Source organism: Methylobacterium sp. AC832 (assembly GCF_979256025.1).
Map to the genome: position 1 here is coordinate 285,285 of NZ_CEEDMV010000004.1, position 110,760 is coordinate 396,044.

The following is a 110,760-nucleotide window of genomic DNA, read 5'->3' on the forward strand; positions in this document are numbered from 1 at the left end:
TCCTCGCTGCATCGACGAGAAGAAGGCCTGCCCCGGTGCCGGGGCAGGCCTTCTTCGTTTTCGCAGACCGTCCGGATTCGGGAAGCCGAACTTCAGGGAGCCGAACTTCAGGGGGCCTTGGGCGCCGCGGCGGGCGTGGCCGCATCGGTGCGCTCGATCTTGGCGCTCTCGCGCAGCTTCAGGATGAGGTCCTGCTGCGACTTGCGGGTCAGGTACTGGTCCACCTGTTCCTTCATCTCGGCGAAGGTCGGCACCGGCTTGGTGCGCCGCTCCTCGACCTTGATCACGTGCCAGCCGAACTGCGTCTTGATCGGGTCGGAGACCTGACCGACCGGGAGCTTGAAGGCGGCCTCCGCGAAGGGGGCGACCATGCGCTCCTTGGTGAACCAGCCGAGATCGCCGCCCTCGGTCTTCGAGCCTGGATCCTTCGAGACTTCCGCTGCGATCTTGGAGAAGTCCTCGCCACCCTTGATCCGGGCCGAGATCTTCTTCGCCTCTTCTTCATTGTCGACGAGGATGTGACGGGCATGCGCCTCTTCCTCGGGCTTCATCGTGGTGAGGGTCTGGTCGTAGAGCGCCTTGGCGGCCTCCGGCGTCACCGCCTTCTTGGCCTCACGCTCCAGATATTCGTCGAGGAGGAGCTTGCTCTTGAAGTAGGCAAGCTTGCGCTGGAACTCCGGCGAGTCGCCGACCTTGGCCGCCTCGGCGGCCTGCGCGCCGACCTTGAGGTCGACCATGTAATCGATGAGCAGGTTCTTCTTCTGGGCCTCGTCGACGCCGGGCAGCGACAGCGCCGGGTCTTCGGCCGCGATGGCGAGATCGCCTGCGGTGACCGGCGAGCCGTTCACCTTGGCCACAACCGTCTCGGGCGGCAGCGCCGGCGCGGCCGGGGCGGAAGCAGCAGCCGGGGCAGGCGGCGTCTGCGCCAGGGCCTGCAGCGGCAGGGCCACGGAGGCGAAGGGCAGCGCAACGGCCAGCGCCAGGGCGCCCGAGCGCCGGAGAAGGAGAGGCGTCGTCATCAATGGGGATTCCTCGAACAGGTGGATGCCACGTCCATGAGGCTCTGTCCGGCCAGGTTGGAGACGTGGCAACAGCGAGCGGCAGGACGCCGCGGGCATCTGTGGGCGAGAGGTGGCGCGGGCAAGGGCGGAAGACAAGCGCATGTGGGGTTTCGGGCGAATCCGTCCGATCACGATAAAGCGGTCTTAAGCCCGCATGCGCCATCCTTTCCGGGCTTCCTGGGAGAGCGGCATGCGGACCAGCGTCATCATCACCACCGCTTGTCTCATCCTGTCCGCCCCGATCACGACGGCGCAGGCCCGCTTCAAGGGCGGACGCTCCGTTTCGGTCTCCCGTCCGGCTCCCTCCGTCACTCCCGCCCGATCGGCTGCCCTGGGTGCTGGAATCGGCGCGTCGCGGCCCGTCCGCTCCAGTGCACATGCGCCAGAGAACGATACCGTAGCGGGACGAGCCGTGACCTTGCGCCCCGTCCTCCCGGTCCCCGCGCCGGCGGCGAGGGAGATCCGCACGGCCGCGACATGGTGCGCCGACAAGCGCGTCGTCGGCACGGGCATGGGTTTCTGTGAGATCAACTGACGCCTGTATGTCCAGCGGCCGGCAGGAAGCTTGACAGGCCCGCGGCCGAAGATTTCTTGAGATCGCGCAGCGGGGCGTTGAGCCGCGTCAGCCTTCGCCAGTCGTGGGGATACCGGCCCTTGTCTCTACTCTCCAATCTTTCGGCGGCGCGGCCGGATCGCCGTCGGCCGCTTCGTATCGCCCTGGTGGGCTGGGGAGCCATCGCGCGTCGGGTGACGCACCTTCTCGACGCTCGGGGCAGCGACGTCGTCCTGGCCGGCGTCGGGACGCGAGTGAGGCCCGATGAGGCCGACCTTCCCGCCTGGATCCGCTGGCTACCCGAACCGGCTGCCCTGGCCGGGGTCGAGCCCGACATGGTGATCGAAGCGGCCGGACGGGCGGCGGTGGAACCCTGGGGCCTCGTGGCGCTCCGTCACGCCGAGAGCTTCGCCGTCTCGTCGACCAGCGCCTTCTGCGAGGCCGGTCTTCTCGACAGGCTCGTCGCCGCCGCGGAGGCGCATGGAAGCCAGATCCTCGTACCCACCGGCGCACTCGCCGCCGTCGACGCCCTCGCTGCGGCCTCGATCCTGCCGTTGGACTCGGTGACGCATCGCATCGTCAAGCCGCCCGTGGCCTGGATTGGCACCCCGGCGGAAGAGTGGATCGATCTCGATGGCCTGACGGAGGCCACGACCTTCTTCGAAGGGACGGCGCGGGAGGCAGCCCGGCTGTTCCCGGCCAACGCTAATGTTGCGGTCATCACGGCGCTCGCCGGCATCGGCCTCGACAGGACGCGGATCGCCCTGGTGGCGGATCCCCGCGCCACCGGCAATGGACACCGCCTCCAGGCGACGGGCGCTTTCGGGACCCTCGACATGAGCATCGAGAATCAGGCCCTGCCGGCCAATCCGAAATCCTCGGAGCTCACGGCCCTGGCTCTGGTCCGCATCATCGAGAACCAAAGAGCCGCTTTGGCGCTTTAGCAGATCGACTGCCGTCCGGTGACGAGCATGTCGGCCGCGCGCTCACCGGCTTTCGGAGTTGAAGGCAGTCCGCCCTTTCGGATGCGCCGTACAATATTTACCTCTATAAGCCCGGCCAACTCACGCCTTCTGATATTTCGATCGACCGCAGGTTCACGATGCTCGGCGCCCTCGCTAAGAAGATATTCGGCTCGTCCAACGATCGCCGCGTCAAGGGCTATCGCCCCCGCGTCGCCGAGATCAATGCCCTGGAGCCGGAGATCTCCGCCCTGTCGGACGAGGCCCTGCGTGCCCGGACGGACATGCTGAAGGCCGAGCTCGCGGCCGGGAAGACCCTCGACGATATCCTCGTTCCCGCCTTCGCCACCGTGCGCGAAGGGGCCAAGCGCGCCCTCGGCCAGCGCCATTTCGACGTGCAGCTCATCGGCGGCATGGTCCTTCACGAGAGCGGCATCGCCGAGATGCGCACCGGTGAAGGCAAGACCCTGGTGGCGACGCTGCCGGTCTACCTGAACGCCCTGTCGGGCCTCGGCGTGCACGTGGTCACGGTGAACGACTACCTCGCTTCTCGCGATGCGGAGTGGATGGGCCGGGTCTATCGCTTCCTCGGCCTCACCGTCGGCACCATCGTCCACGGGCTCGATGACGAGCAGCGCCGGGACGCCTATGCCTGCGACATCACCTACGGCACCAACAACGAGTTCGGCTTCGACTACCTGCGCGACAACATGAAGTACGAGCTTTCGCAGCTGTCGCAGCGCGGGCACAATTTCGCGATCGTCGACGAGGTCGATTCGATCCTGATCGACGAGGCACGCACGCCGCTCATCATCTCCGGCCCCGTGGACGACCGCTCGGAGCTCTACGTCTCCGTCGACGCGCTGATGCCCCATCTCGAGAAGGAGCATTACGACCTCGACGAGAAGCAGCGCTCGGTCTCGCTCACCGAGAGCGGCAACGAGTTCATCGAGGATCTGCTTCGCGGCGCCGACCTGCTGAAGGAGGGTGACCTCTACGACGCCCACAATGTCAGCCTCGTCCACCACGTGAACCAGGCGCTTCGCGCCCACACCCTGTTCACCCTGGACAAGGACTACATCGTCAAGAACGACGAAGTGGTGATCATCGACGAGTTCACCGGCCGCATGATGCAGGGCCGACGCTACTCGGAAGGCCTGCATCAGGCGCTCGAAGCCAAGGAGCGGGTGACGATCCAGCCCGAGAACCAAACGCTCGCCTCGATCACCTTCCAGAACTACTTCCGGCTCTATTCCAAGCTCGCCGGCATGACCGGCACCGCCTCCACCGAGGCCGATGAATTCGCCGAGATCTACAAGCTCGAAGTCGTCGACATCCCGACCAACAAGGAGGTCGAGCGCGTCGACGAGGACGACGAGGTCTACCGGACGGTGGGCGAGAAGTACGACGGCATCATCGCCGAGATCGAGAAGGCGCATGCGCGCCATCAGCCGATCCTGGTCGGCACCGGCTCCATCGAGAAATCGCAGCACCTCGCCGAGATGCTGACCAAGGCCGGCTTCCGCCAGCTCGACTATTCCGACCTGAACGCGCTCACCGACGTCTACGCCGCCGCCCGCGAAGGCCGCGTGACCAAGACCTTCGCCGTGCTGAACGCCCGCTTCCACGAGCAGGAGGCGTATATCGTGGCCGAGGCCGGCGTGCCGGGCGCCATTACCATCGCCACCAACATGGCCGGGCGCGGCACCGACATCAAACTCGGCGGCAACTTGGAGATGCGTCTCGAGAAGGAACTCGCGGGCGTGCCCGAAGGCGCCGAGCGCGACGCGAAAGCCGCGGCGATCAAGGCCGAGATCGAGGAGAACCGCGCCAAGGTTCTGGCCTCGGGCGAGCCCGCCGACCTCGCGGCCGGCCGCAAGAAGGCCCTTCCCGGCGGCCTCTACATCATCGGCACCGAGCGCCACGAATCGCGCCGCATCGACAACCAGCTGCGCGGCCGCTCCGGCCGCCAGGGCGATCCCGGCCGCTCGAAATTCTACCTGTCCCTTCAGGACGACCTGATGCGGATCTTCGGCTCCGACCGCATGGACGGGATGCTCACCCGCCTCGGCCTTGAGAAGGGGGAGGCGATCATCCATCCCTGGATCAACAAGGCGATCGAGAAGGCGCAGCAGAAGGTCGAGGCGCGCAACTTCGACATGCGCAAGAACGTGCTGAAGTACGACAACGTCATGAACGACCAGCGCAAGGTCGTGTTCGAGCAGCGCCGCGACTTCATGGGCCAGGACAGCGTGCGCGACACCGTGGACGAGATGCGCCACGGCGTCGTCGACGATCTCGTCGCCATCCACGTGCCCGAGAATGCCTATGCCGAGCAGTGGGACATCGAAGGCCTGCGCCTGCGCGTCGCCGAGGTGCTGAACCTCGACGTGCCGGTTGAGGATTGGGCCAAGGAAGAGGGCATCGCCGACGAGGAGATGCGCGACCGCCTGCGCACCGCCTCCGACGAGGCCTATGCCGCCCGCACCGAGAAGAACACGCCCGAGGTCATGACCTATGTCGAGAAGCAGGTTCTGCTTCAGACCCTCGACCATCTCTGGCGCGAGCATCTCGTGACCCTCGACCACCTGCGTCAGGTGATCGGCTGGCGCGGCTTCGCCCAGCGCGACCCGCTCAACGAGTACAAGTCCGAGGCGTTCGAGCTCTTCAACGGTCTCGTCGGCAGCCTGCGCGAGCAGGTGACCCAGCAGCTCGCCCGCATAGAGATCACCTATCAGGAGCAGGAGCCGCAGGGGGCGAACCCCTTCGCCAGCCCGGAACTGCCCTCCATGTTCGCCCAGCATCTCGATCCCGTCACCGGCGAGAACGAGATGGATTATGCCGGGCGCGGCACGGGCAGCGATGGCGGCGGCGGCCCGGCCTACGGCTATGCCGCGCAGGCGCTCTCCCCGGACACGGCGGTCATCGAGCGTGACCCGAACGACGCCACGACCTGGGGCCGCGTCGGGCGCAACGAGCCCTGCCCCTGCGGCTCGGGCAAAAAGTACAAGCACTGCCACGGCACTCTGACGGCCTGAGGCGGGCCCGCACGGCCGGACCTGCATCCGGCCGTGGGCTATTCGGAGGGGAGATCCGCATGCGGCAGACAACCTTCGGGCAGACCGGACGCCCCGTCTCCGTCGTCGGACAGGGCACGTGGTACCTCGACGAGGCACACCGGCCCGACGCCGTCGCCGCCCTGCGGCGGGGCCTCGATCTCGGAATGAGCCATATCGACACCGCCGAGATGTATGGCGAGGCCGAACTCGTCGTGGCCGAGGCGATCGAGGGGCGGCGCGACGAGGTGTTCCTCGTCTCGAAGGTGTTGCCGAACCATGCCTCGGCCCGATCCGTCGTCACCGCCTGCGAACGCTCGTTGGCTCGCCTGAAGACGGACCGGCTCGACAGCTACCTCCTGCACTGGCGGGGTGGGACCCCGCTGGAAGAGACCATCGGTGCCTTCGAGGGTCTGGTCCGGCAGGGCAAGCTCCTCTCCTGGGGCGTCAGCAACTTCGACGTCTCCGACCTCGATGACGCGCTCGCCGTGGCCGGCGAGGGCCGCATCGCCTGCAACCAGGTTCTCTACCATCTCGGAGAACGGGCGATCGAACATGCCGTCCTGCCCTGGTGCGAGGCGCATGGCGTCGCATTGGTCGCCTACAGCCCCTTCGGCCATGACGATTTTCCGGGTCCGGACTCGGCCGGCGGGCGCGTCCTCGGAGAGATTGCCGCCGAAACGGGGGCGACGCAGCGGCAGGTCGCGCTCGCGGCGCTGACGCAGTCGCCCTCCCTCCTGGCGATCCCGAAAGCTTCGCGAATCGCCCATGTGGAGGAGAATGCCGCGGCCGGCGACCTGATCCTGACGGAGAACCACCGGCAGCGTCTCGACGCCGCCTTTCCCCGTGGGCGCAAGCCCAAGCACCTGCCGATGCTCTGACGCAGGCATCCGTTCCGCATCGGCGACGAAGGCCGGGCGTGACCTCAGGACCACAGCGGCGGGAAGAAGCCCCGGTCATTCGAACCGTGTCCGAAAAGAAACCACATTTGCCGTCGAGCTAGACCGTTCGAGAAACGGACGGGAGCGAGACGGCATGGGGTATCCCCGATCGGCGACGACGGGACTTTACGGAGTCCTGCTGATGACGACGATGGGCCTCGGTGCCTGCAATTCCCCCACCACGACCGGCTCCCTCGGCGGCCCGGGCCTCGCGGCCAAACCCATGGCGGTGAGCGACCAAGAGCGCGACTGCCTCGGCCGCGCCATGTATTTCGAATCGAACCGCAGCGATTCCGAGGGCCTGCTCGCCGTCGGCACGGTGGTGATGAACCGCCTCGAAGCCGCCGCCTTCCCGAATGGCGGCATCTGCGCCGTCGTCGGCCAGCCCCGCCAGTTCGCCACCGGCGTGCTCACCAAGCCCATGGCGGAGAAGGACCTGACCAAGGTCGCAGACGCGGCCGACGCGGTCCTGGCCGGCCAGCGCCATCCCAAGGTCGGCCGCGCCATGTACTTCCACACGGCGGGCCGCACGTTCCACTACAACAACATGCATTACGTCGCGGTGGCCGGCGGCAACGCCTTCTACGAGAAGCGCAAGCCCGGCGCCGTAGAGCAGGCCCGCCCGCCGGCCGCCCTGGCCTATGCGGCCGCACCGACGCTCGCCGCCCCCGAGGCGGCCCCGTCCGCATCGGTCCAGGCCGTCGCGAATTCGGCTCCCACCGGCGTTCCGGTGGTAACGGTGGCCGCCGCCGTACCGGAGGTGACGGGCACCCAGCCCGCTCCAGCGGTCCTGGCAGTCCAGGCTGAACCGGGTCGCGCCGTCGCCACCTCCCATGCCGCCGTGAGCCAGGGAGCGCATTCCAAAACCTCACCGAAGCCGGCGACGACAACGCGGGTTGCTCATGCCCAGGGTCCGGCTGCCAGAGGCTCGGCCGGCAAAAGCCCGGCGACGCTGGCAGCCCTCGCCCCCGAGGCGCCTCCGCCGCCGCCCATCATCAACCTGCCGAGGCCGTGACCCGGCCGGTTCAGACGGTGACCTGAGTCCCCACTTCCACGACACGGCCGGTGGGGATCTGGAAGAAGTCGGTGGCGTCGTTGGCGTTCTTGGCCAGCGTGATGAAGATCCGGTCCTGCCAGAGCGGCATGCCGGAATGTGCCGCCGGGCGGATCGAGCGGCGCGACAGGAAGAACGACGTCGCCATGATGTCGAACTTGAAGCCTTGCTTCTTCAGGAGCGTCAGCGTCCGCGGGATGTTCGGCGTTTCCATGTAGCCGAACTTCATCACGATCTTCGAGAAGTGCGGGCCGATCGGTTCCATGCGGATGCGATCCGCATCGCTGGAGCGCGGCGTGTCCACGGTCTCCACCGTCAGGATGACGTTCTTCTCGTGCAGCACCTTGTTGTGCTTGAGGTTGTGCAGCAGGGCCGCCGGAGCGATCGACGGGTCGCTGGTGAGGAACACCGCCGTCCCGCGCACATGGTGGGGCGGGCTCTTCTCCAGCATGCCGACGAGTTCGAGCAGCGGCACGTCGGTCTTGCGGGTCTTGTTGAACAGGATGTTCACACCCCGCACCCAGGTCCACATCACGATGATGAGCATCCCCGCGAGCACGAGGGGCACGTAGCCGCCCTCGAACACCTTGAGCATGTTCGAGAGCAGGAACAGGAACTCGATGACGATGAACGGCATGATCGCGGCGGCGGCGGCGATCGGCGACCATTTCCACGACTTCCAGAGCACGATGAAGCCCATGCTCGCGGTGAGCAGCATCGTCCCCGTCACGGCAATGCCGTAGGCGGAGGCCAGCGCCGAGGAGGAGCGGAACAGCACGGCCAGCACCACCACGCCGATCAGCAGCAGAATGTTCACCTGCGGCAGGAAGATCTGGCCCGAATGCGATTCCGACGTGTGGCGGATTTCGAGGCGCGGCAGCAGCCCGAGCTGGATCGCCTGGCGCGACAGCGAGAACGCACCGGTGATGACGGCCTGGCTCGCGGTGACGGTGGCGATGGTCGCCAGGATCACCATGGGCAGAAGACCCCATTCGGGGACGAGCTGGTAGAACGGGTCGGTCGTGTCCGGCGCGTTGAGGACCAGCGCCGTCTGGCCGAGATAGTTCAGGGTCAGGCACGGGGCCACGAGGCCGAGCCAGGCCACCTGGATCGGCCGGCGTCCGAAATGCCCGAGATCGGCGAACAGCGCCTCGGCGCCGGTCACCGCGAGGAAGACCGCGCCCAGCGCCACCAGCGCGCCGGTGCCGTGGCCGAGGAGGTAGTGCACCGCGTACCAGGGATTGAACGCCTGGAAGACCTCCGGCCGCGAGACGATGTGCGGCAGGGCCGCGAGCCCCAGCGCCAGGAACCAGACCACCATGATCGGGCCGAAGAAGGCCGCCACCTTGCTGGTGCCCCGGCTCTGGACCATGAACAGGGCGAAGATGATCGCCACCGTGATCGGCAGGACGTAATGCTCGAAGGCTGGGGTGACGAGCTTCAGCCCCTCCACGGCCGAGAGCACGGAGATGGCCGGCGTGATGACGGCGTCGCCGTAGAACAGGGATGCGCCGAGCAGCCCGAGCATGAACACGATGCGCGACCCGCCCAGCGCCTTGCGGGCCAATGCCATCAGCGAGAGGATGCCGCCCTCGCCGTTATTGTCCATGCGCAGCAGGATGACGACGTACTTGATCGTGACGATGAGCAGCAGCGCCCAGAGGATCAGCGACGTCGTGCCCAGAACTTCCTCGGTCAGCAAGATGCCGTCGGCCCTCGCCGGGCCGAGCGCCTCGCGGAACGCGTAGAGCGGGCTGGTGCCGATATCGCCGTAGACGACGCCGACCGAGCCAACGACCAGCGTCCAGAAGCTCGTCTTCCCATGCCCATGCTCGCTTGGCCCTGTCTCGGGACGAGCCGCGGGGTCGGGCTGAGCGCCGGGTACGCTCGGGGTGGCGGTTTGCGTCATGCGCTGTGATCAGGCTTCTGCGACGGGAAAGGGAATCGAACGAGGAGGCTTGGCTTTACGCTGGACTTCGACCGAGGGACCTTGGCGACCGACCTAGCGACGATCCGGATCGTGGAGGCCCTGTCTCCCGCCTCGCCCCGGCAACTCGCTGCCAGCTTGGCGACCCAAATCAGTGAGCGCGCATCTCCGCAGGACACCTCTGGGGAGGAGACCTGCGCGAAGCATGCCAGATCCGTATCACGCGGGCCGGGGGTCGAGAACGACGAACCCGTGACGAAGAAACCCTCTCCCGCGGTAGGTCGAGCGAATGCGTCCCGCGGCTGCACGACGCGGGACGCTAATCCTCACGACGGAGGATCTCACTCGGCGGCGGTGCGGGCACCCTGGCCGAAACGGCGCTCGATGTAATCGATCACCACCGTCTCGAAATCCTTGGCGAGCGTGGCACCGCGCAGGGTCATCGCCTTCTTGCCGTCGATGAAGACCGGAGCGGTGGGGGTCTCTCCGGTGCCGGGAAGCGAGATGCCGATATCGGCATGCTTCGATTCGCCGGGGCCGTTGACGATGCAGCCCATCACCGCGACGTTCAGACCTTCGACGCCCGGATAGGTCTTCTTCCATTCCGGCATCGAGGTGACGATCCAGTTCTGGATGTCGCGGGCGAGTTCCTGGAACGTCGTCGAGGTGGTGCGGCCGCAACCGGGGCAGGCAGCGACCATCGGCACGAAGGTGCGGAAGCCCATGGTCTGCAGGAGTTCCTGAGATGCCTTGACCTCGACGGTCCGGTCGCCGCCGGGCTCGGGCGTCAGCGAATAACGGATCGTGTCGCCGATGCCTTCCTGCAGAAGCACGCCGATGGCCGCCGAGGCCGCCACCAGCCCCTTCGAGCCCATGCCGGCTTCGGTGAGGCCGAGATGGATCGCGTAATCCGAGCGCCGGGCGACTTCGCGGTAGACCGCGATCAGATCCTGCACCGCCGAGACCTTGGCCGAGAGGATGATCCGGTTCTTGGGGAGACCGAGCTCTTCGGCCCGCTGGGCCGAGGACAATGCCGAGCGCACCATGGCCTCGCGCATCACGGCGCGGGCATCGATGGGGCGCGCGGACCTGGCGTTCTCGTCCATCAGATGGGTGAGCAGCGCCTCGTCGAGGGAACCCCAATTGGCGCCGATGCGAATGGTCTTGCCGTAGCGGACCGCCTGCTCGACGATGGTCGAGAACTGCGTGTCCTTCTTCTCCTTGAAGCCGACATTGCCCGGATTGATCCGGTACTTGGCCAGTGCCTCGGCACAAGCCGGATGATCGGAGAGGAGCTTGTGGCCGATATAGTGGAAGTCGCCCACCAGCGGCACGTGAACGCCGATGCGGGCGAGCCGGTCACGGATCTTCGGGACGGCGGCGGCAGCCTCGTCGCGGTCGACGGTGATGCGCACGAGTTCGGAGCCCGCCCGCGACAGGGCGGCGACCTGCGCCACGGTGGCGTCGATATCCGCCGTGTCGGTATTGGTCATCGACTGGACGACGACCGGAGCGCCACCGCCGACGGTGACCGCTCCCTCGCCCTCGCCGACAGTCACGCCCACCGTGCGGTGGCGCGGCGCGGGACCGGCGATCTCCGGGCCGGTAATCGAGATGCCGGGGCCGAACGAATCGGCTGGGGTGGCTTCCATCATGGCGTCCATCGCTGACCTTACCTATGGCCTGGCCTGCCCTGGAGCGAGCGCCCGGCCATGGTCGTCTGGTATCGAATTCTACCGATCCTTTGCGAAGATCGGGTGAAGAGCCCGGTGACCGAGGGCTCTGCCGCTTAGCTGAGATGGGGCGTCGCGTGCGTCAAGCCCGCTGACCGCATGGGAGAACCACGGGGCAGGACGGACCGCGCACGACACTTTGGCCCAGCGTCGGGTGACATGTCTTATCCCATGGGCGATGTCGAGGGAATTGGCGCAGTGCGACATGTGAGTCACAGGGGCGTCCCAAGCGGAACCGATCCATGCAGCCACCGGTTTGCTGCCCTGCGACCTTTGATGCTGCATTGCAGCATGCCCATGTGCACCCTCTCGATGCGCCTGTGCAAACCCGCCACGTGGAGCTGACGATGCTCGAATCCGAACCTTCCTCCCCGGTCGATTCGCCCTCTACCGATAGGGAAGTGGCCCCGTCGCGGCCCGCCTCGCGTCCAGCCGTCAGCCTCGCCGGTCCGAAAGCCGAGAAGACCGTGGCCCTGGCCCTGCAGGGCGGCGGCGCCCATGGCGCCTTCACCTGGGGCGTGCTGGATGCCCTGATCGAGGATGGCCGTCTCGCCTTCGAGGCCGTCACGGGTGCCAGCGCCGGCGCGATGAACGCGGTCGTAATGGTCGACGGATGGATCACCGGAGGGCCGGAGGGCGCCCGCGCCGCTCTCGACCGGTTCTGGCGTGAGGCGAGCCTCGACGGCGATTTGTGGCCGGCCCAGCGCGGGCTCTTCGACCAGCTGTTCGACCTCTGGAGCCAGAACCCGATCCTGGACTTCTGGACCCGGGCGCTCAAGACCAGCCCGTACGTCTCCAACCCGCTCAACGTGAACCCGCTGCGCAAGGCCCTGGCCAAGCATGTGGATTTCGAACGCCTCCGGGCGGCGGAGACCGCCGGGATCTATGTCTCGGCCACCAATGTCTGGACGGGCAAGCTGGCCGTCTTCGAGCGGGATACCTTGAGCATCGATCACCTGATGGCCTCGGCCTGCCTGCCCACGGTGTTCCAGGCGGTGGAGATCGATGGCGTGCCCTATTGGGATGGCGGCTATCTCGGCAATCCGCCGATCTACCCACTCTTCCACGGTGCCCAGACGCGCGACGTGGTGCTGGTCCAGATCAACCCGGTAGAGCGCCGTGAGACCCCGCGTTCGCGCGAAGAGATCCAGGACCGGCTCAACGAGATCACCTTCAACGCCAACCTGATGCGTGAATTGCGCGCCATCGATTTCGTCGACGGACTGATCGAGGACGGGGTGCTCGGCCGCAACGACTACCACCGCATGCTGGTCCACCGCATCGACGGGACCGGCGCCCTCGACGATTACAAGGCGTCCTCCCGGATGGATGCGCGGCTCGGCGTGTTCGAAGGCCTCCGCGACAAGGGCCGCGCGGCGGCGCAAGCCTGGCTCGCCGAGCATTACGAGGGGATCGGACGGACCTGCACGCTGAATCTCAAGGCGACCTATCAATAGGGTGCCGCCCGGTCGGATTAGCCGGCCGGGCTCGCGCGTTAACTGATTCATGACGGCCGAACCGAATCAGACCGCCTCCTCCATCGTCGACCTTCTGGTCCCCTTGCGACGCTATGCGCGCTCGTTGACGCGCGACACGCTGAAAGCCGACGATCTCGTCCACGACACCCTCGTCCGCGCGCTGGAATCCGGCCTCTCCGTGAGGCCGAACACCAACCTGCGGACCTGGATGATGACGGTCCTGCACAACGTCTTCATCGACGACCAGCGCCGCAAGCGGGTGGAAGCCCGCCACGCCGAATCCCTCGTCCAGATGAGCGACGAGAGCGTACCGCCGTCCCAGGAAGGGCAGGTGCGCCTCGCCCAGATCCGCCAAGCCTTCCTCACCTTGCCCGAAGAGCAGCGCGCCGCGCTCCATCTCGTGACCCTTGAGGGCATGGCTTATGCCGACGCGGCGGCGGTACTCGGTATTCCCATCGGCACTCTGATGTCGCGACTCGGGCGTGGCCGCGCGGCCCTGCGCGCTTTTGAGGAAGGCGAGGCCGGCAGCGGCCGGAGCCGTTCCGGCTCCTTACCCGGATCGGGTTCGGGCAAGCCCGAGCGGCCGCATCTGCGCCTCGTCAGCGACTGGAACGGCCAGGATACGAGGCAGGACATCCGCCTCGCATCCAAGGCCATGGGCGGTTCGTAACCGCACCGAATTCGAGGGCACTCGGTGACGAGTGTCAGGACTGCATGAAAGCGTCACCGCTTTCGATCGTTGAACTGGATACCGACCGTCATGATCGACCCGATCACCGACAGTGACCTCGCCGCCTTCGTCGACGGACAGCTCGACGTCATGCGCCGGCTCGAGGTGGAATCCTATCTCGCCCAAACGCCGGCGGCTGCCGCGCGGGTGATGGCCGAGATGCATGACAGGGACGCCCTGCGTCAGGCTTTCGCGCAGCTGCCCGGGCCGGGCCCGGAGCGCAACCGCGCGGCGGCCCGCCGCCTCGACCGATCCATGGCATGGCGGCGCGCCGGTGAGCGGCTGAAGCGTGCGGCGGTGATCGTGCTCCTCGTGGGCGCCGGCTGGATCGCGCATTCGGATACGGGCGTGTTCGGCGTGCCCGACACCTTCGCCGCACCGGTCGACCCTGCCCTGGTCGCCGATGCGCGCCAAGCCAGGGAAGTGGCCCATATCCGCGCCCGCCTCGGCTCGCCCGCCTCGCCGAGCTACGACAAGGCTGGCATCTCGAGTGCCACCGGCATCGTCCTGCCGGACCTGCCGGGGGATTGGTCGGTGCGCGATGTCCAGATCGTGCCCGCCCGTCACGGGGCCGGGGTGGAGGTCATGATCGACGCCCCCGATCTCGGTGAAGTCTCGCTGTTCGCAGCGCGGGGCACCAGCGAGGCGGCCTTCACCGGCGAGGTGGCGAGCCCGGGCGACGGGGAGACCGTCTACTGGACGGCGGGCCGCTCGGTCTATGCGCTCAGCGGCAACGGCCACCAGAGCGCGCTGCAAGAGGCGGCGCGTCGCCTCGCCTCGATCGATCCCGCCAAGCGCTGAGCCGGCGGATATCGCGACCCGGTGGCCGCGACTGAATTCAGCCGATCATCGACGGAACCCGGTCGTTTGCGATGAGCACGCGCGCCTCGGCCGCGTCCACATCCATCCGGGCAATCAGGGCCTCGGCGCCGGAGAAGCGTTCCTCGCCGCGGATGTAGCCCAGGAACTCCACCGCGATGGTCTGTCCGTAGAGATCGCCCGAGAAGCCGAATAGGTTGACTTCGAGCAGGGGAGCGCCGTCGTCGAAGGTCGGGCGCCGCCCGTAGCTCGCGACGCCGTCCCGGACCGATCCATCGGGTAACCCGATTCGGACGGCGTAGATGCCGTGGGCGAGGCCACAATCGGGCAGCGCCACGTTCGCCGTGGGATATCCCAACGTACGGCCGCGCTTGTCTCCGTGCCGGACCTCCCCGCAGACGAACCAGCGGTAGCCGAGCAGCCGGTTCGCCAGGACGATGTCGCCCTGCCGCAGGGCTTCTCGGATCGCGCTCGACGAGACGGGGGCCTCCCCCTCCCCGATGGAGACGGCGGGAATGATCCGGCATGCGAGGGAGGCCTCCGCGCAGAGCCGAGCCAGCACCTCCGGCGTTCCCTCCCGCCCGCGCCCGAAATGGAAGTCGTGGCCGATCACGACGCCGGACACGCCAAGATCGCGCTTGAGCAGTTCGTGGACGAAACCGGCGGCGGTCGTCCCCGCCATGAGCGCGTCGAAACGGCGCACGATCAGGCCGTCGAGGCCGAGACGGGCGAAGACGATCTCCTTGGCGGCCGGGCCCGTCAGCCGGAACATCGGCAGGTCGGGAGCGAAATAGGCGCGTGGATGCGGCTCGAAAGTCAGCATCACCGCCGGGAGGCCGCGCTTGTCCGCCTCCTCGCGGACGGCCTCGACCAGGGCGCCATGGCCCCGGTGCACGCCGTCGAAATTCCCGATCGCCGCGATGGCCCCCGCTAGGGATGCCGGCACCGCCTCGTCCTCGCGGCAGATGATGAAAGGCCGCCCCGACGGGGAGCGGGCTGCGGGACGCGCGGAAAGGTCGTCGGCAGGCGCCATCAGGTTCAAGCGGTCTCGAAAATGCAGCGGCCGAAGGAGCGACCGAAGGAGGAATTCGCGCCGGAACCTGTCGAAAAGCCGGGGGAGGGTCAAGGGAAGTGACGGTCGATCAGTGCGGGATGCAAGATCCCCTGTCCAATTAACCGCTTCGCAATGCGGGGTGCGGTACTTTCACGAACGAGAGGCGGCGCGTGGCGGCGCTTCCCCAAGAAATATTGCCACTGATCCGGTCCGCGGCGCGCCGCACCGGCCCTGCACCGACGGAGCACCCCGACCCATGGCCCTCGATCTCGGCATGCCGATCCTCGTCGTGGACGATTATCAGACGATGGTCCGCATCATCCGCAACCTGCTCAAGCAGCTCGGCTTCGAAGAAGTCGACGATGCCTCTGACGGAACAGCGGCCCTGGCTCGGCTGAAGAACCGCAAATATGGCCTCGTGATTTCCGATTGGAACATGGAGCCGATGACGGGCTACGAGCTGCTGCGCCATGTCCGTGCCGACGAGGCCCTGCGCACCACGCCGTTCATCATGGTCACCGCCGAATCGAAGACCGAGAACGTGATCGCGGCCAAGAAGGCCGGCGTGAACAACTACATCGTCAAGCCCTTCAATGCGGCAACCCTGAAGAGCAAGATCGAGGCTGTCTGCGGCGCTTGAGCCGCAGACCCGCTTTCCCTTCTTCGACGAAGCAGAGTGTCGTGGAGCGATAGGCATGGGCGAGAAAGCACGGACGAACGGCCCTACGCTGGCATCGACACGCCCATCGCTGATCCGCGAGCTGGTCGAGATCGCCGACTACATCGCGCATGTCCGCAAGGAGATCGCGGCCCTGCGGGCGAACGAGCTCACCCGCGACCGGCTGCCGATGGCCCATGTGGAACTCGGCAGCGTCGTCGAGGCGACGGCCGGCGCGACGAACTCGATCATGACGGCAGCCGAGGAAATCCTCAGCCTGCCCAACGACAAGAACTACCGTGCCTCGGTCGAGTCACGGATGAACGACATCTTCGAGGCCTGCACTTTCCAGGACATTACTGGGCAGCGGATCGCGAAGGTCAGCGAATCCCTGCGGCAGCTCGAAAATCGGCTGTCGCGCTTCGCCACCGCAGTGAAGGCGAAGGACGAAAGCGGCACAGATCCGGCGGAGGTGGAGCGCCGGGTTCGGGCCGAGCTCCTCCTCCTCAACGGACCGCAGATCAAGGGCCCCGCCACGGCCCAGGACGAGATCGACGCTCTGTTCGCGTGATCAGTCGGGCCTCGCGGCTTTGGAACGATCAAGCCGCGAGAGCCTACCAGACCAATCGTTCGATGACGGCATCCGGGTGGACCTCCTGGCGGGCCAGCCATTCGGCCACCTCGCCGAGCGTGTCGTGTTCGGCCAGGACGCCGAGCTCCTCCGCGTGGATGCCGCGCGCCACCAGCAGGTTCGGGATTCCGTAGGCCGCCGCCCCCGCGATATCGGTACGCAGGGCATCGCCGACGGCGAGGACGCGGGCGACGTCCGGCGCGGTGCCGCCATCGAGGTCCGCCGCCATGGCGAGCGCCGCCTCGTAGACCGGGCGGTACGGCTTGCCGGCATAGGTCACTGAACCGCCGATCTCCTCATAGGCCTGCGCGATCAGGCCGGCGCAGGGAATCAACTTCTTCTTGCGCTCGACCACGAGGTCGGGATTAGCACAGATCATCGGCACGTCCCGCGCCCGGAAGCCGGCCAGCGTATCCCGGTAATCCTCCGCCGTCTCGACCGTGTCATCGAACAGGCCGGTGCAGACCACACGCTCCGCCTCACCGGCCGCCACGAGGCGAATATCGAGGCCATCGAAGATCGTCGCGTCGCGTTCCGGCCCGAGATGGTGGATGCGCTCGCCCGGATGCTCCGCGATCAGGCGCCGGGTCAGGTCGCCGGAGGTAAGGATGGCGTCATAGGCCTCGCGCGGCACGCCGTAGCCGTCGAGGATGGTCTGGACGCCGGCCCAGGGGCGTGGGGCATTCGAGACGAGGATGACGCGCCGTCGGCGACCGGCTTCGGGCAGGGTGCGGAATCGGATCAGCGCCTCGCCCGCCCCCCGATGAGCCCGCGTCCCGTCATGGAGCACACCCCAGACGTCGCACAGAATGAGGTCGTACTGCCCGGCGACGGCTGAAAGACCGCCCAGGGTCGGGATCTGCGCCGGCGTTGTGGCGCGCGCAAACGGTTCGCTCATGGGGTAGGCCTGACTGGCAAGGACGAGGGGCATGACGGGATGGCCGACTGGTTAGGCCCGCCGGACACCGAAATCAACGCATCGGAGCGATGCGGGCGGGCTTCAGCCGGCCCGGCGCAGGAAGTCGCGGAACGGCCGGCGCTGCGGCGGTGGTTCGGGATCGTCGCCGGGCTCCTGCGGCGGCGTCGGCGTCTCTGGCGGCGCGGCTTGAGCCTGAGCTGCGGCCAGGACCTCGGCCCGCACGGCCCGCGCCGGAGCAAAGACGGTGCCTTGCGCCAGCGGCACGTCGAGGTCGATGAGATCGGGAACGTCGCTCTCGCGCTCGACGGCGTCGGCGACGAGCCGGATGCCGGCCCGGGACAAGGAGGCGACGAGATCGTCCAGGGCGATATCGGGCATGGCCTGGCGGGAATCGGGTCGCAGGAGAAGATCGGCGGGCACCTTGACCTGACTGACGCCCCGATCGGCCAGGGCCAGGGGGTCGAGGCGCAGGTCGACGGGACGGTCCAGGGCGAAGCCCACGCGACCGCGCAGTTCTGCCAGGGCGCCGGCTTGCTCCGCGTCCAGGCTGCGCCAGCTCGACTGGGGCAGTGCGATCACGAGGCGTCCCGACTGCGCGGATTCACCGGCGAGCAGCCGCGGCAGCGTGCGCAGGAAGCCGGGCTCGAACAGGGAATGCGGCGACAGGCCGTACGTCACAGCCGCCTGACTGCCGCGTCCGCTGAGGTGGCGGGCCACCGTGGCGACGAGGGGAAGCATGCGGCGATCGAGTTCGGTGGTTCGCCCATGGCGTTCGAGGGCCGGCAGGAACAGTTCCGGCTTGAGAATGTCGGCGCCGAGTCGCAGGCGCGCCAGCGCCTCGTAGGACACGACCTTGCGTTGCGGCAGAGAGACGATGGGTTGGAGATGGACTTCGAGCCCGCCGCCATCGAAGGCTGCGACCATGACAGCATCCCGGCTCCGGTCCGGCCGAACCCGGTCCGCGACCGTCTCGGACCGCTCCTGCGGTGGCCAGGCGCGCGGCACCCAGGGCGCCGCAGCGGTCTCGGTTCTTGGCGGCGGGGAAGGCGGCGGGACGATGAAGGCATCTGCGGCGTCACGACGGGCGATCGGGGTCGGAGCGGGAGCGGCCGGTGGCGTTGCCTTCAGGCGGGCGATCTCTCCGTCCTGCGCGGCGACCACGGCGGCGAGTTCGCGGACGATGCCGCTGAGCAGGCCGATTTCTGCAGTGACCTCCTCCACGGCGGCATCCACCGAGGATTCCTTGGGGGCCTTGGCCTCCGCCGGGCCGTCCTCCTCGGCACGGGCGCGCTCGATCCGCATCTGCTGGTCGGCGATGAGCCGGGCCACCGTCTCCAGGCGCACGAGGCGTTGGGACAGGATATCCAGCTCTCCCGAAAGCTTCTCGCACCGCAGGTCGAGCGTGCGCGCCCGGCGCGCAGCCAGGATGGCGACGAGACCACTCATGGCCGCCAGTCCGAAGGCGCCGCCGAGGGGGGAGATCACTGCGAGCGGCGCCAGGACCACGAACCCGATGAGACTCAGGAGCCACGGGCCCGTGCGTCGGCCGACGATCCGGGCCATCGGAATACTCTTATCCTCACGACGATCGAGCGGAGATCACGGGGCCTCGCTCACGGTTTACGCAAATCGAGACAGGCTCCGTTTGTCGCCGAGGCGACGAGGTCCCACAAGATGGGCGCGGGCTGCGTGAACCGGTTTTTTGCCATGTGTTGCATGAGCTTCGAAGCTTGGCTTCAGCCAGCCTGGCAGCGCCCCCGAGGCCTCCCGGACCATCCCCCCTCGCGGCGGGAGGGGATTTGGCTCTACATGAGGTGCGAGACGTGACCCAGCGACGGGAGCGGTTGGATGGATACGAGACGGGTAGACCTGCTGATGCAGGTGGACGGCATGACCTGCGACGGCTGCGCTGAGGCGGTGCGCAAGGCCATTCTGCGGATCGATCCGGAGGCGCATGTCGCCGTCGACCGCGATCATGGCCGCGTGGCGATCACCACCGACGCCCAGAGCCTGACGATCGCCGAGGCGCTGAACCAGGCCGGCTACACGGCGACGGCGATGTCGGGCTGACTCCGCCCCGCACACCGCCTAGGCGGGCGACCCGCCCGAGCCTCGGCGCACTCAAATGAAATTTTGCAGACGGGTTGAAAAATTCCGACGCGCTTTTGCTTGCTCCATCGCTCACAGTGATGGCAACGGTGAAGCATGGATTGTTCGCGGGTCGCCGCCGGACGCCGCGAACCCACGATCGTCCACAAGAAGCGTTAAGCGCGACACGCCATCGCGACGACAGACCGGGAGAGACCAATGCCCTCAGACATCGAGATCGCCCGCGCGGCTACCCTGCAGCCGATCACGCAGGTGGCCGAGAAGATCGGCGTGCCGGAAGATGCCCTGCACCATTACGGCCGGCATATCGCCAAGATCGACCACGCCTTCATCAAGTCGCTGGAATCGAAGCCCGAGGGCAAGCTCGTCCTCGTGACCGCGATCAGCCCGACCCCGGCGGGCGAAGGCAAGACCACGACCACGGTCGGCCTCGGCGATGCGCTGAACCGCATCGGCAAGAAGACGGTGATGTGTCTGCGCGAGCCTTCGCTCGGCCCGTGTTTCGGCATGAAGGGGGGTGCCGCCGGCGGCGGCAAGGCCCAGGTCGTGCCGATGGAGCAGATCAACCTGCACTTCACCGGCGATTTCCACGCCATCACTTCGGCGCACAGCCTCGCCGCCGCGCTCATCGACAACCACGTCTACTGGGCCAATGAGCTCAATATCGACGTCCGCCGCATCCATTGGCGCCGGGTCGTCGACATGAACGACCGCGCCCTGCGGTCGATCACCCAGTCGCTGGGCGGTGTCGCCAACGGCTTCCCGCGCGAGGACGGGTTCGACATCACCGTGGCCTCGGAAGTCATGGCGGTGTTCTGCCTCGCCCGTGATCTCGACGACCTCGAGGCGCGCCTCGGCCGCATTGTCATCGCCGAGACCCGCGACCGCAAGCCGGTGACGCTGGCCGACGTCAAGGCTACCGGCGCGATGACCGTGCTCCTCAAGGACGCGCTGCAGCCGAACCTGGTCCAGACCCTGGAGGGCAACCCCGCCCTGATCCATGGTGGTCCCTTCGCCAACATCGCGCATGGCTGCAACTCGGTGATCGCCACCCGCGCCGGCCTCAAGCTCGGCGATTACGTGGTCACCGAAGCCGGCTTCGGCGCGGATCTCGGTGCCGAGAAGTTCATCGACATCAAGTGCCGGCAGGCGGGGCTGAAACCCTCGGCGGTGGTCATCGTCGCCACGGTGCGCGCCCTCAAGATGCATGGCGGCGTGTCGAAGAAGGAGCTCGGCTCCGAGAACCTCGACGCCCTGGAGAAGGGCTTCGCCAACCTCGCCCGGCATGTCGCCAATGTGCGCGGCTTCGGCCTGCCCGTGGTCATCGGTGTGAACCACTTCTACGCCGATACCGACGCGGAACATGCCAAGCTCAAGGAGCTGTGCCGCGAGAAGCTCGATGTCGAGGCGATCACCTGCAAGCATTGGGCGGAAGGCGGAGCCGGCGCCGAGGAGCTGGCGCAGGCCGTGGTCAAGCTGGCCGAAGGCGAGCAGAAGCCGCTGACCTTCGCCTACGAGACCGACACCAAGCTCACCGACAAGGTCAAGACCATCGCCACCAAGCTCTACGGCGCGGGCGACATCCAGGTGGAATCGAAGGCCGCCACCAAGCTCGCCCAGTTCGAGAAGGACGGCTACGGCAACCTGCCGGTCTGCATGGCCAAGACGCAGTACTCGTTCTCCACCGACCCGAACCTGATGGGCGCTCCCTCGGGCCACCTCATCTCGGTGCGCGACGTGCGGCTCTCGGCCGGCGCCGGCTTCGTCGTGGTGATCTGCGGTGAGATCATGACCATGCCCGGCCTGCCCAAGGTCCCCGCCTCGGAGGGCATCCATCTCGATGCCGACGGGCAGATCGAAGGCCTGTTCTAGCCGGATGCCAATGGCCCCTCCCCTGTCGGGGGAGGGGCGCCTGCCCGGCATCGCGTGATCCCCCGCCCCAGCTGTGATAGCCGGGTCGGCATGCAGTCCCGCCGGCCCCGCTCATGATTCCCTGGCTCGTCCTCGACACCGCACCGATCCCCGGGGACGAGGGCCAGTTGCGGCTGCTTCAGCGCGGCAGCGAATTCTCGATCCAGCTCGGACATAACGAGCTGATGAACAGCCGCCTCAGCGGCTCGGAGAAGGCGCTCGCGACACTCGCGGCGGAGCGGGTCGGAGGCCGCGCGGGCGCGCGTTTCCTGATCGGTGGTCTCGGCATGGGTTTCACCCTGCGCGCGGCCCTCGATGCGTTGCGCCCCGATGCCGCGATCGTCGTCGCCGAACTCGTGCCGAACGTGGCGGAATGGGTGCGCGGGCCGTTGAGCGCCCTGTCGGCGAATGCCCTCGACGATACGCGGGTGGACCTGCGGATCGGTGATGTCGTCGGCGCGATCCGCTCGGCGACCGCCGCCTACGACGCGATTCTCCTCGACGTCGATAACGGCCCCGACGGGCTCACCCGGGCGGCCAATGACAGGCTCTATGACGGGGCGGGATTGGGCGCGGCCATGACGGCCCTGCGGCCCGGCGGCGTGCTCGCCGTATGGTCCGCGCATCCGGACCGGACCTTTACTCAGCGCCTTCGCCGGGGCGGGTTCGCCGTGGAGGAGGTTCCTGTCAGGGCCAATGTCACCAGCGGCGCCCGCCATACGATCTGGCTGGCGATGAAACCGGGGCGTGCGCCGCGCTGAACGCCGCCGGATTCACGCCGAATGTCGATTGCGCTCCAGGCGTCGGTTGAGCCGCGTGACGCCGTAGATTTCCGCCAGATGGCGACGGGCCGCCTTCACCGGCGCATCCTCCCGCTCGATGCGGGCCGCCTCGATCACCCGCAGCGTATGGGCGACGCAATGCTCCAGGCGCGTCGTGGCATGTCCCTCCCGGGAACGCCGATCCTGTGCCGAATTCTCGCCGATGGTCATGAGAAGCCCCCTCCCCGATCGTGATCGAAGGAGCTTCGTTAGCGCCGCGGTGCGGCGGCCATCGGGTGGAGACTTGGCTTCAACATGGCAGCTTGGCCGTGGCCCTGAACCGCGACCGGACTCAGTCGCGCGTGCTGCCCTCGTTGAACTTGTCGCGGCAGACATAGCCGACGAAGCATTTCGCCACGTCCTGGGTGAGTTCGTAGGCGGGTTTGGGCGCTTCCGGCAGGGGACAGAACCCACCGTCGCGGACGATCCTGTCGTAGGTGATCGGCCCCGTCGTCATCACGATGGCCCCGACGCGGTTCACCAGGGCTGCGGCGTCGGCGCAGAGCATGGCGGGGGTCGCTGGCCGCTCCTGCGCCGAAACGGCGAGAGGAGCCAGGACGATGCAGGCAGCAAGCACGGATCTCATGGCGGAGTGATCTTTTCGAACAGGGAGCCGGGCGAATGCGAAGCCGACGGCGACGCCCGAGAGTAACCCAGGATAGCGTCCGGCGACCTCGCCGCCAATCCGCTTGATCTCTCACGCCGCTCGTTTCAGCGGCTCGGCGGCGGCGGCCACCGCGAGGGTGAAATCCAGCGCCTCGTCGATCCCCTCGCGCCAGAGGGAGGCGGGCGTCGGACGGGCGAGGACGAGCGCCCCCTCCGCTTCGCCATCGGCCAGGGTCACTTCGGCGCCGAGCTTGGTGGCGAGCCCGCGCATCGGGCCGTTCCAGCTGAGACAGCGGACATGAAGATCGCGGACGCCGCGGTTGCGCGCCGCCGAGACGATCCGCCGAAAGAGGGCATGGCCGAGGCCGTTGCGGCGGAACCCGCGCTCCACGGCGAAGGCCGCCTCCGCATCGCGGCCGAGGCTCAGCCCCGGCACGGGGCCGGTGAGCGGGCGCAATTCGCCGAGCGCGCACAAGGTCCCCTCGACGAAACCGCCGAAGACCAGCCCTTCGACCTTGAGGGCGCGGGCCGCGTAGGCAACGGCCGCGGCATCGCTCACGGCGGCCATGAACCGGTTGGCTCTGGTATCGGGGTCGAGCCGCAGGAAATAGGCCTCGACCATGGCTCGGTCGCTGAGCCAGAGGCGCCGGACATTCGGTCCGGTCGAAATGGTGTCGGGCATTGTGCCGTCGTACTCCGGATGACATTGCGCTGATGTGCGCTGGCTCCGGGCGTGACCTCCCTCGAGGAGGCCACGAGATGGCATCGCCGCCGGTTTTGTGCAATGCAACAAAACGTCATCCGGCCGGCATGCCGTACTTGATCCCTCCGGCGACGCGCGGCAGACCGGTCTTCGGGCCTGTCGCCGGACCGGTTCCATCGACGCGCACGCGGCCCTTGCGCCGTCCCGTATCCAAGGTCGCCATCGCCGTGAGTCCCCCCTCAGGTTCCGCATCCTCCGCCGGTTCGCAGGGCGGTGATTCTCCTGCCGGTCCGGTTTCGGCGCGCTACGACATGCTGGTCTCGTCGGGCGCCATCGAGCGCGACCCGGCTCAGACCCATCTGGTCCAGGCCCTCGACAGGCTGGTCCGGGATCTCGACCGGCGGCGTCGGGCGAAGAAGGGCAGCGCGCTCGGCTGGCTGTTCGGCCGCAGCGGCGACAGCGAAGGTCCGCCCAAGGGCCTGTACATCTGGGGCTCCGTTGGCCGCGGCAAGACCATGCTGATGGACCTGTTCCACGAGGCGGCGCCGGGCAAGAAACGCCGCGTTCATTTCCACGGCTTCCTGTCGGATGCGCATGAGCGCATCCATGCCCACCGGCAGGCCCTCAAGGCGGGCACGGCCAAGGGTGACGACCCGATCCCGGTGGTGGCCGACGCCCTGGCGGACGAGGCGACGCTGCTGTGTTTCGATGAGTTCACCGTGACCGACATCGCCGACGCGATGATCCTCGGCCGGCTGTTCGGGGCGTTGTTCAAGCGCGGCGTCACCGTCGTCGCGACGTCCAACGTCGAGCCCGACCGGCTCTATGAAGGCGGGCTCAACCGCGCGCTGTTCCTGCCCTTCGTCGCGGAGTTGAAGAGCCGGGTCGAAATCCTGAAGCTCGATTCCCGGACGGATTTCCGCCTGGAGAAGCTCGGTGGCGCTTCTGTCTATCATGTGCCTGCCGACGAGACGGCCGCCGCCGCCCTCGATCAGGCCTTCAAGGGGCTCACCGGCAAAGCCAGGGGCAAGCCTGCCACGATCCGCGTGAAAGGCCGCGAGGTGGCCGTGCCGGAGGAGGCCGCCGGCGTCGCCCGGTTCGGCTTCGCCGACCTTTGCGCCCAGCCGCTGGGCGCCGCCGACTACATGGCCATCGCCCATTCCTTCAAGACGGTGATCCTCTCGGACATCCCGGTGATGGGCGAGGCGAACCGCAACGAGGCCAAGCGCTTCATCACCCTCGTCGACACGTTCTACGATGCCCACATGAAACTGATCGCCTCGGCCGCTGCCGAGCCGCACGGCCTCTACACGGCGACCGAGGGCCGAGAGGCGTTCGAGTTCGACCGCACGGTCTCGCGCCTCATCGAGATGCGCTCATCGGAATACCTCGCTCTGCCCCATGGGCGCGGTGATTCCGAGGCGAGCGGGTCCAGCTTCGGCCTCGTGGAGACCTGATCGAGGCGAAGTGCCGGACGGTTCGAGCACCGTTATGTCGAAGCGATTCGAAAGGTTTGGCGCTTCACCGAGGCCCGCTGGAGCGATGTCTGCAGAGCCGGCATAAACAACGAGCGACATTCGAAAGCGTCCCAGACGCCCGATACGTACTGTGCGCAACAGCACATCGAATCCTCGGCCGAGCTTCACGAAAGTGACGCCCGTGGCTGCCGGCCGTTGCACCGCAGCACCCCTACCGTTTAATTGGATTCATTATGAGGTACGGGGCGTGGGGGCTTCGTGCACTGCGACGGTTCCCTGTCGAGGGGTGCCGGATCCGCTGCCGCACCTCAGGGACGTTTCGATGCGGGACGGCGACGATGTCGCGCGCGCCCCGCGCCTGAGTGACGACCTCCAAGGTATTCGCGAGCCCAACGGATCGGTAGCCCGCCGATCTCGACCGGTCCGTGGCCTGATCGATGACAGGATAGACCGATGATCAAACTCACCGTGAACGGGGCTGAACGCAGCTTCGACGGCGATCCCGACATGCCGCTGCTGTGGTTCCTGCGTGACGAAGTCGGCCTCACCGGCACTAAGTTCGGTTGCGGCCAGGCCCTATGCGGCGCCTGCACGATCCATCTCGGCGGCACTGCCGTGCGCGGCTGCGTCACCCCCATCTCCGCAGCCGAAGGCCAGGAGGTGGTGACCATCGAGGGGCTTTCGCCCGATGGCAACCATCCGGTCCAGGTGGCTTGGCGCGACCTGAACGTCTCGCAATGCGGCTATTGCCAGTGCGGGCAGATGATGCAGGCGGCCTCCTTCCTGAAGGAGACGCCGAAGCCCAACGACGCCCAGATCGACGAGGCCATGAGCGGCAACCTCTGCCGCTGTGGCACCTATCCGCGCATCCGCGCCGCGATCCATCAGGCCGCCGGAAACGCGCCGGCCGCCAACAAGGGAGAGCGCCTGTGATTCACGACGCACAGATCATGGCCGACCTCGCCACCGAGACGACCGCCGCCCCCGAAGCGCCCAGCGCTCTCGCCAATGTCAGCCGCCGCGCCATGCTCGGCGGCATGGGTGCCCTGGTGCTCGCCCTGTCCTGGCGTGATTCCGCGCGTGCCGAGGACAAGAAGGACGAGCCGAAGAAATTCGGCGCCGATGCCATGCCGCATGGCTGGCAGGACGACCCGAAGGTGTTCGTGGCCATCGCGCCGGACGGCACCGTCACCATCACCTGCCATCGCTCGGAGATGGGCCAGGGCGTGCGCACCTCCGTCGCCCTCGTCGTCGCCGACGAGCTCGAGGCGGATTGGGCCAAGGTCAAGGTCGCCCAGGCTTGGGGCGACGAAGCCCGGTTCGGCAACCAGGACACCGACGGCTCGCGGAGCTTGCGCCACTTCTTCCCGCACCTGCGCCATGCGGGTGCGGCGGCGAAGGCCATGCTGGTCCAGGCCGCCGCCAAGCAATGGGGCGTGCCTGCAGCGGAAGTGAAGGCCGAGAACTCGGTCCTCACCCATGCCAAGTCGAAGCGCACGCTCGGTTATGGCGACGTGGCGGCGGCAGCCTCCGAACTCGCCGTGCCCGCTCGCGAGAGCGTGACCCTGAAGGATCCGAAAGCCTTCAAGTTCATCGGCAAGGGCAAGATCGGCCTCATCGACAACCAAGACTTCACCACCGGCAAGGCCATGTACGGCCTCGATACCCGTCTCGACGGGATGCTCTACGCCCTCGTTGCCCGCCCGCCGGTCTTCGGCGGCAAGGTGGCGAGCTACGACGATGCCGAGACCATGAAGGTCCCCGGCGTAGTCAAGGTGTTCAAGATCGACACGCCCGAGATCCCGTCCGAATTCCAGCCGATCGGCGGCGTCGCCGTCATCGCCAAGAACACCTGGGCGGCAATGAAGGGCCGCGACGCCCTGAAGATCACCTGGGACGACGGCCCGAACGCCCATTACGATTCGGTCGCCTTCCGCGGCGAGTTGGAGAAGGCGGCACGCGCGCCCGGCAAGGTCGTTCGCAACCAGGGTGACGTCGACGGCGCCATGGCGAAGGCCAAGCAGCGGATCGAGGCCGAGTATTTCGTGCCCCATCTCGTCCAGGCTCCGATGGAGCCGCCGGCCGCCACCGTGCGGATCAAGGACGGGTTCTGCGAAGCCTGGGCCTGCACGCAGGCTCCCCAGGCGACCCATGACCGCCTGGCCAAGAAGCTCAACCTGCCTGCCGACAAGGTGCGGGTGAACGTGACGCTGCTCGGCGGCGGCTTCGGCCGCAAGTCGAAGCCCGATTACGTGCTCGAGGCGGCCCTGTGCTCGCAGGCCGTGGACGGTGCGCCGGTCAAGCTCACCTGGACCCGCGAGGACGACCTCCATCACGGCTACTACCACACGATCTCGGTGGAGCGCCTGGAGGCCGGCCTCGACGACAAGGGCATGCCGGTGGCCTGGCTCCACCGTTCGGCGGCGCCCACGATCGGCTCGATCTTCGCCGCCGGCGCCAAGAACGAGCTGCCCTTCGAGCTCGGGATGGGACTGACCAACACGCCGTTCGCCGTGCCGAATATCCGGCTCGAGAACCCGGCGGCCGACGCGCATGTGCGCATCGGCTGGTTCCGCTCGGTGTCGAACATCCCGCACGCCTTCGCGATCCAGTCGTTTGTCGCCGAGTTGGCGCATGCGGCGGGCAAGGATCCGAAGGAGTACCTGCTGGCCCTGATCGGCCCCGACCGGGTGATCGACCCGACCACCATCGGCGATGTGTGGAATTACGGCGAGGACCCGGCCCGCTACCCGATCGAGACCGCGCGCCTGCGTGGGGTCATCGAGGCGGCGGCCAAGGGGATCGGCTGGGGCCGCAAGCTGCCGAAGGGACGGGGCCTCGGCATTGCCGGGCATTACAGCTTCGTCACCCACACGGCGGTCGCCGCCGAGGTCGAAGTGGGCGCCAAGGGCGAAGTCTCGGTCAAGCGCATCGACATCGCCGTCGATTGCGGGCCGCAGGTCAACCCGGAGCGTATCCGCTCGCAGATGGAGGGTGCCGTCGTCATGGGGATGGGCTTGGCCTTGTCGGCCGAAATCACCTTCAAGGACGGGCGCGCGCAGCAGAACAACTTCGACGGTTACGAGATCACCCGTCTCGACGCCGCCCCGAAGGAGCTGCACGTCCACCTGATCCAGAACAACGACTACAGCCGTCCGCTCGGCGGCGTCGGTGAACCGGGCGTCCCCCCCGTGGCGCCGGCCATCGCCAACGCGGTCTTCGCCGCCACCGGCCGCCGCATCCGGCAGCTGCCGATCCGCGACCAGCTGAGCTCGTAAGACCGCAACACTCTTCGGCCCCTTTCTTGTAAGGGGCCGAAGATTTTCCGGATCAGCGACGTCATCCCGGGGCTGCGCAGCAGAGCCCGGGATCTAGAAACGCCGACAGCGCAAGGTCCTGTACCTTTGGTGGCTCTGGATTCCGGGCTCGCCTTCGGCGCCCCGGAATGACCACGTCATATTAAGGTGGTCCGAACCCTCACTCGGCCGCCAAGACCCGCGCCTCCCGGCCCCCCTCGCGATACTCGCCCCAGGCCTGTTTCAGGATCTGGACCGAAGAGGTGAGGAAGATGCCGGCCATGAGGGCGGCGACCGCGAGGTCAGGCCAGGCCGACGTGGTGCCCCAGACGGCGAGCGCCGCGCCCATCACCACGATGTTGCCGATGGCATCGTTGCGCGAGCACAGCCAGACGGAGCGGACATTGGCGTCGCCGTCCTTGTAGCGCATCAGCAGCAGCACCGAGGCGACGTTGGCGGCCAGTGCCAGCAAGCCGATCCCGCCCATCCATTCCGCGCTCGGCACGCCGAGAACGAGCGTCTGGTAGAGCGTGGAGCCGAAGACCCAGACCGCCATCAGGCTGAGGCTCACCCCCTTGGCCAGAGCCGCCAACGAGCGGGTGCGAAGGCTCGCACCGATGACCGCGAGGCTGAGGCCGTAGGTGACGGTATCGGCCAGGAAGTCGAGGGCGTCGGCCTTCAGCGCCTGCGAACCAGCCGCCTGGCCAGCCGCCATCTCGGTGACGAACATCGCGCCGTTGAGGGCGATGACGAACCACAGCACCCGTTTGTAGCGCGGATCCACGCCGTCGAAGACCGGAACGCCCCCGCCGCAACCGCAGGATTCCTCGTGCGGCGAGGCCTTCGGAGCCTGCGTCGCCACGGCGTGGTCGTGCGCGCCCGCCGTGTCATGGGCATGATCGTGGGAATGCACGTGCGTGTGGGCTTCAGTCTGGTTCAGGCTCGTGCCGCAGCAGGATTCGGCCATGGCTCTCTCCTCGTTTCGTCGTTAAACAGAAGCCTACAAGCTCTAGCGACTAGAGGATCAAGCGGAAAATGACGTTCTCGATCGGAATCCTGTCGCGCCGCGCCGGAGTGAAGGTGCCGACGATCCGCTATTACGAGCAGGTCGGGCTGATGCCGTCGCCGCCGCGCACCGATGGGCAGCAGCGCCGTTATGGCGACGCCGAGGTGGCACGGCTCAACTTCATCCGTCACGCGCGCGAACTCGGCTTCGAGGTCGATGCGATTCGCGAACTTCTCGCCATGAGCGCGCAACCGGAGGAATCCTGCGCCGAGGTGGACCGTCTGGCGAGACGTCACCTCGCGGAGGTGGAGCAGCGCATCACCCGGCTGATCGCCCTGCGTACGGAGTTGCAGCGCATGGTGACGGAATGCGGCCACGGGCGGGTGGGTGGGTGCCGGGTCATCCAGGTGCTGGCCGACCACGGTGAATGCGACCACGACCATGGCGGTGCGCGGCCGGGATCGACAGGGTTCGCCGAGGCGTAAACTTCGCCGCGTCAGGGGAGCCGAAGGGGCCGGACACGGGTTGTCCCGTCACAGCCCCCCTTGAGGATACCCCATGATTCAGAAATCCCGTCCCCTCGCAGTGTTGCTGGCTGCCGGCTTCACCATCGGCCTCGCGGCGGACCCGGCCCTCGCCTCACCTTGTTCGGAAGAGATCGCGCGCCTTGAGACGCGGGTGAAGGACGAGGCGACGGGCGCCATCTCCGCCTCGACCTCGGGTAAGGCGGCCGCCGGCGCGCGCGAAGGCCAGGGGGAAACCGCGCAGGGAGGCAATGCCTCCACCCCGGCCGCTCCGCCGGAGAAATCCGCTGAGGCGGGAAAAGGCGCCGATGCCGCGATGCAGGCCAAGGTCGCCCTGGACGAGGCGCGCACCGCCGACGGCAAGGGCGACGCCCAGGCCTGCAACGCGGCGGTCGAGCGGGCCAAGAATCAGCTCGCCAAGGCTCCGTGAAGCGAAGGGCCGATGGGTCCGGTCGAGCTTTCGGGCATCGTCGCGGCGCACCGGCCGGGGGAGCCCGGCACGGTGCCTGCGGCCTGCACGTGGGCCGGATGGGCGATGGCCCAGCGGGTCGTGAAGGATGTCCTGGCAAATCGTGAAAAGAGAAGGTTTTTCTTTTTGAGGCCGTTTCGGACATCCGCCCCGACCAGCATCGTCTTGGCGAAGACGTGGAGTGTGCGGCGCTCGGCCCATCCCCGTCTTTAGGCGGCGCAGGAGGGCCGCCGCCGACGTATCGAGGACCCCTGTGGGGGTGTTACGCAGCCGCGCTCAAGGCGTGTTTGTTGCCCTGAATGCCGGCACAAAGATCGTCGATCTCCGCAAGATCTAGACTTTCACCTGAGTGACTTGCAATTGCATCGATCAGGTGATCTTGCCGAGGATCGAAAGGATGGCCCTGAAGGCGATAGAATTGATAGTAACGCAGCGCCGCTAATACGGTGTCACGTTCTCGCACTGTGATGGTGATGGTCTGCATTCTTTGAAGATCTCCCCTTCATGCGATTTTTGCTCTCCGAACACTTGAATCCGACTCAGTGAGCGAGAGCGTTGTAACCCCGCTTCGGCGCAGCCGTCCACAGCCGGAAACCATTCGGTAACCCTGTTTGCGGATCGCCAGGGGGCTTGGCCGGACGCAACCCTTTGCACCCGCGCCGTTTCCTCCCGGTGGTATGGCTGACGGATTTATTTCGCTTCAAAAAATGTAAAATGTCATTGACAGATAAGGGAAAACGGGGCGCTCGCCCTAGAAGCTTGGCCTTACAGACTTTTTACGGAAATGGATAAAATTGTTCTTAACCATTCCCTGGCAGCCTTCCGGTCAGGGCCGACCCAGTCCCTCCTTGGGAAGTCGGCATGAGCGGAGCTCCCCTCATGACCAAAATGCAGCCGGATGACGGGCAGGACGGTCGGACGCCGCGGGGCAGGCCGGTATCGCTCACGGCAAGCGTGCGACGCCATCTCGGTTTGAACCTGCGGGCCCATTATGCCGATTCGCTGATCGAACCGGTTGGCGAACGCATCGAATCCCTGCTGTCGAAGCTCAGTCGGCGGAAGGGGTGACCCGTTACAGGCGCGATCCTTCAGAGGGATGAGCGAGACGACACACAGCGTTCAGAATTGCGGTGCTATCGGTCGCGCCTACGTGCTGGACCTGCCCGGCCCGTCTTCCGCCAACCCGCGAAATCCCATCCCATGACCGTCCTCGTTCTCGTCGTCGCCGGAAACATCCTGCTCGCGACCCTGTTCTCCCTGGTCGCCCTCGCCTCCGACTGAGCCGTTCCTCGAAGGGACGCCTGCGCAGGCACTGCTCCTTCCAGACCAAGCCTGTCCCGATCTCCTGATTCTCAGGCGTTCGGGAAGCCCTTCTGCCAGCATAACCGGTTGCGGATTCCCGCATCCGGTTTTCCGTCGTGTCTGGCCGGAATGGAGCGCTATCGCTGCTCCATGACCGACCCCACCTATGAGACACTCCGCGCGTACGGACCCGGGAAACCGGGCCTGATGCTGCAATGCACATTGGCGCCGGAAATGTTACGGAACGTTCGTTCTATAGAACTAGCCGACCGAGGCTTTATATTCTCCCTTCGCGGATACAGATAGAACATACTTCTATAGCAAATGTTTTCCTCCTCACGCCTTCGCTTTCGTAAGGAGAATTGCCTATCTAGAACGAAAGAGGCACCCCTCGGTCAAGCTTGACATTGTTCTTTAAAACGAACGAAACCTAGCGCCACCGGGGCGTCGGGACGGCTTTGTCCCGCAGCCGCGATGTAGCCGGAGACGAACCTGTGAGCTCGAACCTATCCTCCCCGCCGAATGCCCGCCGTCTGTCCAACCGCAGACGTGTCATTGCCCTGTGCGCCGGTTCGCTCGGCCTGGTCTCGGCAGGGTTCGGGTCCGCGCTGTTCGCCACCGGCAGCGCCCAGGCGCAGACCGAACTCCTCAACGTCTCCTACGACCCGACGCGGGAACTCTATAAGGAGATCAACGCGGCCTTCATCGAGGAGTGGAAGGCGAAGACCGGCGAGACGGTCACCATCCGCGCGGCCCATGGCGGCTCCGGCTCGCAGGCCCGCACCGTCATCGACGGCATCCCGGCCGATGTGGTGACCCTGGGCATCCCCTCCGACATCGACGCGATCAGCCGCATCTCGAAGAAGATCCCCGCCGATTGGCGCACCAAGCTGCCCAATGAAGGTCTGCCCTACACCTCGACCGTGGTGTTCCTCGTGCGCAAGGGCAACCCGAAGAGCGTGAAGGATTGGGGCGATCTCGTGAAGCCCGACGTGAAGGTGATCACCCCGAACCCGAAAACCTCGGCTGGCGGCCGCTGGAACTTCCTCGCGGCCTGGGGCTACGCCTACGAGAAGGAAGGCAAGAACGCGGACAAAGCCAACGCCTTCGTCGGCCAGCTCTACAAGCAAGTGCCGGTGCTCGATACCGGCGCGCGCGGCTCCACCGTGACCTTCGCCCAGCGCGGTCTCGGCGACGTGCTGCCGACCTGGGAGAACGAAGCCTATCTGGTGTTCGAAGAGTTCGGCCGCGACAAGTTCGACGTGATCGTTCCGCCGACCTCGATCTACGCCGAGCCGCCGGTCGCCCTCGTGGATGCCAATGTCGACAAGAAGGGCACCCGCAAGCAGGCCGAGGCCTATCTCCAGTTCCTCTATTCGGACGCGGCGCAGGCGATCTTCGCCAAGCATCATTACCGCCCGATCAAGCGTGAGGCCGCCAAGCCCGAGCATCTGGCGCAGCTGCCCGAACTGAAACTTTTCAAGATCGAGGATCTTCAGGGCAACTGGGACGATATCCAGAAGAAGAACTTCGACAATGGTGGGCTGTTCGACCAGCTGAGCAAGCCGGCGCCGTAGCGCGCCCCCCCGGCCGACGATAGGCACACATGTCGCGGTATGCACGCTACCCTGCCCTCCTCCCCCTTGCGGGGAGGAGTAGGAGGTGGGGGTGGTTGTGCGACCCTGATGCTGCGGAGGCTGGCGGAGCCACCCCCACTCCTAGCCTCTCCCCACAAGGGGGAGAGGGACGCGCTCTGCCTTGAAGAGCAGGTGTGTAAATCTAGCAGCCGTCACGGGGAGGGTGCCCAGGGAGCAGGGGGCGACCTCAGCCGGACACCGTGCCCGCTTCCCGACCCGCCGATGCGTGAGCGAGGCGATCCATTATCAGGACCACCCCATGGCAGAGCCCCCTCTGCGTCCGAGACGACGCTTCCGTCAGCCCAGTGTGATTCCCGGCTTCGGGATCACCTTCGGTTATACCCTGACCTGCCTCGGCATCATCGTGCTGCTGCCCCTGGCCGCTCTCGTCGCCCGCGCCTCCGGCCTCGGCCTGTCGGGAATTTGGGCGGTCGCCACCGATCCGCGCGTCGCCAGCGCCCTGCGCGTAAGCTTCGGGGTTTCGCTCCTCGCGGCGCTGACCGCCTCGGTCTTCGGCTTCCTCATCGCCTGGGTTCTCACCCGCTACCGGTTTCCCGGCCGCAAGATCGTGGACGCGGTGGTGGATCTTCCCTTCGCCCTGCCGACCGCCGTCGCCGGCATCGCCCTGGCCTCCCTGTATGCCCCCAACGGTCTCGTGGGCGAACAGCTCGCCAAGCTCGGGATCGAGGCCGCCTATACGCCGGTGGGCATCTACATCGCCATGGTCTTCATCGGCCTGCCCTTCGCCGTACGGACGGTGCAGCCCCTGATCGTCGAGATCGACAAGGAGATCGAGGAGGCATCGGCCACCCTCGGCGCCGGCCGCTGGCACACGCTGGTGAAGGTGGTGCTACCGCCCCTGATCCCGGCCGTGCTCACGGGCTTCGCCCTCGCCTTCGCCCGCGGCGTCGGTGAATACGGCTCGATCATCTTCATCGCCGGCAACCTTCCCTACGTCTCCGAGATCGCCCCGCTCCTTATCGTCATCAAGCTCTCGGAATTCGATTATGGGGGCGCCTGCGCCATCGCGACGATCATGCTCGGGATCTCGTTCCTGACCCTGCTCGCCATCAACCTGATCCAGGCCTGGAGCCGCAGGAGGTTCGGTTATGTCTAGCGCCGTTGTCGGAAACCCGGATGTCCGGCACCCCAATCTCCAGGCCGGAGGTCCGCCCGCCCGCGCACGGAGCGTGGTCACGGAAGGCCGTGTCGTCCGGGTGGTGTTGATCGGGGTCGCGGTGGTCTTTCTCGCCCTGTTCCTGGTGCTGCCGTTGGTGACGGTGTTCATCCAGGCCTTCGCGAAAGGCTGGTCAGCCTATCTCGCCGCATTCACGGAGGCGGATGCGCGCTCTGCGATCCGCCTGACCCTGCTGACGGCGGCCATCGCCGTGCCGTTCAACCTCGTCTTCGGCATCATGGCCTCCTGGGCCATCGCCAAGTTCGAGTTCCGCGGCAAGAACCTGCTCGTGACCCTCATCGACCTGCCGTTCTCGGTCTCGCCGGTGGTCTCGGGGCTGATCTACGTACTCGTCTTCGGGGCCCAGGGCCTCCTCGGCCCGTGGCTGATCGCGCACGACATCCAGGTGATCTTCGCCGTTCCCGGCATCGTGCTCGCCACGATCTTCGTCACCTTCCCCTTCGTCGCCCGCCAGCTGATCCCGTTGATGCAGGAACAGGGAACTGCCGAAGAAGAAGCGGCGCTGACCCTCGGCGCCTCCGGCTGGCACGCGTTCTGGACCGTGACGCTGCCCAACATCCGCTGGGGCCTGCTCTACAGCGTGCTCCTCTGCAACGCCCGGGCGATGGGCGAATTCGGCGCGGTGTCGGTGGTCTCAGGCCATATCCGCGGATTGACAAATACGCTGCCGCTCCACGTGGAGATCCTCTACAATGAGTACAACTTCGTTGCCTCTTTCGCCGTCGCTTCCCTCCTTGCCGGCCTCGCTCTTGTCACCCTCCTCGTCAAATCACTCCTCGAATGGCGCTTCAGTGCCGAGATCGCAGCGGGCGCACGGGGTCACTGACCCGGTGGGTTCGTCCACGGCGATCCGGGTCGAGAACCTGTCGAAGACCTTCGACACGGCGGCGGTGCTGCACGACCTCTCCCTCGACGTGCAGGCGGGCGAATTGCTGGCGCTGCTCGGCCCCTCGGGCTCGGGCAAGACCACGCTGCTACGCATCATCGCCGGGCTCGATTTTCCCGATCGCGGCCGCATCATCTTCGGCGGCGACGATGCCACGCGGGTTCCGGTGCAGGAGCGGGCCGTCGGCTTCGTGTTCCAGCATTACGCCCTGTTCAAGCATATGAGCGTGGCCGAGAACATCGCCTATGGCCTCAACGCCCGGAAGCGTGCGGACAGGCCGGCCAAGGCCGAGATCAAGCGCCGGGTCGGCGATCTCCTCGATCTCATCAAGCTCTCGGGCTTCGCCGACCGCTACCCGTCGCAACTCTCCGGCGGCCAGCGCCAGCGCATCGCGCTCGCGCGCGCCCTGGCCGTGGAGCCCCGCGTGCTGCTGCTGGACGAGCCCTTCGGCGCCCTCGACGCCCAGGTGAGGAAGGACCTGCGCCGCTGGCTTCGCGAGATCCACGACCGCACCGGCCAGACCACGATCTTCGTGACCCATGACCAGGACGAGGCGCTGGAGCTCTCCGACCGCGTCGCCGTCCTGTCCAAGGGCCGACTCGAACAGATCGGCACCCCGGACGAGGTCCAGGAAAACCCGGTCTCCTCGACCGTGCTCAAGTTCCTCGGCGACACGATCGAAGTCGAGGCGATCGTTCAGGGGGGCGAGGTGCGGGTCAACGGCCGGCTGACCCCGGTCAAGGCACCGGCCGGCCTCGTCGGCCCGGTCAAGCTCTATGCGCGACCGTGGCAGCTGCAATTCGCCGAGCCCGACCAGGCCCATCTCGAAGGCCATGTGCGTTCGTCATACCGCAGCCAGGGCCGCCAGCGGATCGAGGTGGACCGCCCCGAAGGCAAAACCGTCGTGGTGGAGGCCTCCGATACCCACCGCCTCGCCGCCGGCCGCCCGGTCGGGCTCAAGATCATCGCCGGCTACGTCTTCAAGGATTGAGGAGCCGGACGATGCGGCCCCGAAACCGCCGAGGAAACGGTTGCGCTTCCTCGGCGGATCGGCTGTGACTCCCGCCGTCGAACACGAGAGGGAGCATCCGGCATGTCGGGTCACGGAGCCATCGAGGGCTCGAACAAGAAGGTCGCGCTGCTGATTTCGGTGCTGGCGCTGTTCCTGGCGCTGGCCGAGACCCTGGCCAAGGGGGCGCAGACCGAGGCGCTCAGCGCCAACGTCGAATCCTCCAACCAATGGGCCTATTACCAGGCCCGCACCATCCGCGGCACCATCCTCAAGACTGCCGACGAAACCCTCGCCCTGATCCCGCCGGAGACGGCCAACGCACCGGCCATCGCCGCCAAACGGGCCGAATGGGCCAAGACCATGGCGCGCTGGGAATCGGACCCCTCCACCGGCGACGGGCGCAAGGAACTGCAGGAGAAGGCGCGGGCCTCGCAGGAGCATCGCGACCTCGCGCTCCACCGCTACCATCATTACGAATTCGGCTCGGCCGCCTTCCAGATCGGCATCGTGCTCGCCTCGGCCCAGGTCATCACCGGCATCGCCGCACTGACGCTGGCGGGCGGGTTCCTGGGCGTCGCCGGCCTCGTGATGCTGGGCTTCGGCCTCTACGCTCCGCATTTCCTGCCGTTCTTCCACTGATACCAGACCTCGATGAGCCGGACTCATCGAGCTCTGCCCACGCGACGGCGCGGCGGCGGTCGTCCGCAAGACCTCACCGGCCCTGGTCTTTGGGTCAGGTTCAGTGAGGCCTGATATGAGCCGGAGCATCGCCCCGCCACGCGGCCCGTCGGGGCGGACCGTGTCCGGCCCGGATTTCGCAGGTCGGACGGCGCACTTGCGAAGACGGGGCGCGATCTTCAGATCACGGTCTGTCTGATGAGCGATCGCACTGCCGCATGGTGGCGCGACGCTGCGGATGAGGCGGACCGGGACCGATGATCAGCGCTTTCGACCTGTTCAAGATCGGGATCGGCCCGTCGAGCTCGCATACGGTGGGGCCGATGGTGGCGGCCCTCGATTTCCGCGAGCGGACGCGGCGGCGTACCGGCCTCGCGCGCATCCGCGCCGAGATCTTCGGCTCCCTCGCCTGGACCGGGCGTGGGCACGGGACCGATGTCGCCATTCTTCTCGGCCTGCTCGGCCATAGCCCCGCCGGGATCGACCCCGACCGGGTCGACGAATACGTGGCCGAAGCGAAGCGGACGGGCAGGCTCGGCCTCGGTGGACCGGCTTTCGCCCTCGAGACCGATCTCGTCTTCAACTTCACCGAGGTGCTACCGGTCCATACCAACGGCATGCGGTTCCGCGCCCTCGACGAGCATGGCGGCGTGCTCGACACGGTCACCTGCTATTCCATCGGCGGCGGCTTCGTGGTCGGCGAGGAAGCGGCGGCGGTGGGCGAGGCAATGACGTTTCCGCTGCCCTATGCCAGCGCCGCCGATCTGCTGGCGACATGCCTGCGCACCGGCTTTTCCATCGCCCAGGTCCAGCGCGCCAACGAGGGCGCGAGCCGCAGCCGCGAGGTCATCGACGAGGGGCTGGACGCGATTCGCGACGCGATGTTCGCCTGTATCGACCGGGGGCTTCGCCAGACCGGCGAATTGCCCGGCGGCCTCAAGGTGCGGCGGCGGGCCAAGAAGCTGTTCGAGGATCTGGAGGCCAACCGCCACCTCAACGCCCGGCCGGCCCACGAGATCATGGACTGGATCAGCCTGTTCGCCCTCGCGGTGAACGAAGAGAACGCCGCCGGCGGGCGGGTGGTGACCGCCCCCACCAACGGCGCGGCCGGGATCGTCCCAGCCGTGTTGCGCTACGCCCGCGACTTCTGCCCCGGCTGGTCGGACGAGCGCGGCCGCGAATTCCTGCTGGTGGCGGCAGCCATTGGCGGTCTCATCAAGAGCCGCGCCTCGATTTCCGGCGCCGAGGTCGGCTGCCAGGGGGAAGTCGGCTCGGCGGCGGCCATGGCGGCGGCGGGCCTCGCCGCGCTGCTCGGCGGCTCGACCCTGCAGATCGAGAACGCCGCCGAGATCGCGATGGAGCACCATCTCGGTATGACCTGCGACCCGATCGGCGGCCTCGTCCAGATCCCCTGCATCGAGCGCAACGCCTTCGGGGCCAACAAGGCGGTGGTGGCTGCCTCCCTGGCACTACGCGGTGACGGCATCCATCGGGTCAGCCTGGACGAGGTCATCGAGACCATGCGCCAGACCGGCAACGACATGCAGGCGAAGTACAAGGAGACCTCGCTCGGCGGCCTGGCGGTGAACGTGGCGGCGTGCTGAGGGAGGGCGCATCCCCTCGCCCCGCTTGCGGGGAGAGGGCCGCGACGACCTCGTCGTCGGCGCGGCGAGGCGGCAGCCGAGGGTGAGGGGGCGCGTCCGAAGGAGCCTCATCCGAAGAGTCCCCCTTACCCTCGCTTCGGCTTTGCCTCCGCTCATCGCGAACACGGCAAGGTGTCCGCGATCCTCTCCCCGCGCACGGGGAGAGGGGGAATGCGCGCGACCGTCAGCGGCGTCCCCGGTCCTTGCCCTCAGCCGCCCGGCGCAGGGCCTCGGCGAACGCGCCGTCCGGGGCCGGGCCGCGTGGCGCCGGATTTGGCGCAGGTCTCTGCGGGGGACGTGAGGAGCGTTCCTCCGGCCGCCCGCCGCGCGGCGCACCCGCTTCCTCCGAGCGCATGCTGAGCGCGATGCGCTTGCGGTTGGCATCCACCTCGACGACGCGCACCTGCACCACGTCGCCGGGCTTCACCACCTCGCGCGGATCCTTCACGAACCGGTCGGCCAGGACCGAGATGTGGACGAGACCGTCCTGGTGGACCCCGATATCCACGAAGGCGCCGAAGGCGGCGACATTGGTGACGACGCCTTCGAGGCGCATGCCGGGCCGGAGGTCCGAAATCTTCTCGACGCCCTCCTGGAAGGTCGCGGTCTTGAAGGCCGGTCGCGGATCGCGGCCGGGCTTTTCCAATTCCGACAGAATGTCGGTGACCGTGGGCAGGCCAAAGGTCTCGTCGGTGAAGCGCTTCGGGTCGAGGCTCTTCAGGATGGGGCCGTTGCCGATGACGGCCTGGATGGGCTGTCCGGCGGCGGCGAGGATGCGGCGCACCACCGGATAGGCTTCCGGATGCACGCCCGACGCATCGAGGGGATCGTCGCCATCGCGGATGCGCAGGAAGCCGGCGGCGAGCTCATAGGCCTTGGGCCCGAGGCCCGCGACCTTCTTGAGGCTTGCGCGCGTGCGGAACGGGCCCTTCTCGTCCCGCGTCGTCACGATGTTGGCCGCCACCCGCTCGGAGAGGCCGGAGACGCGGGCGAGCAGGGGCGCGGAGGCGATGTTCACGTCGACGCCGACGCCGTTCACGCAATCCTCCACCACCGCATCGAGGGCCTTGGAAAGCTGACCCTCGCCGAGATCGTGCTGATACTGACCGACGCCGATGGCCTTCGGCTCGATCTTCACCAGTTCGGCGAGCGGGTCCTGCAAGCGCCGGGCGATGGAGACAGCCCCGCGCAGGGTCACGTCGAGGCCCGGCAATTCGGCGCTGGCATAGGCGGAGGCCGAATAGACCGAGGCGCCGGCCTCCGACACCATCACCTTGGTGAGCTTCAACTCCGGCTGTTTGGCGATGAGTTCGGCGGCGAGCTTGTCGGTCTCGCGCGAGGCGGTGCCGTTGCCGATGGCGATGAGTTCGACCTTATGGGCGCGGCAGAGCTTGGCCAGCGCGACGAGCGCGCCGTTCCAGTCGCGGCGGGGCTCGTGCGGGTAGATCACGTCGGTGGCCGCGACCTTGCCGGTGGCATCCACCACCGCGACCTTCACCCCGGTCCGGAACCCCGGATCGAGGCCGAGAGTCGGCCGGGCACCGGCGGGGGCGGCAAGCAGCAGGTCGCGAAGGTTTCCGGCAAAGACGCCCACGGCCCCGGTCTCGGCCACCTGTTTCAGGCGTCCGCGCAGATCGGTGTCGAGGGCGGGTTTCAGCTTGGTGCGCCAGGTCCGGCGCACGGTCTCCATCAGGAAACGGTCCCCCGGCCGGCCGTGATCGCCGATGCGGAAGGCGCGGGCGATGCGCAGTTCCTGCCAGGAGGGCACGCCTTTCTCGGCCACGTCGCCGGGGGCGTCGGTGATGTCGAGGTCGAGGATGTCCTCTTTCTCGCCCCGGTACAGGGCCAGGATGCGGTGCGAGGGCAGGCGCGTGAGCGGTTCGGAGAAGTCGAAATAGTCGGCGAACTTCTCGCCGGCCGCTTCCTTGCCCTTCTTGACGCTGGAGGTCATCCGGCCGCGCTGCCAGACCGTGTCGCGCAAGGCGCCCACCAGTTCCGGGTCTTCGCCGAACCGCTCGATCAGGATGGTGCGCGCGCCCTCCAGCGCGGCCTCGACATCGGCGATGCCCTTGCCCGCATCGACGAAGCCGGTGGCAGCCTGTTCCGGCGCGCGTTCGGGATGGGCGAGCAAGGCCTCCGCCAGGGGGCCGAGCCCGGCCTCGCGGGCGGCTTGCGCCTTGGTGCGGCGCTTCACCTTGAACGGCAGGTAGAGGTCTTCGAGCCGTGCCTTTGTGTCGGCGGCGAGGATGCGCGCCTTCAAGGCCGGGTCGAGCTTCCCCTGGCCGTCGATGCTCTCGAGGATGGCGGCGCGGCGCGCCTCCAGGTCGCGCAGATAGGCGAGGCGCTCCTCCAGATCGCGGAGCTGGGAATCGTCGAGGCCGCCGGTGACCTCCTTGCGGTAGCGCGCGATGAACGGCACCGTCGACCCGCCATCAAGGAGTTCGACGGCGGCAGCGACCTGCCGCTCGGCGACCTTGAGCTCCGCCGCGATGGTTGCAGTGATGGCGGCCATGGAATCCTCGCGCGCGTGAAGGGGCCGCGGTGTCTACAGGCCGGGCCGGAGAGCGGTCAAACCGGAGGGGTGATCCGGTGGATTCTCGAAGGCCGATCCTGGTGACAAATGCCGCGTGTCGATACCGATCGGTCAGGTGCGGTCGATGGACAAAGGCCCCGGCCCGGCGGAGACTTACTTCAACAAAAAACGGGTTTGGGAGAGAAATGCCATGAGGCTCAGGCTTGGTCTGGCCGTGCTCGCCGTCGCCTTCGCAGGCGTGGCCGCAGCAGAGCCCCCGACCTTCCAGGTCGATCCGACTTGGCCTAAACCCTTGCCGAACAAATGGATCATGGGTCAGGCGTCCGGCGTCGCGGTGGATGCCGAGGACCGGATCTGGGTGGTGCAGCGCCCGCGCTCCCTCACCGATGACGAGAAGGCCGCCAGCCTCACGCCGCCGCGTACCAGATGCTGCCACCCCGCTCCGCCCGTGCTCGTCTTCGACCAAGCGGGCACCCTCGTCCGGTCATGGGGCGGGCCGGGCGAAGGCTATGATTGGCCGCAGAACGAGCACGGCATCCATATCGACCACAAAGGCTTCGTCTGGCTCGCCGGCAACGGCGAGCAGGACGGGCTGATCCTGAAATTCACGCCGGAGGGCAAGTTCGTCCTGCAGATCGGCAAGCAGGGTCCCCAGACCAACAGCCTCGACACGACCCGCCTCGGACGGCCCGCCGCCATGCAGGTGGACCCCGAGACCAACGAGCTCTTCGTCGCCGACGGTTACTTCAACCACCGGGTCATCGTGTTCGATGCCGAGACCGGAGCGTTCAAGCGGATGTGGGGCGCCTACGGCAAGCCGCCCACCGACGAGACCCTGCCCGCCTACGACCCGGCCGCCGCGCCGGCCCAGCAATTCCGCAACCCGGTCCATTGCGTCCAGATTGCCCGCGACGGGCTGGTCTATGTCTGCGACCGGGCCAACGACCGGGTCCAGGTGTTCCGCCGCGACGGCAGCTTCGTGAAGGAGTTCTTCGTGGAAAAGAACACCCGCGCCAACGGCTCGGTCTGGGAACTGGCGCTCTGGCCCGACCCCGACCAGACCTACCTCCTCAACGCGGACGGCGCCAACAACGAGGTCCGCACCCTCAAGCGCGACACCGGCGAAGTGCTCGGCGCCTTCGGCCGCAACGGCCGCATGGCCGGCGACTTCCACTGGGTCCACAACCTCGCCGTCGACAGCAAGGGCAACGTGTTCACCACGGAGGTGGACACGGGCAAGCGCGCGCAGAAGTTCTTGTTTCGAGGGGAGATGGTGGTGCGGAAGCGGGTGGGGCCGTAGGGGTCGGAATGGGAAAAAGTGGGCCTCGACTTATGGTGTTCGCTCTCGCGGAAATAGGGTAGGCGTTGAAGTAGCCGTCGCCGCGAGACTGATTATGTCACTGACTAACCTTCTGGTACCGACCTACAGGAACATGTTGCGGACGCTGGCCGGGCTGCTGGACAAGGCAGAGCATCAGATGGTGGATCCCGCCAATGGTCTGCTTTCGGCGCGTCTGGCACCAGACATGTATCCGTTGGCGTCACAAGTGTGCTTTGCCGCCTACCAAGCTCAGGAGGCGACGTTCCGCCTTCGCGGTGAGGACATTCCCCTATCGCTCGCCGCCTTGGCGGCCGAAGGGCGTAATGCCGGCGAGGTGCCCGGATCAATGGCGGATGCACGGGCTCGTATCACCGAGGCATTGGCGCTTCTGGACGGCCTCCCGAACGATGCCCTCGATGCCGGCGCGACTCTGCCAATCGTGATCGAGCTTCCGGGCAATATCACGTTCGATATGAGCGGCGAACAATACGCTCGGGATTGGGCTCTGCCTCAGTTCTACTTCCACGTCATCACCGCCTACGCCATCTTGCGGCATTACGGCATCACACTCGGCAAAGCCGATTATGTGCCTCACATGTTCGCATATCTCCGGCCCGGATCACTGCCATCAGCATGACCGGAGAGCGGCTTCGCTGCCTGCAACCCGCTCCCATTCTTCAAAATCGCCCTGCCACCGTCAACCGCACCGCCATCGGCTCCACCGGATGCAGATGCGTGTCGGCCACGCCGCCGGCCGGTTCCCCCCGCAGCCGCGACTCGTAGAAGTAGTCGATCTGGCTCGCCTTGACGTTGAGCAGGTTGAGGATGTCGAGCTGCACCGTGACACCGTTGTCGAAATTGTAGCCGATGCGGCCATTCACCAGCGTGGTCGGCTTCGAGCGGACGGAATTGTCCTCAATGAGCGGGCGCGGCCCGAAATAGCGAAGCCGCATCGTGCCGAACCAGCCGAGCGCCTCACCGAGGGTAAAGCCGGCCGCCGCGATGGCGGTGGGGGCGGCGGGAATGCGGCTCCCCGCTGGGTCGCGATCGGCGAAGCGGGCATGGGTGACGGTGAGGTCGGCATCGACGGCGAGCCAGGGCGTGACCGCGTAGTGGTTGGTCCACTCGATGCCGGTGCGCCGGCTCGGGCGGCTTGGCTCGGTGGTGCCCGCATCACCCACGAACAGGTTCTCGGAATCGAAATCGAGCTGGAACAGGGTCACGGTCGATTCGAGGCCGGCGATGGAGCGGTTGCGCAAGCCCACCTCCGAGCCCACCGAGCGCACCAGCAGCGGCACCCGGTCGAGGGGGAACAGAGGGTTGCCCGGATCGACCGTGATGGTCGCGCCCCGCGCGTCGTTGGAATGGAAGCCCTCGCCGTAATTCACGAACAGTTCGGTCTCGGCCCAGGGGCCGAACACGACGCCGAGCTTGGGGCTGACGATGCCGTCCTGCGCATGGCCTGAGTTCAGCGAATTGTTCGATCTCACGCTCGCGTCGTAGGCGTCGGCGCGGAGGCCGACGCTGGTGCGCAGCCACTCGGTCCAGCGCAGGCGATTCTCGAAGTAGAGCGCGGCGCTGCCTTCCTGCACGCGGTCGTCGCGCACGGTGGAGAGGGAGGTGCGCGCCCGCGTGTTGAACAGTCCCACATGGATGTCGTCGAACCGCGCCTGCACGCCGATTTCGTTCTCCATGGGCAGGCCGAACAGCTCACCCTTGAACACCCTGGCGATCTCGCCGCCGGCGACGGTGCGGCTGTCGAGCTGGCGGAACTGGTCGCCGTTGACCGGATCGTTGAGGAAATAGGTGAAGTTGTTGAACAGGTTGAGGTTCGAGCGGATGACGTAGGCGCTGGCGCGGGTGACCCCGCCATCATCCGACCGGCTCCAGCGGCCCGACAGGGAGAAGCGGCTCGCATCGCCGCCATCGCTCGGATCGAGGGTGCCGAAGCGGCCGATCAGGCCCTCGGAGATGGCCCGCTGCGGAACCTGGTTCGTCGCCGTCCAGCGGTTGGAATAGGCCATGCCGGTGAGGGAGAACCCGTCGAGGGCAGTGCCCTGGCTGTAGCGCAGCACGCCGTTGAGCTTGCGGATGGCGTCCGGCACCACCCAGGGGCCGTCATAGACCTGGGCCTCGCCAGCGGCGAGGAGCGTCCCCTCCCCGAGGGGTGCGGAGGCGATGGTGAGCGCCCGCTTGTAGCCGAAGCTCCCGAGGGAGGTGAGCGCGAGAGGGCGGGGTACCGCGTCGATCGTGTCGATCCGCACCGATCCGGCGGAGGCGAAATCCCCGTCACGGGCGAAATACGGGCCCTTGTGGAACTCCACCGCGCCGACGAGTTCGGGAATGAGGAAGTTGATGTCGGCATAGCCCTGGCCGTGGCCATGGGTGCGCATATTGGCCGGCATGCCGTCGATGGTGATGGCGATGTCCGTGCCGTGGTCGAGGTTGAAGCCGCGCAGGAAGTACTGGTTGGCTTTTCCCTCGCCGGAATGCTGCGTGACGATGAGGCCGGGCACGGCCTCCAGCACCTCGCCGGGGCGGGTCACCGGGCGATCGTTGAGGGCCCTGCCGGTGATGACGCCCGAACTCGACGTCAGCGCGGGAGCGGACAGGGCGCCGAACGCCTCGGCCCCGCCGGTCCCACCAGTGGCCCCGCCGAGACCGGGACCGGCCGCTGCAGGGGGCGGGCGTATGTCGGCCGCCACGGAGAGTTCGTTGAGGGTCGCCTCGGCGGTGGTTGCCGTCTCGGACTGAGCAAGAACCGGCGAGGCGGATGCCAGGAATCCGAGGGCGAGGAGTGGGGGAACGAGACGGGCGGACACAGGCGGAGACCTCGGGCAACGGCAGTGGCACGTCACCGCGAACGAAGCCGATCCCCACGCGAGCGCGGGCCCCGACACCCCACCAGGACACCCCGCCCGATGCGTTTCGCGTGTGACCACGACTGACGGCAGGTCTCCTGGCTCGCGGGTCGACGCCCTCTCATCGTCTTCCCAGGCCCGAAGACCCAGTGACGTGTTGATGATGGGCTCGCCGCTTACAGTTGCGGGGGCAGCCGCGGCATCGGACAAAACGTCCTCACCGCGTTCCCTTTTGATCCCCCGAAGGGGAACCGTCATCGTCAGGCTAGGTCGGCTGCGACGAGAGGGTCAATTGCGAGATGATCCCGCGCCGATCATCGCCGCTGCCCTGTCGCATTGCAGCAACGTCCGGCGTCAATCCGGTAGAGCGTCGAGGTTCTTCGGCTCCTCGATGCGGCGGCCGTTCTTCTCGGCCCGGAAGCGCTTGCCCATCTCGTAGGCCGATTTGCGCATGCGCATGATCCCGCCGAGCGGCCGGTGCGCGGCCATCCCGTGCCAGGGGCTGAACGACAGGCCGTCATCGACGTAAGCCGCGCGGGCCTCGCTCCAGCTCGCCTGAGGCGCGGCGGTGAGGGTGGCGATGGTGCGGTAGGGGCTCGCGGTCTCAGGCCAGATTACGGAGGCGTCCTCCACCGGCATGTCGTCGAGGTTCAGGCACAGCTGCGCCCGCAATTCCCAGGTGCCGCCGTGGATGATGAAATGCTCCATCACCGCCTCGCGGATTGCGTTGGCGGCACTCGTGTCATCGAGCGGTTTGTTCGCCAGCGCCCTCATTTCGGGAGAGACCGGGACGAGCGAGATCTTGGCGATGTGATCGCCGAAGCGCAGCGGGACCTGACTGTAGAAACTGTCGCCCAGGAGATGCGTCTCGGGCTGCCCACCGAGGGTCGCCAGGGTCGGGCTCGGCGAACCGGTTGTCGCGACGACTGCGCTCTGCACGCCCCGAAGCGCCGCCGATGCGGCCTTCTTCAGTCCCTCCGCCCGATCGGTGGTCTTGGCGAGGAGCTTCAGCGTCGCGAGGAACGGCTTCGGTCCCGGCGCTGAGAAGGTCGGGCCGTTGACGAGCACAAAATCCTGCGTGGCATCCCCTTCCGATCCTTCGAGACGCTCTCCCTCGACACCGAGGACCTTGATCGCCACGCCGCGCGGGGTGGAGACGCTGTCGTCCAGGATATCACCGGGGATGGTCGAGAAGCGCATCACCACGGGGTAGCGCCCCGGCTTCGCGAACAGGCCCTGCGCCAATTCGGGGGGCAGGTCGGCCGCAATCTCCAACTCGGCTCTCAGCGCGCCATGCGCCTTGGCATGGACGCTGCGGATGGCATGGCCGCCATCGGCGAGCGTCTTCTCGCTGATGGAGCGCATGGTCTCGTTCAGGGCCCGGCTGGTCTCGGCCTCGTCGGGTTCAAGGGTCTCGACGGAGGGCGTGTAGCGCAGGTAGTCGGTCTCGATGGCCAAGGGTGCTGCTCCGGGGGAAGGCGGATTCCGCGCCCCGAGGCGTTTCGACGGCCTCCGGGGAACCGGGCGGCTCCGCAACCTGATGGTGTTCCAGCTTAGGAAGCCCTGGCCTCTCCTCCCGTTCCGATCTCTGTCGCACCTCGCCAAGTCGTGAGGTTGCCCGGCGATCAGGCGGCGTTGTCCCAGGTCTCGCTGATCGGGCGACCGGCGCGCATGAGGCGCGCGCGCAGGACGACGTCACCGGCTGGCAACGGCGTCGGCGGGCGCCATTCTACGTAGAGACGCCAGCCACCCGTCTGGGGCACCCGTTCCACCACCGGATCGACCATGGTGCCGGCGCTGGCCGAGACCTCGGCCGCGATGTCACCGTCAGGGCCGGTGGGCAGGCCCGGCCCTTCGAAATCGATGACGTAGAGCCGCCGCTCCGGGCTCGGCGGCGTGGTCGGGCGTAGGCGCTCGGCCGAACCGACGCGGGTGGAGACCACCCGGGCGAGCGCGCTCAGCACCGCGGTATCCGGTTCGGCCCCCACGGTGGCGAGGGTGTAGGCGAGGTCGAGGGCACTCCCCGCCGCGACGGGCGCATCCGGCACGAAGGCAGCGACGATGTTGTCCATGTACTCCTCGCGGGACGGGATTTCGAAGAGTTGCACCGCTCCTGCGCCGAACCCGGCCTGAGGTGTGACCCAGAGGCCGGGCCGCGCCTCGTGACGGGCCTGGACATCAAGATAGGCGGCAAAGCTTCGCTCGCGCTGGAACAGTCCGAACCCGTCGAGGGGATCGGTGCGGAAAGCCGAGATCTGCGGCTCTCGCCGTCCGTTGCTCAAGGGACGCCACAGGCGATCGTCCTTGGTCGCCACCATGAGCCCGTCGGAATCGTGAACCTGGGGCCTGAAATCGTCGAAGGGCGCGGCTCCGCGCGCGCCGGGACCGTTCGCGCCATGCAGGAACATGCTGGTGAGTGGCGCGAGGCCGAGGCGCGGGATCGCGGCGCGGGGATGCAGCGAGGCGGTGACGACCATCCGCGAGGTCTCGCCGGGTTCGACCACGAAGCGATAGGCACCCGCGAGACTCGGTGAATCGAGGAGCGCCAGGATCGTGACGGCGCGGGAATCGGCCTTCGGCTCGCAGATCCAGAACGCCGTAAAGTCCGGAAATTCCTCCGCTCCGGGACCGCCGGTCTGGATCGCGGCACCGCGTGCCGACAGGCCGTATTCCTGCGTCTTTCCGCGAAGCCGAAAATACGAGGCGCCAAGGAAGACTAGGAATTCTTCCTGATTAGCCGGCTTTTCATCGTCGAAGGCGTGATGCAGCCGGAAGCCGGCAAAGCCCAGATCGCCGGAAAAGTCCTGCCCTGCCAAGTCCGACCCGAGATCGAACAGGCCCGACTGGTAGAGGATCGGCTGCGGCGGCCCGTCCGGCGGCTGGAGGAACAAGGCGACGCGCTTCTTCTGCAGGAAGCCGCGATGGAACAGCTGCAGCGAGAATGAACCGCCGAGGCGCGGGGCTGCGTCGGGACGGAAGGTGATCGCACGGTAACCGTCGTAGCTAAGGCCGGCGAGGGGTGCCGGGAGATCCTCTGGAGCGGGCCGGTAGGGTGCGCCTGCGAGGCGGCGGGCCTGGGCCACGACGCCCTCGAAGGTCATCGGCCCGTCACGGGGAGGGTCGACTTTATCGGCGGCCATCGTTCTGGCGGTATTCAGGTCGACGGCACTAGGCATTATCATGCCTGCGGCCACGCTGAGCGCGGTTTGCAAGGTCTGTCGCCGCGAGGGGGCATCACGCCCCGAACGCTCGTCTTCACCGTCGCCCCGTATCATCGATGTCCTTCGCTTCATGATGGACGACGGCCCCTCTCAGCCTCGATCGAGTGTCCAGCGCCCCATGTCCATCACGCGGTTGTCGCACGACGCATCCCCGGTCGGAATTCCGAACCCGGCGATTCCCGAAAGTCAGTCCGGCGAGGCCCCTTCGCTGCTGATGCGGCGGCTCCTGCTGGCCCTGCCGACCCTGGCCACCGCGGCCGCGATCTCCTGGCTCGCTTTGTCCGCTTACGGACGCCCGGACGGCGTCCTGGGTTGGGCCGTGCTGGTCCTGTTCGGCCTCGTGATGACGTGGCAATCCTTCGTCGCCTGGCAATACGTCTACGGACTCGTGGCGGCGGGGCTCGGCGATGCCGCCAAATCCGCGATCGAGATCCGCTCGGCCACGGTTCCGGCCACCGCCTCGGGCCTCAGCCGCACGGCTGCCGTGGTGGCGATCCATGCCGAGGATGCGGTGGCGGTGTTCGCCGCGTTGCGTGTCATGGCCCGCTCGCTTCAGCGTGGCGGCGGCGACGGGTCCGATATCGACATCTTCGTCCTCTCCGACACGCGTGACGGTGCCATCGCGGCGGTGGAGGAGCATGAATTCGCCCGGATCGAGGCATGGGCGCGTTTGAACGGCCCTGGCCTGCCGCGCGTCCGCTACCGGCGGCGCCAGGACAATGCGGGCCGCAAGGCCGGCAACATCGCCGAGTTCTGCAAGTCCTACGGCTCGGAATACGATTTCATGATCGTGCTCGACGCCGACAGTCTGATGACCGGCGCCACCATGCGCCGCCTCGCCCGGTTGATGGAGGAGGCGCCCAAGGTCGGGCTGATCCAGACCGTCTCCTACGCGACCGGCCGGGACACGCTGTTTGCCCGTATCCAGCAATTCGCCGTGCGGCTCTACGCGCCGCTGTCGATCCGCTGCCTCGAGACCTGGCAGGGCGCGGATGGAAGCTATTGGGGCCACAACGCGATCCTGCGGGTCGCGGCCTTCGCCGACAATGCCGAACTGCCGGTGCTGCCCGGCAAGGCACCGCTCGGCGGCGAGATCCTGTGCCACGATATCGTCGAGGGCGCGCTCCTGCGCCGGGCCGGCTGGGAGGTCCGCCTCCTGCCGGAGATGGGCGGCACCTGGGAGGAGATGCCGACGAACCTCGTCGATCTCCTCGGGCGTGAACGGCGCTGGTGCCAGGGCAACATGCAGCACCTGCTCATCACCACCCTGCCGGGTCTTCGGGCGGCGAGCCGCTGGCACCTGATGGTCGGGATCCTGTCCTACCTCGCCTGCCCGCTCTGGGTGCTGTTCCTCGCCACCGCCTCTATCCAGGCCGCCGTGACCGGCGATCTCGGCCTCCTGGCCTATGGACTCACCGGGACGGGCCTCGCCGCCCATGCGCTGGCTGCTCTCGTCGTGGCCGTGATGGCCCTGCCGAAGCTCCTCAGCCTCGGCCATGTCCTGGCCTCGCCGACCCGCCGCGCCGCTTTCGGCGGCACCGCCTCGCTCCTGAAGAGCGCCGTGCTCGAACAGATCGTCTGGGTGCTGCTCTGGCCGGTCATGACGGTCTTTGCCGCCGGCGCCGTCGCCACCACCTTCATTGGCCGCGTGGTGCGGTGGGATTCGCAGGTGCGCGACGACCGTCAGGTGCCGTGGTCCGAGGCGATCCGCCTGCAGGTGGACGCCCTGGTGGCGGGCGCCCTGCTCACCGGCCTGCTGGTCTATGCCGGCGACCCCTGGCTCGCCCTGTGGATGGGGCCCGTGGCCCTCGCCCTGCTCACGAGCCCGGCGTTCAGCGTGCTGACCAGCCGTGCCGATCTCGGCCGCGCCTCGCAGAAGAACGGCCTGTTCCTCTCCATCGACGACACCGACCGTGCCGCCGAACTTCTGGACCTGGCATCGGTCCGTCGGGGCGAGGAGCGCAGCAAGCCTGTACGCCCGGACGTCTGGGCAAGCGCGGAGGCGGAAATCTCCGCACCGCGATAAGGTCAGAGGAGTGAGAGGCTAGGGTTTCTCCAGCACTTCGATCGGGTTGGTGCGCTGGCTCGGCTTCGGCTCGGCGGCGGCGGCGCCGGCATTCCCATCCGCCTTCTCACGTCGGGCGCCGGAACTGGTATCCGCGCCCGGTCCGGTGCCCTGCGTCGGAACCGTGCCGCTCGCCAGTTCGAGGCAGGTCACCATCTCCACGTAGGACGGGAAGCCGCCGGCCTCGAACTGCTTCTCGCACTGCCTCTTGGCGGCTGGCGAATAGTCTCCCCAACGGCGCCGGGCTTCCTTGCGCGCCGCCTCCTCCGAACGAAGGCAGCCTTCGACGGTGGAAGTGTCGCTGACGCTGGCTTCCGCGCGGACCGACGACTTGCAGGTCGCCTGCACGTCGAGCTTGGGCGGCCCATCGGCGGCCAAGGCGGCCCCGGTGAGAGCGACGAACGCGAGGGCACCGGTCAGAAGGGGAACAGGGTATCGCATCGGCTCGTCCTCGCTCGCAGCGCGGCGACCGCCCGGCGGCGGTCCGTCCCTCGCACAATGCGCGAAGGGCGGAATCGCACCAAGAACCCACGAGGAAATCAGCCGAGGGCCGCGTCCAGATCGGCGTACAGGTCGTCCACATGCTCGATCCCCACCGAGAGCCGCAGCAGATCGGGCGGACATGGCGTGCCCGGTCCTTCCACCGAAGCGCGGTGCTCGATCAGGCTTTCGACGCCGCCGAGCGATGTGGCGCGCTTCCATAGGCGCACCCGTGCCGCCGTGGCGATGGCTGCCTCCTCGCCGGCCGCGACACGGATCGACAGCATGAAGCCGAAGCCGCCCTCCATCTGGCGCGCCGCCACCGCATGACCCGGATCGTCGGGCAGGCCGGGATAGAGCACGGACGCCACGCGCGGATGCGCCGAGAAGCGTCTGGCGAGGTCCGCCGCATTGGCCGATTGCGCCGCGACCCGCAGGGGTAGGGTCCGCAGCGAGCGCATGAGGAGATAGGCCTCGAATGGCCCGAGGATCGCCCCACCGCCGGCACGGATCGCGCCGATCCGCTCCCAGAACGCATCGGTGCGCGCTGAAGCGAGGACACCGGCGACCACGTCCGAATGACCGTTCAGAATCTTGGTGGCCGAATGCATGACGATGTCGGCCCCGAGCGTCAGGGGCCGCGTGTGGATCGGCGAGGCGGCGGTGGAATCGACGGCGAGACGCGCCCCTGCCCCGTGCGCGATCTCGGCCGCGGCAGCAATGTCGGTGATGGTCCAGAGCGGATTGCCGGGCGTCTCCACCCAGACGAGCTTCGTCGTGCCCGGCCTGATCGCAGCCCGCAGGGCGTCGAGATCGTCCATGGCGATGAAATCGAGGCCCCAGCCCCGGCGCGGCGCTTCCTGCTGGAGCCAGCGCTTGAGCGCCCAGTACATCACGAGGGGGGCGACGATATGGTCTCCGGGCTCCAGGGCCGAGAAGACGGCCGTGGCCGCCGCCATGCCGGAGCCGAACAGCATCGCGCCGGCCTCCGCCTCCTCCAGCATGGCGATGACGGCCTCCGCCTCGCGGGTCGTGGCGTTGTCGGGCCGGGCATAGGAGAAGCCCGAACTGTAGCCGTTGTCGGGATCGCGGATGAACGTCGTCGAGACATGGAGCGGTGCCACCACCGCCCGCGTCACCGGATCGACATGGCCCATGGCCTGCGCGGCCAGGGTGCGCTTGGTGAAGGGAGTGGTGGACTCAGTCATCGGACCATCCGTACGTTGAGGACGTTGGGGTGTCATCGCCAGGAAGCTCGAGCAAGAAACCTGGGCATGAACCCCCGGCATGAAACCGGCCTCGGCGAAACCCTCGCCAACAGAGAACGCCCTCGCGTTTCGAAGCCTCAGAGGAATGATCTACGCCGATGACGTCCGCCCTCGATGTTCCGGAACGGCCCGCCTTCTCCTTCTGGCCTCGCCTCGCGATCGCCATCCTGCCCGTGGTGGCCACTTCGGTGATCGGCTCGCTCAGCACCACGCCGAACATCGAGGGCTGGTATGCCGGCCTGACGAAGCCCGGCTTCAACCCGCCGAACTGGCTGTTCCCGGTGGCTTGGACCATCCTCTACGCGATGATCGCGCTGTCGTTCTGGCGTTTGCTCGGAGCGTCTCCGGCGACGGGTCCGATGCGGCGAGGTTGGTGGCTGGCGGTCGGTGCCTTCCTCGCCCAACTCGCGCTCAACGCGGCCTGGTCGCCGGTCTTCTTCTCGGCCCATGCCCTCGGCTGGGCGGGAATCGTCGCCGCGGCGATGCTGGTAATGATCCTCTGGACCATCCGCCTGTCCTGGCGCTTCGACCGGTTCGCGGCGTGGCTGCTCGTGCCCTACGCCGCCTGGGTCGCCTTCGCGACTCTGCTCACCGTCACGCTCTGGCGGTTGAACTGATCGATTCCTACTCCGCCGCCTCGACGAACACCGTGCCGGCGCGCGGCAGGTCGAGCGTGTCCCAGGTCTCCGTCAGGGCCGCCGTCAGCTTGGCGATGCGGGCCGCGTCGTGGAACGGCGAAGGCGTGATCCGCAGGCGCTCGGTGCCGCGCGGCACGGTGGGGTAGTTGATCGGCTGGATGTAGATGCCGTGCTGTTCGAGAAGGTGGTCGGCCGCCGCCTTGCACAGCTCGGCATCGCCCACCATCACCGGCACGATATGGGTCTCGGTGGGGAGGACCGGCAGGCCCGCCTCTTCCAGCGCGGCCTTGGTGAGGGCGGCCTGGCGCTGATGCGCCGCGCGCTCCACCTGCGAGCGCTTGAGGTAGCGCACCGAGGCGCGGGCCGCCGCCGCGATGGCTGGCGGCAGGGCGGTGGTGAAGATGAAGCCCGGCGCATGGCTGCGCACGGCATCGCACAGCACGGTGGAAGCGGTGATGTAGCCGCCGACACAGCCGAAGCCCTTGGCCAGGGTGCCCTCGATCACATCGACCCGGTGCATCACCCCGTCGCGCTCGGCGATGCCGCCGCCGCGCTCGCCGTAGAGCCCCACCGCATGGACCTCGTCGAGATAGGTCATGGCGCCGTACTTGTCGGCGAGGTCGCAGATGGCGGTGATGTCGGAGACGTCGCCATCCATTGAATAGACGCTCTCGAAGGCGATCAGCTTGGGGCGGTCCCCGGCGGCGATCAGCAGTTCCTCGAGATGGGCGAGATCGTTGTGGCGGAAGATGCGCTTCTCGCAGCCGGAATGGCGCACGCCCTCGATCATCGAATTGTGGTTGAACGCATCCGACAGGATCAGACAGTTCGGAATCAGCTTGGCGATGGTGGAGATGCCGGCCTGGTTCGAAACGTAGCCCGAGGTGAAGACGAGGCCTGCCTCCTTGCCGTGCAGGTCGGCGAGCTCACGCTCCAGATCCACCAGCGGCGAGTTGTTGCCGGCGATGTTGCGGGTGCCGCCAGCGCCGACGCCGCATCGGGCGGCGGTCTTGGTCATGGCCGAGACCACGTCCGGATGCTGGCCCATGCCAAGGTAATCGTTCGAACACCATACGGTGATTTCGCGGGTGCCACCGTCGGGACGGCGCCAGTTGGCGGTGGGAAAACGTCCGGCGATCCGCTCGATATCGGCGAAGACCCGGTAGCGCCGCTCGTCGTGCAGCCGGTCCACCGCCCTGCGGAAGTAGCCTTCGTAATCGATTCGTCCGTGCCCGAACGACGCGCGGGTAGAGGATCCTTCGGCCGAGGGATCACGGGGCGTCGTCGTATCGCTGATCATCGTCATCGCGGGCATCCGATTCACGGGCATCCGTCCTTCACGCTATGGCCGACCGCATGTCAGCGCCGCTCTAGGCGGCCTCGGCATCCGCTCGTCTGCATTCAGCAGCAGCATCGTTACAAAGGGCTTGTTCCGAAGCACCAAACTCTCCGCTGCAGGCCTCGTCGATATGAGTCCCGCTGGCGCAACGATCTCGCTTCGCATGGCGCGGAAGGAATCAGACGGTGCTGATTTCGACGCCACGGCCCTGACGATACAGGCGAACTTGGAATTGGTTCAAGTCGACTCCTGCATTCCAGCTCTGCGCCTGTTGAGACCGGGTCGCAAAGCCGGTATTTCGCCCTGGCGACGAAGGGTCGCGCAGTGATCGCCATGAAGAACGACGCCACGCGGAACGAGCGCCTGAAGGCGGCCCTGCGGGACAACCTGAAACGGCGCAAGGCCCAGACGAGGATCCGTGGGCAGGCAGCGGCCGCAGCGGAAACAGGCGATGCCGATGAGCGACCGGACGCGAAGCCGGATCGCGACGGAGACGGCTGACGATCCTTTTTCGGACAAAACTCACGTATAGGCGGCTCGATAAGGCCGTGCCGCGAGCGCACCGCTACCGTTTGCAGAACCAGGATGGCGCCGCCCTCTCGTTACGGGGAGGGGCGTGACGCCGCGCGAAGGACGACGATGGACCGGATCAACATCATCGGCGGAAAGCCGCTCCACGGCGTCATTCCGATCTCGGGCGCCAAGAACGCCGCCCTGCCGCTGATGATCGCGAGCCTGATGACGGGGGAATCCCTTGAACTCATGAACGTGCCGCGCCTCGCCGACATCCACGCCCTGCTGCGCATCCTCGGCAACCACGGCGTCGACCACATGGTGGTGGGCAAGCGCCCGGGCGATACGACGGAGACCGGCCAGACCATCCGGCTCACCGCCTCCAACGTCATCGACACCACTGCGCCCTACGAACTCGTCTCCACCATGCGGGCGAGTTTCTGGGTCATCGCGCCATTGCTCGCACGGTTCGGCGAGGCCCGTGTCTCGATGCCCGGCGGCTGCGCCATCGGCACCCGCCCCATCGACCTCATGCTGATGGCCCTGGAGCGCCTCGGCGCCACCGTGGAGATCGACGGCGGCTACGTCGTGGCGAAGGCCAAGAGCGGCCTGCGCGGCGGCGAGATCCACTTTCCCAAGGTCACGGTGGGCGGCACCCATGTGGCGCTGATGGCGGCGGCGCTCGCCAACGGATCGACCCTGATCGAGAATGCCGCGCGGGAGCCGGAAGTCGTCGATCTCGCCGATTGCCTCATCAAGATGGGCGCCAGGATCTCGGGGGCCGGCACCCCGCGCATCACCATCGAGGGTGTCTCGCGCCTCAACGGCGCCCGCCACACCGTCCTGCCGGACCGGATCGAGACCGGCACCTACGCCATGGCGGCTGCGATGGTGGGGGGCGACGTGACCCTGGAGAACACCCGGGCCGACCTGCTGCACAGCGCGCTCGACGTGCTGACGACGACGGGCGCCGAGATCACCAGCACCGCCGACACGATCCGCATTCGGCGCAATGGCAGCGGCATCGCTGCGGTGGACGTGACCACGGACCCGTTCCCCGGCTTCCCCACCGACCTCCAGGCGCAGTTCATGGCGCTGATGACCCTTGCCAAGGGCCAGTCCCACATCCGCGAGACCATCTTCGAGAACCGCTTCATGCACGTGCAGGAACTGGCGCGCCTCGGGGCCAGGATCCGGCTCGAGGGCGATCTCGCCATCGTCGACGGGGTGGAGCGCCTCAAGGGCGCGCCCGTCATGGCGACCGACCTGCGCGCCTCGGTCTCCCTCGTCATCGCCGGCCTCGCCGCCGAGGGCGAGACCAGCATCAACCGGGTCTATCATCTCGATCGCGGCTTCGAAGCGCTCGAAGCCAAGCTCGGCCGCTGCGGCGCCGAGATCAGCCGCATCCGCTCCTGAGCCTCTCCTGTCCGGGAGGCGGTCCTCGCCTCCCGGACAAGGACATTATTCCAGTACGTTGCCGCGCTTGGGGCCGAATCCCGGGATGTCGCAGCGGCAGGGCGACTGGATCGGGCTCGGATAGGCGGGGCAATTGCCGCGCGCCGTGACGCAGACGCTACCCATGCGCTGGCGTCCGTATCGCTGCTGCTGCACCGGCCGACGCTCGCCATCCTCGTAGGGCCGGGCATAGCCGTCGTAGCGATCATAGCCCCGCGGCCGGTCGTCGCCGTAGGGCGAACGGCCACGAGGCGACCTGTCGTAGCCATCGTCGATGCGGAACTGGACCTGCGCCTGGGCCTGCCCCAGGCCGAGGGCCGTCGTCGCCGCCAGGGCGGTCAGGGCGGCGAAGGCGATGCGGCATACGGGTCCGAGAACCATGGTGGTGGATGTCCCAATCGAGAGTTCGGCGAAAGACTAACCTGTTCCGCATGAACGCCGTCTGACGTCGCCCCCCGCAAACGGCCCATATCGCCGGCACGCCGTAATTGTTCCGGGCCGCGCAGTTGCCGCAGGGCGGCCGCCTCGCTACCTACGGCCGACCCTCTTCCACATCCGGCGCCCGATCCGGCGGCGTCCGGCCAGATGCGAACCCGACATGGAGCTCCTCAAGCTCGCTGCCCTCGACGCGGAGGATCTCGCGATCCTCTCGGCCCATCTTCAGGATGCGGTCCTGCTCCCGCAGGATCTCGCTTATCTCGCACCGTCACACCGCTTCGTGCTGGTGGGGCGGCGTTTCGACTGGTCGGCCCCGGAGGGGGAGGCCCCGCGCCGTCGCCTCACCGGCCTCCATTTCGAGCGGGTCATGGCCGTGCGCGCGCGCGGAATCACGCCCGGCTCCACCTCCGACGAGCCTCTCAACCTTCTGGCCGTCACCTTCGAGCCGAAGGAGGAACCCTCCGGCACCATCACCCTGGTCTTTGCCGGCAAAGTAGCGATCCAGCTCGATGTGGAATGCATCGAGGCGCGGCTGAAGGATCTCGGTCCGGTCTGGGAGGTGGAAGGCCGCCCCGATCACGAGGCGGCGCAAGCCGGCCGCGCCGCGATCCAAGGTGATGCGGGTACGGCTCCCTCCGACAAGGACAACGTCGTGAAAGATTCTGCCTGATGGTGCGCCTCGACAGCCGCGACGCCGATTTCGCCACCGCCTTCGCCGGTCTTCTCAGCGTCAAGCGCGAGATCTCCGAGGATGTGGACGAGACCGTTCGCGGGATCATCGCCGGTGTGATCTCCGGGGGCGACGCCGCCCTGGTGGATTACACCCGCCGCTTCGACCGGCTCGGCGAGGACTTCTCCGCCGCGACCCTGCGGGTGACCCCGGATGAGGTACGGGCTGCCATCGCCGCCTGCCCGGCCGAGTCCCTCGATGCCCTGCGGCTCGCCGCGACCCGCATCGAGACGTTCCATCGCGGCCAGGTACCCGGCGACCACATGGCCACCGACGATCTCGGCGTGACGTCCGGCTGGCGTTGGACGTCGTTGGAATCGGTGGGGCTCTACGTGCCCGGCGGGACGGCGAGCTACCCCTCTTCCGTCCTCATGAACGCCATTCCGGCTCGCGTCGCCGGGGTCCCGCGTGTCGTCATGGTCGTGCCGATGCCCGAGGGACAGATGAACCCCCTGGTCCTGGCCGCGGCGGACCTTGCCGGCGTCACCGAGATCTACCGGATCGGCGGGGCCCAGGCCGTGGCGGCGCTCGCCTACGGCACCGAGACCATCGCCCCCGTGGCCAAGATCGTCGGACCGGGCAATGCCTGGGTGGCCGCCGCCAAACGCCGGGTGTTTGGACAGGTCGGAATCGACATGATCGCCGGTCCGTCCGAGGTGCTGATCCTCGCCGACGGTCACGCCAACCCCGATTGGGTGGCCGCCGACCTCCTCGCCCAGGCCGAGCACGATGTCGCCGCCCAGTCGATTCTCATCACCGATTCGCCCGCCCTCGCCGATGCGGTGGAGATCGCGGTGGAACGCGCTTTGGCCACCCTGCCCCGCGCCGACATCGCCCGGGCGAGCTGGCGCGATTACGGCGCGATCGTCCTCGTCTCGGATTTCGAGGAGGCCGTGCCCCTGGTCGACCGCCTCGCCCCGGAGCATCTGGAGATCGAGACCGCCGACCCGGAGGCCCTGGCCGCCAAGGTCCGCAATGCCGGTGCGATCTTCCTCGGCAGCCATACGCCGGAAGCCATCGGCGATTACGTCGGCGGCCCGAACCACGTACTGCCCACCGCCCGCTCGGCACGGTTCTCCTCGGGCCTCGGCGTGCTCGACTTCATGAAGCGGACGACGATCCTGCGCTGCGATCCCGCCGCGCTGAGGGCCTTGGGGCCGGCAGCCATCGCGCTGGGACGGTCGGAGGGCCTCGACGGCCACGCCCGCTCGGTCGCGATCCGCCTGAATCTGTGAGGGGACGATGGCCGGCTCAGAACAACCAGAAACAGGACAAGCGGCAGAGAAAGCGTCGTCCATCCACCGCCTCGCGGCGGTGACCTTCGACGAGGATTCCATCGGCCGGGGCAATCCCGATCAAGAGCACGAGCGCGCCATCGCGATCTTCGACATCCTGGAGGAGAACCACTTCTCCATTCCCGGACGCGAGGGCCCCTACGCCCTCACCCTCGGCCTCGTGGAGAACAAGCTCTCCTTCGCGATCCGCCGACAGGACGGTGAGCCGGTGATGACCCATCTCCTGTCGCTGACCCCGTTCCGCCGGGTGATCCGCGACTACGAGATGATCTGCGAGAGCTACTACAACGCGATCAAGACCGCCTCGCCGACCCAGATCGAGGCGATCGACATGGGACGGCGCGGCCTGCACAACGAAGCCTCCGAACTCCTCCGGCAGCGCCTCGAAGGCAAGGTCGATCTCGACCACGACACCGCGCGACGCCTGTTCACCTTGGTCTTCGCCTTGCACTGGAAGGCGTGAGCGCCCTCCCCGTCGTTTGAAGCCCGAGGTAGTCACCGGATGGCGGAAGAGGCCGGCCCGAAGAAGACGCGCGTGCAGTCGGTGCTGTTCATGTGCAACTTCAACGCTGTGCGGTCCCTCGCGGCGGAGGCGGTGGCGCGTCACTATTTCGGCAAGTCCACCTATGTGCAGTCGGCGGGCGTCCGTTCCGGCGAGCCGGCAGACCCGTTCATGGTTGCGGCCCTCGACGAGATCGGCATCAACGCCTCGAAACACCGGCCCCGGACCCTCCTCGAACTGGAGGAATGGGAGGGGTTGAACTTCGACCTCATCATCACCCTGTCGCCCGAGGCCCACCACGCGGCCCTGGAGGTCACCCGCACCAACGCCGTCGATGTGGAATACTGGCCGACGCCGGACCCGACCTTGATGCAGGAAGCCTCACGCGATCAGCGCCTCGAAGCCTATCGCGACGTCCGTGACGGGTTGATCACCCGAATCAAGGCCCGGCTGAAGCCGTAATGCGCCGGAGCGAGGTCACCGCGCCGTAGCTCTTCTCGGCAATGCGCTCCACCGCTCCCGCCAGGGGCTCCACCGCCACCGCCATGTGGTGACCGTTGGCGTGGATGAGGCGGGTCTCGTCCAGCATCATCCCCACATGGCCGCGCCAGAAGACGAGATCGCCCCGGACCAGGCCGTCGAGGCGCTGGGGCAGCGCCGTGCCGAGCGCCGCTTCCTGCTGATCCGCGTCGCGGGGAGACGGAATGCCCGCCATGGCGAGGCAAAGTTGGACGAGGCCCGAGCAATCGAGCCCGAGACTGGTGCGACCTCCCCACAGATAGGGCGTGCCCACGAGACGCTCGGCGGTTGCGGCAGGGTCGGACTCCACTGTGCCGACCGGGACGCAATGATCGGCGAAGACGTAAGAGCCCTCCGCCAAGCGCAGGAACTCACCCTCCCGCCCGGTGACGCCGAGCCCTGCACCGAGGTTCACGTGCCCGAGTGGTGGCCGTTTCATGTTGGCGGCCGGATAGAGGAAGGTCCGAATGGCCGTCACCCGATGGGTCGGGGACGGGACGCCCGGGGCGCAGGATTCCGCCGGTAGGTAGCCGACATAGCCGTCGGTTTCGAACTGTACGAAGGTGAAGCCGTCGCTCGTGTCGTAGAGCGTCAGGGGGTCGCCCATGACCGCTTCGGTCTCGATGCCGGCGTCGAGACTCGGTCGCCGCCGCAAGGGGGCGGATGGCACGATGAGCCGGCCGGGCTGCCCCGCTACATAGCGGTCGGCGTCGATCCGGCCGCGAAGGCGGAGATCGGCGAGGTCGGGGCGGGCCGGAACCAGCCTGGAATCGGTGAGATCGGTGATGGGAAACATGATGGGCGCAGTATCGACGGGAGCCCGACGGCGCGCAACGCATCGGACGAGGCCCCAACGGAGCCACTGGAATATGCGTCATAATGACGCGTATCTTGCTTCTCCGATGGGCATTCGCTCAGGCAATCGAATAGGGAAATGGCATCCCGGCCTCGATCTGGCGGAAATTCCGACTCCAACGGTGGGGAATGCGCGAAACGCGTGGGTGCATCGTTAAAATGGTGCAATGCACCGGAGCCCCTGTCGCGCTATCCTCGGCTCATGTCGAGCGTGGGCCGAGTCGTGAAGAAGACGCCGAAATCCTTCCAAGACCTGCCCCCAATCCGCGTGCGGCGCGAACCGCCCACGATCCCCGAGGCGGTCGCTGCCGCGCAGGATCTCGCGGACGATCTCGAACAGCAGGTCGAGATTGCCGCTGGCCTGATCGGACTTCCCCTCGACGAGGTGCGCCCGCACGTACTCGCCGCCGGGAAGCAGAAGCCCGAGAAGATCTCCGAGCGCATCCTCACCGCCGGCAGCCCGAGCCGGGCGCCGCGCACCGTCATCGTCGAGCGTCGTACCCGCCCGCCCGTCGTGGTGGAACGGCGCGGCCGTCCCCTCGACGGGCGGCGCTGACCGCCTACCAGGTCAAGGTCGCGCCGGTATAGTCGAGATAGGCGATGCCGGGTTTGCCGAGCCGGTTCTCGATGACGTCGGCCAGACCGGCGACGCTCGTCGCCACGTCGAGATCCGCCTCCTCGCCGCCCATCTCCGTGCGGACCCAGCCGGGATGGAGAAGGACCACGCCAAACCCTTCGTCGCGGTGACGGATCTCGAAGCTGATGGCCAGCGTGTTCAACGCCGCCTTGCTCGCGCGGTAGGTCTCCCATCCGCCACTCTCGTTGAGGGAGACGCTGCCGAGGACGGAGCTCATGAAGGCGATGAGACCGTTGCCCGCCAGCCGATCGCGGAACCGTTCGGCGAAGCGGATCGGGCTGATGGCATTGGTGAGGTAGACATGCGCGGCGACCTCGCGTGGGACCTCATGAGCAGGATCGTGCGCCTGGGTCGCCACGCCGGCCACCACGAAGATCAGGTCGTAGCGTTGGTGAGCGAGCCGATCGTGGAGAGTGGCAACCGCCGCGTCATCATCGATATCGGCGATCTCGATGCCGAGCGCGTCAGAGGCCAAAGCCGCCAATCCGGCAGAGGGCGAGCGCTGGGTGGCGGTGATGGCCCAGCCGCGCGCAAGGAACGTCTCCACCAATCCGAGGCCCAGGCCGCGCGAAGCCCCGACGATCAATGCGTTCCTACGTGTTCCGGCCATGGTTAGGATCCTCCATCGCCGGGGCGAGGCCCGGCATCACGGGCCTAGTTTGGTCTTTTCCTCACGGCGGCAATGGCGGCGGACGCGCTCAATCGGCAGTCTGGACCGACCAGGTGGCATGGCTGATCCGCTCGTGGCGCTCCAGCCCGGCCACCACCGCGTCGAGTTCGGCGGAGTCCACCGCCGTCGCCACCAGGGTCGCCACCACCTCCACCGTCTCCTCGCCGCGTTCCACCACCTCGGTGCCGCCGACCGGGTAATGCGCCGCCTCCAGCCGTTCCACGAGAAGGTCGCGGGCGGGGCCGGCATGCTCGGCCGGCACCGTGACCTGGACCTCGTAGGTGGCCTCGGTCTGGCTCTCATCAATGGGGACGCGGTTGATGGCGTTGACGAGGGGCCGCAGCAGAGTGTTGCCGGACAGGATTGCCACCGTGACGAAACAGGCCTCCAGGGGGAAGTCGGCCCCGGCGAAGGCCCCCACCGCCGCCGAGCACCAGAGGGTGGCCGCGGTGTTGAGGCCACGCACGTTCATGCCCTCCTTCATGATGACGCCGGCCCCGAGGAAACCGACGCCGGAGATGACGTAAGCGACCGTGCTCACCGCGCCGCGCGTGCCTTCGAGGCGCATGCCGAGATCGACGAAGGCCGCCGCCCCCACCGCCACCAGCACATTGGTGCGCAGGCCCGCCGTACGCTGGCGATATTGCCGTTCGGCCCCGATCATCGTGCCGAGCACGAAAGCGACGATGAGGCTGAAGGCGGAATTCACGAATTCCGGCAGCGGCGAAGCGAGAAGCGCAGTCATGGGCGCTGCATGTCGCCCGCCCATGACGAAACGGTGACGCTTCGCGCGTCAGCCACCGAGGAAGGCCCGCAGGGCCTTGAGCGTCTCGGGGGCATTCTCCTCCGCAAGGAAATGCCCCGATGTGATGTCCACGGCCTCGGCCTTCGGCGCGAAGGTCCGCTGCCACGCCGCCAGCGGGGTCTCGTGCGAATGGTCGAGATAGCCGTCGCCGGTGAGGATCAGCGTCGGGCAGGAGAGGGTCTTTCCTGCCGCGAGGTCGTCCAGGTCGGCCTCGCGGTCGCGGGTCGCGCCGGCGCGGTAATCCTCGCAGAAGGCGTGGATGCGCTCGGGAACGTTCCAGTTCTCGCGATAGAGGCGCAAGGCTTCCGGGACGAAGGGGTCGAGGCTCCGGGCATTGCTCCATTGCCGAAGGAGGGCTTCGAAATAGGCGACCGGGTCGCGGCCGATCTCCTCCTCCGGACCGGGGGCCGGCCGGGCCAGGGATGCCCAATGCGACGACACGTCGGGATCGGCTTCGATCCGCTCCCACTGAACGAGGGTGGGTAGGATGTCGAGAAGGGCGAGGCGCTCGATCCGGCCCGGCTCGTCGAGGGCGAGGCGGTAGCCTACCCGCGCGCCGCGATCATGACCCACGAGTGCGAAGCGGACATGGCCGAGCCGCTCCATGACCGCCACCACGTCGCGACCCATGCGGCGCTTGGAATAGGCCTCGTGATGGGCATCACCTTTGGGCGCTTCCGACCAGCCGTAGCCTTTCAGATCGAGGCACACCACGCGATGGGTCTCGGCCAAAGCCGGCGCGATGCGGTGCCAGCAGGCATGGGTCTGCGGAAAACCGTGCAGCAGGATCAGGGGAGGCGCATCCTTACGACCGCCGTTGCGGGCGAAGAAACGGCCCTCCGCAATGTCGATCCAGTCCGCGCTGAAGCCGGGGAAGAGGTCTGTACTCATGGTCTGCTCCAGTCTGCCCGCTGGGTTGGGACGGAAACCGGGAGGTCGGCCCTCGGTTTCCACCGACGTCTAGCAGGATGCGACATAACGCCGAATTCCGGCTTAGATCCTCGGGATCGGCAGAGAAATCCGCTCTGCATGCATTCGACTTCATGAAATCCCGGTGGTCGGGCATTCTGCCCGATCTCACCCTCGTGTTTCACGGGAAACGTCCCACGGGATTGACGCCGGTGCTCCGCTGCATGCAAACCCGATCGATATAGGGATCTCTTAAGAATCCGCCCGAGGAGACGCGCATGGTGCTGTACGCCGGCCCTGCCACGATCATGCCCCGCCTATCCGTTGCGGCAGCCCTGCGGGCGGCTCCGGCCGACGCGCGCTCATGAGCGACGCGACACTGGCCATGCGTCCCGCTACCTCGGCGGCGCCAGCCGCCGACGAGGCGCTTCGCGCACGCATCCTCGCTTTGCGGGATGGCCTGAGCCACGGGCTCATCGGCGCCGAAACCCTCGTGGAGCGTCTGCTCATCGGGCTTCTCACCGGTGGCCATCTCCTCATCGAGGGCGCGCCCGGCCTCGCCAAGACGCGCGCGGTCAAACGCCTGTCGGACGGGCTCGACGGCAGCTTCGCCCGCATCCAATGCACGCCCGACCTGATGCCGGCCGATCTCACCGGCACCACCGTCTGGCGCCAGGATGCCGGCGATTTCGAGTTCCTGCCCGGTCCGCTGTTCCACTCCCTCATCCTCGTGGACGAGGTGAACCGCGCCCCGCCCAAGGTGCAGTCGGCGCTGCTGGAATCCATGGCCGAGGGCCAGATCACGGTCGCCGGCCATACCCATGTCCTGCCCGACCCGTTCATGGTGGTGGCGACCCAGAATCCCATCGAGCATGCGGGAACCTTCCCGCTACCGGAGGCACAGCTCGACCGCTTCCTCCTCCATGTGGTGGTGGAGATGCCCGACGAAGCCTCCGAGCGCCGCATCCTCGACCTCGTCGAGGGCGAACTGAACCACCATGCCGAGGCGATGCCGGTGAAGCTCACCGTGGCGGAGATCCGCGCCGCCCGCGCGGCGGCCCTCAACGTCCACGTCTCGTCGGCCCTCAAGGACTATCTGGTGCGGCTCGTGGCCGGCACCCGCACCGACAAGGCGGCCCCGGATCTCCGCGCCTCGATCGAGCACCCGGCCTCCCCGCGCGGGACGCTGGCGCTCATGCTCGCCGGCAAGGCACGGGCCTATCTGCGTGGCCGCGACCACGTGATCCCGGAGGATATTTCCGATCTCGCCGCCGACGCCCTGGCGCACCGGATCGGGCTCACCTGGCGCGCCGCCGCCGAGGGACAGACCGCGCGGGGCATCATCAAGGGCCTCGTCCAGCGGGTCCGGGCGCTCTGAAGGCGGAATGGTCGGGTAGCACAGCCATGGCGTCCCCCTCCGGCCCGAGCACGGGCTCCGCACACGGCCCCGGTATCCATCTCTCGGGCGAAGCCCTGATGGGACTACGCCACCTCGCCCGACGCGGCGTCTCGCCGGCCACCCGCACCCTGGCGGGTCTTCCCGGAGGCATCGTCACCCGCCGGCGTGGACGCGGATCGGAGCCCGACGACGTGCGGCTCTGGTCCGAGGGCGACGACCGCCGCCATATCGACCGCAACGCCACCGCCCGCACCGGCATCCTCCACGTGCGGACCCACCATGACGAGCGCGACCGCGCCGTGGTGCTACTGGCGGATTTCCGCCCTTCCATGCTGTTCGGCACGCGTCGCGCCCTGCGCTCGGTGGCCGCGGCCGAAGCCCTGGTGCTGCTCGGCTGGCGCATCGTCGGCGATGGTGGCCGCATCGGTCTCGTGGCCGCGTCCTCGGGGGAGCCGGTGGTGGTCCGTCCCGGCGGCGGCGAGCGGGCCATGACGGCGGTGACGGGTGCCCTTGCCATGGCTCATGCCCAGGCGCTCGCCGCCTCGGACATGCAGGATCCCCCCCTAGACCGCAGCCTCACCGTGGCGGCGAGCCTGCTTCCGTCCGGCGGCCATCTCGTCATCGGGAGCGCGCTGGACGCGCCGGGGCCTGAATTCGACCACCTGCTCACCGTGCTGGCCGAGCGCCTGTCGATCCGCCTCGTCCTCGTCAGCGATGCGTTCGAGCGTAGGAAGCCGGCGGGGTTCTTTCCGTTCGCCACGCCGGACGGGCAGCGCGGCACGGTTCAGGTCGGGCGCTCCGCCGCCAATACGGATGGCGTGCCCGACGACCGACTCATCGCCTATGCGCGGCGCGGCATCGAGGGTCTGCGCCTCGACGTGGAGGCCGGCCCCGAAGCCTATGCTCCGCTGATGGAACGTCTCGATGCGGTGCTGTAGCGCGTGAACCCGCTTAGCTCCCCCACCGATCTCACCCAGCTGCGCGGCCTGCACCTCCCGGCCGATGCGGGTAGTGGCGCGCAGGGCGAGGTGGTGCTGGCCATCGCGCTGGGCTTCGTCGCGGCCCTTCTCGTCGGCCTCGTCAGGCTGATGCGGGCGCGCTCGAACGCTTCGGTGCGGGCCTCGGCCCTGCGCGGCCTCGCCGAGACGCGCACACTCGCTCCGGACGCACGCCTCATCGCGCAGGCCCGCCTGTTGCGGCGCCTCGCCCGGACGCTCGCCGGCGACGAGGCCGCCTCGACCCAGGGACGCGACTGGGCGGCCACCCTCGACCGCCTCTTCGCCACGGATGTCTTCAGCAAGGGCGCAGGCAGGGTCGTGACGGAGGGCCTGTACCGGCGCTCCTCCCCGGCCGACGTCGAGACCCTCGATTCCGAACTCAGCCGTCTTTTCGCGCGGATCAGGGCCTGAGCCGATGCCAGCCTGGTTCACCGCTTTCCTCTCGGCCTTCGATCTCGCCGCGCCCCTGGCGCTGCTGCTCCTGCCGCTGCCCTTTCTCGCGGCCCGGCTGCTGCCGCCCGAGCGGATGGGATCGAGCGGTGCCTTGCGCGTTCCGTCCACCGTCGTGATGGGCTCCGCCCGAGGGGACGGCGTGGCGGCGCGCGGGCGCGGGCGCTCGCTCCTGATCTGGACCCTCTGGGCCGCCCTGGTGGCGGCGCTCGCCGGCCCCCGCCTCGTCCTGCCCGCCACCGCGCTTCCGGCCTCGGGTCGCGAGATCATGCTGGTGATGGACCTGTCCGGCAGCATGGAGCGCCGCGACTTCGCCATCGACGGCGAGACCGTGACGCGGCTCACCGCGGTGAAGCGGGTGGGCACCGACTTCATCCGCCGCCGGGCCGGGGACCGGATCGGCCTCGTCATCTTCGCCAACGAATCCTACGTGGCCGCGAGCCCGAGCTTCGACACCAATACCGTGGCGCGCGCCCTCGACGAGGCGACGATCGGCCTCGTCGGCCGCTCCACCGGCATCGGCGACGGTCTCGGCCTCGCCCTCAAGCGGCTGGTGCCGGCCACCTCCGGCGAGGCGTCCGACATCCCGCAGGCCACATCGAAGGTCGTGGTGCTGATGACGGACGGGGCCAACAATGCCGGCCAGACCACGCCGCGCGACGTGGCGGCTTTGGCCAAGGAACTCGGCGTCAAGGTCCACACCATCGCGCTCGGCCCCCGTGACATGTCCAATGCCGACGGCGAGCAGGATGTGGTCGATGCCGAGACCTTGCGGGACATCTCGACTCTCACCGGGGGCACCTTCTTCAGGGTGAAGACCACCGACGACCTCATCGCCATGGCCGATTCGATCGATGCCATTGAAGGCGGTCGGGCCAAGGCTCCCCCGGTCCCCCTGCGGCAGGACCTGTGGCCCTGGCCCGCTGGCATTGCTCTCCTCTGCGCGGCGGGCCTGCTGGTAGCGAGGCGCAAGGCATGAGCGCCCTTCTCTCCCTCGCCATCCTGCGGCCCTGGTGGCTCCTGGCGATTCCCGTCATCCTCGTCCTCGCCCTGCGCGCGGCCTGGCGCTCGGCCCCGCTGGGCGATTGGGCGAAGGCGGTCGATCCCGGCCTGATGGCCTTCCTCGAGACGCGCGGAGCCGTCCTCGGTGGTCGGCGCCAGGCCAACCTCGCCGCCGCCATCGCGGCCGGCCTCATCGCCGTCGCCCTCACGGGACCGGCCATCGAGCGCCCGGACGCGGCGACCTTCCGCAACCTTGATGCGACGGTGGTCGTCATCGATCTCTCGCGCTCCGTGGCCGAGGGCGGCCACCTCAAGGAGGTCCGCCAGATCGCCGACAGCGTGGCCCAGGCGGCGGGCACCCGCAGCGTCGCCGTGGTGGTCTATGCCGGCGATGCCTATCTCGCCGCCCCACCGACCACGGATCGCGACGCCCTGAGCCTCGTCCTGTTCGCCCTGGACGGCGACACCGTGCCCGATCGCGGCACCCATCCCGAGCGCGGCCTCGCCATCGCACGCCGGACCCTGGAAGAGGCCGGCGTCATCGCCGGCGACGTGGTCCTCGTCACCGATGGCGACGGGATCGGCGATGCCGCCATGCGCGAGGCCACTGCCATCCGGAAAAAGGGCTGGCACCTCCATGCCGTGTTCGTTCCGGCCACCAAGTCCCTGCCGGCGGGATCGCCCAAGCCGGACCGGGCGGCCCTCGACCGCGTGACCGGCACGGGCAACGGCCTCACCGTCGATCTCGACAGGCCGGCCGCCCTCCTCGCTGTGGTGGGGGCCAGCACGGCGCAACATCTGGCGGCGGGCGGCTACACCGTGCTCGCCTTCGCCGATCTGGGACGCTGGCTGATCCTCCTCGCCCTGCTTCCGGCCCTCGCCCTGTTCCGCAGGAGCGCCTGATGAGCACCGCGCGCCTCTCCTTGCCTGATCGTCTTCCCTTCGCCCGTTACTTGCCCCGGCATTGGACCGGCTGTGCCAGGATCGCCGGCATCACGCTGGCGGGGGCCGGCATTCTCGGCCTCACCCTGGTTTCGGAGCCGCGCACGACGCTCGGTCGCAGCCTGATGAGCCTCGGCCTGCCCAACGCCGCCGCCACCATCCTTGCCGATCCGGCTTGGCGCGGGCCCGCGCTTTACGAGGCGGGACGCTACGAGGAGGCCATCGCCATCTTCCGGAATGGCGTCCGGCGCAACGCCTACAATCTCGCCAATGCGCTCGCGCGCTCGGGCGACTTCCAGGGCGCCATCGACGCCTACGACGTCGCCCTGCAATACAATCCACGCGATGCGGATGCGCAGGCCAATCGTTCCCTCGTCGCCCGCCTCGTGGCCGAGGGGCCGGGCGATCCGGGCAAGGGCGGCGGCCTCGCCAATGCCACCGCGACGGTGGGCTCGCGCTACAACAAGACGTCGAATCAGGATCCCAACGACGACATGAAGGCCTCCTCCGTCGGTGAGGGACTGGCCGGCAACAAGGAGGGGGGCACCTCCTCCTCGACGCCGGGCAACAGCAAGGTGGCACGGCGCGGCAAGGCCGAGCAGCAATCGGTGGATTCCGGCAAAGGTGAAGCGAGAGGCTCGGCCAGCGATGCAGCCGGTCGTGGACGCACGGGCGCCGGTTCCGCCATGGTCGCCGCCGCCCCGGAGCGGGAGGCGCGGCGCGTGACGAAGAGCTTCGAAGCGCACGAAATCCGCCCCGACCGCCTCTGGCTCCAGACCCTACCCGACGATCCGGGCCGGTATCTCAAGCTGCGCCTGAAAGCCGAGCAAGCGGTGCGTGTGGAAGCGGGCACGGCGGTCCCGGCGGGAAGCAACCCATGGTGAGCGGAGTGTATCGCCCGGATACCAATCCTCCCCCCTCTGCGGGGGAGGGTGCCTGCGGAGCAGGCGAGAGAGGGGACGACCTCTCCGGAATTGGCGCTCCCCTCTCCCGACCCGCTTCGCGGGCCACCCTCCCCCGCAGAGGGGGGAGGGATCACGGACGGCGTGGCGTCCTCGTGCTCGTGCTCGGCGCGTTCCTATTCCTCGCCGCTCCGGCGCATGCCGAAATCTCCCCCGGCGACCTCACCCTGACGGTGACGCCGGAGCTCAACGGAAACGCGGCGCCGTTCTCGCGGGAAATGGTGCTGCTCCACATTCGCGGCGTCTACCGGCAGGCGATCCTGCTGGAGGAGGTCGTCCAGCCGTCGCTGGCGAATTTCAGCTGGACCCAGCTCGGCCGGGACACCTGGTCGAAGACCCGCTTGCCGGACGGACAGGTGGCGGTAGCCTTCGACCGTACCATTGCGATCTTCCCGCACCATCCGGGCGACTTCACCATCGATCCGTTCATCCACCGCCTCACCATCAACGATGGCGGCACCCGCAAGGTGGTGGACGTTCCCTCCGTACCGGTCTCGCTGCCCGTCGCCACCTGGACGAAGCCGGTGGGCGGCCCCGACGTAAAGGAGCCGTGGTGGCTACCGGCGCGGGACGTCACGATCACGGATTCCTGGAGCCCCGATCCCGAAACGGTGAAGATCGGCGAGACCACGAGGCGCATCGTCACCCTGGAGGCGCAGGGGCTGGTGGCCGAAGGGCTGCCGCCAAGGCCGGTCATGCGCACACGCGGTATCCTCACCTTCGCGGGCCCCGTGACCCGCGAGACGATCATCACCCCGACTGGTCCGGTGGCGCGGGCGACCTATCAATGGGACGTGCGCCCTGCCGTCACCGAGATCGTCCCGCTGGATGCCATCTCCATTCCCTGGTTCGACACCGTCTCGCGGACCTTGCGGGAAGCGGAAATCCCGGCCCGCCAGATCGGCGGCGGCCTGCCCGACCGGGACGAGGACGCCAAACCCGTCGCCCCGGCCTCGCCAATGGTCGTTGCGGCTGCGGCCGTGGGAGCTTTCGGGTTCGGCCTCGCTCTCATCGGCTTTGGCGTTCCGAGGCGCTCTCGGACCCTGCGCCTCGACCGTGCGACGCGTCGCGAACTCGCACGCCACGCGGAGGCCGGCGACGGACTGGGTTTCCGCGCTGCCCTCGGCCCGGTCTTCGAGCGCGAACCCGAACTCGCGCGGCTCTGGCGCTCCACTCCGGTCATCTCCGAGGCACTGGCCGCCCTCGACGCCTCGCTCTATGGCCGAACCGAGGAAGCGACGCCGGACCTGGCTCTATTAGCCGGCAACCTGTCGAAGCCGTTCAAGATCGACAGGCCTTCCGCCGAGCCGGTCAACCCTTTGGCGGATCTCGATGGTCGGGCTTTGCGACGGTAACCTTTCGTTCACCCTGTTCTGAGAATTTCGAGCCTCGTCCACGGACGGAGAGTTGGGCGGTGAACGCCCATCGACAGGGCTTCCGGCGACGGGAGCACGCAGCGGGATGACATGAGCCGAGGGGGCGAGACAGCAGGAGGCCATGCCGCGAGGGTGCTGATCGCGGCATGTTTCGTCGCGTCCGTCTTGGACGGCCCGGCCGGGGCCGCCGATGCGCGGGAGCGCTGGTCCACTCCCTACGGCGTGGAGGCCAACCGCCCTGTTCCGGGAGCCGAGCCGCCGCCGCGTTACTTCCCGCGCGCGGACGAGGACAGCACGCCGCGACGGGAGCGTGCGAGACCCCGACGGGTCGCCTGTATCCCGAGAAGCGTACCCATCCCCACCGACGCGCCGGACGATCCGAGCTATGTCGGATCGACCTACGGGCTCGGAAAACCGAGCTATTACGGCTTCAAACCGGCACTGGGCGTGGACGATCCCTTCGGTCGGTCCCTCCTACCCTATTGCAACTGACCTCGGGCGCTCGCGGCATCTGGCCTTCCGGCACCGAGTTGGGATAGTCGAAGGCTTATCGACGTCCCTCAGAGCCCTGCCGAAGAGCCCCGATGAGCAGCCAAGCCTCGCCCGTCACCCCGGTCCGGTTCGACGCGGTGGACCCCATGCGGGCCTGCATCCGCGCCTGGAAGGCGGCGGGCGACCGTGTCGTCTTCGTGCCCACCATGGGTGCCCTGCACCAGGGCCACCTCTCCCTCGTGACCCGGGCGCGGGAACTGGGGGAGCGGGTCGTGGTCAGCATCTTCGTCAACCCGACGCAGTTCGGGCCGAGCGAGGATTTCTCGCGCTATCCGCGCGATACCGAGGCCGATCTTGCGCTGCTATCGGAGGCGGGCGTCGATGCCGCCTACTGTCCCACCGTGGAGACGATGTACCCGGCGGATTTCTCCACCAGCCTCACAGTAGCGGGCATCAGCGAGGGATTGTGCGGCGCGTTTCGTCCGGGCCATTTCTCCGGCGTCGCCACGGTGGTGACGAAGCTCGTCAATCAGGTCCAGCCCGATACCGCCCTGTTCGGCGAAAAGGATTTCCAGCAATTGCAGGTGATCCGCCGCGCAGTGCGTGACCTCGACATTCCCGTCGCGATCGGCGGCGTCCCGACATTGCGAGAGGAGGACGGCCTCGCCCTCTCCTCCCGCAACCGCTACCTCGATGCACAGGAGCGACGGATCGCCCCTCTTCTGCATCGCGAGCTGTCGATCATCGCCGAAGGATTGCGGGCGGGGAACGCCGCGTCCCCCCTCGTCTCCGCCTCGACCGATCGGCTGATCGAGGCCGGGTTCAGCACGATCCAGTATCTCAGCGTGTGCGATGCCGACACGCTGGCCCCGGTGGAACACGCCACGGGAGCGACCAGGATTCTGGTCGCCGCCTATCTCGGCTCGACGCGACTCATCGACAACGTGGCGGTCTGACAGTGATTCACTGGCGCGGTCGGTCGAGGCGGTGAGCCATGAAGAAATCGACCATCGCCCGTGACGCATCGGGTCCGCGACGGTCGGTGTAGCTGCCCGACGGGTCGCCCCCCGACCAGGCATGGTTGAGGCCGCGCACGACCCAGCTTTCCACCACCACACGATCGGTCTCGTCGGCATAACGCGTGCGGATATAGGAGAGCCCGCCCGGACTCACGCCGTCCGAGACGGAAGGCGTGAGCGCATCGACGCCGGCCTGGAGCAGGACCTGCTCGCCATTGCGCGGGTGGACGGTGCTGTCGTTCTCACCGTGAACCATGATGGTCGGAACGCGGGGCGTCCCTCCCTGCAGAGTGGCGGCGGCTCCCGAAGGCCCGAGACGCATCGTCGTGAGCGCCGAAGAGACGTCGCCGGCGCATCCGGCCGCAAGGCCGGAATGCACGCCGACAGCGGCGTAGAGATCGGGATAGGCCAGGGCCACGTTGGCAGCGGCCGCGCCACCGGCGGAGAGGCCAGCGATGTAGACCCTGCGCGGATCGACATCGTGGTTTTGCATCACCTCACGGGTAAGGCCAGCGATGATCTCGGCCTCGCCCAGGCCCCGTGCCTGATCGCCGGGCTGGTACCAGTTCCAACAGCGCTGGCCATGGTCCCTCGTGCTCTGGCCTGGATAGGCGACGAGGAACCCTTCCTGCTCGGCAAGGAGGTTCATGCCGGTTCCGGCAGCGAAATCGTCCGGTGACTGGGTGCAGCCGTGCAGCATCACAACCAGGGGAGGATGGGTGACCGTACGGCTGGGAATGTAGAGCTTGTAGTCGCGCGCACCCGCTTCGTTGGCGAAGGAATGCGCGGTGAAAGTTCCCTCTCCCGTGGTGAGAGACGGAACGTTTCCGTCCCGGAACAGCGTCGCAGGATCGGACCCCATGAAGCCGGACGTCGCCGGAGCGGGAGCATTCGCGCCTTGAGCGACCGCGCCGGATGGCGACGACAGGCCGAATTTCCGCGCGACCTGATCCAGGGCCCCACGAAACTGATCGTGCAGACCTTCCGCGATCCCGCCTGCCGAATGCGTGGAGGTTGCGGCGTCCGCCGTCTGACCGGAATGGCTGGCGCCCTGGCTCCCGAACAGGCCGCGCTGAATGAGATCGGACGCTTCCTGCAAGCGGCCCGCCCCCGTCAGCTTGGTGGCTTCGACGAGATCGGCCAGACGTGCCTGTGTCCGGTTCGGGTGATCAGCCATCGCATGATCGCTTTCTTGGGTGTTGGACATGTGTGTCGACGAGCGGCCAGCGGATCTGATCGATGCAGGATAAAAGCTGATCCGGCATCGACGATGGGCTCGATTCGCCTCCGCGCCGACTCGTTGTGCAAAGATGTAAGCTGGTTCTGTTGCAATGCAATATGTGTTTTATTGCATTGCACCTAGGCAATATTTACTCGCCTTCGCTCTCGCTGACATAGTCGCGCCAGATCGGGCTTGCACTGAGAGATGAGACGAACGCAGCATGCTGAGTAACGTCCAAGGGGTTCAAGCGGTTGCGCAATCGGCGTGGCCCTGTGGCGACGGGACCGTCGCCGGAGGCAACGATCTGGATGGGTTCGGCGGCCTCGACCATCGCCAGGCCAAGGCTTGTCTGCTTGCCGCCCAGCAGCTCGATATAGACCTCGGCCAGGATCTGAGCGTCGAGAAGCGCACCGTGTTTGGTGCGCCGCGTCGTATCGATCCCATAGCGGACGCAAAGCGCGTCGAGGCTGTTGGAAGCGCCGGTATGCTTGCGCCGCGCCATCTGCAGCGTGTCGACCACCGCCCCCAGGTCGATCTGCGGCGGCCCGCCTTCGCCGAGCCGGGCGAACTCCATGTTGAGGAAGCCCACATCGAAGGGCGCGTTGTGGATCACGAGGGGGGAATCGCCGCAGAAGGCGACGAAATCATCCACGATCGCCGAGAAGACGGGTTTGTCGGCCAGAAACGCGTCGGAGAGACCGTGGACGCCGAACGCACCCTGCGAGACCGGCCGTGTCGGATTGACGTAACGGTGGAAGGTCACCCCCGTCTGGATATGGTTGATCAGTTCGACGCAGCCGATCTCGATCAGCCGGTCCCCGTTCTTGGCATCCGTACCGGTGGTTTCGGTGTCGAGGACGATCTCACGGAGCATGGTGCGGTCCATTCGAGGAGAAACGAAGCGGTCGGTCAGGCTTGGCCTGCGCCGACGAGCCGTTCGATGAGAGCGTCGACCTGATTTTCGGCGCCAGCAAGGCCAAGCCCGGTATCGATGAGGAAGTCGGCACGGGCGCGCTTATCGGCATCGGGCATCTGCTTGGCGAGGATCGCGGCAAAAGCCGCCTCGGACATGCCCGGGCGCGCCAGCACACGCTGCCGCTGAACATCGGGATCCGCCGTCACCACCAGAACCGCATCGCATCTCGCCTCTCCGCCGGTCTCGAACAGGAGGGGGATGTCGAGGATCACCAGGGAGGCGTCGGCGTACTCGTCGAGGAAGCGCTGCTCCTCCGCGCGGACGAGGGGATGGATCGCGGCTTCCAGCCGGGCGAGAGAATCGGGCCGGCCGAGCACATGGTCCCGCAGGCACGCGCGGTCGACGGAGCCGTCCTCCGCGATGGCGTCAGGGAACAGGTCGGCGATGAGGCGGGCGCCGGCTCCACCCGCGGCGTAGAGGCGCCGCACCGCTGCATCCGCGTCGTGGATCGGAATGCCGCGCCGGGCGAACATGGCGGCCGTGGTCGATTTCCCCATGCCGATGGAGCCGGTGAGGCCGAGAATGAACGGCCGGGTCATCGGTTCGCGACCAGATCGGCGACGATCAGGGCACGCAGCTCCGGCGTCACCACGGGACGGGTCCCGAACCAGCGTTCGAAACCCGGCACTGCCTGATGCAGGAGCATGCCGAGCCCGTCCACCACGCGATGCCCTCGCGCAGCTGCCGCTGCGAGGAGCGGCGTCTCCAAGGGCGAGTACACGATATCGGCGACGGCACATTCAGCCGGCAAACGATCCAGCTTGATGTCGAGGGGCGGCTTGCCGGTCATGCCGAGGGAGGTAGTGTTGACGAGAAGCCGGGCGCGGCGGAGGGCATCGTCGAGCCCGTCCCAGTCGATGGCCTCCACGCGGGACGGATCGAGTTCCACGATGGCCTCGGCCCGCGAGCGCGTGCGGTTGGCCACGAGGATGCGGCTCGCCGGCCGGTCGAGGAGGCCTGCGACGACGGCCCGTGCCGCCCCTCCCGCTCCGAGGATCACGACATCTCCCCCATCGGCGCCGAGCCGGTCCGCCCCGAGGGTCTCGTCGAGATGGGCGGTGAAGCCGACGGCGTCGGTGTTGTCGCCGACGAGACGTCCCTGCCCGTCGAAGGAGAGCGTGTTGACCGCGCCGATCCGCCGGGCGGACGCCGTCAGCACCTCGGCCCCGGCGAAGGCGGCTTCCTTATGTGGCAAAGTCACGTTTCCGCCGGCGAACCCGGCAGCCTTCAGGCCGCGCAGGAAGGTCCCAAAATCCTCCGGCGCCACGTCGATCCGCTCGTAGGACCCATCGAGCCCGAGGGTCGAGAGCCAGTGTCCGTGGATCATCGGCGACCGGGAATGGGCGATCGGATGACCGACGACGAAGGCTTTGATCATGAATGGGTCTCGCGGGGCGTTCGGGATCAGAAGGCAAGGCAGCCATGGCAGCGCAACCGGTCAAGCAATCCGGTCAGCGGCAGGCCGAGGATCGTGGCATGGGCGCCTTCGATTTCCGCGAACAGATGGATGCCGAGGCCTTCCAACTGGTATCCGCCCACCGTGCCGGTGACGCGGTCATGGCCGGCAATCGACAGATAGGTGTCGATGGCGGAGGCGCTCAGATCCCGCATGGTCAGACGGGCCTCGTCGTGAATCACGTCCGGCTCGCGCCCCGGTACGATGAGGGCGGCAGCGGAATGCAGGGAATGCGTCCTGTTGGATAGCCGGCTCAGCTGATGTTTCGCCGCGTCGAGGGAGGCGGATTTGTGGAACACCTCCCCGTCGCAGGCGAGAACCTGATCCGCGGCCAGGACGATCCTGTCGCGGGCCTTTTCCGCGACCGCCCGTGCCTTGGCCAGGGCCAGCCGGCGGGCGAGATCGGCGGGGGCGAGGGGGCCTGAATCGGCCTCGATGCCGCGCTCGTCGACATTCGGGATCACGACCTCCACGTCGAGTCCGGCCGCTTCCAGGAGATGCCTGCGCGTCGGCGAGCCGGAGGCAAGAACCAATGGACGTTCGGGAAGCCAGAGATGGGTCATGACGGAACTTGCTTCGCGTTTCACGCCACGATGAACTTGAGCCGGTGCTCGCGGTGGAGATCGAGGATCGCGGCGGCGGTCTCCTCGATGGACCGCCTCGTGACGTCGATGGTCGGCCAGCGATGTCGGCTGCAGAGTTTGCGGCAGGCGGCGATCTCGTCGGCGACGGCGTCGCGATCGACATAGAGAGAGGTGTCGTCCGCCTTCAGGCTCAGCAGACGGTTCTGACGAATCTGCACGATCCGCTCAGGAGACGCGAGAAGGCCGACCACGAGGGGCTTGCGGGCGTTCTCAAGATTGGGCGGCACTGGCATGCCGGGCACGAGCGGGAAATTCGCGGTTTTCAGCCCACGATTGGCCAGATAGATCGCCGTCGGGGTCTTCGAGGTGCGGCTGACGCCCACGAGGATCACGTCGGATTCGTCGATGTCGAAGGGCAGGTTGCCGTCGTCATGCGCGAGGGTGAAGTTCATCGCGTCGATGCGCTTGAAATACTCGGCGTTCAGCATGTGCTGCGCCCCCGGCCGGGCCGTCGTCTCCGCGCCGAGATAGGATTGGAGCAGGGCGTGGACCGGCTGGAGCACGGATAGGCAGGGCGAGCCGGTCTCGCGACAGGCCGCTTCCAGACGCTCGGTCAGGTCGTGCCCGACGAGCGTGTAGAGAACGAGGCCGGGCGCCGCCTCGATCTCGGAAATCACCCGTTCGAGCTGGGCCGAGGATCGCACCAGGGGATAGACATGCTCGATGGCCGAGACGCCTTCATACTGGGCGGCGGCGGCGCGACCCACATTGATGAGGGTCTCACCGGTGGAATCCGACACGAGATGGAGATGGAAGTAGCTGCGACTCATCGGAAATTCCCATCCCAGGCCGGCGGACGGGCTCGAGGGATCTCCGGGTTATCCACCACACCTGAAGGCCGGAGTCGACAGGTGGGGATAAAGCACCCCTGTCCGGCCCGGGGGCGGAACCTTCCCCCGCGTTGTCGACTCTCACGTCAACATGCAGACCGACGACCCTCGTCCCGGTCCCGGTTTGGGAGATTCAGGGAGGGTTCGGGCACGAGGGACCCATCACGGCGCGCAAGTCGCTGATTAGACTTCCCGTTCTCGAAAGTTAGCGCGAACCCGTTAAAGCCCCGTTAACGGCGGTGGCGCGGGGATGGGGTGTGGACAAGTTCGCGGTCCCGTCATCCCCCGTCTAAAAGAAAAAACAGAGTCCTAGAATCTCTCTTTTCTTATTAGATAGACGGGACGGGGACAGGGATTTTCGGCCACCCCCAGAGGCTCTCCCAGGGAACAGGGCTTTCGGAAGTGGGCATCGGAGAAGCGGGGACGTCCTGCGGTAAAACAACGTCCCTCGGCAAAAGATCTTCCCGAGGAGGGGCCGGGACGTCATAGCTCTGTTCCAAGGGGGAGGGTCTCTCCCCATCAAGATGGACCTGGCGGATACGCGCATGACTCGACGTGACGGCACCGATCGTGCGCTGCTTCAGGTTCTCGACGGCAAGCCGTCCCGGATCCCTCCCGCCTGGATGATGCGGCAGGCCGGGCGCTACCTTCCGGAATATCGCGAGGTCCGGGCCAGGGCCGGCTCTTTCCTCGACCTCTGCTACAATCCGGACTTCGCCACCGAGGTGACCCTGCAGCCGATCCGGCGGTTCGGCTTCGACGCGGCGATCCTGTTCTCCGATATCCTCGTCGTGCCGGACGCCCTCGGGCAGAATGTCCGCTTCGTCGAAGGGGAAGGCCCGCGTCTCGACCCGGTCCATGGCCGGGACGAATTCGCCCGCCTGAAACAGGCCGACGATCCGAGCATCTTCCAGCATTTGGAGCCGGTCTTCGAGACCGTCCGGCGCCTGCGCTCCGAATTGCCGGCCGAGACGACGCTTCTCGGGTTCTGTGGCGGTCCCTGGACGGTGGCAAGCTACATGATCGGCGGACGTGGCACGCCCGACCTCGCTCCCGCCCGCGCGCTCGCTGATACGGAGACCGCCCTGGTGGAAGCGCTCATCGACCGCCTGGTCTCGGTGCAGATCGAGTACCTGTCGCGCCAGCTCGAAGCCGGCGCCGATGCGGTCCAGATCTTCGAATCCCATGCGGGTTCGCTGCCGCAGGCACCGGGTGACACGGCGGATGCCCTGAAACATTGGAGCTTCGCCCCCATCGCCCGCATCGTCGACGGAGTCAGGGCCCGCGTGCCGGGCGCGAAGATCATCGTCTTCGCCCGGGGCTCGGGCCTGGAAGGTCATGCCCGCGTGATGGCGGAGACCGGGGCGGACGCCGTCGGCGTCGATTGGAGCGTCGATCTGAAGGCCCTGCGCGGTGCCGTCACGCCGCGCACCGTGACCCAGGGCAACATCCACCCCGAAACGCTGATCGAGGGCGGTGAGGCCCTCGACGCGGCCGTGGACGGGGTGCTCGAGGCGACGGAGGGACTGCCGCACATCTTCAACCTCGGCCACGGCATCACCCCGCAGACGCCGATCGCCCATGTGGAGCGGATGCTCGCCAGATTGCGGCGCTGACGGCCTGACCATGGCCGACACGCTCTATCCCTGGATCAAGGCGATCCACGTCATCGCCGTCATCTCCTGGATGGCGGGGCTGCTCTACCTGCCGCGCCTCTTCGTCTACCACGCGTCCCTGCCCGAGGGGCCGGCCTCCTCGGCCCAGTCCGAGACGTTCAAGGTCATGGAACGGCGCCTGATGAAGGCGATCATGAACCCGGCCATGATCGTCACTTGGCTGCTCGGCCTGTTCCTCGTCTGGCAGAGCGGGTTCTACGCGTCGGGTTGGATGCAGGCGAAGTTCGCCCTGGTCCTCGCCATGAGCGGCTGCCACGGCTGGTTCTCGCGGATGGTCAAGGATTTCGCCGCCGACCGGAACGCGCGGACCCACCGCTTCTACCGGATGGTCAACGAGGTCCCGACGCTTCTCATGGTGGCCATCGTCATCCTCGTCATCGTCAAGCCGGGATTCGGATCATGATCGCATCGCATCCTCGTTACAGAGCATGGGGCCTTGCCGCGGTCATGATGCTGGCCGCATCCGGTGCCGAGGCCGCGAGCTTCCCGTGCGAGAAGGCGGAGACGCCCGACGAAAAGGCGATCTGCGGCCATCTTCCCCTCAACGATCTCGACGTGGAGATGGCTGTCCGGTTCGAGATCCTGCGCGGGCTCCTGCCCATGGGCGGAAACGCCAAGCTGCGCGACGACCAGGAGGCCTGGCTGCAGGAACGGCGCAGCTGCGCAGCGGATGTCGCCTGCCTGACCAAGGCCTACGAGGTGCGCCTGAAGACCCTACGCGGCGTCTTCTCGGAATTCGCCAAGCAGGGGCCGCTGTAGGAAGCAGGCCCCAGGCGGGCCTCAGCCCAGCCGTGTGAGCAGCCGGTCGATCAACGGGTTGTCCGGGCCGAAGGCGTAGTCGATCCGCCTGACGCTGACCGCGCTCGCTCCGGATTTCACGAGATCGTCCACGAGGTCGAACGTGGCGTCCACCGGGCAGTGGAGCACGATCTCGGCGCTTCGGTTCTCCGGCATGCCGTAGGGCAGCTGGGCATCGTGAAGGGCGCTGATCCCGGCGAGATCGAGATCGCCGTCGGCCGGCATCGCCGCCCGGATCTCGCGGGTGAGGCGCGCGCGCTCCTCCGCCGCGATCCGGCCGAGCACGGTGCGCAATGCCTTCTTCTGGCTCTGGCCCCAGGGCGCCGTCAGCGAGGCGACGAGATTGGCCTCCGAACGCAGGATGATGCCGTCGTCGAGGATCTTGAGGGCGTTGGCGGCGAGCGTCGCCCCCGTGGTGGTGATGTCGACGATGATTTCCGCCGAGCCCGAAGCGGGCGCGCCTTCCGTGGCACCGAGGCTCTCGACGATGCGGTAATCGGCGACCCCGTGCTCGGCGAAGAAGCGCCGGGTCAGGTTCACGTATTTCGTGGCGATGCGCAGGCGACGCCCGTGGCGGATGCGGAGTTCGGCCGCGACCTCGTCGAGATCGGTCATGGCGCGGACGTCGATCCAGGCTTGCGGTACCGCGACGACGACCGTGGCCTGGCCGAAGCCGAGCGGCGTCAGCAACTCGACCTGTCCTCGCGCATCGGGAAGGCTCTCGCGGATCAGATCCTCGCCGGTGACGCCGAGATGGGCGCTGCCGCTGGCGAGCTGGTTGGCGATCTCGGAAGCCGAGAGGTAGCGCACCTCTACATCGGGCACGCCGACGAGCTTGCCGCGATAGTCGCGCGCGCCAGCGCCTTGCGCGAGCTTCAATCCCGCCCGGGCGAAGAAGGCGGAGGCGTTCTCCTGCAGGCGGCCTTTCGAGGGCACGGCGAGGACGAGGGGGCCCTCGAAAGGGCCTTGCGAAGCCTGGGGAGTCGGAACGGTCTCAGCCACGGGACGATCCTTCCGACGTGAGGACACGGGACAGCCAGACGGCGCAGCCCACCGCCGGGATCGGTGTGGGACTGCCCAGATGCTGGAACAAGCCGTCATAGCGGCCGCCGCCGACGAGGGGAGCTGTCCCCTGCCCCCGCGTCACCTCGAAGATGAAGCCGGTATAGTAATCGAGGTTGCGGGCGAAGCTGCCCGAAAACCGGAACCGCTCCACGTCGAGACCGCGCGCGGCCATGAAGCCGGTCCGTTCCTCGAACAAGGAGAGGGCGGCTTCCAGCGGCGCGTAGGTGACGCCCGCCGAGGCGGCGAGCTCGCGCATGGAGTTGGCGGCCTGATCCGGATCGCCCGAGATGGCGCGGTAGCGCTCGACGATGGCGCGGTTCTCAGTGTTGAGCCCGGCGCCGCCATTGGCTCGGGCCGAGGCCTTGGCGAGGAAGCGTTCCGCGATCTCGCCGGCGCTGCGTCCGCCCACGCGTGAAATGCCGGCGATGGACAGAACGTCCTCGACGAATGCGCGCACGCCCTTCGGATCCTGGCCCTGGATCGCCGCCAGCAACCCGGCATGCGGGTCTTCCACCGTCGCGACGGTGGTGACGTCGTCCAGGGAACGGCCCGCCGCGAGTGCTCGCAACGTCCGCCGCTTGGCGGCCGGCGGCACGTTGAGCCCATCGAGCAGCGCGTCGATGACGCCCATATCGCCGAGCCCCACCGAGACCTCACCGGCTCCGAGCAGGTCGAGGCCTTCGAGGGCGAGGCCGAGCACCTCCGCATCCGCCGCCGGGATGTCGGTGCGGCCGATGGACTCGATGCCCGCTTGGAGGAACTCCTCCGCCTCGCCGGAGCCGAGCCGGAAGACCGGGCCGAGATAGCTGTAATCGGCGGTCGTCCCGACGCTCCGCGCCAGATGCTGGCGGCAGACCGGAATGGTGAATTCCGGCCGCAGGCACAGTTCCGCGCCCGACGCGTCCTGCGTCACGAAGATCCGCCGGCGGATGTCTTCGCCGGAGAGTTCGAGGAACGGCTCCACCGGCTGGAGCACGGCGGGCGTCACCGGGCCGTAGCCTCCGTGCGAGAAATGCGCGAGGAGCCGCGTTCCCTCATCCGCTCGCATGGTGTCGATCGGATCGACTGCCTCCGGTCTCGTCATGGTTCACCCGCCGCCTGATGCCGCGTCCTTTATCAACAGCATCCGGACTTGGCGACCACCCACAGAGCGGGAAGTCCGCCGACCTCCCATGCGGGCGGTGTCGGCGTCTCAGATCCAGCCCTGCAATTCGCGGCGGACCACGTTCTCGATCACCTTCATCCCGAGGTCGCTGTCGTTGAGACAGGGGATGTAGGCGAAGCGCTCGCCGCCATTCTCCTCGAAATAATGGCGGTTCTCACCGTCGAGCTCCTCCAGGGTCTCGAGGCAGTCGGCGGTGAAGCCCGGCGCCACGATGGCCATGCGCTTCACACCGGATTTGGCGAGGGTCTGCACGGTCTCGTCGGTATAGGGCTTGAGCCATTCCTCGTTGCCGAAGCGCGACTGGAAGGTCGTGCGCATCCGTTCCGTCGAGAAGCCCAGGGCCTCGCGGATCAGCCGCCCGGTCTTCACGCATTGGCAATGGTAGGGATCGCCCTTGAGAAGGTAGGATTTCGGCACCCCGTGGAACGAGGTGAGGATCACCTCCGGCTCGAAATCGAGCTTGGCCAATCCCTCGCGGATCGAGGTGGCCATGGCTTCGATATAGACTGGGTCGTCGTGATACGGCGCCGAGACCCGGACGGTCGGCTGCCAGCGCATCTGCATCAGCGCCTTGAAGGCCTGGTCGCAGGCGGTAGCCGACGTGGCGGCGGCATATTGCGGGTAGAGCGGTACCAGCAGGATGCGGTCACAGCCCTGGTCGAGGAGCGCCTGGATGCGCAGGGACACTTCCGGCTTGCCGTAGCGCATCGCCCAGTCGACCACGACGGAATCGCCCATCGCTGCCTGCAGCCGCTCGGACTGCCCGCGGGTGATGGTCTTGAGCGGACCCTCGTTGCGCTCGTTGTTCCACACGCTGGCATAATCGCGCCCCTTCGGGCCGGGACGCTTCGTGAGGATGATGAGGTTCAGGATGGGCCACCAGATCAGCCGCGGCACCTCGATGACGCGCCGATCGGACAGGAACTCTTTGAGATAGCGGCGCATGGGCCAGTAGCTCGTGCCCTCCGGCGTGCCGAGATTCATCAGAAGCACGCCGACCCGGCCCCAGCGCACGGGCGGATGGTCGGAGGGCAGGCTGGCGGTCGCGGAGGAGCTGGTCTGCAACGGCTTGAGGTCCTTGAGGGACGTCGGTTCGACGCGTTCGTTCATCGGGTTTCCGAAGCGCCGACGTGAGGCGCGGTTATCTGAATGACGCCATTCCGGCACAGTTGTACCAGACGGCATATCTATCTAGAGCACGAGACCTGCCAGCGACCATCTCGTCAATGAAGGCGCGACATGCCGTCTCCCCGGTACTTCTTCAACCACTTCATGCCGTTCACCGGCTACCCCTATAAGGGGGCGCCGACGGTCTGCAATCTGTGCGGATCGGGCGAGACCGTGACGGTGGCGGAGACCGACCGGCGGCTGAAGACCCTGAAATCCATCGCCTGCGCGCAATGCGGGCTGATTCGCACCGACCCGATGCCGACGCCGGACGAATTGGCGCATTACTACGCCCATGCCTACCGGGCGGATTACCAGCTCGCCTTCGCCGGCGGGCCGCCGCGCCACCACCTCAACCGCTCGGCCCGCGAAGCGACTTTCCGCGCCGACCTGCTGGCGCCGAAGCTGAAGCCCGGTGCCCGGGTGCTCGATTTCGGTTCGGGTTCGGGCGAGTTCCTGGCCGCCGTCCGCGCCAGGGGCTGCGAGGCGGTCGGCATCGAGCCCGGCCGGGACTACGCCGCCTATGCCCGCCAGCACCACAAGGTCGAGGTTCTCGACGATGCCAGCGACGAGCGTTTTCCGCCCGGGCATTTCGACGTGATCTCGACGCATCACGTGCTCGAGCACCTGCGCGATCCGGCCGTGGTGATGGAGCGCCTGTCGCGCTGGCTGAAGCCCGACGGGGTGCTCTATGCTGCCGTGCCGAACATGGCCGCCACCGGCAAGCCGCCGCACGAGCGTTTCCACTTCGCCCATGTCCACGGCTACGTCCGGGAGACCTTCGACCTTCTCGCCCGCCGGGCCGGACTCGTCCCCCATCCCGAATATTGGCGCGAGGACACGACGGTCGTCTACGTGAAGACCGACGCCCCGGTGGGCGAACTCGCCAATCCGGGCCTCGCCCAGCGCCTGGCCGTCGATCTGAAGCCGATGCCGGCCGCCGCCTATCTGGTGTCAGGCGCCTGGATCTGGCCAATGATCCGCCGCAACGCCAAGGCGGTGCGCGACGGTTTCGCCTCTCGCTGAGTTCGGCGTTCCGGCCTGATGCCGGAACCGGTGCCCCGTTGTTGCATCGGCTTCATCGATCGCGTCCACACTGGATTTCGGGTGGAAACTCCGCCGCCCGGCCCCTCGGAGACCTGTCGCGATGCCACGTCCTACCCGTCGTCAGACCCTGAGCCTCGGTCTCGGGGCCGGTCTCGCGGCAGGCTTGGCCGCGCCCGCCCGTGCCGGGGCGATCGAACCGACCTTCACGCTCCTCCTCGTCAACGACATCTACCTGATGTCCGAGGTCGAGGGCCGTGGCGGTTTCGCCCGCCTCAACGCTGTGGTGAAGGCCGAGCGGGCGCGCGGCGTGCCGATGCTCTACGCCCATGCCGGCGACACCCTGTCCCCCTCGCTGATGTCGGGTTTCGACCGCGGCGCGCATATCGTCGAACTCCTGAACATCGCGCCGCCGGATGTCTTCGTTCCGGGCAACCACGAATTCGATTTCGGCCCCACGACCTTCGCCCAGCGCATGGGCGAGGCGGCCTTTCCGGTCTTCGCGGCCAATCTGCGCGGTGCGGACGGCAAGCCGCTCAAGGGGATCCGCGACCGGATGATCGTGACGCTCGGCGGGATCCGGGTCGGCATCGTCGGCATCGCCCTCGCCAGCACGCCGGAGAAATCGCAATCCGGCGACCTCGTCTTCGGTCCCGAGATCGAGACGTTGCGCGCGGCGGCCCAGGCCCTTCGCGACGAAGGGGCCGAGCTCATCGTCGGCATCTGTCATACGGCACGGATCACCGACGAGGCCATCGTAGCGGCACGGATCGTCGACATTCTGCTCTCTGGCCACGACCACGACCTCGTCGTGCAGTATGACGGGTGCAGCCTGCTGGCGGAATCGAGCTTCGACGCCCGCTACGTCACCGCCATCGACGTCGCCGTGACGGTGAAAGGAGCGGGCAAGGCCCGGACCCTGTCCTGGCACCCGACCTTCCGCATCCACGACACCGCCGACATCACGCCGGACCCCGAGACCCTCGCCCTGACGCAGCGGCTCGAGGCCCGGCTGGCGAAGGAACTCGATGTGCCGGTGGGGACGATAAGCACGCCCCTCGACAGCCGCATCTCGACCGTGCGCCTCCGCGAAGGCAGCTTCGGCAACCTCGTCGGCGATGCGCTCCGGGCGGCGACGGGGGCGGAGATCGCCCTCACCAATGGCGGCGGCATTCGCGGCAACCGGCTCTATCCGGCCGGCACCGTGCTGACCCGGCGCGACATCCTCACCGAGCTTCCCTTCGGCAACACCACGGTTCTGGTCTCGCTGACGGGCGCCCAGGTGCGGACCCTGCTGGAATCGGCCCTTGCCGATCTCGGCCGCCCGGCGGGTCGTTTCCCGCAGGTCTCGGGTCTCGTCGTCACGGTGGATCCGGGGGCGAATGCGGGACACCGGATTCAGTCCATCCTGGTGGACGGACAGCCCCTCGACGAGACGCGGACCTATACGGTGGCCTCCAACAACTTCCTCTACGATGGCGGCAACGGTTACGGCCTCCTCGCGGACGGGCGCACCCTGATCGGCGCCACGGACGGCAAGCTCGTGGCCAACGAAGTCATGGCTTATATCGCCCGGCATGCTCCCCTCTCCGTTCCCGAGGACGGCCGGATCGTGATCCGGTGACGATGCCCGGCCCGCTGAGCCTGGCCCTCCACGAGTTCCGCGCCTCGGGCTCGTCCTGGCTGACGCTGCCGTTCTTTTCCGGTGGAGCGGCGGATGCCGTCTGCGCGCGGGTCGATCGCCGGATCGCCGAGGGGGCGACGGTCCTGCCTTCCCCCGATGCGGTCTTCCGTGCCCTCACGCTGACGCCGCTTGAGTCGGTGAAGGCCGTGATCCTCGGGCAGGACCCCTACCCGACGCTGGGCGACGCCAACGGCCTCGCCTTTTCCTATGTCGGTCCCCGCCGGCTTCCTGCCTCTCTCAAGGTGATCCTCGCCGAACTGCCGGGCGCGCCGGCGAGCGGCGATCTCACGCCCTGGGCGAGACGGGGCGTGCTGCTCCTGAACTCGGCCCTCACCGTGGAGGCCGGCAAATCCGGCGCGCACCTGCGCTATGGCTGGTCCGCCCTCACCGATGAGGCCGTGACGGCGGTCTCTGCCCGCCCGACCCCCGCGATCTTCCTGCTCTGGGGCGCACAGGCCCGCGCGCGGGCGGCCCTCATCGATCGCGAACGATGCGGGGTCATCGAGACCGGACATCCCTCGCCGCTCAACCGGTTGCGGGATTTCCCGGGCACGCGGCCCTTCGACGAGGCCAATGCCTGGCTGGTGAGCCGGGGCCTTTCCCCCATCGACTGGTCGCTCGCTTGACGCGGTGAAACGGTCGCTTTGACAGGACGGCCCGGCGGTCTATCTCGGACGGGCAGCATAAGCGGAACGTAAGAATCCGCGCCGCCCCAAGAACGCTTCCGAGGAAACGCCGTCCATGCGCCTGAAACCCGTTCTCACCCTGTGCCTTGCGGCCGGCCTGCTCGCACCGACCCTTGCACAGGCCCAGATCCGCAACGCGCCTCCGCCCCGTGCCCTGGAATTCGCCGCTTACATCTTCGCCGCCGCCAATGTCTGCGGCTACCAGATCGGCGTCGAACAATTCGATGCCCTGCTCCAGAAGCAGAATGTCAACGCCGCCGATGTCGGCCCGCGTGGACCTTTCGGCAACAAGGTCCAGACGATCTTCGCGCTGATGTCGAATCAGATGCAGCTGAACCGGGAGCAGGCCTGCCTGGCGGTCGCCGGCGAATACGGCCCCGAGGGCAATGTCGTGAAGAACGTGCTGCTTCCCATGGGCACAGCCACCCCACCCGCCGAAGCGAAGCCTCCGGCCGAGCCCAAACCGGCTCAGTAGGCCCCGCTATTCCGTGCACGCATCGGGACGCATTCGCGTTCCGGTGCGGGATCGCCTATATCGGATTCGTTCCAAGTCCGAAGGTTAGAGATCCATGGCGACGGCGTCGTTCGACACCGCCGGTCGCGACGTCAACGTCGTGGCCGCAATCGAGAAGCTTCCCGAGTTCCAGCCGGACGCCGTTCCGCCGGGCCGCTCGTCCCTTATCGGCCTCACCCGCGAGGAATTGAAGGGTCGCCTTGCCGCCATCGGCGTGTCGGAGCGCGAGCAGCGCATGCGCTCGGGCCAGCTCTGGCACTGGCTCAACGCGCGCGGCGCCACCGACTTCGACCAGATGACCAATGTCGGCAAGGGGCTCAAGGCCGATCTGGCGCGGGCCTACACGTTGGAGCGGCCCGAGGTCGTCACCGAGCAGATTTCCCGCGACGGCACCCGCAAGTGGCTGCTGCGCATGGCGCCCACCGGCAAGCACGACCACAATCGCGGCGCCGAGATCGAGTGCGTCTACATTCCCGGCCGGGGTCGTGGCACGCTCTGCGTCTCGTCCCAGGTCGGCTGCACCCTCACCTGCAGCTTCTGTCACACCGGCACGCAGCGTCTGGTGCGCAACCTGACCGCCGCCGAGATCACCGCCCAGGTGGTGGTGGCCCGCGACCGGTTGAACGACTGGGTCGGCCAGAACCCGGTGGCTGCTGGCGAGGACGAGACCCGCCGCGCCGTCACCAACATCGTCTTCATGGGCATGGGTGAGCCCCTCTACAACATCGACAACGTCATCGATTCCGTGGGTGTCATGTCGGACCAGGAAGGCCTCGGCCTTTCCCGTCGGCGTATCACCGTCTCGACCTCCGGCGTGGTCCCGCAGATGCAGCGGCTCGGAGTCGAGGCGCATGCCATGCTGGCGATCTCGCTCCACGCGGTGCGGGACGACCTGCGCGACACGCTGGTGCCGCTGAACCGGAAGTATCCCCTGGCCGAACTGCTTGCGGCCTGCCGCCACTATCCCGGCCTCAACAATGCCCGCCGCATTACCTTCGAATACGTGATGCTCAAGGGCGTGAACGATTCCGATGCGGATGCGCGCGAGTTGGTGCGGCTGCTCAAGGGCATCCCGGCCAAGATCAACCTGATCCCGTTCAATCCCTGGCCCGGCAGCATCTACGAATGCTCCGATTGGGAGCGGATCGAGCAATTCTCCGAAATCGTCTATGAAGCCGGCTACGCGTCGCCGGTTCGGACGCCGCGCGGCCGCGACATCCTCGCCGCCTGTGGCCAGCTCAAGAGCGAGACCGAGAAGCTGCGCGCTCGCGCCCGAATGATGCTGGAAGACGGGATCGGCGCCGAGGGTGTCTATGCCGGGGCCGATGACGACGAAGGCTGAGCGCGTCCCATGCGGCTCGTCGGCCGCCTGATCTGGGCGTCTCTCGCCCTGTGTCTGGCCATTCCCTGCGGGGCCCTGGTGCTCGTCGTCGCCATCCTGTTCGATCCGGTCTCCAGCGAGGCGCTGACCCGGCTCGGCCTGTTCGGCTTCCTGCAGGGAATGACCGACCTCGCCTCCGGGATCGGACCCGACACACTCCTCCTCCGGGCCGCCGGTATCGCCCGCGCCGGGTTCGTCCTGCTGGTGCTGCCGCCCCTCGCCATGGCGCTCATCGGCGAGGCGATGAACCTGCGCAGTGCTCCGGCCTATGCCGTCGGCACGGGGCTCGCCACCGCCCTCGTGCCGTGGCTGATGCGGGGCGCGCCCGCCTCCCTCGCCGCCCACAACCTCGCCGTTGAGGGACGGGTCACGGCCCTGCTTTTCCTTGCCGGAGCGGCCGCCGGGCTGGTCTATGGCTGGATCGCCATACGCGACCGGCCTGTGGGAGCCTGAACGGGCACCGCTGCCGCTGCGTTGGCTGCGACGGGCATCGGCGCAGGATGCCGTGGGAGAGCCTCGCATGACGGATTGGGCATGACCGGACATCGCTTCAGCCTCGCCCTGGCGCTTCTCACGCTCCTGTCAGGACCGGCCCTCGCGCAGGCGGTACCGGAACTGCCCCCGATCCCTTCCGACGATGCCCGTATCCTCCCCGTCCTCGGGACTCACGGCATGGTGTCCTCGCAGGACGCGCTGGCGACCCGGATCGGTGTCGCGATCCTGAAGGGTGGGGGCAACGCCGTGGATGCCGCCGTGGCGGTGGGCTTCGCCCTCGCGGTGACGCTGCCGCAGGCGGGCAATCTCGGCGGCGGCGGGTTCATGCTGGTTCGCCTCGCCGGGACCGGCGAGACCGTAGCCATCGATTTTCGTGAGACGGCACCCGCCGCGGCGACGGCGGACATGTTCCTCGCGCCCGACGGCCAGCCCGATCGCGGCGCATCCATCCGCACCGGCAAGGCCGTCGGTGTCCCGGGCTCCGTGCGCGGATTGGCCGAGGCGCACCGCCTCTACGGGTCGGGACGCTTCACCCTCGCCGATCTCGTCGCTCCCGCCCGCGCGCTGGCCAGGGACGGGATTCCCATGGAGGGCGGGCTCGCCGATTCGTTGTCCCGCGCCGCCGACCGCCTCGGAAGGTGGCCTTCGAGCCGGGCCGTGTTCTTCCGAGACGGCCGACCGCTCCAGCGGGGCGAGACCCTGGTCCAGCCCGATCTCGCCGGGACCCTCACGGCCATCGCCGAACAGGGGCCCGATGCGTTCCATACCGGCCCGATCGCGGAGCGGATCGCCGCGGCGGCGAGAGATGTCGGCGGGGTGATGACGCCGGGCGACCTTGCCGCCTATCGGCCCGTGATCCGCCAGCCGGTGAAGGGCAGCTATCGCGGCTACGAGATCGTCTCGATGCCGCCACCGAGCTCGGGCGGCGTCCATCTGATCGAGATCTTGAACATCCTCGAAGGGTTCGACCTGGCCTCAATGGGCGCGGGCAGCGCCCAGGCCCTCCACACCCTCGCCGAGGCGATGAAGCCGGCCTATGCCGACCGGGCCACCTGGCTCGGCGACCCGTCTCGTTCGGAGGTGCCGGTGCGGGGCCTCACCGCCAAGGCCTATGCCGAGACCCTGCGCGCCGCCATCGACCCCGCTCGCGCCCGCCCGGCCGACGCGGTGAAGGCGGGCGACCCGCTGCCCTACGAATCCGACCAGACTACCCATTACTCGGTGGTGGACCGCGCCGGGAACGCTGTCTCCACCACCACGACCCTGAACTTCTCCTACGGGTTCGGGCTCGTGGCGGAAGGGACCGGCGTCCTCCTCAACAACGAGATGGACGATTTCTCGGCCAAGACCGGGAGCGTCAACGCCTACGGCCTCGTGGGTGGCCCGGCCAATGCCGTGGCGCCCGGGGCCCGGCCGCTTTCCTCGATGACGCCGGCCATGGTGCTCAGGGACGGACGCCTCGTCCTCGTCACCGGGAGCCCAGGCGGCAGCCGCATCATCTCCACGGTGCTGCAGGTGATCGTCAACGTCATCGATTTCCGCATGAACCTCGCCGAGGCGGTCACCGCCCCGCGCATCCATCATCAATGGCGCCCGGACGTGCTGTTCGCCGAAGACGGGCTCTCGCCGGACACCCTCGCTCTGCTTCGGGCGAAGGGGCACGCGGTGCGGGTGGGGTCGAGTTCGGGCTCGGCCAATTCGGTGTTGATGGGAAAGGGATTCGTGGCCGGGACCGCCGATACACGCCAGCGCGGAACCCTGGCCGAGGGCGAATAGGGCAGTTAGGGCCCGGCGGATGGTGCGGCGGGACTGCGCGCGCTACAGGAAGGGCATCATTCCGGGTTTCCGATGCACATCCTCCGCTCCATCGCCTTCAACATCGTCTTCTATCTCGCCACCGCCGTCATCGCGATCGGCGGCCTGCCGGCCCTCGTCTCGGAGCGGGCCTGCATCCGCGTCGCCCGGTTCTGGGCCCATGTGAGCCTGTGGCTGTTGCGCGTGGTCGGGGGCGTGCGCGTAGAGTTCAGGGGGCTGCACCACCGCCCACCCGGCGCGCTGCTGGTGGCGTCCAAGCATCAATCCGCCCTCGAGACCCTGGCCCTCGTCACCGCCTTCCCGGACTTCGCCTATATCCTCAAGCGCGAGCTGCTCTGGATCCCGCTCTTCGGCTGGTTCCTTTCCCGCTCCGGCATGGTCGCCATCGACCGGTCCAAGGGCACCCGCGCCATGGCCGCCATGAACGAGGCGGCGGCCCGCGCCATCCGCGACGGACGCCAGCTCATCATCTTCCCCGAGGGCACCCGTAAGGCGCCGGGTTCACCCCCCGCCTACAAGCTCGGCATCACCCACCTGTACGCGGCCCTGGGCGTGCCCTGTCTGCCCGTCGCCCTCAACAGCGGTCTCTACTGGCCGCGCCGCCAGCTGACCCGCCGCCCCGGCACCACGGTGATCGAGTTCCTCCCCCCCATCGCTCCCGGGCTGGACCGCACGGCGTTCCTAGAGGAGATGCAGACTCGGATCGAAGCCGCCTCCGATGCCCTCCTGGCGTCCGGCCGGGCGGATCTGGCGGCACGCGGTCATGCCGTGCCCGAGACCGGTGCCGTCGCAGAACAATCCAGGACCGCGTGAGCGCTCAGTCTATCCACAGGCTGTGGATAAGCCGGTCGGAGGCACCCTGCGGAGAGCGAAAGCGCGACTCTTGACGGGTGGAAATTGTTAAGATTATTCTGGAACAAAGGGCGAACGAGAAAGCCGTCTCCGTTCTTGTGCCGCAAGGCGCGGAACACGGCTTTCACCGACGCCCATCCTCTGATCCGGAGATCCCACCGATGCGCGAAGTACGTCTCAGGACGGCGGCCAGCCTGCGTGGAACTCCTGCCCTGGTGCTGAGCGCCTGGCGCGGACGGTCCGGGCGCCGCTACGTCGTCGGCATCCACGAATTGGTCGAGCGCGAACTCGACGACATGGGCGAGGCGGTGGTGATGGCTGTGCGCCGGGATTCCGCCGGGATCGGCGAACTCATCGCCGTGACTGCGGCGGGGTCGAGCCCGCGCGAACGGCTCACCCGTAACTGGATCGCTCGTGCGCGCCATGGCGGTGCGAACGAGATGCATGTTCACCGCCTCGCCGAGGATGAGGCCGAGCGCTGCGAGATCGTGGCCGATCTTGAGGTGGACCATCCCCTGGATCAGATGATGGGCGTCGCGGCCTGAATCGGCGGGCGGCCATGCTTTCGCCGCGTTGAGACCCGCCAAAGCTCTGTCACGAAGGACCCCCTGTCGACGGCGACGGGGCTTCGAGATCGAGGCGAGCGGACGATGGCGCAGGCACCGGATTTGACGGCCAGGAAACGGCCATCGCGGACCGGCCTGTTCCTACCCTACATCCTCCTCCTCGCCGTGGTCCTGCTCTGGAGCGCGGGCTGGTTCTGGATTCGCGGCAAGGCCGGCTCCGAGATGGATGCCTGGATCGCCCGCGAGGCTTCGGCCGGGCGCAACTGGACCTGCGCCGATCGCTCGATCAGCGGCTATCCCTTCCGGATCGAACTGCGCTGCGCCTCCCTCGCCTTCTCGCGGGCCGATAGCCGATTCACCCTCGGACCGTTGACAGCGGTTGTGCAGGTCTACCAGCCGCGCCAGGGCATCCTGCAGGCGAGCGGGCCGTTCCACGTGGAACAGGACGGCCTCGTCGCAGACGCCACCTGGACGTCGTTGGAGGCGAGTTTCCACGGTACCTCCGACGGGTTCACACGGGCCTCCCTGGCGGTGGATGGACCGAAAGTCAGCGTGAAGAATGCCGCGCCGCAGCCCATCGACGTGGTGGCCAAGCACCTCGAATTCCACGCCCGGCCGACACCCGCCCGTTTCGCCACCGAGGGGGCTGTCGATACCAGCCTGCGGCTGACCCAGGCGAACGTGCCGGTCCTCGATCCCCTCCTCGGCAATACCGCCCCCGTCGACGCGGCGCTCGACGCCACGGTGAATCGGGCCACCACCTTCCGGACCGGGCAGGTGGCGCGTGAGCTCGAAACCTGGCGCCAGGCCGGCGGCAGCCTCGACATCGCCCTGCTTTCCCTGGCGAAGGGAGATCGCCGCCTCCAAGCTCAGGGGAAGATCGCCCTCGACGACGAGCACCGTCCGGCCGGCCAGATCGATATCCGCGCCGCCGGGGTGGAGGCCCTTGTCGGCCAGATCATGGGCCAGCGTTTCGGGGCGGAGAAGGGGGCTCTGATCGGAGGCTTGGTCGGCAAGCTGCTCGGTGGCGGAAGTCGTCGCCAGGACGCCGAAGCGGCCGCCACGCCGACGGCAGCGGGAGATGCCGCCCTCAAGGCGATGCCGCCCCTGCGCCTCGCCGATGGCCGCCTGATGCTGGGTCCGTTCCCGATCCCCAACCTCCAGGTGCCGCCGCTGTACTGAAAGGCCGTTCGACGGATTGCGCCTGGCGTGGATGAGGTCATCATCCCACCCACGACCTCATCCTGAGGCGCGGCGACAGCCGCCTCGAAGGAGGCTTCCAGAATCCCTTGCCACAAACTGGAACCCTCCTTCGAGGCCTCCGCTTCGCTTCGTCGCCCCACGATGAGGTGGTGGGCGAGAGACGGGTAGCGCTTGCCTCGGCCGGATGAACCCTACCGTTCGTTGACCGGTTCGTCCTTCGCTGGCTCCGGCAGGGTGCGGCTGCGGCCGAAATCCGCTTCCGCCGTCTCCTGTCCGAGGGCGACGATGCCCCGGCGGATGGCGCGGGTGCGGGTGAACAGGTCGAACAGCGCGTCCCCGTCACCCCAGCGGATGGCGCGGGCGAGGGCCGAGAGATCCTCGTTGAAACGGCCGAGCATTTCCAGCACCGCGTCCTTGTTGGTGAGGAACACGTCCCGCCACATGGTCGGATCGGAGGCGGCGATGCGGGTGAAGTCGCGAAACCCGCCGGCCGAGAACTTGATGACTTCCGATTGCGTCACGGCTTCCAGATCGGCGGCGGTGCCGACGATGTTGTAGGCGATGAGATGCGGCACGTGGCTGGTGATGGCCAGGACGAGGTCGTGATGCTCCGGCGTCATGCTCTCGACGATGGCGCCGAGCCCCTCCCAGAAGGCCTGGACCTGCGCCGTGGCGGCCTCGTCGGTGCCCTCCGGCGGGGTGAGGATGCACCAGCGGCCCGAGAACAGGGTCGAAAAGCCGGCATCGGGTCCGGAATACTCGGTGCCCGCCACGGGATGGGCCGGCACGAAACGAACGCCGTCCGGCAGATGGGGCGAGACGGCGGCGACCACCGAGGCTTTCACCGAACCGACATCGGACAGGATGGCACCGGGTTTCAGATGCGGTGCCATCGCCTCGGCGACGGCGCCCACCGCCCCCACCGGCACGCACAGGATGACGAGGTCTGCGCCGGCAATGGCTTCGGCCTCCCCCGTCGCCTCGTCGGCGAGGCCGAGGGCCCGCACACGCTCGATCACGGCCGGGTCGCGGTCGATGGCGACGATGCTCCGCGCCAGCCCGTATTGCCGTGCTCCTCGCGCGATGGAGGAGCCGATCAAGCCGAGGCCGACGATGGCGAGGCGTTCGCAGACGGGGTTCGCCTCAGGCACGGATGCCATCCTTCACGAAGGCGGTCAGTGCCGTGACGAAGGCCCGGTTCGCCTCTTCGCTGCCGATAGTGACGCGCAGCGCGTCCGGCAGCCCGTAGGAGGTAACCCGTCGGACGATCACCCCGCGTGCGGCGAGATAGGCATCGGCCTCCGCCGCGCTGCGATTCGGCTCGTCGGGGAAATGGACGAGGATGAAATTCGCGACGCTCGGGGTGACCACGAGGCCGAGCGAGGACACGACCTCGGTCATCCAGGCGAGCCACGTCTCATTATGAGCGACCGCCGCCGCTACATGCGCCTCGTCGGCGATGGCCGCCGCCCCGGCCGCGATGGCGCTGCCCGACAGGTTGAACGGGCCGCGAATGCGATTCACCGCGTCGATCACCCCCGCCGGGCCCACCATCCAGCCGATCCGCAGGGCCGCGAGGCCGTGGATCTTCGAAAAGGTGCGGGTCATCACCACGTTTTCGGACTCGAGAACGAGTTCGAGGCCGGCGCTGTAATCGTTCGTCCGCACGTACTCGGCATAGGCCCCGTCGAGGACGAGGAGGACGTTCGGCGGTAGGCCCGCATGCAGGCGCCGGATTTCGGCGAAGGGCAGGTAGGTGCCGGTCGGGTTGTTGGGATTGGCGAGGTAGACGATCTTCGTGCGCGGCGTGACGGCGGCGAGGATCGCGTCGACATCGGCGTGAAGATCGCGCTCGGGCACCACCACGGGCGTGCCGCCGGCGGCCAGGATGGCAATGCGGTAGACCAGGAATCCGTGCTCGGTGAAGATCCCCTCGTCGCCCTCCGAGAGATAGGCGTAGGCGAGGAAGGAGAGGAGCTCGTCCGACCCGGCGCCGCAGACGATGCGGGCGGGATCGAGCCCGTAGCGGAAGGCGATGGCCTCGCGCAGGCGTGTGGAATTTCCGTCCGGATAGAGGGCGAGGCGGAACGCCTCTTCGCGCATCGCCTCGATGGCCAGCGGGCTCGGGCCGAGGGGCGTCTCGTTCGAGGAGAGCTTATGGACCTTCACCGCGCCGGGGGCGCCGCTCTTGCCGGGCACATAGGCCTCGATGGCGAGGATGCCGGGGCGGGGGACGGGACGGGACACGGAGGGAGCGGAGGACATGAGCGCGGGCCGGCTGGAGTTCAGGCTGCCCGTCTAACGCAGCTTGCCCGCCTTGACGAGAGAACCGGCCCTCGCCTGCCCTGCGTCACACCCGGAACCGGGCGGCGTGGCTGCCGATTTCGTCGAGGCTTTCCACGCTCGCGCCGGCCCGTTCCAGGGTCTCCCGCAATTGCCGGCCGCCGACCCCGCCCGGCACCGCGAGAAGAAGGCGGTGCCCGTCCGCTGCCGTGGCGCGCGCCACCACCTCGCCGTAGAGGCCCTGCACGGCGCGGGCGCTTTCGGGCGTCCAGCTCTCCAGCCGGACCGCGTGGAGCACCCAGTCGCGCTGGGCCGCGGCCGGATCGTCGAGGGGGTTGGCCACCACGAAGACCGGGGTTCCGGCGGGATGGGTCGGCCGCTCGATGAAGGGCAGGCGCGCGATGACCTTGGGCCGGCCTTCACCGACGAGGCCCTCCCACCACGGCGCCTCCGGGCTCGGCGGTGCGGAACCTTCGGGGTCAAGGCGGAAGATGCCGAGATCGCCGCGCGAGGCGGCCACGGCCTCGACCACCGCCGCGCAGGTTGGATGCGGCCGGTAGGGCACCGTGAATCCGAAATGGAAGCGCGCCGAGTCGCGCATCGGTGCGTCGCCGCCGGACACGTCGGCATGGACGCTGAACGGGGCCTGGACCCAGGTGAAGGTGGCGATGATGACGCGCCATATCCCCTCCACGGTGTCGAGGGGGAGGAGCCCGCGATGGCGCTCGGCCACGCGCCGCATCATCGAAGCCTCGCGGCCGGGCCGGAAGGCGGAGCCGCTGGCCGAGGTGCGCTTGACCGCGATGAGCCGGTCGATGATCGAGCCGCGCTGGATCAGCAGGGCATGCATCTCCGCGTCGATCCGGTCGATCTCGGCGCGCAGCTCGGCGAGGTTGTCGAGGGGCGGTGCGGGTCTCGTGGTGAAGCGCATGCGGGCTGTCGCGTCCGGCGGCGGGTATGGATCGGGTGTGGATCTTGCCGACCCCGCATGAGGGAGACGGCCGATCGTGTCTACGTTTCCCGAAGCCCGAGGACCAGAGCACCGGTTGTGACCTTCTCGCGCGCGGCCCCTTTCGTTGACGCCCGTGCATACGCACATTACGCCCATCGCTACCCGGCTTCGTCGGGCACCGATGGGAATGGACCTTCGCGAAACGTCGATGGAGCGGCACCCGGCTGTTTCTTCGCATCTCCGCGGAAGCAAATCGGCGAATGACGCGCGAAGACGCCTGATGACCATGTCGCTCGATAGTCTCGCAAAGCCCGACGACGGCAATACCCGGCCGGACGGCATCCCGGCGGATGCGCCGCTCTCCCGCGACCCGCGAAGCCCGGTGGCCCTGTTCGGGCTCGACGAACCCCTGGCGATGGATGCCGGCGTCGATCTCGCGCCGTTCCGGATCGCCTACCAGACCGCCGGCACCCTCAATGCCGACCGGTCGAACGCGGTGCTCATCTGCCATGCGCTCACCGGGGACCAGCATTTCGCCCATACCCATCCGGTGACGGGAAAGCCCGGCTGGTGGGAGACGCTGGTGGGACCGGGCAAGCCCGTGGACACCGATCGCTACTTCGTCATCTGCTCGAACGTGATCGGCTCCTGCATGGGCTCCACGGGGCCGGCCTCCACCGATCCCGCAACGGGCAAGCCCTACGGCCTCGATTTTCCCCTGGTGACGATCCGTGACATGGTGCGTGGCCAGGCGATGCTCCTCGACCGTCTCGGCATCCGCGACCTGTTCCTCTGCGTCGGCGGATCCATGGGCGGCATGCAGGTGCTGCAATGGGCCGCCCTCTACCCGGACCGGGTCTTCTCGGCGCTCCCCATCGCCACCGGCGCCCGCCACTCGGCCCAGAACATCGCCTTCCACGAGGTCGGCCGTCAGGCGATCATGGCCGACCCCGCCTGGGCGGAAGGACGTTACCTCGAAGCCGGCACGCGCCCCGCCAAGGGACTCGGGGTGGCGCGGATGGGCGCGCATATCACCTACCTCTCCGAGCCGGCCCTGCACCGAAAGTTCGGCCGCCGCTTCCAGGGCGGGTCCGCGCCGACCTTCTCGTTCAACGCCGATTTCCAGATCGAGAGCTACCTGCGCCACCAGGGCCTGAGCTTCGTCGAGCGGTTCGACGCCAACGCCTACCTCTACCTGACCCGCGCCATGGATTACTTCGATCTCGCGGCCGATCATGGCGGGGTGCTCGCCAACGCCTTCCGGAACACCAGGACGCGGTTCTGCGTGATGTCCTTCACTTCCGACTGGCTGTTTCCCACGGCGGATTCCCGCGCCATCGTACATGCGCTGAACGCGGCCTCGGCCTCGGTCGCCTTCGTCGAGGTCGAGAGCGACAAGGGGCACGACGCCTTCCTCCTCGACGAGCCGGTGATGTTCAACGCCGCCAAGGGCTTCATCGACGCCGCCGCCCGGGCAAGGGGCTTGTGACGTCGGTGAGTCGCGTGGCCCCCGCCCCCTGGAGTACGACCGACACGCTGCCACGCAGCGACGGCGCCCGCGTCGACCATCTCGTCGTGCTCGGCCTCGTGCCGCCCAGCGCCCGCGTCCTCGATATCGGCTGCGGCGACGGCACGCTCCTGGCGCTGCTGCGCGACCGGCGCGGCGTCGATGGGCGCGGCATCGAGCTCTCCCGCGAGGGCGTCAACGCCTGCCTCGCGCGTGGCCTGCCGGTGATCCAGGGCGACGCCGATACCGATCTCGCCAATTACCCCGACGACGCCTTCGACGTGGTGGTCCTGTCCCAGACCATCCAGGCGACGCGCAACCCGCGCATCGTCTTGGAACACCTGCTGCGGATCGGCCGGCAGGTGGTGATTTCGTTCCCGAATTTCGGCCATTGGCGGGTCCGCTCGGAACTGGCCTTCCGGGGCCGGATGCCGGTGACCGAGCTGATGCCGGAGGAATGGTACGAGACCCAGAACATCCACCATTGCACCATCCGCGACTTCGTCGGCCTATGCCGGACCGTGGGGGCCGAGATCGAGAAGGCCACCGCACTCGACGCGCGTGGCCGGCCGATGCGGATCTCCATGCCGTGGTGGGTCTGGAACCTGTTCGGCGCGCAGGGAGTGTTCCTCCTGAGGCGCGGCGATGGATCGTCGTCCGACCCGACATAGGGCGATCCGGACGCCCCTCCCGCGAAGCGAGGGTGCGGCTGCCGGCGCCCGCCATGCGGCAATCTCCACCGATGGCCTGCATGGACGACATCCGGCATGAGGGGCGGCCGATGGCGCAGGAGGAGACATCCTATTGAGGTTTGGGGATCGAGACCGGACTCGAGCGGAAGAGTCGCGTTCGCCGACGATCATGCATTTGCAGCAGGCATCGAGCGGCCGGTCCTTCGCCCTGCAACTGCTCATCGTCCTGGTCCTGCTCGTCACCGCGCAGACCTATGACGGATCGATTCACGGTCTGGGACACTGGATCGTCCTGTCCGTCTATGCCGGGGCCTCGATCCTCCTGGCGCTGCTCAGCCTGCGAACGGCACCGGGTACCGGCATCCCCATGGGCCCGAGCCGAGGATGGCTCGGCTGGGGCTCGACCCTCCTCAATGCCAGCGTCGCGATCTACGTCCTCGTCGAGCACATGTTTCTGGGCGCCGCCGACACGGAGGAGGCAGCCGCCGCGGTCAGCCGGATCCCGGCCTTCCTGATCCTGCTGCAGACAGCGCTGACCATGCGCGTCTGGCACACCTGCCTCTTCGCCGGTCTGGTGACGGCGGGGTGGGGCGGCGCCATCTTGTTCGTCTCTCTCTCGCCCGAGAGCCACCATCTCGGGCCGCACGTCACCCTCGACGAAGAGGTGCCGGGACTTCTCACCTTCATGGTGGCCAGCCTCGTGGTCCTCGACGGTGTGCGACGGCTGACCTGGGCGGTGGCGGCGACGTTCCGGCTGGAGCGAGAGCGCCTGATTCTCACCCGGTTCGTCCCGGCCGCCGTCGCCGAGGATCTGGCGCAGGGCGGCGGCCCGGGCGAAGTCCAGGAACGTCATGCCTGCCTGTTCGCCCTCGACATCCGCGGCTTCTCAGCCCTGACGCGGACACGGCCTCCCCAGCAGGTGGTGGAGGTCCTCATGGAGATGCGCGCCCTGACGCATCGGGCCGTGACGGAACGCGGCGGCATCGTCGACAAATATATCGGCGACGGCGTGCTGGCGCAGTTCCTCGTCGGCCCTCCCCAGGCGCAGGCGCGCGCGGCCTTCACCTGTGCCGAGGCGGTCCAGCTGCGGCTGGCGGCCCTCAACCGGCGCCTCGCGGAGAAAGGCCTTCCCTCGTTGCGCGTCACCATCGCGCTGCATGCCGGCGACGTCCTCGTCGGCGTCTTCGACGACGGTCATCGCGCGGAATTCACCGTGCTCGGCCCGGCGATGAACACCCTCGCGCGCATCGAGGCGCGGGCCAAGGCCGTGGACCTCCCGATCGCCATCTCGGAGGATTTTCGCGATCTCCTTGCCGGCTCCGGGGCGAGCGGTCTCAACTGGATCTCGGCCGGGACGGTGAGCGAGGCCTCCGGGCCCCGGCTCTACGCCGTCGCGCGCTGAATCGTATCCGGCCCGATGCCATCGGCAGACTCGTCACTTAATCCCGCATGGTTCGTGTGCCGTGACACGTCATGAAGGAAAAAGACTTCCTATATCAGTTTCATACAGAGTGAAGCGGGCCAAATATCTGGTCTGCACTGTAAAGTAACTTATTAAACGCCATGATGAACCGTATCGCCGCCGTCGCTACCGCTCTTGTGATTGGCGCTGCTTCGATCTCTTCTGCAACGGCGTTCGAGCGCCCCTCGCGCTACACCTCGTTCTCGCCCTATGACGTCACCGAGACCGGCTCCCTCAGGGAGGTCAGCCGCCCGCCCGCCTATCTGGGCTGCCCGATGAGCTCGGCCGCCGAAGGCAATGCCAACCAGCAGAACTTCCCGGTCCAGCAATACGGTCAGACCTCTGGCGGAAACCGCTGCTGATCGTTTGAGACGAGAGGGACGAACATGGTTCTGAAGGGCTTTTCCTACGCCATGATCGGTGCCTTCGCGGGCGGCCTGATCTGGACGATCGTCGGCACCGCGAGCGTCTTCCTGGCCTCGTAGGTCGGATCGTTCACCAAGACCGGAACGCTGTGCGGCGGGGCGAGAGCCCCGCCGTTTCCATGTCAGGGATCGCGCCGGATCTCCAAGGTGGCGACCTCGTAGGTGATCGCCGCCCCTCCCCTTTCGAACTGTCGGATGACCGTCCGCAATGCGCCGGGCGAGAGGGAACGGACGGTGCCCGGCGTTCCCGCCCCGATGGCGCGAAGCGAGCGGAGGAAGGCCCGGCCGTCCGCGTGCTTCTCGACGACCGGCTCCAGGAACAAGTTACTCGTGCAGCCGGCAAATTGTAGTCGGGCCAGGGCCTTCGCCGTCGGATAGGACGGCGTGGCGGGGCGATGGCCGACGGCGTCATGTGCCGCGTGCCATTCGCGGAATGTGCCGGACGCCAGAGTCGTCACCGCGAGGAACCCGCCGGGCGCCAGCAGACCGGCGAGGCGGCCGAGCGTGCCCTCCAGATCCTCGAACCATTGCGCCGCCAGGCTCGAACAGATCAGGTCGAAGCCCGGTGTCAGGCAGGGCCGCTCGCCGTCCATGACGAGAAACGCCAAATTCGGCCGATGCTGCATGCGCTCACGCCCCCGCCGGATCATGGCGGGTGCCAGATCGGAGGCGACCATCATGCCGGGCTTCACACGAGCGAGGACGGCCTGCGTGAGGAAGGCGGTGCCGCAGCCGATCTCGAGAATGCGTGGTGATGGGGCGAGGGGCAGGACGGCGATGCGTTGCGCCAGCCGTCCCGCGACCTCCGCCTGGATGATTCCGGCGGTATCGTAATGGTCTGCCCCGTCGAAGGCCCGGGCCACAGCCTGTTTCCAGGGACGCATCGGTGCCGTCGGCGGGGTCATCGGTCAGGCTGCGATAGCGTGGGTGGAGGGCGCGGTCGAGGGGCCGCCCGAGGCTGTCTGCGACGCAGCCTCCTTCGTCATCCACACTCCTCCACAGGGGTGCGATCGCTCTGCATCGTTGACGAACGCTTTACGAAAAGCTGCCCATTGTTCCGATATGTGGCGTAGCGTACTCGCGTTTTCCGTTCTCGGCCTCATTGGCGCAGGTCTCACCGGCTGTGGACGCAGCCCGTTCGAGAGCCGTGAGCCTTGGCGCGACCAGACCGAACAGGCCTGCAACGCCAAGCGGCTGGTGGAGACCACCGAATTCGTGACGCCGGTGAAGGAGATCGCCGGCCCGGGTGTCTGCGGCATGCTGCAGCCATACCGGATTACCCGTCTCGGCAAGGGCTCGGTCGTCCTGAAACAGCGGATGACGCTGGCCTGCCCGGCCCTGGCTGAGGCCGAGGCATGGCTGGCCGACACGATCCAGCCCGCCGCCAACCTGTATTTCGGCCAGCCCGTGGCGGAGATCAACGCGGGCTCCTATGCCTGCCGTGGACGCAACAACCAGGCCGGGGCCAAGCTCTCGGAGCATTCGTTCGGCAATGCCGTCGACATTATGTCGTTCAAGCTCGCCGACGGCTACGTCATCACCGTCAAGGGCGGCTGGCGCGGCACCGAGGCCGAGCAGGGCTTCCTGCGCGAGGTCTTCGTCGGTGCCTGCGCACGCTTCTCCACCGTGCTCGCCCCCGGCTCCAACGTCTTCCACTACGACCATATCCACGTGGATCTCGCCCGCCACGACCCGCGCGGCCTCAAGCGCATCTGCCAACCGCTGCTGAAATTCACGCCGCAGCTCGGTGCGGACGTCGTGCCCCGGCCGGTCTCGCGGCCGCGCCCGGTCGAGCGCCAGCCCGCCGCGCCGCAGGCCCCCGTCGATATCGAGGAGGACGATCCCTACGGCGTCTCGCCGATGTCCTCGAACCGGCACCCGGCGCGGACGAGCCCGCAGGTCGCCCGCGCGCCCTCCCCTGCCCTGTCCGCTGCCGCGCCGTCCGCCCGCGCGCCCTCGGCCTATGCCTCCACACCGGTGACCCGTCCGGCGCCGCGCCCGCAGACGTCCCGTCTCGCGGCGGCACCCACCTATGACGAACCCGCGCCGGGATTCTCGGCCGAACCGCTCTCCCTCGCCGCGCCCGGCCTCTCGGACCCGATCTACTGAGGGCCGGACTGTGTTCCGGCTGCCCCAGGCCGGAGCGAAAGCGACACCGCCACGGCCCTTCCGCTTGACACCGCTCGACGAGACGCCATCGTCCCGGAATGAACGGACTCCAGCGAAAAGACGCCGGCATGCGCCCGAATTCCCTCGTCACCGCCCTGGCCCTCGGCCTCGCCCTCGCGGGCAACCTGCAACCTGCCTTCGCCCGCTCGGGCCGCGAGGAGATCACCCCCGCCGAGGAGCGTGAGTTCCCGTTCGATGGCGACATCCCCGGCTGCCAGGATTCCTCGGTGCTGGAGAAGGTGTCGAGCCAGTTCGCCGAGAAGGAGGCGAAGTTCTGGAACTCGAGCCTCACCATCGTGGGCTATGACCGGATCGAGCGGACCGCGTGGCGCCCCTGGGGGCTCGACACCTATCCCCGCCGGTTCTGCAGCGCGGTGGCGACCACCTCGGACGGCATCAAGCGCAAGGTCGATTACTCCGTGCGCGAGGGTCTCGGCCTGATCGGCGCAAGCTGGGGGGTCGAGTTCTGCGTCCACGGCCTCGACCGCAACCTCGCCTATGCCTACGCCACGGCCTGCCGCGAAGCCCGTCCGTGAGACGTGCCTCGGCGCTCGCCGTACTCTTCCTGACGGCGTTCGCCGGAACCGCGCAGGCCCAGGGCTACGGACGTGGCGGCACGCCCGGCGAGTTCGATTTCTACGTGCTGGCCCTGTCCTGGTCGCCGACCTATTGCGAAACGGCCGGGCGGCGTGACGCCGACGGCCAGTGCCGGCCGGGTCGCGGCCTCGGCTTCGTCGTCCATGGGCTATGGCCGCAATATACGCGGGGCTACCCGTCCGACTGCTCTTCCGTGGAACGCTCTCCCACCCGCCAGGCCATGGACGTGGCAGGTGAAGTTTTTCCGAGCGAGGGGCTGGCCCGCCACGAATGGCGCAAGCACGGCACCTGCTCGGGCCTCGACCCGATGTCGTATTTCAAGGCTACCGCCCAGGCGCGGCAGGCCGTGACGATCCCGGCCACCTTCGCCAAGCCCGATTCCGATACCCGCATCGCTCCCGTCGACATCGCCCGTCAGTTCGTCGCGGCCAATCGCGGGCTTCGTCCTGATATGATGTCGGTCACCTGCACCCGGGGAGAGTTGCAGGAGGTGCGGGTCTGCTTCACCAAGGACCTGCGCGGCTTCACGCCCTGCCCCGAAGTGGCGCGGCAGAATTGCCGTGCGGGCGAAATCGCCGTCGACGCGAGCCGGTGAGGCCAGGAACCTGCGCCCATGAATTACAGGCACGCCTTCCACGCCGGCAACTTCGCCGACGTGCTCAAGCACCTCGTGCTGACGCGCGTGCTCCATCATCTCCAGGCCAAGCCCACGGGCTTTCGCGCCATCGACACCCATGCGGGCCTCGGTTTCTATGACCTGACCGGCGACGAGGCCGGGCGGACAGGCGAGTGGCATGACGGCTGGGGCCGTCTCGAGACCCCCTTCCCCGAAGAGGTGGAGGCGCTGTTCGGCCCCTATCGCGAGGCGGTCGCCGCCACCCAGGCACGCCACGGGGCGACTATCTATCCCGGCTCTCCGGCGATCATCCGCGAATTCCTGCGGCCCAGCGACCAGGGCGTCTTCGTCGAGTTGCACCCGGCCGATGCCGAGATCCTGCGCGAGCGCTACAACCAGGATCCGCGCACCAAGGTGATGCATCTCGACGGGTGGACCGCCCTCAACGCGCTGATCCCGCCCCCCGAGCGGCGCGGGGTCGTGTTGATCGACCCGCCTTACGAAGAACTCGGCGAGGTCGACCGGCTTTGCGCGGCTCTGGCTAAGGCCGTCGCGAAATGGCCGACGGGCATCTATCTCGGCTGGTATCCGATCAAGGATGTCGGCCTCATCGACCGCATGGTGGCGGAACTGGACCGTTCGCTCTCCCGGCCCGCCCTGCGTATCGACCTGATGATCTCGGAGCCGTATCCGAACCGCCTCAATGGCAACGGCCTCATCGTCATCAATCCGCCCTGGCGTCTCGCCGACGAGGCGGCCCTGTTCCTGCCCGCGCTAGCCGAGCGGCTGGCGCGCGGAGATTACGGGGCCTTCCGCTGCGACGCGTTCGGCGTCGAAGCTTGAAGTCTTCCCTGAAGGTCGCCCCATCGATGGATTCCGCGATTCCCATCGCCAGCGCGGCGATTCCGGGCAGCGTCGAGACGATGCGGCTCGTCCGCTATGACGACGCCTACTCGATCATGGTCGGCAGCGCCGAACTGATGAACGACCGGCACCGCGATTCGGAGCGGGCCCTGGCCACGGTCACCTGCGCGCGGCTCGGGGGAAATCCGGCGCCGAAGATCTTGATCGGCGGGCTCGGCATGGGGTTCACCCTGCGTGCGGCCCTCGACGCTCTCGGCTCCAAGGCGGAAGTCGTCGTGGCCGAACTGATGCCGGCGGTCATCGCTTGGGCGACCGGACCGCTTGCGCATCTCTTCACCGGCAGCCTCGACGATCCGCGCGTGACCCTGGTCGAGGCCGATGTGAACCGCCTCATCCAGTCGGGACAGGCTCAGTTCGATGCCATTCTCCTTGACGTCGACAATGGCCCCAAGGGGCTGACGCGCCGGGAGAACGACCGGCTCTACGATGGCTGGGGTCTCAAACGGGCGCATTACGCGCTGCGGGAGGGGGGAATCCTGGCCGTCTGGTCCGGGGGGCCGGACCGCCGGTTCAAGAAGCGGCTCAGCCGTTTCGGCTTCGATGTCGAAGAGCACCGCTATCCCGCCCATCCCGGCGGCCGCCGTCACGTGCTCTGGATCGCCGTGAGGACGAACGCATAGGCCGAAGCGGGCCGGCGGAACGGGTAGCCCCGTCGGCGGCCCGCTTCGATCTTATCGATCTCAGTAATTGTAGGACCGGCGCGGATAGGCTTGATTCGGTGCGTAGCCGGCTCCACGCTGCTGCACCCGCGATCCGTACTCGATCTCGCGCTGCTGCTTGGCGCGGCGATTGGCGAGATAGCGACCGCCGATGCAGCCCGCGACCGCGCCCACCACGCCGCGCTCGGCGAGGTAATGCCCGGCGAGGCCACCGATGATCGCGCCTTTGATGCAGCCTTTGGCTTCGGCCGCTCCCGTGCTTGCCACAGTGAGCAGCGCCAGGGCCGAGAGCGTTGCAACGATGCGCATGATCATCCTCCACGATTTTGCTGGGAGGAAACACCGGCCCGGAGCTTAGCGTTCCGGGCACGGTTCAGCGGGATGACGAGAAACCGCGTTGCGCGGCGCACTGGCCTCAAGCGGCGACGCGCCCTTCCAGCGGGAACACCTTGGCGGGGTTCATCAGCCATTTCGGGTCGAACACGTTGCGGACCCGCATCTGCTGATCGAGATCGACCTGCGCATACTGGAAGCGCATGAGCTCGCGCTTCTCGATGCCGACACCATGCTCGCCGGTGAGGCAGCCGCCGACCTCGACGCAGAGCTTCAGGATCTCGTCTCCGGCGGCCTCCGCCTTCTGCAGCTCGCCCGGCTTGTTGATGTCGAAGAGAATGAGGGGATGCAGGTTGCCGTCGCCAGCATGGAAGACGTTGGCGACGCGAAGACCCTTGTCGGCGCAGATCGCGCCGATGCGCTCCAGCACCAGCGGCAATTGCCCGGTGGGAATCGTGCCGTCCATGCAGATGTAATCCGAGATGCGGCCCGTGGCACCGAAGGCGGATTTGCGTCCCTTCCAGATCGCGGCGCTCTCGGCTTCGGATTTCGAAACCCTGATGCTGGTCGGCCGGTAGTCGCGGGCGATCGCCTCGATCCGGGCCAGCATCGCCTCGCATTCCTCGTCCGATCCTTCGACCTCGATGATCAGCATCGCTTCGGCGTCACGCGGATATCCGGCCTGCGCGAAATCCTCGGTGATGAGGATCGCCTCACGGTCCATGTATTCCATGGCTACCGGGATGATGCCGGCGGCGATGATCGCGGCGGTGCAGGCGCCCGCATCCTCCACCGAGGAGAAGCCGACCAGGGCCGGGCGCGCGCCCTCGGCCGCGCGCAGGATCCTCACCGTCGCTTCGGTGACGATGCCGAGCTGTCCTTCCGAGCCGCAGATCAGGCCGAGGAGATCGTAGCCGGCGCTGTCGAGATGTGCGCCGCCGATCTCTGCCACGGTGCCGTCGCTCATCACCAGGGTGACACCGAGGAGGTTGTTGGTGGTCACGCCGTATTTCAGGCAATGCGCGCCGCCCGAATTCATCGCGATGTTGCCGGCAATGGTGCAGGCGAGCTGGCTCGACGGGTCCGGCGCGTAGAAGAACCCTTCATGGCTGACCGCCCCCGAGATGGCGAGGTTGGTGAGGCCCGATTCGACCCTGGCCACCCGGTTCTCGAAATCAACGTCCAGGACGCGGGTCATCTTGGCGACACCGAGGATGATCGCGTCTTCCTGGGCGATCGCTCCGCCGGCGAGGGAGGTGCCGGCGCCGCGCGCCACCACCCGCACGCCGTTGGCGTGGCAATAGGCCATCACGGCAGAGACCTCGGCCGTGGTCGAGGGCAGGACCACCGCGAGTGGCATCTTGCGGTAGGCCGTCAGCCCATCGGTCTCGAAGGCACGGCGCTCATCCTCGGTCACGATCAGGGCCTCCGCCGCGACGAGGGGGCGCAGGCCGGCGATGATCGTTTCGCGGCGAGCGAGAATATCGGGATCGGGGGTGGGGAAGGCGATCGACATGGGGCGGGCGCTCCTCGATGGATCGGCCTGTCTTCAGCCACCGCTCAGCTTGGAAGGACTAAAAACGAGCCTTGAACCGTTCAGGACAATGGAATTGGAAGATATCTAAACGATAACCGGTTTCGATGCATCAGGATCGGGTGTGTCGACGTTGTCTGAAGGCGAAATGGAGAGAGGTGTCGGCTTCGTTTCGCCGCACGGACCGCGAGGCGAGTTTGGAACGTTCCCAGTCTCGATCTGTTCTAAAACCAAAAGCTCTGCCATAAGCTCGGCTGGCTCATGCTGCCCAATGGAGGAAAAATCATAATGCGTCACCTCATCCTCGGCGCCGCCCTCGCGCTCATGCTCCCGATCTCCGCCCAGGCTCAGGAAGCCGGCGACGCGGCAGCCGGCGAGAAGGCTTTCGCGCCTTGCAAGGCCTGCCACAATTTCGTGAAGAACGGCGTCGGCCCCGATCTGAAGGGCGTCGTGGGCCGCAAGGCCGGCACTTACGAGGGCTACAGCTACTCGGCCGCTCTCAAGGGCTCGGGCATCACCTGGGACGAGGCGAACCTCAAGGAGTGGCTGAAGGACCCGAAGGCGAAGGTGCCCGGCAACAAGATGGTCTATCCCGGCCTCAAGGACGACAAGAAGCTCGCTGACGTGATCGCCTACCTCAAGACCCAGAACTGAGAGCGTTCCCCGATCCTCCGCCGGATCGGAATCAGCGATCGAGAGGCCGCTTCCCCGCCGGGGAGGCGGCCTTTTTCATGCCCTTGCCCCTCGCCCGGAGACGGCGGTTTCCGCCATGGCGTCGGCCACGTTGTCGTGAAGCGCGCCGCGCAGCATCACGAGGGATTCGAGGAGCGCGTGCCGTGCCTCCTCCGACATTCCCGTCAAGGCGCCGGCGAGGCCGGGCACGCAATCCATCCGCCCCTGCAGTTCGCGGCCCTTCGGCGTCAGGAAGATGCTCACTTGGCGCTCGTCGGCCCGGTCGCGGGCGCGGCGGACATGGCCCGATGTCTCCAGCCGCTTGAGAAGGGGCGTGAGCGTTCCGGAATCGAGGAACAGGCGCGTGCCGATCTCCTTCACCGTCAGCCCCTCCTGTTCCCAGAGCACGAGGAGGACGAGGTACTGCGGGTAGGTGAGATCATGGGCGGCCAGCAGGGCACGGTAGGCACGACCGAAAGCGTGAGCCGCAGAATAGACCGCGAAGCAAAGCTGGCCGTCGACCCCCCTTTCGGCGACCGGGACGTCCTGGGATTCAGAGGTCTGCGTGGTGGTCCGGCCCGCCATTCGTGCGGCCTCCTTCATGTCGGTCGGGTACGGTGTCGGGTCCGAGCCGAGTACCCTATCTAATTGATAATGCGGAATGGTCACCAACGTTCGCGGTAATTCCGCATCATGGTTGCGCGCAATCGGGTTTGGTGCCATATGGAATATCAGTTGCGCGCAACCGAGTTTCGTCACCCGTGGATCAGTGGTGGCGAAGAATTCCTCGAAAAGGAACGAAGCCTCGCCGAACCCCCGTTCCAGACGCAATCCCTATTTCATACCCAGCAGAAAGTACCCCCGATGAAGGCTCTCTACACCGCTCATGCCTACGCCACCGGCGGCCGTGAAGGTTCGGCCTCCACCGACGACAAGGCCGTCGATGTCACCCTCGTGACGCCGAAGGAACTCGGTGGCGCCGGCGGCAACGGCACCAATCCCGAGCAGCTTTTCGCCACCGGCTATGCCGCATGCTTCCTCGGCGCGATCAAGTTCGTCGCCGCCAAGGACAAGGTGAAGATCCCCGAGGACGCCAAGGTCGAGTCCTCCGTCGGCATCGGCCCGCGTGACGACGGCGAGGGCTTCGGTCTCGTCGTCACCCTCAAGGCCACCCTGCCGGGCATCGAGCGGGACAAGGCCGAGGATCTGGTGAAGCGCGCCGATGTGGTGTGCCCCTATTCCCACGCCACCCGCGGCAACATCCAGGTCGATATCAGCGTCGCCTGAACCTGCTCGATCGAAGCCGGAGGAGTCCTCCTCCGGCTGTCAGGCCGTCGTCACGATGAGGACGGTTCCCTCGATCCCAGTGACCCGGATCCGGGTGCCGGCCGGTGCGTCGGCACCGGAGACGCGCCACACCGTGTCGTTCACCCTGATCCGCCCGACCCCTTCGGTGATGGCGGTATCGAGGCGAAATTCCTGGCCGATCAGCCCGTTCGCACCCCGATTGAGGCTGTTGGGCCGTCCGGCCATCCGCTTCTGCGCGAGGATGACGAGCCCCACCGAGAGGCCGGCGAAGAACAGGATCTGAGCCTGCCAGGGCATGGGCACGAGGGCTGTCTCCAGCCCCGTGATCATGGCCGCGATGCCGAGCCAGACCAGGAACACGCCCGAGATCGCGAGCTCCGCTCCCATCAGGATCAGCCCGATTAGGACCCAGGTCCAGACCGGCCCCAAAGCGCTCAGGATGTCGAGGTTCACGAGGAGCTTCCGCTGCTCGGCCCGACCTTGGGCGGGAGGCCGGAGCTCTTGCGCGTCTGCGCCGCTCCCTCGCCGAACACGCTACGGGTGATCTCGGCGATGCCACCCAGGGTGCCCGCGAGGGAGGCCGCCTCGATCGGCACCACCACCACCCGCTGGTTCGGCGCAGTCGCCAGGGCCTTGATCGCGTCCACGTATTTCTCGGCCACCAGGAAATTTGCCGCCGCCAGGTCGCCCTCGGAGATGGCCGCGCTGATGAGGCCGGTCGCGCGCGCCTCCGCCTCGGCGCTGCGCTCGCGTCCCTCCGCGTCGCGGAAGGCAGCTTCGCGCCGGCCCTCGGCTTCGAGGATGGCGGATTGCTTACGCCCTTCGGCGCGCAGGATATC

At 67.7% G+C, this 110,760-nt stretch carries 111 protein-coding genes and 1 riboswitch (1 of these 112 cut by a window edge); of the genes, 69 read left to right on the forward strand and 42 right to left on the reverse strand.

The annotated features are described in order from the left end of the window. Positions 1–107: 107 nt before the first annotated feature. Positions 108–1,019, reverse strand: coding sequence for a peptidylprolyl isomerase (locus AC0IXR_RS15955; RefSeq protein WP_311275605.1), 912 nt, complete (start codon positions 1,017–1,019; stop codon positions 108–110). 232 nt (positions 1,020–1,251) lie between these two features. Between AC0IXR_RS15955 and AC0IXR_RS15960 the strand changes: the two genes are divergently transcribed. From AC0IXR_RS15960 to AC0IXR_RS15980, 5 genes are all read left to right on the forward strand, one after another. Then, entirely contained in the window at positions 1,252–1,596 is a 345-nt protein-coding gene (locus AC0IXR_RS15960; protein ID WP_471761425.1) for a hypothetical protein, read from the forward strand. Positions 1,597–1,715: 119 nt separating this feature from the next. Continuing rightward, positions 1,716–2,558: an aspartate dehydrogenase gene (locus AC0IXR_RS15965; RefSeq protein ID WP_056422775.1), complete on the forward strand. Its 843-nt coding sequence runs from the start codon at positions 1,716–1,718 to the stop codon at positions 2,556–2,558. A gap of 158 nt (positions 2,559–2,716) precedes the next feature. Continuing rightward, a complete protein-coding gene (secA, locus tag AC0IXR_RS15970; protein WP_056422778.1) occupies positions 2,717–5,614 on the forward strand; it encodes a preprotein translocase subunit SecA in 2,898 nt (965 codons plus the stop codon). Positions 5,615–5,673: 59 nt separating this feature from the next. Then, positions 5,674–6,513, forward strand: a complete 840-nt coding sequence (locus AC0IXR_RS15975; protein WP_471761426.1) for an aldo/keto reductase — start codon at positions 5,674–5,676, stop codon at positions 6,511–6,513. A 202-nt stretch (positions 6,514–6,715) separates the two neighbouring features. After that, positions 6,716–7,588, forward strand: a complete 873-nt coding sequence (locus tag AC0IXR_RS15980; RefSeq protein ID WP_471761427.1) for a cell wall hydrolase — start codon at positions 6,716–6,718, stop codon at positions 7,586–7,588. A 10-nt stretch (positions 7,589–7,598) separates the two neighbouring features. On the opposite strand, the gene AC0IXR_RS15985 is transcribed toward AC0IXR_RS15980, so the two are convergent. Then, positions 7,599–9,536, reverse strand: a complete 1,938-nt coding sequence (locus tag AC0IXR_RS15985; protein WP_471761428.1) for a potassium transporter Kup — start codon at positions 9,534–9,536, stop codon at positions 7,599–7,601. A gap of 359 nt (positions 9,537–9,895) precedes the next feature. Further along, complete coding sequence (gene ispG / locus AC0IXR_RS15990; protein WP_056422789.1) at positions 9,896–11,218, reverse strand: flavodoxin-dependent (E)-4-hydroxy-3-methylbut-2-enyl-diphosphate synthase; 1,323 nt, start codon at positions 11,216–11,218, stop codon at positions 9,896–9,898. Positions 11,219–11,634: 416 nt separating this feature from the next. Between ispG and AC0IXR_RS15995 the strand changes: the two genes are divergently transcribed. The 3 genes from AC0IXR_RS15995 to AC0IXR_RS16005 all read left to right on the forward strand — a co-directional run bounded on the left by AC0IXR_RS15995 (position 11,635) and on the right by AC0IXR_RS16005 (position 14,296). Then, positions 11,635–12,744, forward strand: a complete 1,110-nt coding sequence (locus tag AC0IXR_RS15995; protein ID WP_419953169.1) for a patatin-like phospholipase family protein — start codon at positions 11,635–11,637, stop codon at positions 12,742–12,744. Positions 12,745–12,793: 49 nt separating this feature from the next. Then, complete coding sequence (locus AC0IXR_RS16000) at positions 12,794–13,435, forward strand: sigma-70 family RNA polymerase sigma factor (RefSeq protein WP_471761429.1); 642 nt, start codon at positions 12,794–12,796, stop codon at positions 13,433–13,435. A 90-nt stretch (positions 13,436–13,525) separates the two neighbouring features. Further along, positions 13,526–14,296, forward strand: a complete 771-nt coding sequence (locus AC0IXR_RS16005; RefSeq protein ID WP_056422795.1) for an anti-sigma factor family protein — start codon at positions 13,526–13,528, stop codon at positions 14,294–14,296. Positions 14,297–14,333: 37 nt separating this feature from the next. On the opposite strand, the gene AC0IXR_RS16010 is transcribed toward AC0IXR_RS16005, so the two are convergent. Continuing rightward, complete coding sequence (locus AC0IXR_RS16010) at positions 14,334–15,347, reverse strand: bifunctional riboflavin kinase/FAD synthetase (protein ID WP_207411101.1); 1,014 nt, start codon at positions 15,345–15,347, stop codon at positions 14,334–14,336. Positions 15,348–15,624: 277 nt separating this feature from the next. Here AC0IXR_RS16010 and AC0IXR_RS16015 point away from each other — a divergent pair, with 277 nt between their 5' ends. Both AC0IXR_RS16015 and AC0IXR_RS16020 read left to right on the forward strand, forming a co-directional pair. Further along, positions 15,625–16,008 (forward strand): response regulator, encoded by a 384-nt coding sequence (locus AC0IXR_RS16015; protein WP_018046001.1) that lies wholly within the window; start codon positions 15,625–15,627, stop codon positions 16,006–16,008. Between the two features lie 55 nt (positions 16,009–16,063). After that, positions 16,064–16,597 (forward strand): protein phosphatase CheZ, encoded by a 534-nt coding sequence (locus tag AC0IXR_RS16020; protein ID WP_056422799.1) that lies wholly within the window; start codon positions 16,064–16,066, stop codon positions 16,595–16,597. Positions 16,598–16,640: 43 nt separating this feature from the next. On the opposite strand, the gene AC0IXR_RS16025 is transcribed toward AC0IXR_RS16020, so the two are convergent. Next, positions 16,641–17,555, reverse strand: a complete 915-nt coding sequence (locus AC0IXR_RS16025) for a TIGR01459 family HAD-type hydrolase (RefSeq protein WP_419953172.1) — start codon at positions 17,553–17,555, stop codon at positions 16,641–16,643. A 102-nt stretch (positions 17,556–17,657) separates the two neighbouring features. Beyond that, entirely contained in the window at positions 17,658–19,139 is a 1,482-nt protein-coding gene (locus AC0IXR_RS16030; RefSeq protein ID WP_471761431.1) for an EAL domain-containing protein, read from the reverse strand. A gap of 285 nt (positions 19,140–19,424) precedes the next feature. On the opposite strand from AC0IXR_RS16030, the gene AC0IXR_RS16035 reads away from it, so the two are divergent. The 3 genes from AC0IXR_RS16035 (at position 19,425) to AC0IXR_RS16045 (ending at position 22,357) form a co-directional block, all read left to right on the forward strand. Further along, a complete protein-coding gene (locus tag AC0IXR_RS16035) occupies positions 19,425–19,646 on the forward strand; it encodes a heavy-metal-associated domain-containing protein (RefSeq protein WP_056422806.1) in 222 nt (73 codons plus the stop codon). A gap of 237 nt (positions 19,647–19,883) precedes the next feature. After that, entirely contained in the window at positions 19,884–21,557 is a 1,674-nt protein-coding gene (locus AC0IXR_RS16040; RefSeq protein WP_056422809.1) for a formate--tetrahydrofolate ligase, read from the forward strand. A 113-nt stretch (positions 21,558–21,670) separates the two neighbouring features. Beyond that, on the forward strand, positions 21,671–22,357 hold the full coding sequence (locus AC0IXR_RS16045; RefSeq protein WP_471761432.1) for a spermine/spermidine synthase domain-containing protein: 687 nt from the start codon (positions 21,671–21,673) through the stop codon (positions 22,355–22,357). A gap of 12 nt (positions 22,358–22,369) precedes the next feature. Here the strand turns inward: AC0IXR_RS16045 and AC0IXR_RS16050 are convergent, their stop codons facing one another. The 4 genes from AC0IXR_RS16050 to AC0IXR_RS16065 form a co-directional block, all read right to left on the reverse strand. After that, positions 22,370–22,588, reverse strand: a complete 219-nt coding sequence (locus tag AC0IXR_RS16050) for a hypothetical protein (protein ID WP_056422815.1) — start codon at positions 22,586–22,588, stop codon at positions 22,370–22,372. A 121-nt stretch (positions 22,589–22,709) separates the two neighbouring features. Then, entirely contained in the window at positions 22,710–23,003 is a 294-nt protein-coding gene (locus tag AC0IXR_RS16055; RefSeq protein ID WP_311275614.1) for a hypothetical protein, read from the reverse strand. A 111-nt stretch (positions 23,004–23,114) separates the two neighbouring features. Beyond that, entirely contained in the window at positions 23,115–23,705 is a 591-nt protein-coding gene (locus tag AC0IXR_RS16060) for a GNAT family N-acetyltransferase (RefSeq protein ID WP_471761433.1), read from the reverse strand. 115 nt (positions 23,706–23,820) lie between these two features. After that, entirely contained in the window at positions 23,821–23,949 is a 129-nt protein-coding gene (locus AC0IXR_RS16065) for a hypothetical protein (protein WP_471761434.1), read from the reverse strand. Between the two features lie 88 nt (positions 23,950–24,037). Here AC0IXR_RS16065 and zapE point away from each other — a divergent pair, with 88 nt between their 5' ends. The 3 genes from zapE (at position 24,038) to AC0IXR_RS16080 (ending at position 28,482) form a co-directional block, all read left to right on the forward strand. After that, a complete protein-coding gene (gene zapE, locus AC0IXR_RS16070; RefSeq protein WP_471761586.1) occupies positions 24,038–25,183 on the forward strand; it encodes a cell division protein ZapE in 1,146 nt (381 codons plus the stop codon). 474 nt (positions 25,184–25,657) lie between these two features. After that, on the forward strand, positions 25,658–26,137 hold the full coding sequence (locus AC0IXR_RS16075; RefSeq protein WP_056422827.1) for a (2Fe-2S)-binding protein: 480 nt from the start codon (positions 25,658–25,660) through the stop codon (positions 26,135–26,137). Next, a complete protein-coding gene (locus tag AC0IXR_RS16080) occupies positions 26,134–28,482 on the forward strand; it encodes a xanthine dehydrogenase family protein molybdopterin-binding subunit (protein WP_471761435.1) in 2,349 nt (782 codons plus the stop codon). Before AC0IXR_RS16075 ends, AC0IXR_RS16080 begins: the two co-directional genes overlap by 4 nt. 199 nt (positions 28,483–28,681) lie before the next feature. Here the strand turns inward: AC0IXR_RS16080 and AC0IXR_RS16085 are convergent, their stop codons facing one another. Then, the gene (locus AC0IXR_RS16085) at positions 28,682–29,467 is read right to left on the reverse strand and encodes a cation efflux transmembrane domain-containing protein (protein WP_471761436.1); all 786 of its coding nucleotides are present in this window, start codon (positions 29,465–29,467) and stop codon (positions 28,682–28,684) included. A 68-nt stretch (positions 29,468–29,535) separates the two neighbouring features. Between AC0IXR_RS16085 and AC0IXR_RS16090 the strand changes: the two genes are divergently transcribed. Continuing rightward, positions 29,536–29,991, forward strand: a complete 456-nt coding sequence (locus tag AC0IXR_RS16090) for a MerR family transcriptional regulator (RefSeq protein WP_471761437.1) — start codon at positions 29,536–29,538, stop codon at positions 29,989–29,991. A gap of 73 nt (positions 29,992–30,064) precedes the next feature. Next, positions 30,065–30,460, forward strand: a complete 396-nt coding sequence (locus AC0IXR_RS16095; RefSeq protein WP_471761439.1) for a hypothetical protein — start codon at positions 30,065–30,067, stop codon at positions 30,458–30,460. 301 nt (positions 30,461–30,761) lie between these two features. Here the strand turns inward: AC0IXR_RS16095 and AC0IXR_RS16100 are convergent, their stop codons facing one another. Continuing rightward, positions 30,762–30,983 (reverse strand): hypothetical protein, encoded by a 222-nt coding sequence (locus tag AC0IXR_RS16100; RefSeq protein WP_018045985.1) that lies wholly within the window; start codon positions 30,981–30,983, stop codon positions 30,762–30,764. A gap of 395 nt (positions 30,984–31,378) precedes the next feature. Between AC0IXR_RS16100 and AC0IXR_RS16105 the strand changes: the two genes are divergently transcribed. The 7 genes from AC0IXR_RS16105 to AC0IXR_RS16135 all read left to right on the forward strand — a co-directional run bounded on the left by AC0IXR_RS16105 (position 31,379) and on the right by AC0IXR_RS16135 (position 38,816). Beyond that, positions 31,379–31,567 carry a NepR family anti-sigma factor gene (locus AC0IXR_RS16105; protein WP_311275619.1) on the forward strand — a complete coding sequence of 63 codons (189 nt, stop codon included), beginning with the start codon at positions 31,379–31,381 and terminating at the stop codon, positions 31,565–31,567. Between the two features lie 815 nt (positions 31,568–32,382). Further along, the gene (locus tag AC0IXR_RS16110) at positions 32,383–33,378 is read left to right on the forward strand and encodes a sulfate ABC transporter substrate-binding protein (RefSeq protein ID WP_471761587.1); all 996 of its coding nucleotides are present in this window, start codon (positions 32,383–32,385) and stop codon (positions 33,376–33,378) included. Between the two features lie 319 nt (positions 33,379–33,697). After that, entirely contained in the window at positions 33,698–34,555 is an 858-nt protein-coding gene (cysT, locus tag AC0IXR_RS16115) for a sulfate ABC transporter permease subunit CysT (protein ID WP_056423334.1), read from the forward strand. After that, positions 34,548–35,462: a sulfate ABC transporter permease subunit CysW gene (cysW, locus tag AC0IXR_RS16120; protein ID WP_056422841.1), complete on the forward strand. Its 915-nt coding sequence runs from the start codon at positions 34,548–34,550 to the stop codon at positions 35,460–35,462. The genes cysT and cysW overlap by 8 nt, the downstream gene beginning before the upstream one ends. A 4-nt stretch (positions 35,463–35,466) precedes the next feature. Beyond that, the gene (locus tag AC0IXR_RS16125; protein ID WP_056422852.1) at positions 35,467–36,513 is read left to right on the forward strand and encodes a sulfate/molybdate ABC transporter ATP-binding protein; all 1,047 of its coding nucleotides are present in this window, start codon (positions 35,467–35,469) and stop codon (positions 36,511–36,513) included. A gap of 102 nt (positions 36,514–36,615) precedes the next feature. Continuing rightward, positions 36,616–37,173: a DUF4337 domain-containing protein gene (locus tag AC0IXR_RS16130; RefSeq protein ID WP_056422855.1), complete on the forward strand. Its 558-nt coding sequence runs from the start codon at positions 36,616–36,618 to the stop codon at positions 37,171–37,173. Between the two features lie 296 nt (positions 37,174–37,469). After that, complete coding sequence (locus AC0IXR_RS16135; RefSeq protein ID WP_419953179.1) at positions 37,470–38,816, forward strand: L-serine ammonia-lyase; 1,347 nt, start codon at positions 37,470–37,472, stop codon at positions 38,814–38,816. 223 nt (positions 38,817–39,039) lie between these two features. Here the strand turns inward: AC0IXR_RS16135 and AC0IXR_RS16140 are convergent, their stop codons facing one another. Continuing rightward, the gene (locus AC0IXR_RS16140; RefSeq protein WP_461234868.1) at positions 39,040–41,367 is read right to left on the reverse strand and encodes a Tex family protein; all 2,328 of its coding nucleotides are present in this window, start codon (positions 41,365–41,367) and stop codon (positions 39,040–39,042) included. Between the two features lie 211 nt (positions 41,368–41,578). Here AC0IXR_RS16140 and AC0IXR_RS16145 point away from each other — a divergent pair, with 211 nt between their 5' ends. Further along, positions 41,579–42,688, forward strand: a complete 1,110-nt coding sequence (locus AC0IXR_RS16145) for an NHL repeat-containing protein (RefSeq protein ID WP_471761440.1) — start codon at positions 41,579–41,581, stop codon at positions 42,686–42,688. Between the two features lie 94 nt (positions 42,689–42,782). Beyond that, a complete protein-coding gene (locus tag AC0IXR_RS16150) occupies positions 42,783–43,346 on the forward strand; it encodes a DUF1993 domain-containing protein (protein ID WP_471761441.1) in 564 nt (187 codons plus the stop codon). A 40-nt stretch (positions 43,347–43,386) separates the two neighbouring features. Here the strand turns inward: AC0IXR_RS16150 and AC0IXR_RS16155 are convergent, their stop codons facing one another. The 3 genes from AC0IXR_RS16155 to AC0IXR_RS16165 form a co-directional block, all read right to left on the reverse strand. After that, positions 43,387–45,531, reverse strand: a complete 2,145-nt coding sequence (locus AC0IXR_RS16155) for a TonB-dependent receptor (protein ID WP_471761443.1) — start codon at positions 45,529–45,531, stop codon at positions 43,387–43,389. 110 nt (positions 45,532–45,641) lie between these two features. Beyond that, a riboswitch (cobalamin riboswitch) is annotated at positions 45,642–45,841 on the reverse strand. Between the two features lie 83 nt (positions 45,842–45,924). Further along, positions 45,925–47,028, reverse strand: a complete 1,104-nt coding sequence (locus AC0IXR_RS16160; protein WP_471761444.1) for a catalase family protein — start codon at positions 47,026–47,028, stop codon at positions 45,925–45,927. Positions 47,029–47,195: 167 nt separating this feature from the next. Next, complete coding sequence (locus AC0IXR_RS16165) at positions 47,196–48,671, reverse strand: OpgD/OpgG family glucan biosynthesis protein (RefSeq protein WP_471761588.1); 1,476 nt, start codon at positions 48,669–48,671, stop codon at positions 47,196–47,198. 238 nt (positions 48,672–48,909) lie between these two features. Between AC0IXR_RS16165 and mdoH the strand changes: the two genes are divergently transcribed. Continuing rightward, the gene (gene mdoH / locus AC0IXR_RS16170) at positions 48,910–50,817 is read left to right on the forward strand and encodes a glucans biosynthesis glucosyltransferase MdoH (protein WP_471761445.1); all 1,908 of its coding nucleotides are present in this window, start codon (positions 48,910–48,912) and stop codon (positions 50,815–50,817) included. An 18-nt stretch (positions 50,818–50,835) separates the two neighbouring features. Here the strand turns inward: mdoH and AC0IXR_RS16175 are convergent, their stop codons facing one another. Both AC0IXR_RS16175 and AC0IXR_RS16180 read right to left on the reverse strand, forming a co-directional pair. Further along, complete coding sequence (locus AC0IXR_RS16175; RefSeq protein ID WP_471761446.1) at positions 50,836–51,297, reverse strand: hypothetical protein; 462 nt, start codon at positions 51,295–51,297, stop codon at positions 50,836–50,838. Between the two features lie 98 nt (positions 51,298–51,395). Continuing rightward, on the reverse strand, positions 51,396–52,544 hold the full coding sequence (locus AC0IXR_RS16180) for a trans-sulfuration enzyme family protein (protein WP_471761447.1): 1,149 nt from the start codon (positions 52,542–52,544) through the stop codon (positions 51,396–51,398). Positions 52,545–52,702: 158 nt separating this feature from the next. Between AC0IXR_RS16180 and AC0IXR_RS16185 the strand changes: the two genes are divergently transcribed. Further along, a complete protein-coding gene (locus tag AC0IXR_RS16185) occupies positions 52,703–53,221 on the forward strand; it encodes a TspO/MBR family protein (RefSeq protein WP_471761448.1) in 519 nt (172 codons plus the stop codon). Positions 53,222–53,228: 7 nt separating this feature from the next. Here AC0IXR_RS16185 and hemA read toward each other — a convergent pair whose 3' ends face one another. Further along, positions 53,229–54,572 (reverse strand): 5-aminolevulinate synthase, encoded by a 1,344-nt coding sequence (hemA, locus tag AC0IXR_RS16190; protein WP_471761449.1) that lies wholly within the window; start codon positions 54,570–54,572, stop codon positions 53,229–53,231. A gap of 342 nt (positions 54,573–54,914) precedes the next feature. Between hemA and AC0IXR_RS16195 the strand changes: the two genes are divergently transcribed. Further along, entirely contained in the window at positions 54,915–55,082 is a 168-nt protein-coding gene (locus AC0IXR_RS16195; RefSeq protein WP_419953189.1) for a hypothetical protein, read from the forward strand. Positions 55,083–55,220: 138 nt separating this feature from the next. Then, positions 55,221–56,510 (forward strand): UDP-N-acetylglucosamine 1-carboxyvinyltransferase, encoded by a 1,290-nt coding sequence (gene murA / locus AC0IXR_RS16200; RefSeq protein ID WP_471761450.1) that lies wholly within the window; start codon positions 55,221–55,223, stop codon positions 56,508–56,510. Between the two features lie 45 nt (positions 56,511–56,555). Here murA and AC0IXR_RS16205 read toward each other — a convergent pair whose 3' ends face one another. After that, on the reverse strand, positions 56,556–56,930 hold the full coding sequence (locus AC0IXR_RS16205) for a hypothetical protein (protein WP_471761451.1): 375 nt from the start codon (positions 56,928–56,930) through the stop codon (positions 56,556–56,558). Between the two features lie 217 nt (positions 56,931–57,147). On the opposite strand from AC0IXR_RS16205, the gene AC0IXR_RS16210 reads away from it, so the two are divergent. The 4 genes from AC0IXR_RS16210 to AC0IXR_RS16225 are packed head-to-tail and all read left to right on the forward strand — an operon-like array spanning position 57,148 to position 59,976. Beyond that, positions 57,148–57,657 carry a DUF2948 family protein gene (locus tag AC0IXR_RS16210; RefSeq protein ID WP_056422899.1) on the forward strand — a complete coding sequence of 170 codons (510 nt, stop codon included), beginning with the start codon at positions 57,148–57,150 and terminating at the stop codon, positions 57,655–57,657. Beyond that, complete coding sequence (gene hisD, locus AC0IXR_RS16215) at positions 57,657–58,952, forward strand: histidinol dehydrogenase (RefSeq protein ID WP_056422901.1); 1,296 nt, start codon at positions 57,657–57,659, stop codon at positions 58,950–58,952. Before AC0IXR_RS16210 ends, hisD begins: the two co-directional genes overlap by 1 nt. A gap of 7 nt (positions 58,953–58,959) precedes the next feature. Further along, on the forward strand, positions 58,960–59,475 hold the full coding sequence (locus AC0IXR_RS16220) for a UPF0262 family protein (protein ID WP_056422904.1): 516 nt from the start codon (positions 58,960–58,962) through the stop codon (positions 59,473–59,475). A 39-nt stretch (positions 59,476–59,514) separates the two neighbouring features. After that, positions 59,515–59,976, forward strand: coding sequence for an arsenate-mycothiol transferase ArsC (locus AC0IXR_RS16225; protein ID WP_056422907.1), 462 nt, complete (start codon positions 59,515–59,517; stop codon positions 59,974–59,976). Here the strand turns inward: AC0IXR_RS16225 and AC0IXR_RS16230 are convergent. Next, positions 59,954–60,829 (reverse strand): C40 family peptidase, encoded by an 876-nt coding sequence (locus AC0IXR_RS16230; protein WP_471761452.1) that lies wholly within the window; start codon positions 60,827–60,829, stop codon positions 59,954–59,956. The genes AC0IXR_RS16225 and AC0IXR_RS16230 overlap by 23 nt on opposite strands. Before the next feature lie 282 nt (positions 60,830–61,111). On the opposite strand from AC0IXR_RS16230, the gene AC0IXR_RS16235 reads away from it, so the two are divergent. Beyond that, positions 61,112–61,444 (forward strand): hypothetical protein, encoded by a 333-nt coding sequence (locus AC0IXR_RS16235; RefSeq protein ID WP_200919017.1) that lies wholly within the window; start codon positions 61,112–61,114, stop codon positions 61,442–61,444. Between the two features lie 4 nt (positions 61,445–61,448). Here AC0IXR_RS16235 and AC0IXR_RS16240 read toward each other — a convergent pair whose 3' ends face one another. The 3 genes from AC0IXR_RS16240 to AC0IXR_RS16250 all read right to left on the reverse strand — a co-directional run bounded on the left by AC0IXR_RS16240 (position 61,449) and on the right by AC0IXR_RS16250 (position 63,891). Continuing rightward, positions 61,449–62,135 carry an SDR family oxidoreductase gene (locus AC0IXR_RS16240; protein ID WP_471761454.1) on the reverse strand — a complete coding sequence of 229 codons (687 nt, stop codon included), beginning with the start codon at positions 62,133–62,135 and terminating at the stop codon, positions 61,449–61,451. 88 nt (positions 62,136–62,223) lie between these two features. Next, the gene (locus tag AC0IXR_RS16245; protein WP_471761455.1) at positions 62,224–62,940 is read right to left on the reverse strand and encodes an MgtC/SapB family protein; all 717 of its coding nucleotides are present in this window, start codon (positions 62,938–62,940) and stop codon (positions 62,224–62,226) included. 48 nt (positions 62,941–62,988) lie between these two features. After that, positions 62,989–63,891 carry an alpha/beta fold hydrolase gene (locus AC0IXR_RS16250; protein ID WP_471761456.1) on the reverse strand — a complete coding sequence of 301 codons (903 nt, stop codon included), beginning with the start codon at positions 63,889–63,891 and terminating at the stop codon, positions 62,989–62,991. Between the two features lie 382 nt (positions 63,892–64,273). On the opposite strand from AC0IXR_RS16250, the gene AC0IXR_RS16255 reads away from it, so the two are divergent. From AC0IXR_RS16255 to panC, 9 genes are all read left to right on the forward strand, one after another. Continuing rightward, positions 64,274–65,287 (forward strand): AAA family ATPase, encoded by a 1,014-nt coding sequence (locus AC0IXR_RS16255; RefSeq protein ID WP_200919019.1) that lies wholly within the window; start codon positions 64,274–64,276, stop codon positions 65,285–65,287. A gap of 26 nt (positions 65,288–65,313) precedes the next feature. Further along, a complete protein-coding gene (locus AC0IXR_RS16260; RefSeq protein WP_405030629.1) occupies positions 65,314–66,246 on the forward strand; it encodes a DUF58 domain-containing protein in 933 nt (310 codons plus the stop codon). Between the two features lie 3 nt (positions 66,247–66,249). Then, positions 66,250–66,717: a DUF4381 family protein gene (locus tag AC0IXR_RS16265; RefSeq protein ID WP_471761457.1), complete on the forward strand. Its 468-nt coding sequence runs from the start codon at positions 66,250–66,252 to the stop codon at positions 66,715–66,717. 4 nt (positions 66,718–66,721) lie between these two features. Further along, entirely contained in the window at positions 66,722–67,735 is a 1,014-nt protein-coding gene (locus tag AC0IXR_RS16270; protein ID WP_471761458.1) for a VWA domain-containing protein, read from the forward strand. Next, positions 67,732–68,661 carry a vWA domain-containing protein gene (locus AC0IXR_RS16275; RefSeq protein ID WP_471761459.1) on the forward strand — a complete coding sequence of 310 codons (930 nt, stop codon included), beginning with the start codon at positions 67,732–67,734 and terminating at the stop codon, positions 68,659–68,661. Before AC0IXR_RS16270 ends, AC0IXR_RS16275 begins: the two co-directional genes overlap by 4 nt. After that, on the forward strand, positions 68,661–69,584 hold the full coding sequence (locus AC0IXR_RS16280) for a tetratricopeptide repeat protein (protein WP_471761460.1): 924 nt from the start codon (positions 68,661–68,663) through the stop codon (positions 69,582–69,584). Before AC0IXR_RS16275 ends, AC0IXR_RS16280 begins: the two co-directional genes overlap by 1 nt. A 179-nt stretch (positions 69,585–69,763) precedes the next feature. Further along, positions 69,764–71,017, forward strand: a complete 1,254-nt coding sequence (locus AC0IXR_RS16285) for a hypothetical protein (RefSeq protein ID WP_471761589.1) — start codon at positions 69,764–69,766, stop codon at positions 71,015–71,017. A 153-nt stretch (positions 71,018–71,170) separates the two neighbouring features. Next, on the forward strand, positions 71,171–71,530 hold the full coding sequence (locus AC0IXR_RS16290) for a hypothetical protein (RefSeq protein WP_471761461.1): 360 nt from the start codon (positions 71,171–71,173) through the stop codon (positions 71,528–71,530). A 92-nt stretch (positions 71,531–71,622) separates the two neighbouring features. Further along, on the forward strand, positions 71,623–72,486 hold the full coding sequence (panC, locus tag AC0IXR_RS16295) for a pantoate--beta-alanine ligase (protein ID WP_471761462.1): 864 nt from the start codon (positions 71,623–71,625) through the stop codon (positions 72,484–72,486). 7 nt (positions 72,487–72,493) lie between these two features. Here the strand turns inward: panC and AC0IXR_RS16300 are convergent, their stop codons facing one another. The 6 genes from AC0IXR_RS16300 to AC0IXR_RS16325 all read right to left on the reverse strand — a co-directional run bounded on the left by AC0IXR_RS16300 (position 72,494) and on the right by AC0IXR_RS16325 (position 77,617). Then, positions 72,494–73,726 (reverse strand): extracellular catalytic domain type 1 short-chain-length polyhydroxyalkanoate depolymerase, encoded by a 1,233-nt coding sequence (locus tag AC0IXR_RS16300; RefSeq protein ID WP_471761463.1) that lies wholly within the window; start codon positions 73,724–73,726, stop codon positions 72,494–72,496. Between the two features lie 193 nt (positions 73,727–73,919). Continuing rightward, the gene (dnaQ, locus tag AC0IXR_RS16305) at positions 73,920–74,645 is read right to left on the reverse strand and encodes a DNA polymerase III subunit epsilon (protein ID WP_207411141.1); all 726 of its coding nucleotides are present in this window, start codon (positions 74,643–74,645) and stop codon (positions 73,920–73,922) included. A 35-nt stretch (positions 74,646–74,680) separates the two neighbouring features. Continuing rightward, positions 74,681–75,286: a dephospho-CoA kinase gene (gene coaE / locus AC0IXR_RS16310; protein WP_471761464.1), complete on the reverse strand. Its 606-nt coding sequence runs from the start codon at positions 75,284–75,286 to the stop codon at positions 74,681–74,683. Then, on the reverse strand, positions 75,283–76,125 hold the full coding sequence (locus AC0IXR_RS16315) for a shikimate dehydrogenase (protein ID WP_471761465.1): 843 nt from the start codon (positions 76,123–76,125) through the stop codon (positions 75,283–75,285). Before AC0IXR_RS16315 ends, coaE begins: the two co-directional genes overlap by 4 nt. A gap of 26 nt (positions 76,126–76,151) precedes the next feature. Beyond that, positions 76,152–76,766 (reverse strand): Maf family protein, encoded by a 615-nt coding sequence (locus tag AC0IXR_RS16320; RefSeq protein ID WP_471761466.1) that lies wholly within the window; start codon positions 76,764–76,766, stop codon positions 76,152–76,154. A gap of 20 nt (positions 76,767–76,786) precedes the next feature. Further along, complete coding sequence (locus AC0IXR_RS16325; protein WP_056422951.1) at positions 76,787–77,617, reverse strand: pyruvate, water dikinase regulatory protein; 831 nt, start codon at positions 77,615–77,617, stop codon at positions 76,787–76,789. A 605-nt stretch (positions 77,618–78,222) separates the two neighbouring features. On the opposite strand from AC0IXR_RS16325, the gene hemE reads away from it, so the two are divergent. From hemE to AC0IXR_RS16340, 3 genes are read left to right on the forward strand one after another with little or no spacing between them, the layout of a single operon-like run. Further along, positions 78,223–79,293 (forward strand): uroporphyrinogen decarboxylase, encoded by a 1,071-nt coding sequence (gene hemE, locus AC0IXR_RS16330; protein ID WP_471761467.1) that lies wholly within the window; start codon positions 78,223–78,225, stop codon positions 79,291–79,293. Positions 79,294–79,303: 10 nt separating this feature from the next. Further along, a complete protein-coding gene (gene hemJ, locus AC0IXR_RS16335; RefSeq protein WP_056422959.1) occupies positions 79,304–79,756 on the forward strand; it encodes a protoporphyrinogen oxidase HemJ in 453 nt (150 codons plus the stop codon). After that, positions 79,753–80,112: a lysozyme inhibitor LprI family protein gene (locus AC0IXR_RS16340; protein WP_471761468.1), complete on the forward strand. Its 360-nt coding sequence runs from the start codon at positions 79,753–79,755 to the stop codon at positions 80,110–80,112. The genes hemJ and AC0IXR_RS16340 overlap by 4 nt, the downstream gene beginning before the upstream one ends. A gap of 21 nt (positions 80,113–80,133) precedes the next feature. Here AC0IXR_RS16340 and hisG read toward each other — a convergent pair whose 3' ends face one another. From hisG to hemH, 3 genes are all read right to left on the reverse strand, one after another. Then, positions 80,134–81,153 (reverse strand): ATP phosphoribosyltransferase, encoded by a 1,020-nt coding sequence (gene hisG / locus AC0IXR_RS16345; RefSeq protein WP_471761470.1) that lies wholly within the window; start codon positions 81,151–81,153, stop codon positions 80,134–80,136. Next, a complete protein-coding gene (locus tag AC0IXR_RS16350) occupies positions 81,146–82,300 on the reverse strand; it encodes an ATP phosphoribosyltransferase regulatory subunit (protein ID WP_471761471.1) in 1,155 nt (384 codons plus the stop codon). The genes hisG and AC0IXR_RS16350 overlap by 8 nt, the downstream gene beginning before the upstream one ends. A 108-nt stretch (positions 82,301–82,408) precedes the next feature. Continuing rightward, entirely contained in the window at positions 82,409–83,491 is a 1,083-nt protein-coding gene (hemH, locus tag AC0IXR_RS16355) for a ferrochelatase (protein WP_207411149.1), read from the reverse strand. 129 nt (positions 83,492–83,620) lie between these two features. Here hemH and AC0IXR_RS16360 point away from each other — a divergent pair, with 129 nt between their 5' ends. From AC0IXR_RS16360 to AC0IXR_RS16405, 10 genes are all read left to right on the forward strand, one after another. Continuing rightward, complete coding sequence (locus tag AC0IXR_RS16360) at positions 83,621–84,574, forward strand: class I SAM-dependent methyltransferase (protein ID WP_056422972.1); 954 nt, start codon at positions 83,621–83,623, stop codon at positions 84,572–84,574. 121 nt (positions 84,575–84,695) lie between these two features. Next, on the forward strand, positions 84,696–86,216 hold the full coding sequence (locus AC0IXR_RS16365) for a bifunctional metallophosphatase/5'-nucleotidase (RefSeq protein ID WP_471761472.1): 1,521 nt from the start codon (positions 84,696–84,698) through the stop codon (positions 86,214–86,216). Between the two features lie 2 nt (positions 86,217–86,218). Beyond that, positions 86,219–86,902: a uracil-DNA glycosylase gene (locus AC0IXR_RS16370; protein ID WP_471761590.1), complete on the forward strand. Its 684-nt coding sequence runs from the start codon at positions 86,219–86,221 to the stop codon at positions 86,900–86,902. Between the two features lie 115 nt (positions 86,903–87,017). Then, positions 87,018–87,437 carry a hypothetical protein gene (locus AC0IXR_RS16375; RefSeq protein ID WP_471761473.1) on the forward strand — a complete coding sequence of 140 codons (420 nt, stop codon included), beginning with the start codon at positions 87,018–87,020 and terminating at the stop codon, positions 87,435–87,437. A gap of 94 nt (positions 87,438–87,531) precedes the next feature. Beyond that, positions 87,532–88,818: a dual-specificity RNA methyltransferase RlmN gene (rlmN, locus tag AC0IXR_RS16380; protein WP_056422983.1), complete on the forward strand. Its 1,287-nt coding sequence runs from the start codon at positions 87,532–87,534 to the stop codon at positions 88,816–88,818. 9 nt (positions 88,819–88,827) lie between these two features. Continuing rightward, a complete protein-coding gene (locus tag AC0IXR_RS16385) occupies positions 88,828–89,310 on the forward strand; it encodes a hypothetical protein (protein WP_471761474.1) in 483 nt (160 codons plus the stop codon). Between the two features lie 81 nt (positions 89,311–89,391). Further along, entirely contained in the window at positions 89,392–91,128 is a 1,737-nt protein-coding gene (gene ggt, locus AC0IXR_RS16390; protein ID WP_471761475.1) for a gamma-glutamyltransferase, read from the forward strand. Positions 91,129–91,200: 72 nt separating this feature from the next. After that, positions 91,201–91,980, forward strand: coding sequence for a lysophospholipid acyltransferase family protein (locus AC0IXR_RS16395; RefSeq protein ID WP_471761476.1), 780 nt, complete (start codon positions 91,201–91,203; stop codon positions 91,978–91,980). A 200-nt stretch (positions 91,981–92,180) separates the two neighbouring features. Then, entirely contained in the window at positions 92,181–92,564 is a 384-nt protein-coding gene (locus AC0IXR_RS16400; RefSeq protein WP_207411156.1) for a hypothetical protein, read from the forward strand. 105 nt (positions 92,565–92,669) lie between these two features. Beyond that, on the forward strand, positions 92,670–93,767 hold the full coding sequence (locus AC0IXR_RS16405; protein WP_471761477.1) for a DUF2125 domain-containing protein: 1,098 nt from the start codon (positions 92,670–92,672) through the stop codon (positions 93,765–93,767). Positions 93,768–93,979: 212 nt separating this feature from the next. Here AC0IXR_RS16405 and AC0IXR_RS16410 read toward each other — a convergent pair whose 3' ends face one another. From AC0IXR_RS16410 to AC0IXR_RS16420, 3 genes are all read right to left on the reverse strand, one after another. Further along, positions 93,980–94,939 (reverse strand): prephenate/arogenate dehydrogenase family protein, encoded by a 960-nt coding sequence (locus AC0IXR_RS16410; RefSeq protein WP_471761478.1) that lies wholly within the window; start codon positions 94,937–94,939, stop codon positions 93,980–93,982. Next, positions 94,932–96,053: a pyridoxal phosphate-dependent aminotransferase gene (locus tag AC0IXR_RS16415; protein ID WP_471761479.1), complete on the reverse strand. Its 1,122-nt coding sequence runs from the start codon at positions 96,051–96,053 to the stop codon at positions 94,932–94,934. The genes AC0IXR_RS16410 and AC0IXR_RS16415 overlap by 8 nt, the downstream gene beginning before the upstream one ends. Before the next feature lie 85 nt (positions 96,054–96,138). Beyond that, positions 96,139–97,002 carry a chorismate mutase gene (locus AC0IXR_RS16420; RefSeq protein ID WP_471761480.1) on the reverse strand — a complete coding sequence of 288 codons (864 nt, stop codon included), beginning with the start codon at positions 97,000–97,002 and terminating at the stop codon, positions 96,139–96,141. Between the two features lie 301 nt (positions 97,003–97,303). On the opposite strand from AC0IXR_RS16420, the gene metX reads away from it, so the two are divergent. The 4 genes from metX (at position 97,304) to AC0IXR_RS16440 (ending at position 101,046) form a co-directional block, all read left to right on the forward strand. Beyond that, positions 97,304–98,512 carry a homoserine O-acetyltransferase MetX gene (metX, locus tag AC0IXR_RS16425; protein WP_056423362.1) on the forward strand — a complete coding sequence of 403 codons (1,209 nt, stop codon included), beginning with the start codon at positions 97,304–97,306 and terminating at the stop codon, positions 98,510–98,512. 5 nt (positions 98,513–98,517) lie between these two features. Then, entirely contained in the window at positions 98,518–99,201 is a 684-nt protein-coding gene (gene metW, locus AC0IXR_RS16430; protein WP_471761481.1) for a methionine biosynthesis protein MetW, read from the forward strand. A 190-nt stretch (positions 99,202–99,391) separates the two neighbouring features. Further along, positions 99,392–100,624 (forward strand): adenylate/guanylate cyclase domain-containing protein, encoded by a 1,233-nt coding sequence (locus tag AC0IXR_RS16435; protein ID WP_471761482.1) that lies wholly within the window; start codon positions 99,392–99,394, stop codon positions 100,622–100,624. A 161-nt stretch (positions 100,625–100,785) separates the two neighbouring features. Beyond that, positions 100,786–101,046: a hypothetical protein gene (locus AC0IXR_RS16440; protein WP_471761483.1), complete on the forward strand. Its 261-nt coding sequence runs from the start codon at positions 100,786–100,788 to the stop codon at positions 101,044–101,046. A gap of 185 nt (positions 101,047–101,231) precedes the next feature. Here AC0IXR_RS16440 and AC0IXR_RS16445 read toward each other — a convergent pair whose 3' ends face one another. Further along, positions 101,232–101,993, reverse strand: a complete 762-nt coding sequence (locus AC0IXR_RS16445) for a methyltransferase domain-containing protein (RefSeq protein WP_471761484.1) — start codon at positions 101,991–101,993, stop codon at positions 101,232–101,234. Between the two features lie 178 nt (positions 101,994–102,171). On the opposite strand from AC0IXR_RS16445, the gene AC0IXR_RS16450 reads away from it, so the two are divergent. The 5 genes from AC0IXR_RS16450 to AC0IXR_RS16470 all read left to right on the forward strand — a co-directional run bounded on the left by AC0IXR_RS16450 (position 102,172) and on the right by AC0IXR_RS16470 (position 106,035). Beyond that, positions 102,172–103,218: an extensin-like domain-containing protein gene (locus AC0IXR_RS16450; RefSeq protein ID WP_471761485.1), complete on the forward strand. Its 1,047-nt coding sequence runs from the start codon at positions 102,172–102,174 to the stop codon at positions 103,216–103,218. A 128-nt stretch (positions 103,219–103,346) separates the two neighbouring features. Further along, positions 103,347–103,814: a hypothetical protein gene (locus AC0IXR_RS16455; protein ID WP_471761486.1), complete on the forward strand. Its 468-nt coding sequence runs from the start codon at positions 103,347–103,349 to the stop codon at positions 103,812–103,814. After that, positions 103,811–104,470, forward strand: a complete 660-nt coding sequence (locus AC0IXR_RS16460) for a ribonuclease T2 family protein (RefSeq protein ID WP_461234904.1) — start codon at positions 103,811–103,813, stop codon at positions 104,468–104,470. The genes AC0IXR_RS16455 and AC0IXR_RS16460 overlap by 4 nt, the downstream gene beginning before the upstream one ends. Before the next feature lie 18 nt (positions 104,471–104,488). Beyond that, a complete protein-coding gene (locus AC0IXR_RS16465; protein WP_471761487.1) occupies positions 104,489–105,334 on the forward strand; it encodes a 23S rRNA (adenine(2030)-N(6))-methyltransferase RlmJ in 846 nt (281 codons plus the stop codon). Between the two features lie 80 nt (positions 105,335–105,414). Further along, positions 105,415–106,035, forward strand: coding sequence for a spermidine synthase (locus AC0IXR_RS16470; protein ID WP_419953624.1), 621 nt, complete (start codon positions 105,415–105,417; stop codon positions 106,033–106,035). A gap of 60 nt (positions 106,036–106,095) precedes the next feature. On the opposite strand, the gene AC0IXR_RS16475 is transcribed toward AC0IXR_RS16470, so the two are convergent. Both AC0IXR_RS16475 and AC0IXR_RS16480 read right to left on the reverse strand, forming a co-directional pair. After that, on the reverse strand, positions 106,096–106,383 hold the full coding sequence (locus AC0IXR_RS16475; protein WP_026176297.1) for a hypothetical protein: 288 nt from the start codon (positions 106,381–106,383) through the stop codon (positions 106,096–106,098). Between the two features lie 106 nt (positions 106,384–106,489). After that, a complete protein-coding gene (locus AC0IXR_RS16480) occupies positions 106,490–107,923 on the reverse strand; it encodes an FAD-linked oxidase C-terminal domain-containing protein (protein ID WP_056423023.1) in 1,434 nt (477 codons plus the stop codon). Between the two features lie 306 nt (positions 107,924–108,229). On the opposite strand from AC0IXR_RS16480, the gene AC0IXR_RS16485 reads away from it, so the two are divergent. Next, positions 108,230–108,595 carry a c-type cytochrome gene (locus AC0IXR_RS16485; RefSeq protein WP_056249457.1) on the forward strand — a complete coding sequence of 122 codons (366 nt, stop codon included), beginning with the start codon at positions 108,230–108,232 and terminating at the stop codon, positions 108,593–108,595. Positions 108,596–108,670: 75 nt separating this feature from the next. Here AC0IXR_RS16485 and AC0IXR_RS16490 read toward each other — a convergent pair whose 3' ends face one another. Continuing rightward, positions 108,671–109,198, reverse strand: a complete 528-nt coding sequence (locus AC0IXR_RS16490) for a MarR family winged helix-turn-helix transcriptional regulator (RefSeq protein WP_246748202.1) — start codon at positions 109,196–109,198, stop codon at positions 108,671–108,673. 279 nt (positions 109,199–109,477) lie between these two features. Between AC0IXR_RS16490 and AC0IXR_RS16495 the strand changes: the two genes are divergently transcribed. Then, positions 109,478–109,900 (forward strand): organic hydroperoxide resistance protein, encoded by a 423-nt coding sequence (locus AC0IXR_RS16495; RefSeq protein ID WP_471761488.1) that lies wholly within the window; start codon positions 109,478–109,480, stop codon positions 109,898–109,900. A gap of 39 nt (positions 109,901–109,939) precedes the next feature. On the opposite strand, the gene AC0IXR_RS16500 is transcribed toward AC0IXR_RS16495, so the two are convergent. Both AC0IXR_RS16500 and AC0IXR_RS16505 read right to left on the reverse strand, forming a co-directional pair. After that, the gene (locus AC0IXR_RS16500; protein ID WP_419953218.1) at positions 109,940–110,374 is read right to left on the reverse strand and encodes an NfeD family protein; all 435 of its coding nucleotides are present in this window, start codon (positions 110,372–110,374) and stop codon (positions 109,940–109,942) included. Then, positions 110,371–110,760, reverse strand: partial view of an SPFH domain-containing protein gene (locus AC0IXR_RS16505; RefSeq protein ID WP_056423036.1) — the final stretch only. Its footprint extends 603 nt past the window's final position; 390 of the gene's 993 nt are visible here — the last part of the coding sequence; its start codon lies beyond the right edge, outside the window; the stop codon is at positions 110,371–110,373. The genes AC0IXR_RS16500 and AC0IXR_RS16505 overlap by 4 nt, the downstream gene beginning before the upstream one ends.

Bases quoted from the DNA above. Each gene is read 5' to 3' on its own strand.
- AC0IXR_RS16375 (WP_471761473.1), top strand. From the start codon at position 87,018: ATGCGCCTGAAACCCGTTCTCACCCTGTGCCTTGCGGCCGGCCTGCTC.
- AC0IXR_RS16385 (WP_471761474.1), top strand. From the start codon at position 88,828: ATGCGGCTCGTCGGCCGCCTGATCTGGGCGTCTCTCGCCCTGTGTCTG.
- AC0IXR_RS15960 (WP_471761425.1), top strand. From the start codon at position 1,252: ATGCGGACCAGCGTCATCATCACCACCGCTTGTCTCATCCTGTCCGCC.
- AC0IXR_RS16175 (WP_471761446.1), bottom strand. From the start codon at position 51,297: ATGCGATACCCTGTTCCCCTTCTGACCGGTGCCCTCGCGTTCGTCGCT.
- AC0IXR_RS16495 (WP_471761488.1), top strand. From the start codon at position 109,478: ATGAAGGCTCTCTACACCGCTCATGCCTACGCCACCGGCGGCCGTGAA.
- AC0IXR_RS16205 (WP_471761451.1), bottom strand. From the start codon at position 56,930: ATGGTTCTCGGACCCGTATGCCGCATCGCCTTCGCCGCCCTGACCGCC.
- dnaQ (WP_207411141.1), bottom strand. From the start codon at position 74,645: ATGCTCCGTGAGATCGTCCTCGACACCGAAACCACCGGTACGGATGCC.
- AC0IXR_RS16490 (WP_246748202.1), bottom strand. From the start codon at position 109,198: ATGGCGGGCCGGACCACCACGCAGACCTCTGAATCCCAGGACGTCCCG.
- AC0IXR_RS16360 (WP_056422972.1), top strand. From the start codon at position 83,621: ATGCCGTCTCCCCGGTACTTCTTCAACCACTTCATGCCGTTCACCGGC.
- AC0IXR_RS16040 (WP_056422809.1), top strand. From the start codon at position 19,884: ATGCCCTCAGACATCGAGATCGCCCGCGCGGCTACCCTGCAGCCGATC.
- AC0IXR_RS16445 (WP_471761484.1), bottom strand. From the start codon at position 101,993: ATGCGTCCCTGGAAACAGGCTGTGGCCCGGGCCTTCGACGGGGCAGAC.
- ggt (WP_471761475.1), top strand. From the start codon at position 89,392: ATGACCGGACATCGCTTCAGCCTCGCCCTGGCGCTTCTCACGCTCCTG.
- AC0IXR_RS16320 (WP_471761466.1), bottom strand. From the start codon at position 76,766: ATGACCCATCTCTGGCTTCCCGAACGTCCATTGGTTCTTGCCTCCGGC.
- AC0IXR_RS15995 (WP_419953169.1), top strand. From the start codon at position 11,635: ATGCTCGAATCCGAACCTTCCTCCCCGGTCGATTCGCCCTCTACCGAT.
- AC0IXR_RS16340 (WP_471761468.1), top strand. From the start codon at position 79,753: ATGATCGCATCGCATCCTCGTTACAGAGCATGGGGCCTTGCCGCGGTC.
- AC0IXR_RS16150 (WP_471761441.1), top strand. From the start codon at position 42,783: ATGTCACTGACTAACCTTCTGGTACCGACCTACAGGAACATGTTGCGG.
- AC0IXR_RS16050 (WP_056422815.1), bottom strand. From the start codon at position 22,588: ATGACCATCGGCGAGAATTCGGCACAGGATCGGCGTTCCCGGGAGGGA.
- cysT (WP_056423334.1), top strand. From the start codon at position 33,698: ATGGCAGAGCCCCCTCTGCGTCCGAGACGACGCTTCCGTCAGCCCAGT.
- AC0IXR_RS16280 (WP_471761460.1), top strand. From the start codon at position 68,661: ATGAGCACCGCGCGCCTCTCCTTGCCTGATCGTCTTCCCTTCGCCCGT.
- AC0IXR_RS16435 (WP_471761482.1), top strand. From the start codon at position 99,392: ATGCATTTGCAGCAGGCATCGAGCGGCCGGTCCTTCGCCCTGCAACTG.
- AC0IXR_RS16400 (WP_207411156.1), top strand. From the start codon at position 92,181: ATGCGCGAAGTACGTCTCAGGACGGCGGCCAGCCTGCGTGGAACTCCT.
- AC0IXR_RS16030 (WP_471761431.1), bottom strand. From the start codon at position 19,139: ATGGCCCGGATCGTCGGCCGACGCACGGGCCCGTGGCTCCTGAGTCTC.
- AC0IXR_RS15975 (WP_471761426.1), top strand. From the start codon at position 5,674: ATGCGGCAGACAACCTTCGGGCAGACCGGACGCCCCGTCTCCGTCGTC.
- AC0IXR_RS16000 (WP_471761429.1), top strand. From the start codon at position 12,794: ATGACGGCCGAACCGAATCAGACCGCCTCCTCCATCGTCGACCTTCTG.
- AC0IXR_RS16220 (WP_056422904.1), top strand. From the start codon at position 58,960: ATGGCCGGCTCAGAACAACCAGAAACAGGACAAGCGGCAGAGAAAGCG.
- AC0IXR_RS16100 (WP_018045985.1), bottom strand. From the start codon at position 30,983: ATGCAGACCATCACCATCACAGTGCGAGAACGTGACACCGTATTAGCG.
- AC0IXR_RS16405 (WP_471761477.1), top strand. From the start codon at position 92,670: ATGGCGCAGGCACCGGATTTGACGGCCAGGAAACGGCCATCGCGGACC.
- AC0IXR_RS16195 (WP_419953189.1), top strand. From the start codon at position 54,915: ATGAAGAACGACGCCACGCGGAACGAGCGCCTGAAGGCGGCCCTGCGG.
- AC0IXR_RS16025 (WP_419953172.1), bottom strand. From the start codon at position 17,555: ATGAGCGAACCGTTTGCGCGCGCCACAACGCCGGCGCAGATCCCGACC.
- AC0IXR_RS16045 (WP_471761432.1), top strand. From the start codon at position 21,671: ATGATTCCCTGGCTCGTCCTCGACACCGCACCGATCCCCGGGGACGAG.
- AC0IXR_RS16260 (WP_405030629.1), top strand. From the start codon at position 65,314: ATGGCGTCCCCCTCCGGCCCGAGCACGGGCTCCGCACACGGCCCCGGT.
- AC0IXR_RS16145 (WP_471761440.1), top strand. From the start codon at position 41,579: ATGAGGCTCAGGCTTGGTCTGGCCGTGCTCGCCGTCGCCTTCGCAGGC.
- AC0IXR_RS16275 (WP_471761459.1), top strand. From the start codon at position 67,732: ATGAGCGCCCTTCTCTCCCTCGCCATCCTGCGGCCCTGGTGGCTCCTG.
- AC0IXR_RS16475 (WP_026176297.1), bottom strand. From the start codon at position 106,383: ATGCGCATCGTTGCAACGCTCTCGGCCCTGGCGCTGCTCACTGTGGCA.
- AC0IXR_RS16300 (WP_471761463.1), bottom strand. From the start codon at position 73,726: ATGGCTGATCACCCGAACCGGACACAGGCACGTCTGGCCGATCTCGTC.
- hisD (WP_056422901.1), top strand. From the start codon at position 57,657: ATGGTGCGCCTCGACAGCCGCGACGCCGATTTCGCCACCGCCTTCGCC.
- AC0IXR_RS16105 (WP_311275619.1), top strand. From the start codon at position 31,379: ATGACCAAAATGCAGCCGGATGACGGGCAGGACGGTCGGACGCCGCGG.
- AC0IXR_RS16060 (WP_471761433.1), bottom strand. From the start codon at position 23,705: ATGCCCGACACCATTTCGACCGGACCGAATGTCCGGCGCCTCTGGCTC.
- AC0IXR_RS16035 (WP_056422806.1), top strand. From the start codon at position 19,425: ATGGATACGAGACGGGTAGACCTGCTGATGCAGGTGGACGGCATGACC.
- murA (WP_471761450.1), top strand. From the start codon at position 55,221: ATGGACCGGATCAACATCATCGGCGGAAAGCCGCTCCACGGCGTCATT.
- AC0IXR_RS16415 (WP_471761479.1), bottom strand. From the start codon at position 96,053: ATGTCCTCCGCTCCCTCCGTGTCCCGTCCCGTCCCCCGCCCCGGCATC.
- panC (WP_471761462.1), top strand. From the start codon at position 71,623: ATGAGCAGCCAAGCCTCGCCCGTCACCCCGGTCCGGTTCGACGCGGTG.
- AC0IXR_RS16465 (WP_471761487.1), top strand. From the start codon at position 104,489: ATGAATTACAGGCACGCCTTCCACGCCGGCAACTTCGCCGACGTGCTC.
- AC0IXR_RS16230 (WP_471761452.1), bottom strand. From the start codon at position 60,829: ATGTTTCCCATCACCGATCTCACCGATTCCAGGCTGGTTCCGGCCCGC.
- secA (WP_056422778.1), top strand. From the start codon at position 2,717: ATGCTCGGCGCCCTCGCTAAGAAGATATTCGGCTCGTCCAACGATCGC.
- AC0IXR_RS16005 (WP_056422795.1), top strand. From the start codon at position 13,526: ATGATCGACCCGATCACCGACAGTGACCTCGCCGCCTTCGTCGACGGA.
- AC0IXR_RS16480 (WP_056423023.1), bottom strand. From the start codon at position 107,923: ATGTCGATCGCCTTCCCCACCCCCGATCCCGATATTCTCGCTCGCCGC.
- AC0IXR_RS16315 (WP_471761465.1), bottom strand. From the start codon at position 76,125: ATGATCAAAGCCTTCGTCGTCGGTCATCCGATCGCCCATTCCCGGTCG.
- AC0IXR_RS16135 (WP_419953179.1), top strand. From the start codon at position 37,470: ATGATCAGCGCTTTCGACCTGTTCAAGATCGGGATCGGCCCGTCGAGC.
- AC0IXR_RS16015 (WP_018046001.1), top strand. From the start codon at position 15,625: ATGGCCCTCGATCTCGGCATGCCGATCCTCGTCGTGGACGATTATCAG.
- AC0IXR_RS16255 (WP_200919019.1), top strand. From the start codon at position 64,274: ATGAGCGACGCGACACTGGCCATGCGTCCCGCTACCTCGGCGGCGCCA.
- AC0IXR_RS16370 (WP_471761590.1), top strand. From the start codon at position 86,219: ATGCCCGGCCCGCTGAGCCTGGCCCTCCACGAGTTCCGCGCCTCGGGC.
- hemE (WP_471761467.1), top strand. From the start codon at position 78,223: ATGACTCGACGTGACGGCACCGATCGTGCGCTGCTTCAGGTTCTCGAC.
- hemA (WP_471761449.1), bottom strand. From the start codon at position 54,572: ATGCCCGTGAATCGGATGCCCGCGATGACGATGATCAGCGATACGACG.
- AC0IXR_RS16185 (WP_471761448.1), top strand. From the start codon at position 52,703: ATGACGTCCGCCCTCGATGTTCCGGAACGGCCCGCCTTCTCCTTCTGG.
- AC0IXR_RS16485 (WP_056249457.1), top strand. From the start codon at position 108,230: ATGCGTCACCTCATCCTCGGCGCCGCCCTCGCGCTCATGCTCCCGATC.
- AC0IXR_RS16020 (WP_056422799.1), top strand. From the start codon at position 16,064: ATGGGCGAGAAAGCACGGACGAACGGCCCTACGCTGGCATCGACACGC.
- AC0IXR_RS15985 (WP_471761428.1), bottom strand. From the start codon at position 9,536: ATGACGCAAACCGCCACCCCGAGCGTACCCGGCGCTCAGCCCGACCCC.
- AC0IXR_RS16470 (WP_419953624.1), top strand. From the start codon at position 105,415: ATGCGGCTCGTCCGCTATGACGACGCCTACTCGATCATGGTCGGCAGC.
- mdoH (WP_471761445.1), top strand. From the start codon at position 48,910: ATGTCCATCACGCGGTTGTCGCACGACGCATCCCCGGTCGGAATTCCG.
- AC0IXR_RS16450 (WP_471761485.1), top strand. From the start codon at position 102,172: ATGTGGCGTAGCGTACTCGCGTTTTCCGTTCTCGGCCTCATTGGCGCA.
- AC0IXR_RS16240 (WP_471761454.1), bottom strand. From the start codon at position 62,135: ATGGCCGGAACACGTAGGAACGCATTGATCGTCGGGGCTTCGCGCGGC.
- AC0IXR_RS16090 (WP_471761437.1), top strand. From the start codon at position 29,536: ATGACGTTCTCGATCGGAATCCTGTCGCGCCGCGCCGGAGTGAAGGTG.
- coaE (WP_471761464.1), bottom strand. From the start codon at position 75,286: ATGACCCGGCCGTTCATTCTCGGCCTCACCGGCTCCATCGGCATGGGG.
- AC0IXR_RS16130 (WP_056422855.1), top strand. From the start codon at position 36,616: ATGTCGGGTCACGGAGCCATCGAGGGCTCGAACAAGAAGGTCGCGCTG.
- AC0IXR_RS16065 (WP_471761434.1), bottom strand. From the start codon at position 23,949: ATGGCGACCTTGGATACGGGACGGCGCAAGGGCCGCGTGCGCGTCGAT.
- AC0IXR_RS16225 (WP_056422907.1), top strand. From the start codon at position 59,515: ATGGCGGAAGAGGCCGGCCCGAAGAAGACGCGCGTGCAGTCGGTGCTG.
- AC0IXR_RS16245 (WP_471761455.1), bottom strand. From the start codon at position 62,940: ATGACTGCGCTTCTCGCTTCGCCGCTGCCGGAATTCGTGAATTCCGCC.
- AC0IXR_RS16095 (WP_471761439.1), top strand. From the start codon at position 30,065: ATGATTCAGAAATCCCGTCCCCTCGCAGTGTTGCTGGCTGCCGGCTTC.
- AC0IXR_RS16140 (WP_461234868.1), bottom strand. From the start codon at position 41,367: ATGGCCGCCATCACTGCAACCATCGCGGCGGAGCTCAAGGTCGCCGAG.
- metX (WP_056423362.1), top strand. From the start codon at position 97,304: ATGACCATGTCGCTCGATAGTCTCGCAAAGCCCGACGACGGCAATACC.
- AC0IXR_RS16395 (WP_471761476.1), top strand. From the start codon at position 91,201: ATGCACATCCTCCGCTCCATCGCCTTCAACATCGTCTTCTATCTCGCC.
- AC0IXR_RS16250 (WP_471761456.1), bottom strand. From the start codon at position 63,891: ATGAGTACAGACCTCTTCCCCGGCTTCAGCGCGGACTGGATCGACATT.
- AC0IXR_RS16455 (WP_471761486.1), top strand. From the start codon at position 103,347: ATGCGCCCGAATTCCCTCGTCACCGCCCTGGCCCTCGGCCTCGCCCTC.
- AC0IXR_RS15955 (WP_311275605.1), bottom strand. From the start codon at position 1,019: ATGACGACGCCTCTCCTTCTCCGGCGCTCGGGCGCCCTGGCGCTGGCC.
- cysW (WP_056422841.1), top strand. From the start codon at position 34,548: ATGTCTAGCGCCGTTGTCGGAAACCCGGATGTCCGGCACCCCAATCTC.
- hemH (WP_207411149.1), bottom strand. From the start codon at position 83,491: ATGAACGAACGCGTCGAACCGACGTCCCTCAAGGACCTCAAGCCGTTG.
- AC0IXR_RS16075 (WP_056422827.1), top strand. From the start codon at position 25,658: ATGATCAAACTCACCGTGAACGGGGCTGAACGCAGCTTCGACGGCGAT.
- AC0IXR_RS16010 (WP_207411101.1), bottom strand. From the start codon at position 15,347: ATGGCGCCTGCCGACGACCTTTCCGCGCGTCCCGCAGCCCGCTCCCCG.
- ispG (WP_056422789.1), bottom strand. From the start codon at position 11,218: ATGGACGCCATGATGGAAGCCACCCCAGCCGATTCGTTCGGCCCCGGC.
- hemJ (WP_056422959.1), top strand. From the start codon at position 79,304: ATGGCCGACACGCTCTATCCCTGGATCAAGGCGATCCACGTCATCGCC.
- AC0IXR_RS16165 (WP_471761588.1), bottom strand. From the start codon at position 48,671: ATGACCTTCGAGGGCGTCGTGGCCCAGGCCCGCCGCCTCGCAGGCGCA.
- AC0IXR_RS16270 (WP_471761458.1), top strand. From the start codon at position 66,722: ATGCCAGCCTGGTTCACCGCTTTCCTCTCGGCCTTCGATCTCGCCGCG.
- AC0IXR_RS15980 (WP_471761427.1), top strand. From the start codon at position 6,716: ATGACGACGATGGGCCTCGGTGCCTGCAATTCCCCCACCACGACCGGC.
- AC0IXR_RS16085 (WP_471761436.1), bottom strand. From the start codon at position 29,467: ATGGCCGAATCCTGCTGCGGCACGAGCCTGAACCAGACTGAAGCCCAC.
- rlmN (WP_056422983.1), top strand. From the start codon at position 87,532: ATGGCGACGGCGTCGTTCGACACCGCCGGTCGCGACGTCAACGTCGTG.
- AC0IXR_RS16350 (WP_471761471.1), bottom strand. From the start codon at position 82,300: ATGACGAGACCGGAGGCAGTCGATCCGATCGACACCATGCGAGCGGAT.
- zapE (WP_471761586.1), top strand. From the start codon at position 24,038: ATGCTGGTCTCGTCGGGCGCCATCGAGCGCGACCCGGCTCAGACCCAT.
- AC0IXR_RS16180 (WP_471761447.1), bottom strand. From the start codon at position 52,544: ATGACTGAGTCCACCACTCCCTTCACCAAGCGCACCCTGGCCGCGCAG.
- AC0IXR_RS16210 (WP_056422899.1), top strand. From the start codon at position 57,148: ATGGAGCTCCTCAAGCTCGCTGCCCTCGACGCGGAGGATCTCGCGATC.
- AC0IXR_RS16325 (WP_056422951.1), bottom strand. From the start codon at position 77,617: ATGAGTCGCAGCTACTTCCATCTCCATCTCGTGTCGGATTCCACCGGT.
- AC0IXR_RS16420 (WP_471761480.1), bottom strand. From the start codon at position 97,002: ATGCGCTTCACCACGAGACCCGCACCGCCCCTCGACAACCTCGCCGAG.
- AC0IXR_RS16440 (WP_471761483.1), top strand. From the start codon at position 100,786: ATGATGAACCGTATCGCCGCCGTCGCTACCGCTCTTGTGATTGGCGCT.
- AC0IXR_RS16055 (WP_311275614.1), bottom strand. From the start codon at position 23,003: ATGAGATCCGTGCTTGCTGCCTGCATCGTCCTGGCTCCTCTCGCCGTT.
- AC0IXR_RS16365 (WP_471761472.1), top strand. From the start codon at position 84,696: ATGCCACGTCCTACCCGTCGTCAGACCCTGAGCCTCGGTCTCGGGGCC.